This window comes from Staphylococcus sp. HMSC069E10, from assembly GCF_001809205.1.
GTDB lineage: Bacteria > Bacillota > Bacilli > Staphylococcales > Staphylococcaceae > Staphylococcus > Staphylococcus hominis.
In genome coordinates, this window is record NZ_KV796489.1 from 176,254 (window position 1) to 291,596 (window position 115,343).

Consider the following 115,343-nt stretch of genomic DNA (forward strand, 5'->3'; position numbering starts at 1 on the left):
AGAATGGAGAAATTCAAATGACTAAATTAGCAGAAGCAATTGCAAATACTGTAACAGCAGCACAAAATCAAGATTGGACAAAATTAGGTACAAGTATTGTTGACATTGTATCAAGTGGTGCAAGTGTATTAGGTAAAGTATTTGGTTTCTAATACTTAATAGCAAGTATTCAACACTTAAGGATTAATCCTTAAGTGTTTTTATTTTTTGGCATTATTTAATGAATCATGACAAATCTGCTAAAATAATATACATATTATAATTTAGGAGTATAAAAATGAAATACGATACTATTTTACTTGATTTTGATGATACAATTGTGGACTTTTTTGATGCAGAAGATCGAGCATTTCATCAAATGGCACATCATTTCGGTCATTATCCAACTGAAGAAGATTTTCAATATTTTAAGAAAGTAAATCAAAATCATTGGGAAGCATTTCAAAAAAATGAACTATCTAAAGAAGAAGTATTAACACATCGTTTTATTAATTATTTTAAAGAGTATGGCATAGACGTAGATGGTAAAAAAGCCGATGTTTTATTTAGAGACGAACTAGCTAAAGCACCATTAAAATTCTTCAACTCTACTTTAGAAACAATTGATCGATTAAGCCAAGAATGTGAATTGTTTATTGTGACTAATGGTGTTACAGATACTCAAAAACGTCGTATTGCTCAATTAGAGTTTAAAGATATCTTATCTGGAGTATATATATCAGAAGAAACAGGATATCAAAAACCTATGAGTGAATTTTTTGATTATATCTTTGAGAGAATTGGTGAAGAAAAAAGAAAGACTTCAATAATAGTAGGAGATTCTCTTACATCAGATATACTAGGTGGAAAAAATGCTGGTATTACAACATGTTGGTTTAATTATCGTAATAAAGAAAATAACAGTGATATTGTACCGGATTATGAAATACAATCTTTGTATGAATTGGTTAATTTAGTGGAAGAATGATTAATAACAGACCTGAGCTAAATGGCTCAGGCTTATTTATGCAAATAGCGTTTATAGCTTAATGATTTGGAAACCATACTAGTATATTGAACCCTTATGCAAATCTTTATTATTAATTTCTTTTTCTTTAAATTCCTCAAATAATTCAACAGTTTTTTTAATTTATTTAAAGATGTTGAACTTTACTCATGTTTTCATTATCATTTAAATTCTTTATATATATTGTATCGTCATTAATATACGATTTTCATTTAATAACATATTAATTACTTATAATCTGATAAAATGGATTTGAATTTCAATATTTAAGCCGTAAAATTGTCATCTAAGGATATAATCTTTATACTGAATAAGTAATGTTATATTGAAGGAGTAAGGGAATGAACTGTAAAGTAACTAATTTTCAAGAAAAAGATTCATTTATTACTAAGTTAGAAAACAGTGATGAAACATTATTGAAATTTTATCAATATAATCCAGTCAAACCATCTAGTTTTAATCAAAGAATGAATCGTCCTAATAATGGTAGAGAGCAACAACTTGCTCAAGTGATTAAATCATATATGTCAGATTTGAATATAACAGAAATTCAACAGACTCATCTTACTGCACTCAGTGAAGGAGCTAAAGTGGTAATTGGGGGCCAGCAAGCTGGTCTTTTTGGTGGACCTTTATATACGTTTCATAAAATTCTTTCAATTGTTAATTTAAGTCGTGAGTTAACTGAAACATACCAACAAACAGTTGTACCTGTTTTTTGGATTGCTGGTGAAGATCATGACTTTGAAGAAGTAAATCATACGTATGCTTATAATGCAAAAGACGCTCAATTACATAAAGTAAAATATCATACAATGACACCACCTGAAACAAGCGTCTCTCGCTATATTCCAGAAAAGGAACAGATGATTGAAGCACTTAATCAATTTTTTAAAGAATTAAAAGAAACCAAACATACTAACGCACTTTATCAAGTATGTTTAGAGATTATAGAAAAGTACAATAATTGGACTGATATTTTTAAAGGGTTACTTCAAGAAGTATTTAAAGATTACGGTGTACTATTTATTGATGCTCAATATGAAAAAATTCGTGAATTGGAGAAGCCATTATTAAAAAATATTATTCAAAAACATAATGAAATTAACCAGGCGTTTAGAAAAACACAAAAATTAACTACGCAATCAGGTTTAAACAAAATGATTGAAACAGATACCAATGTCCATTTGTTCCTTCATGAAGATAGTATGCGTCAACTAATTATTAAAAAAGATGATGTATTCAAATTGAGTAAATCAGATATTACATATAATAAAGATGAATTGTTAAAATTAGTTGAAAAAGAACCAACTCGTTTTTCTAATAATGTTGTAACTAGACCAGTAATGGAAGAATGGCTATTTAATACGGTAGCTTTTATTGGAGGACCAAGTGAAATTAAATACTGGGCTGAATTGAATGAAGTATTTAAAATTTTAGATGTTGAAATGCCTATTGTTTTACCAAGAATGAAAATCACTTATTTACCAATTAGAATAGAAAAGCTAATTAATCAGTATAAGTTAAATGCTGAAAATGTTATTATGAACGGTATAGAAACGGATAGAGAAAACTTCGTTCGTAGCAAAGCCTCAGATACATTTATTAAAAAAGTAGAGTCTTTAAAAGAGAATCATGCCAAAATATACGAATTACTTCTTAAAGAAGTGAATGATAATCATGACAATATCAATTTAGTAAAGAAAAATTATGACATTCATAATAAACAATTTGAATATTTATTAAACCGATATTTACTTAACATTGAAAGAGATAACGATATAAGTATGAAACATTTTAGAGAGATTGAACATGTATTGCATCCAATGGGTGGTCTACAAGAAAGAATTTGGAATCCACTTCAAATGATGAATGAATTTGGGATAGATGCGTTCAGTCCTTCCACTTATCCTCCACTTAAATATACATTTAACCAAATAGTTATAAAACCTTAATTTGTAAGGGAGAGACCCATATTATTTAAATAGATAATATGGGTCTTTTTATGTCAAATTAAAGAATTTTAAGATATTTTACATAATTAGTGGAGGATAGTGGTGAGATGTGGTAAATTATTAATAAGGTGAGGTGGTAATAATGTTCATGGGAGAATACGAGCATCAATTAGATGCTAAAGGACGTATGATAATTCCATCTAAGTTTAGATATGACTTAAATGAACGTTTTATTATCACACGAGGCCTTGATAAATGTTTGTTTGGCTACACGCTTGAAGAATGGCAACAGATTGAAGAGAAAATGAAAACCTTACCTATGACAAAAAAAGACGCACGTAAGTTTATGCGTATGTTCTTCTCTGGAGCTATCGAAGTAGAGCTAGATAAGCAAGGGCGTATTAACATTCCTCAAAATTTGAGGAAATACGCAAATTTAACAAAAGAATGTACGGTAATAGGTGTCTCAAATCGTATAGAGATTTGGGATAGAGGAACTTGGAATGAATTTTATGAAGAATCAGAAGAAAGTTTTGAAGATATTGCCGAAGATTTGATAGATTTTGATTTTTAATGGAGGAATTTATAGTGTTTCATCATGTAAGCGTTATGCTAAAAGAAACAATAGATGAATTAGACATCAAAGAGGATGGCATATATGTAGATTGTACGCTTGGTGGAGCCGGTCATGCACTCTATTTATTAAATCAATTAAACGATGACGGTAGGTTGATTGCAATCGATCAAGATACTACTGCCTTAGAAAATGCTAAAGAAGTACTAAAAGATCACTTACACAAGGTCACGTTTGTACATAATAACTTTAGAGAATTAACTGATATTTTGAAAAATTTAGGAATTGAAAAAGTAGATGGTATTTACTATGACTTAGGTGTTTCAAGTCCACAACTTGATATACCTGAAAGAGGATTTAGTTATCATCATGATGCAAAGTTAGATATGCGTATGGATCAAACGCAAGAATTAACTGCATATGATGTTGTTAATGATTGGTCTTATGAAGCATTGGTTAAAATCTTTTATCGTTATGGAGAAGAAAAGTTTTCTAAACAAATAGCGAGAAGAATAGAAGCACACCGTGAACAACAACCTATTGAAACAACATTAGAGCTTGTAGATATTATTAAAGAAGGTATTCCAGCTAAAGCTCGAAGAAAAGGTGGTCATCCTGCTAAACGCATTTTTCAAGCGATAAGAATAGCAGTGAACGATGAACTATCTGCGTTCGAAGATTCAATTGAACAAGCCATTGAGCATGTTAAAGTAAAAGGTAGGATTTCAGTCATTACTTTCCATTCTCTGGAAGATAGACTATGCAAGCAAATTTTCCAAGAATACGAAAAAGGACCTGACGTGCCTAGAGGGTTACCAATTATTCCTGAAGCTTATACACCTAAGTTAAAACGAGTAAATCGTAAACCAATTACTGCTACAGATGAGGATTTAGACGAAAATAATAGAGCACGTAGTGCAAAATTACGTGTTGCTGAAATATTAAAATAAGGAGTAATTGAGGATGGCTGTAGAAAAAATTTACGAACCATATGAACACATTCAGCACACTAGCATACCGAAAGAACAACCAAAAACACAATCTGAGACGAAAACAGTAACTAAAAAGGTTGTTGTTCAACTTACGCGATTTGAGAAATTTTTATACATAACGCTTGTCACAGCAATTGCTGTTCTAGCAATCTATATGCTATCTTTAAAAATGGATGCATACGATACAAATGATAAAATTGCCGAGTTAGATCAAAAGATTGAACAACAATCTAATGAAAACAATGCAATTCAATCTGAAATTAAGAAAAATTCTTCTTATGAGCGCATTTACGATCAGGCTAAAAAACAAGGTATGAGCCTAAAGAACGATAATGTAAAGGTAGTGCGTACTAATGGCGAAGCGAAAAATTAAAATTAGAAAAAATAAATTAGGAGCAGTCCTCCTTGTTGGATTATTCGGACTGCTCTTTTTTGTATTGGTTTTAAGATATTCATATATCATGATAACTGGACATTCAGATGGACAAAATTTAGTGATGCGCGCTAATGAAAAATATCTCGTAAAAACGCAAGAACAGCCTGAAAGAGGGAAAATTTACGATAGAAACGGTAAAATTTTAGCCGAAGATGTTCAACGATATAAATTAGTAGCTATTATTGATAAAAATGCTGGAGAAGTTGGTGATACACCAAGGTATGTTAAAGATAAAAAGAAAACAGCAAAACAATTATCAAAAATTATTGATATGAAACCTGATGAAATTGAAAAACGTCTTAATCAAAAGAAAGCCTTTCAAGTTGAATTTGGACAGAAAGGGACAAATTTAACATATCAAGATAAAGTTAAACTCGATAAAATGGACTTACCAGGCATCACCTTATATCCAGAAACTGAACGATTCTATCCTAACGGTAATTTTGCTTCTCATTTAATTGGTATGGCTCAAAAAAATCCTGATACCGGGGAATTAAATGGTGCATTAGGTGTAGAAAAGATTTTTAATAGTTATCTAAATGGACAGAAAGGTTCGCTATCTTATATACATGACATTTGGGGTTATATTGCACCAAACAGTAAAAATGAAAAAGCGCCAAAACGTGGTGATGACGTTCATTTAACCATTGATTCAAATATACAAGTATTTGTCGAAGAGGCCCTTGATGATATGGTGAAACGATATGAACCAAAAGATTTATTTGCAGTGGTTATGGATGCGAAAACAGGAGAAATTCTTGCATATAGTCAACGTCCAACGTTCAACCCCGAAACGGGTAAAGACTTTGGAAAAAAATGGGCGAATGATTTATATCAAAATGCCTATGAGCCTGGGTCAACATTTAAATCATATGGATTAGCAGCTGCCATTCAAGAAGGTAAATTTAATCCTAAAGAAAAATATGAATCTGGTCATCGTGATATTATGGGTTCAAGAATTTCTGACTGGAATAAAACCGGTTGGGGAGAAATTCCAATGTCATTAGGTTTCACTTACTCATCTAATACATTGATGATGCATCTTCAAGATTTAGTTGGTGCTGACAAAATGAAATCTTGGTACGAGCGCTTTGGTTTTGGTAAATCAACAAATGGCATGTTTGACGGAGAATTAAAAGGAAATATTGCTTGGTCAAATGAATTACAACAAAAAACATCAGCATTCGGTCAATCGACTACAGTGACACCTGTACAAATGATACAAGCACAATCAGCTTTCTTTAATAAAGGAAATATGTTAAAACCTTGGTTTGTTCAAAGTATAGACAATCCAATTTCAAAGAAAACATTCTATAAAGGTGAAAAGAAAATAGCTGGAAAACCTATTACTTCAGAAACTGCGGATAAAGTTGAAACAGAATTAGATAAAGTAGTAAATAGTGATAAAAGTCATGCTTCCAATTATCGTATTGATGGTTATGATATTGAAGGGAAAACAGGTACTGCTCAGGTCGTTAATGAAAATGGTAGTGGATACGTTAAAGGAGCAAATCCCTACTTTGTAAGCTTTATGGGAGATGCGCCAAAAAAACATCCAAGAGTTATTGTTTATGCCGGTATGAGTCTTGCTCAGAAAAATGACCAAGAAGCATATGAATTAGGGGTAAGTAAAGCTTTTAAACCTATCATGGAAAATACACTTAAGTATTTAAATGTAGGCTCTAAAAAAGATGAGACTCAATCAGCACAGTATAGTAAAGTGCCAAATGTTGTAGGGCAACCAAGTCAAAAGGCACAAGATAGTCTTAAAGGAAAAGATTTACAACCTGTCATTATTGGTAATGGTAATACAATAAAAGCTCAATCTACTAGAGCTAATACAAAATTATTACCGAATAGTAAAGTGTTAGCAGTGACAGACGGCGATATTACTATGCCCAATATGAAAGGTTGGACAACAGACGATGTCCTAGCCTTCCAAGAATTAACTGGAATCAATGTTACGACTAAAGGCAGTGGATACGTAACAAAACAATCTGTAGCGAGTGGGTCAACACTCAAAAGTAATAATAAAATTGAAATAGAATTATCTACTGATGATCCTAATGATAGTACATCCTTAACTGATTCGAGTGGCTCTGATTCAAATAACACTTCAGATAATTCAACTGATACAACGTCTAATGATAAAAACGATTCATAAGAACAAATGACGTCGTTTTAAATGATAATAAATAAGGTGTCATATATTATGTATACCTTATTTATAATCTCATTTTCTTACATAATATATATAAAATTAGTTTGAAAATTGATAAGATTATAAAGGAAATAAAGTGAAAAACGAATAAATTTAAAATACATAAAGGAGATTACCATGCTTTTTATATTTGCGATTATCGCATTACTTATCACATTTATTTTAGTTCCTGTACTTATACCGACACTTAAAAGAATGAAATTTGGGCAAAGTATCCGCGAAGAAGGACCTCAAAGTCATATGAAAAAAACGGGTACACCAACCATGGGTGGTTTAACATTTTTAATTAGTATTATTATTACATCTATTATTGCTATATTTTTCACAGATCATTCCAATCCCATTATTCTATTACTCTTTGTCACAATAGGATTTGGACTCATTGGCTTTATTGATGATTACATTATTGTAGTTAAAAAAAATAACCAAGGACTTACAAGTAAGCAGAAATTTTTAGCTCAAATTGCAATAGCAATTATATTTTTCATTCTAAGCGATGTTTTTCATTTAATAGAATTTTCAACAAGTATAAATATTCCATTTACTAATTTTGGAATTCCATTGTCGTTTGCGTACGTTATTTTTATTGTTTTTTGGCAAGTTGGGTTTTCAAACGCAGTTAATTTAACTGATGGATTGGATGGATTAGCAACTGGCTTATCAATTATTGGATTCACTATGTATGCAATTATGAGTTTCATGTTAAATGCCCCTGCAATTGGTACTTTTTGTATTATTATGATTTTTGCATTACTCGGTTTCTTACCGTATAACTTAAATCCAGCCAAAGTATTTATGGGAGATACAGGAAGCTTAGCATTAGGAGGTATTTTTGCTACAATTTCAATCATGTTAAACCAAGAATTTTCATTACTTTTTGTAGGTTTAGTATTTGTTATCGAAACATTATCAGTAATGTTGCAAGTATCATCTTATAAATTAACTAAAAAAAGAATCTTTAAAATGACACCAATTCATCATCATTTTGAACTTAGCGGATGGAGTGAATGGAAAGTTGTTTCAGTATTTTGGCTTGTGGGCTTAATTTCAGGATTAATTGGATTATGGATAGGAGTGCATTAGAATGCTAAATTATACAGGATTAGAGAATAAAGATGTTCTTGTAGTTGGATTAGCAAAAAGTGGTTATGAAGCTGCTAAGTTATTAGTTAAATTAGGTGCAAATGTAACTGTAAATGATGGGAAAGATTTATCTAAAGATCCCCATGCAAAAGACTTAGAAACATTAGGTGTGAAAATTGTTGATGGTGGTCATCCATTATCATTACTTGATAGCAACCCGATTATTGTTAAAAACCCAGGTATACCTTATACAGTTTCAATTATTGATGAAGCATATCAACGAGGCCTTAAAATTTTAACTGAAGTAGAATTAAGTTATTTAATTTCTGAAGCTCCAATTATCGCTGTGACTGGTACAAATGGTAAAACAACAACAACTTCTCTCATTGGAGATATGTTTAAAAAAAGTAGATTAACTGGAAGACTTTCAGGAAATATTGGGTATGTTGCTTCTAAAGTAGCTCAAGAAACGTCACCTGATGAATATCTAATCACTGAATTATCTTCATTCCAATTACTTGGCATTGAACATTACAAACCTCACATTGCCATCATTACAAATATCTATTCTGCTCATTTAGATTATCATGAGTCATTAGAAAATTATCAAAATGCGAAGCGACGTATTTACAAAAATCAAACAGAAGATGATTATTTGATTTGTAATTATCATCAACGTCATTTAATTGAAACTGAAAATTTAAAAGCTAAAACATTATATTTTTCTACTCAACAAGAAGTAGATGGCATCTATATTAAAGATAATTATATCGTTTATAATGATGTTAACCTTATTAATATTGATGATTTAGTTTTACCAGGAGAACATAACTTAGAAAATATTTTAGCTGCTGTTTTAGCTGCGATACTTGCAGGCGTACCAATTAAGGCTATCGTAGATAGTTTAACAACATTCTCAGGTATTGAACATCGATTACAATATATTGGAACGAATCGAACAAATAAATACTATAATGACTCTAAAGCAACCAATACATTAGCAACACAGTTTGCTTTAAATTCATTTAAACAACCTATTATCTGGTTATGTGGTGGTTTAGATCGAGGTAATGGATTTGATGAATTAATTCCTTACATGAAACATGTTAGAGTAATGGTAGTTTTCGGTGAAACTCAAGATAAATTCGCTAAATTAGGTAATAGTCAAGGTAAAGAAGTAATCAAGGCAGTTGATATAGAAGATGCAGTAAAAAAAGTTCAAGATGTCATTGAACCTAATGATGTTGTTTTACTTTCACCAGCATGTGCAAGTTGGGATCAATATAAAACATTTGAAGAACGCGGCGAAAGATTTATTGAAAGTTTCCGTGCATACCTACCATCTTAATTAAAGGATGTGAAGTAATTGGATGATACAAGGGGCAATAGAAATAAAAAGATTCGTTCTATCAAGCGTTCATTTGATAAAGACAAAACTGAATTAGAAAATGATAAAAATAAAAAAATTAAAGATGATGTTAAATCAAAAGATAGACTCCAAAAAGAAAAGAATCTTTCAAATGATAGAAGGTCAAATAAATCTTTAAATTCTTCGAAAAATAAAGGTGAAAATTTAAAGAAAGAAGTAAAAACAAGGTTAAGAGAAAAGCGCAATAAATTTCAAAATGATAAATATAGTCACTTAACGGTAGCTGAAAAACGAGAACAACAAAAGATAGATAAAAGAAAGCGACAAAAACGTATCCAATATATTATTGTTACTACTTTAATACTTTTAATTATATTATTTCTACTATATATGTTTACACCATTAAGTAGAATTTCTCATGTTAATATTAGTGGTAATCATAATGTAAGTGATAGCCAAGTTGAAAAAGAATTAAATATCAAAAAAGGATCACGCATTTATACTTTTAGTAAAAGCAAAGCTATCAATAATTTAAAGAAAAATTCATTAATCAAAGATGTTCAGATTAATAAACAGTTGCCTAATACTTTAAATGTTAAAATTATTGAAAATAATTTAGTAGGTATTGTAAAAGATAAAAATAAATATGTGCCAATAATTGAAGGAAATAAAAAATTAGACAATTATAATGGTGATATTGCGAATAGTGCACCTGTATTAGAAGATTTTAAAGGTGACAATTTAAATCGTATCACGAAAGCATTATCTAAAATGTCTAATGAAACGAGAGATATGATTTCAGAAATAAAATATGCACCTTTGCAGAATCAACAAAATCGAGTCCTTTTATATATGAAAGATGGCATGCAAGTAGTAGGAGACATCAATACTCTAGCTAACAAAATCGAGTATTATCCTCAAATGTCTCAATCTCTTGCAAAAGATAGTTCAGGTCAATTAAAAACACAAGGATATATTGATTTATCTGTAGGAGCATCATTTATTCCATATAATGAAAATAGCAGTATTAATTCTAAGTCCGATCAAAATGTTCGTCAAAAAACACAGCAAGAAACAGAAGCAAAAAATGAATTACAAAGTGCATTAAATAAAATAAGCGAACAATCGGATACAAATAATTAAAAAATTTCGATAATAATATGTGTTTATAGTTCACAAGCTAAACGACGTATTGTAAACTAAATATAGTGTATTTTAATAGTATTTTGTCAGGAGGTGCCTATCTATGGAGGAACATTACTATGTAAGCATAGATATTGGTTCATCAAGTGTTAAAACAATAGTAGGCGAAAAATTTCACAATGGTATTAATGTGATAGGTACAGGGCAAACCTACACTAGCGGTATTAAGAATGGATTGATTGATGATTTTGATATTGCGAAACAAGCAATTAAAGATACAATTAAAAAAGCTTCTATCGCATCAGGTGTGGATATAAAAGAAGTTTTCTTAAAATTACCTATCATTGGTACTGAAGTGTACGATGAAGAAAACGAAATTGATTTTTACGAAGATACAGAAATTAGTGGATCACATATTGAAACAGTATTGGAAGGTATACGTCAAAAAAATGATGTACCTGATACAGAAGTTATTGATGTGTTTCCGATTAGATTCATTGTAGATGGAGATAACGAGGTTTCGGATCCTAAAGAACTCATTGCAAGACACTCGTTAAAAGTAGAAGCAGGTGTTATTGCAATTCACAAGTCAATTCTAATTAATATGATTAAATGTGTAGAATCTTGTGGAGTAGATGTATTGGACGTCTATTCAGATGCTTATAACTATGGCTCTATTTTATCTGCAACTGAAAAAGAATTAGGTGCATGTGTAATTGATATTGGTGAAGATCTCACTCAAATCGCCTTTTATGAACGCGGTGAACTTGTAGATGCCGATTCAATTGAATTAGCTGGACGTGATATTACAGATGATATCGCAGAAGAATTAAACACTACATATGAAACAGCTGAAAAAATTAAACATCAATATGGACATGCTTATACACAATCAGCGTCTGATCAAGACGTTTTCAGTGTTGATCAGGTAGATAGTGACGAATTAGTAGAGTATACTCAAAAAGATTTAAGTGCAGTTATTGAAAGAACAGTGCAAGATATCTTTGATGAAGTATTTGATGTGTTGGTAGATTTAGGATTAACTAAAGTAAATGGTGGATTCATTGTTACAGGTGGTTCTTCAAACTTATTGGGCATTAAAGAATTACTAAGTACAATGGTTAATGAAAAAATAAGAATCCATACACCTTCTCAAATGGGAATTAGAAAACCTGAATTTACTTCAGCGATTTCTACAATATCTAGTAGTATCACATTTGATGAATTATTAGATTATGTTACAATAAATTATCAAGATAATGATGAATTTGAAGAAGAAGTCATTGAAAATGACGAACACAATCATACTTCAAAATCAGGTGGCTTTGACTGGTTTAAACGTAAATCTAATAAAAACGAAGACACTGACGAAAATCATCAGCCGGAAGTACGTGAAAAAGCGGAGAAACATGATGATTATGAAACGTATGATGAAAACAACCATCAAGATGGAACACATCATTATGATGATGAACATGAAAAATCTGATAAAGAAGAAAGCAAATTTAAAAAGCTTATGAAATCTCTATTTGAATAATTGGCCATTAAGACTAGGAGGAAAAATAAATGTTAGAATTTGAACAAGGATTTAATCATTTGGCGACATTAAAAGTCATCGGTGTAGGTGGCGGCGGTAACAACGCTGTTAACCGCATGATTGATCATGGAATGAACAATGTTGAATTTATTGCAATTAACACTGATGGGCAAGCTTTAAACTTATCTAAAGCAGAATCTAAGATACAAATCGGTGAAAAATTAACACGTGGTTTAGGTGCAGGTGCAAATCCAGAAATTGGAAAAAAAGCTGCTGAAGAATCACGCGAACAAATTGAAGATGCTATTCAAGGCGCTGATATGGTATTTGTTACTGCTGGTATGGGTGGCGGTACTGGTACAGGTGCTGCACCAGTAGTTGCTAAAATTGCTAAAGAAATGGGAGCATTAACAGTAGGTGTTGTAACTCGTCCATTTGGCTTCGAAGGACGTAAACGTTCTACACAAGCAGCAGCAGGTGTTGAAGCAATGAAAGCGGCAGTTGATACATTAATTGTTATTCCTAACGATCGTTTATTAGATATTGTTGATAAATCAACTCCTATGATGGAAGCATTTAAAGAAGCAGATAATGTTTTACGTCAAGGTGTTCAAGGTATCTCTGATTTAATCGCTGTATCAGGTGAAGTGAACTTAGACTTTGCTGACGTTAAGACAATTATGTCTAACCAAGGTTCTGCATTAATGGGTATTGGTGTATCTTCAGGCGAAAATAGAGCAGTGGAAGCTGCTAAAAAAGCTATTTCATCTCCATTACTTGAAACATCAATTGTTGGTGCTCAAGGTGTGTTAATGAACATTACAGGTGGAGAATCTTTATCTTTATTCGAAGCCCAAGAAGCAGCTGATATTGTACAAGATGCAGCAGATGAAGATGTAAATATGATTTTTGGTACTGTAATTAATCCAGAATTGCAAGATGAAATTGTTGTAACAGTAATCGCAACTGGATTTGAAGATAAACCAACATCTCAAGGACGTAAAGCGTCAAGTACTGGTTTTGGTTCAAGTGCAACTTCTAGTACATCAACTCAAAGTGCACCAAAAGAAGACTCATTCACACATAGTACATCTAATTCACGTCCTTCTGATGGTCTAAGCGAAAGAAGTCATACTACTAAAGATGATGATATTCCTAGCTTTATTCGTAATAGAGAAGAAAGACGTTCTAGAAGAACTAGACGCTAATATTAAAGTATAAATATAAAGAAAGGAGCAGTGATTTCTGAGGAGAATGCTGCTCTTTTTGTTTTGTTTAATTTAAAAAGAAATATGTTATATAATACATTTATCTACATCTTTTAATCGAAATGCTGATAAAATATAAAACAATAGTCTAGGTATGACTATTCTTAAAAGTGAAGGTGGTTTTCACAACGTGGAAAAATTTATAAAACAGCCACATTATTTGAGTTATACATCACAATATGATCAGTTAACACTTGGTTTTACTACACGCGAAGATGGAAAGAGTCCATATCCAAGAGATGCATTTAATATGGCACGTTATATTGATGATGAACCTAGTTATGTGACGCATCATCAAGAGATATTAGCTAATGCTATCAACTTTCCTACACAACAATGGGTTTTTCCTATTCAAACACACGAAAATAATATCGCTCACATTACTAAAGCACATTGTGGCGCTAATATTAAGACATTAGGTAATGAATTATATGGAATTGATGGTATGTATACTTATGATTCAGATATATTATTAACGATGTGTTATGCTGATTGTGTACCTGTATATTTTTATAGTGAAAAACATCATTTTATCGCTCTAGCTCATGCGGGGTGGAGAGGAACATATGGTCAAATAGTAGTAGAAATGCTTAAATATGTAGAATTTGACTATCAAGATTTAAATGTAGTCATAGGTCCAGCGACTTCTTCAACCTATGAAATAAATGATGATATTAAAAAGAAATTTGAAACATTGCCTATTAATTCTGACAAATATATTGAAACACGAGATACTGATCGACATGGTATTGATTTAAAATTAGCCAACGCTTTATTATTAATAAATAGTGGCGTACCAGCTGAAAATATTAACATTACAAAATATACTACGTCAGAAGACTTATCGCTTTTTTTCTCTTATCGTGTTGAAAAAGGTAAAACTGGCAGGATGCTAGCATTTATAGGTCAAAAAGGAGAAGTGTAGTGTAATGCAGTTATATCACTATAATCCTTTATGTCATTACAAAGTTAAGAGGTTGATATATAATGAAAGTGACAGAAAATTTAGAAAAAATACAAACGGAAATTAATCATCATCTTGAAAAAAGTGTGATTAAGACCGCTCCAAACGTGATTGCAGTAACAAAATATGTTACAATAGACCGAGCAAAAGAAGCGTATGATGCTGGTTTAAGACACTTTGGAGAAAATAGAGTAGAAGGTTTTCTAGAAAAAAAACAAGCCTTACCTAAAGATGTTACAATGCATTTTATCGGTTCACTACAGTCTAGAAAAGTAAAAGATGTGATTAATGACATCGATTATTTACATGCACTAGATCGTTTGAATTTAGCAAAAGAAATTAATAAAAGAGCAACTCACACTATTTCATGCTTTATCCAAGTGAATGTTTCTGGTGAAGAAACTAAACATGGTATTGCGCTTAGTGAAGTTAATGATTTTATTGAACAAATTAAAGCATTCGACAATATTAAAATTGTTGGATTAATGACAATGGCGCCTTATACCGATGATAAGGACTACATACATCAGTTATTTAAACAATTGAGATTAAAACGAGATGAAATTAAAAACCTTAAATTAAATTATGCACCATGTGAATATTTATCTATGGGAATGAGTAATGATTATACTATTGCTGTAGAAGAAGGTGCTACATTTATAAGAATAGGGACTAAACTTGTTGGAGAAGAGGAGTGAGCCCCGTGGCTATCAAGGATTTATTTAATAATTTTTTCCTAATGGAAGATGAAGAAGAAGTCGAAAGCCCTGCTGAAAGACAACAGCGTGTAACACAAAATGAAGAAAATCAAAATCGTAATATGCAACAGCAACCTATTGAAAGAACACAGAATAATCAAAATCACTTAAAAACTGTACCTCAAAAGAAAGTATCAAAAAATTACAATACTGAAGAAAGGAATTATCGTATGGGAAATACATCAAATAAGTCTAATTCAAAAAATGTTGTTACTATGAATCAATCAGCTGGTACAGGTTATAGTAATTACGAAAATTCAAAAATGTGCTTATTTGAACCTCGTGTATTTTCAGATACTCAAGACATTGCAGATGAACTTAAAAATCGTCGTGCGACATTAGTTAACTTACAACGTATTGATAAAGTATCAGCGAAACGTATTATTGACTTCTTAAGTGGAACAGTTTATGCCATTGGCGGAGATATACAACGTGTAGGTGCTGATATCTTCCTTTGTACACCTGATAATGTTGAGGTGGCAGGTAGTATTACCGATCACCTTGAACAGATGAATACACAACAACATTACGAATAATTTAAGGAGTAGAATATAATATATGGATGTTGGTATATTAGCTAGTATATTTAACTTTATATTATTACTAGTTCAAATTTATTATTGGGGAATGATTATTTATTTCTTTACTTCATGGGTTCCAACAATTAGAGAATCTAAATTTGGATCATTTTTAAGTAAGATATATGAACCTTTCTTAGAGCCATTTAGAAAGATTATTCCACCCATTGGTATGATTGATATTTCATCAATTGTAGCATTATTTGTACTTGTATTATTTCAATATGGATTGAAAAGTATTTTTGATATGATATTAAATTATTTAATACTAAAATAATTTTATAATAAGTTAGTAGAGCCTGTGATATGCATAATGTCTCAGGCTCTTTAACACTTAAAAGAGGAGGCGTTAATCATCGATATTTATCAGCACTTTAGAAATGAAGAACAACCACTTATTGATCAATTATTAGATAAATGTGAACAAGTTAATCAACAATATGCACCTGTATTGACTTCATTTTTAGATCCTAGAGGACAATATATATTAGAAGTCATCGTCGGTAGTTTTGAAGATATGAAAGTGAGCTATTTCGGTGGTCAATCGGCAGAAAGAAAGAGAGCAATTATTGCGCCTAGTTATTTTGAACCTACTGAAGGTGATTTTGAAGAAGTATTAATCCAAATTAATTATCCTGAGAAATTTGTGTCTATTCAACATCAACATGTACTTGGAACTTTAATGTCTTTAGGTATAGAAAGAGAACAAGTAGGAGATATACTTGTTGGTGATACGATTCAGTTTGTTTTGACAAAGCAATTGGAATCATATATTATGATGGAATTAACAAAGATTAAAGGTGCTACAGTCAAACTTGATTCTATTCCATTTAAAGATATGATACAATCAAAAGAGAATTGGAATATTCATCATAGTACAGTCAGTGCTTTAAGATTAGATGTCGTTTTAAAAGAAATGATTCGAAAATCTAGATCAATTGCTAAACAATTAATTGAAAAAAAACGGGTAAAAGTGAATCATACTTTAATCGATTCTCCCGATTTTCAACTTCAAAACAATGATTTGCTCTCTATTCAAGGATTTGGACGTGCTCGAATTATTGATATAGGTGGCAAAACTAAAAAAGAAAAAGTTCATATAACGTATCAAACACTATTTAAGTAAATGATATTGATTGATAAATAATAAAAACACCTTTATGATGGTTTGTTTTAAGGAGGATAACAGATGGCTTTTACACCTAATGAAATAAGAAATAAGGAATTTACAAGAGTGAAAAATGGTTTGGAGCCTGCTGAAGTTAGCGACTTTTTAACTCAATTAAGTAATGAGATTGAAAGACTTAAAGAAGAAAAAAAACAACTTGAAAAAGTGCTTGAAGAGAGAGATACTAATATTAAATCTTATCAAGATGTTCATCAATCAGTAAGTGATGCGCTTATTCAAGCTCAACAAGCTGGAGAACAAACAAAAATTGCTGCCACAAAAGAATCAGAAGCAATTATCTCTAAAGCAAAAGCGCAAGCTGATGTGATTGTAAATGATGCTATTGAAAAAGCACGTCATTTATCTTTCCAAACTGAAGATATGAAACGTCAATCTAAAATATTTAGATCAAGATTTCGTATGCTTGTAGAAGCACAGCTGGATTTATTGAAAAATGATGATTGGGATTACTTATTAAATTATGATTTTGATGCAGAACAAGTGACACAAGAAAACATACAGCATTTAAATCCACAAGATGTAAATCCAAATGCGAATAGTGAAACTCCAACGAGTGAAACAACTGAGACATTATCAAATGAGGAAAATCAGTCAATCAATTCTAATGAAACAACTAATACAAATAAGTCTACTTCTGAAAATAAGGATGTTTCAAGTAGCGAATCATCATCAAATAAATAGTTAATAAAATGTCAGACACGTAAAAAATAATAAACTTTTCACAGCGAGTTAGGACACGGTGGAAGCCTAATATAAGTCTATTTTTTATATCACTGGCAAATTAAAATTTTATAATATTAAGAAGAGAACTCTAAGTTGAGTTAAGAAGGGTGGTACCGCGGATTTCCCGTCCCTATTAATTGAACTTAGAGTTCTTTTTATATTTAAGGAGTGGAAAATATGAATTACAAAGAAACTTTATTAATGCCAAAAACTGACTTTCCAATGCGAGGAGGTTTACCTAATAAAGAGCCAAAAATTCAAGAGCAATGGGAAGCAAATAATCATTATCAAAAAGCTTTAGAGAAAAATGAAGGAAATCAATCATTTATTTTGCATGATGGCCCACCTTATGCAAATGGTAATCTTCACATGGGACATGCATTAAATAAAATTATTAAAGATATTATTGTACGTTATAAAACGATGCAAGGATTTTACTCACCTTACGTTCCAGGATGGGACACACATGGTTTACCAATTGAACAAGCATTGACTAAAAAAGGCGTTGATCGCAAAAAAATGTCAATTGCTGAGTTTAGAGAAAAATGTAAAGAATTTGCTTTAGAACAAGTTGAACTTCAAAAACAAGATTTTAAACGTTTAGGTGTACGTGGGGACTTTAATAATCCATATATTACTCTTAAACCTGAATATGAAGCAGCTCAAATTCGTTTGTTTGGCGAAATGGCTGATAAAGGTTTAATTTATAAAGGTAAAAAACCAGTATATTGGTCACCATCAAGTGAATCTTCACTTGCTGAAGCTGAAATTGAATATCATGATAAACGTTCAGCATCTATTTATGTAGCCTTTGATGTTAAAGATTCAAAAGGTACTATCGATGAGGATGCTCAATTTATTATCTGGACAACTACACCTTGGACATTACCTTCTAACGTAGCAATTACAGTTCATCCAGACTTGAAATATGGTCAATATAATGTAAATGGTAAGAAATACGTGATTGCTGAAGCTTTAGCTGAAAGTGTTTCTGAAGCATTAGGTTGGGATAAAGATACTATTCAATTGGAAAAAGAATTTACAGGGAAAGAGTTAGAGTATGTTGAAACACAACATCCTTTCATAGATCGAGTGTCATTAGTCATTAATGGTGGTCATGTAACAACTGATGCTGGTACTGGTTGTGTACATACTGCCCCTGGACACGGGGAAGATGACTATGTTGTAGGTCAAAAATACGATTTACCTGTCATTAGTCCTTTGGATGATAAAGGTGTCTTCACAGAAGAAGGCGGACAATTTGAAGGTATGTTCTATGATAAAGCAAATAAAGCTGTAACAGACCTTTTAACTGATAAAGGTGCCTTATTAAAATTAGACTTTATTACGCATAGTTATCCGCATGATTGGCGTACTAAAAAACCAGTTATTTTCCGTGCAACACCTCAATGGTTTGCTTCAATTAATAAAGTGAGACAAGATATCTTAGATGCGATTGAAGAGACTGATTTTAAAGTAGATTGGGGTAAAACACGTATTTATAATATGATTCGTGACCGTGGTGAATGGGTGATTTCTCGTCAACGTGTATGGGGTGTACCATTGCCTGTATTTTACGCTGAAAATGGCGATATTATTATGACAAAAGAAACAGTCAATCATGTAGCTGATTTATTTGAAGAATATGGCTCAAATGTTTGGTTTGAAAGAGAAGCTAAAGATTTATTACCTGAAGGATTCACACATCCTGGAAGTCCTAATGGAGAATTTACTAAAGAAACAGATATTATGGATGTTTGGTTTGACTCTGGTTCATCTCATAGAGGCGTGTTAGAAACTCGTCCAGAATTGCATTTCCCAGCCGATTTATATTTTGAAGGTAGTGACCAATATCGTGGTTGGTTTAACTCTTCAATTACTACAGCAGTTGCGACTAGAGGACAAGCGCCTTATAAATTCTTATTGTCACATGGTTTCGTAATGGATGGCGAAGGTAAAAAAATGAGTAAATCTTTAGGTAACGTTATCGTGCCTAATCAAGTAGTAAAACAAAAAGGTGCAGATATTGCACGATTATGGGTAAGTAGTACAGACTATTTAGCAGATGTACGTATTTCAGATGAAATTTTAAAACAAACGTCTGATGTTTATAGAAAAATCAGAAATACTTTAAGATTTATGTTAGGTAATATTAACGACTTTAATCCTGAAACAGACAGTGTACCTGAACATGAATTATTAGAAGTAGATCGCTACTTATTGAATCGCTTACGTGAATTCACTGCTAGTACTATTAATCACTATGATAACTTTGATTACTTAAATATTTATCAAGAAGTTCAAAACTTTATCAATGTTGAATTAAGTAACTTCTATTTAGATTATGGTAAAGATATTCTGTATATTGAACAAAAAGACGCACATAAACGTCGTAGCATGCAAACAGTGTTGTATCAAATTTTAGTAGATATGACTAAATTACTTGCTCCTATTTTAGTACACACTGCCGAAGAAGTATGGTCTCATACACCACATGTTAAAGAAGAAAGTGTTCACTTAGCAGATATGCCAAAAGTTGTGGACGTTGATCAAGAGTTATTAGATAAATGGAATCAATTTATGTCATTACGTGATGATGTAAACCGTGCATTAGAAGCAGCACGTAATGAAAAAGTTATCGGTAAATCTCTTGAAGCTAAAGTAGTGATTGGAAACAATGATCACTTTAAAGCTGCAGAATTTTTACAACAATTTAATGACTTACAACAATTATTTATCGTCTCTCAAGTTGAAGTGACTGAAAAAGTAGACAATGGAAATGAATACCAACATGGTGACATTCGTATTGACCATGCTTCAGGTGAAAAATGTGAAAGATGTTGGAATTATAGTGAAACATTAGGATCTGTTGGTGAACTTGATCATTTATGTCCACGTTGTCAAGAAGTCGTAAAAACTTTAGTTTAATTCAATAGAGATAGAACGCTTGTAACCTAATTAAGGGTTACGAGCGTTTTTTTATAAAGTATATAAATATTAAATAATAATAATTTGAAAATATATCTGAATAGAGTTTCAAGTTTAGATAAAAACGGATGAGGTTATATCAAATAATAAGTGATAGAATGTTTCTCGTAAGTAATATAGGAAGAGAGATAAAATGATGGGTAAAATTTTACTAACAGAGGCTTCTGGATATATTGGTAGTCACTTAAAAGATAAATTAAAAGTTAATCATGAGATTATCGCAATATCAAGAAATGCTCAAAATAAAAAAAATGAAAAAAATGTAACTTGGAAATCAGCAGATTTATTTGATTTAGATGCTATAACTGAAGTAATGAAAGGTATAGATACTGCGATTTATCTTGGTCATTCAATGAAGACAAGTGCTAAACTTACACAGGCTAATTTTGAAGATATGGATGCACTACTAGCTGATAATGTTGGGCGCGTAGCGAAAAAACATGGGGTCAAACACATTATATTTATGAGTGGTATTATCACGAATGATAGTCATTTGTCACTTCACTTAAAAAGTCGGTTAGAATGTGAAAAAATATTAAGATATTATGGTGTCCCTGTAAGCACATTACGTGCTGGGTTAATTATAGATTCAAACGGTAGTTCATATCCTATTTTTAAAAGAATGATAGAGCGTTTGTCAGCAATGATTCTACCGAACTGGGCTTACAATATGATTGCGCCAGTATCTATGGATGATGTTATTGATAAATTAGCTATGTTAGTCGAACGTTCTCCTAAAGAAAATGAAGTATTTAATATTACAAGGCCTAAGGTAATGAATTATCAAGAATTATTTGAACGTATAGCGACTATTCTTGATAAACATTTGTTTATATTGCACTTACCAACCATCCTTATTCGGTTAAGTCGATATTGGATTAAAGAGAAAATGAATGGTAAAGAAAATGTGAAAAAAGCACTTAAAGAAAAACAAGATGAACAACAAATAATAACTACAAAACAATCTAAATCAAATCAAAATAAGAGAGATGAAGTTAAAGATGTTAGAGCAATGACGCGTTTTAGAATTCCGGAAAGTTATTCGATACAGGATGTAACAAGAGAATATGCAGAATTTATTAATAATATCACGCTCCATTTAGTAAATGGTACCATTAATGAGCATGAATTTAATATTCAATTACCATTAATAAGGAAATGTATTTTAAAAATGAAAAGAGATAATCATGATTCTATTAATGAAATGATTGTGTATAAAATTGTTGGTGGAGATTTAGCTATGGTTAAAGACAGTAGTAATGCACGATTTGAATTTAGACGTATATTAGATACCAACGAAGGTATTGCAGCGTTGCAAGGATATGAACCAACATTACCATGGGGAGTTTATAAGTTTACTCAAGCCATTGCACATAAGTTTGTGATGGGTGTATTCAAACAGTATATGAATCATTTAGCTAGTTATGAAAAAGATAAACAAGATTTCGTTAATAAAATTTTTACTAATCTTGCTATGACTACTGGTGTAATGTTTGGTGCATGTGTTGGTACAAGAATCTACAATAAAGTTTTAGCTAAAAAATAATGTACTTTATATATATTTAAAAGTTTTCGATGGAAACGCAATGAAGTTCTCTCTATCGAAAGCTTTTTTAGTCTAAATAGTTGAATATTACGCATTAAGACTGATAAAATTTTAAATATTTTATTATAGAATAATCATTAATCATAGCTTTTTTAAATTGAAAGAGAGATTTTAAAATTTAGGAGGTGTCCTATGTTTCATGATAATGATGCACATTTTATTAATGGTATCACTTTAAATGTAAGAGATTTACGTACTTTACAACCGTTCTATGAAGAATTATTAGGGTTTAAAAAAGTGGAAGAGACATTAACCGCTGTCAAATATCAAGTTGGAGACAGTCACCATTATATTACTTTAAGAGAGATAAAGTCTGGACGAAATCCTTTATCTCAAGAAGCTGGTTTATTTTATATAGGAATTCAATTATCCAATAAACAACATCTGGCAGATCTAATTGAAAAGTTAAATGATTATGAGTTACCAATTAATGGTGGAGAACAAAATGTATGTACATTTATTTTTGTCGAAGATCCAGAAGGTCATATGTTTAAATTTTATGTTGATAAAGCGATTTCTGATTGGAAACAAGAAAGTGAATGGATTAGACTCAATATTAAGCCGCTCGATGTTTCTTCATTATTACCATATGCATCCACCATCGGATGGCAAGGTTTACCTAATGATAGTAAAATTGGGAATATTAGTTTAAAAACCATTCGATTAAATGAAGTAAGAGAGTATTATTTAAACCATTTTGGACTAGTACCTTCTGCATATTTAGATGATGAATCGTTTTATTTAGCTTCTGAACAATATTATTGTCATCTTTCAATGAATCAATGGAATTCAAAAATAAAGCGAATAGATAATGAACATACTTATGGTTTATCTATCGTTGACTTTCATTATCCAGAAACACATCATATCAATATAAAAGGTCTAGATGGTATCCAGTTTAGATTTAATTTTATAGAGGTAGAGTGATGAAATGAAAAAATGGATTTTTTTAATGGTGTTTGTGTGCATGATATTTACGGCCGGTGCAGTTTTTGATGGTCTAGACAATCAAGATATGACTGAACCTACAATTCATTTTTGGGAAAAAAATCCTATGAAATATAACACATACGCTAAAGGTCAATGTACTTACTATGTATTTGATCGAGTAAAAGAAGACCATCATTTAATAAGTAACCAATGGGGTGACGCTAAACATTGGGCAAATAAGGCTAAGAAACAAGGGTATACAGTCAATGAAAATCCAACTAAGGGTTCTATTTTACATTATCCAAAAGGAAAACATGGACATGTTGCTTATGTAGAACAAGTCAATAATGATGGCTCTTTAATAGTCTCTGATATGAATTTCAGAAAACCTTACGAAATTACAACACGTTTTGTAGATGTTGATCAAGTCGATCAATTTAATTATATTCATCCTAAAAGTAACACAAATATGACATAGAAGATTGTAGCTTTTTTTATACTAAGTAGTAGGCTATAATGTAGAGTGTTGTCAAAGAGTTGAGGGCTGAATGGAGGCACATGAATGAAAAAGAAATATTATATTGGTTTATCTTTAATAGTAGCCATCGTGATTTTAATTATAGACCAATTAACTAAAAAAATAATTACAGCAATCATGAACATTGGTGATTCTTATGAAGTGATTCCTCATTTTTTAAATATTACATCACATAGAAATAATGGTGCAGCATGGGGGATTTTAAGTGGTAAAATGGGATTTTTCTATATTATTACTCTTATTATTTTAGCTGTACTTATTATATTTTATATTAAAGAAACTAAATATAATGCGTTTATGCAAGTTGCAATTAGCTTATTATTTGCTGGTGCATTAGGTAACTTTATCGATCGTTTATTCAATGGTGAAGTTGTTGATTTCATTGATACAAATATTTTTGGATATGATTTTCCAATTTTTAATATCGCAGATTCAAGCTTAACAATTGGTGTTATTTTTGTCATTATTGCATTGGTTAAGGATGCAACTAAAAAAGAATAGGAGGGCACGTAGTGGAAACGTATGAATATAAAATAGAAGATGAAGCACTCGTAGGTCAGCGTATTGATAAATTATTATCTGATTTCAATAGTGAGTGGTCTAGAAGTCAACTTCAAGATTGGATTAAAAATGATTTAGTCACTGTTAATGGTAAAATAATCAAATCAAATTATAAAGTTAAATTAAATGATGAGATTCAAGTGACTGAAAAAGAAGTGGTTGAAGCCGATATTTTACCGGAGAACCTCAATTTAGATATTTATTATGAAGATGAAGATGTAGCCATTGTTTATAAACCTAAAGGCATGGTTGTACACCCTTCACCAGGTCATTATACAGGTACATTAGTTAATGGGTTAATGTATCAAATTAAAGATTTATCAGGTATCAATGGAGAGATACGTCCTGGTATTGTTCATCGTATTGATAAAGATACGTCTGGTTTACTTATGGTAGCTAAAAATGATATAGCACATCGTGGTCTAGTAGAACAACTTATGGATAAAACAGTAAAGCGTAAGTATACAGCTTTAGTACATGGTAATATCCCTCATGATTATGGAACAATTGATGCTCCAATAGGCAGAAACAAAAAAGACCGTCAATCTATGGATGTTGTTGATGATGGAAAAGAAGCAGTGACTCATTTTAATGTAATAGAACATTTCAATGACTATACATTAATTGAATGTCAATTAGAAACAGGTCGTACTCATCAAATTCGTGTTCATATGAAATATATTGGGTTCCCACTTGTTGGAGATCCTAAATATGGTCCTAGAAAAACATTAGATATTGGTGGACAAGCTTTACATGCTGGAGTTATTGGTTTTGAACATCCTGTCACTCATGAATATATTGAACGTCATGCTGAGTTACCTCAAGAGTTTCAATCGCTATTAGAAGATATTCGATTAAGAGAATCATAAAATTAGAGAACAAAGTCGTAAATTAAAAGAAAGCATATTGACTTATGAACTAAAAAGATTTAAGCTAATAACAGTTAAAATTAAACAAAACAGTGTCTTTTAAAAAGAGTCCAGAGAGGCTCAAAAGACAGGGTGACTAATGATATAAATATGATTAACTTTAATTGTTCGATTGTTATCAGACGAATCATATAAAATATTTTTATATACATTAAACCTCATGTCTTTGTAAAAGGCATGAGGTTTTTTCTTTTAAGAGGTGTAATCATGTCAGAACGTATTATTATGGACGAAGCAGCTATACAACGTACTGTTACACGTATAGCACATGAAATTCTAGAATATAATAAAGGAACTGAACAACTTGTTCTTTTAGGTATTAAAACAAGAGGCGAATTTTTAGCACGTCGTATTCAAGAAAAAATTAAACAAATTGAACATCATGTAGTTCCAACAGGTACGATTGACATTACTCATTTTAGAGATGATATTGAAAACTCGAAAAAGCCTATCACTAAAGATGCCATTGAAATTGATCAAGATGTTACAGATAAGATAGTGATCATTATTGATGATGTACTTTATACTGGACGAACAGTTAGAGCATCTTTAGATGCAATTTTATTACATTCTCGACCTATAAAAATTGGCCTCGCTGCCCTTGTGGATCGTGGCCATCGTGAACTGCCAATTAGAGCAGACTTTGTTGGAAAGAATATACCTACTGCAAAAGATGAAGCAGTATCTGTTTATCTTGAAGAAATAGATGATAGAAATGCAGTAGTAATTGAATAACTAACCTTTTAAACCAGTACGAGAGACTGAAAAAGGTAAAGTATTTAATGGTGAGCGTGTAATGTATTTATTAATTGGATAGATGATATGTCTCACTTAAATTAAATACTTTTCCTATGTCATGTTATAAAAAACTTAAAGAAGCTTTTTATAATATTTCATTAATTTATTTTAGTCTCTTTACCATAGTGTAAAGAGACTTTTTTAGAAAGGAAGAACATTTCATGGAAAATGAGCAAATGTTTAAACGTACTGTCAAACCAGTACTAGATGTAAAAGATAAACCAAAACCAGCACAATGGGCGTTTTTAAGCTTACAACATCTATTTGCAATGTTTGGTTCAACTGTCCTTGTTCCATTTTTAACAGGGTTACCTATTTCTGCAGCATTATTAGCATCTGGGATAGGAACATTACTATATATATTAATTACTAAAGCAAAGATACCTGCCTATTTAGGTTCAAGCTTTGCATTTATTACTCCAATTATTACGGGGTTAAGTACACACAGTTTAGGAGATATGCTTGTCGCATTATTCGCTAGTGGCGTAATGTATATCGTTATTGGTATCTTCATAAAATTAAGTGGTACCGGTTGGTTGATGCATCTTTTACCACCAGTTGTTGTTGGTCCAGTTATTATGGTCATTGGTTTAAGTCTCGCACCAACAGCAGTAAACATGGCAATGTATGAGAATTCAGGAGATATGAAGGGTTACAATTTAAGCTATTTATTAGTAGCATTAGTAACTTTACTAGTAACTATTATTGTTCAAGGATTCTTTAAAGGCTTCCTTTCTCTTATTCCTGTGTTAATAGGAATTATTGTAGGTTATATTGTGTCAATTTTTGTAGGCATTGTTAATTTCAAACCAATTGCTAAAGCCAGTTGGCTAGATTTTCCAGATATATATTTACCATTTAAAGATTATGTTCCATCGATACATATCGGACTTATTTTAGTCATGTTGCCTATAGTATTTGTAACAGTCAGTGAACATATTGGCCATCAAATGGTAATTAATAAAATTGTAGGACGTAATTTCTTTGAAAATCCAGGTTTACATCGTTCAATTATAGGTGATGGTGTTTCAACAATGTTCGCTAGTATTATTGGAGGACCGCCTAGTACAACTTATGGCGAAAATATTGGTGTACTCGCAATTACAAAAATATATAGTATCTATGTCATTGGTGGCGCAGCAGTGATTGCAATTATCTTATCATTTATAGGTAAGTTCTCAGCATTAATTTCATCAATTCCTACACCAGTTATGGGTGGTGTATCTATCTTATTATTCGGTATTATTGCAGCAAGTGGACTTAGAATGTTGGTAGAAAGTCGTGTTGATTTTGCTAGTAATCGTAATTTAGTTATTGCATCAGTAGTATTAGTAGTTGGTATTGGAAATTTACTTATCAATTTAAAAAGTCTTGGTGTGAACCTACAAATTGAAGGCATGGCTTTAGCAGCATTATCAGGAATCATATTAAATCTTATTTTGCCAAAAGAAAAAGAAGAATCAGACATTAAATAAAAGAGGATCTTTTAGGAGGCAGGTCATGAAAAATTTATTTTCAATGGAATATTTAACAAACGACGATATTTTTAATCTTATTCAAACAGCGAGTCGTTTTAAATCAGGAAAAGAAATTGTCCCTCAGTATGAAGGAAAATATGTATCTAACTTATTCTTTGAAAATTCAACACGTACAAAATGCAGTTTTGAAGTAGCTGAACTTAATCTTGGATTGAAACAAGTTAACTTTGAAACAAGCACTTCTTCAGTACAAAAAGGAGAATCACTTTATGACACTTGTAAAACGTTAGAGAGTATTGGCGTCAATTTATTAGTCATTAGACATCCTCAAAATGCATATTACGAAGAACTAGAAAATTTAAATATTCCGATTGCAAATGCTGGAGATGGTAGTGGTCAGCATCCTACTCAAAGCTTATTGGATATAATGACGATTTATGAAGAATACGAAACGTTTGAAGGATTAAATATTTTAATATGTGGAGATATTAAAAATTCTCGTGTAGCAAGAAGTAATTATACAAGTTTAACCTCACTTGGCGCTAAAGTAATGTTCTCAAGTCCTAATGAATGGGTAGATGAAACATTAGATGCTCCCTATGTAAATATTGATGATGTGATTGATAAAGTTGATATCATTATGCTTTTAAGAGTTCAACATGAAAGACATGGTATTACTGATGAAGCAAACTTTAAAGCTGATCATTATCATGAACAATATGGGTTAACTAAAGAAAGGTATCGTCGTTTAAAAGATGATGCGATAGTGATGCATCCTGCTCCAGTAAATCGTGGCGTAGAAATCGATAGTGAACTAGTTGAAGCACCTAAGTCAAGAATCTTTAAACAAATGGAAAATGGAATGTATTTAAGAATGGCTGTAATAGATAAACTTTTATCAAGAAAAGGAGAATAATTATGAAACTTATAAAAAATGCTAAAATTTTAGACAATGGTGAACTTAAATCAACGTCAATTTTAATTGATGGACAATATATCAAGGAAATGAATGAAAATATTAATATTGATGAAGGTACTGAAGTCATTGATGCAAATGGTCAGTTTGTAGCACCAGGACTAGTAGATGTGCATGTACATTTAAGAGAACCAGGTGGAGAACATAAAGAAACAATTGAAACTGGAACAAAAGCAGCTGCACGTGGCGGGTTTACAACAGTATGTCCTATGCCTAATACACGTCCTGTACCTGATACAGTAGAACACATGGATCAGTTGCAATCATTAATTAAAGAAAATGCACAAGTCCGTGTCTTGCCTTATGCATCAATTACAATTCGTCAAGCTGGTAAAGAGCATGTTGATTTTGAAGCACTTTCAAAAGAGGGTGCATTTGCATTTACAGATGATGGTGTAGGTGTTCAGGAGTCAGCAATGATGTATGAAGCGATGCAACAAGCTGCAAAATTAAATAAAGCAGTTGTTGCTCATTGTGAAGATAATAGCTTAATTTATGGTGGTGCAATGCATCAAGGTAAACGTAGTGAAGAATTAGGTATTCCTGGCATTCCAAACATTTGTGAATCTGTACAAATTGCACGAGACGTTTTATTAGCAGAAGCAGCAAATTGTCACTATCATGTGTGCCACGTTTCAACAAAAGAAAGTGTAAGAGCAATTCGTGATGCTAAAGCAGCAGGCATTCATGTTACTGCTGAAGTGACACCACATCATCTGTTATTAACTGAAGATGATGTTCCAGGTGATAATGCCATTTTTAAAATGAATCCACCATTAAGAAGTAAAGAAGATAGAGATGCATTATTAGAAGGATTACTAGATGGTACCATTGATTGTATTGCTACAGATCACGCGCCTCATGCCAAAGAAGAAAAAGCTCAGCCAATGACAAAAGCACCATTTGGTATTGTAGGAAGTGAAACAGCCTTCCCATTATTATATACTCATTTTGTTAAAAATGGAGACTGGTCATTACAACAACTTGTTGATTACTTAACAATTAAACCAGCACAAATATTTGATTTACCTTATGGAAAATTAGAAGAAGGCAGCTATGCAGACTTAACAATCATCAATTTAGATGAAGAAAGAGAAATTCGTGGTGAAGACTTCTTATCTAAAGCAGATAATACACCATTTATAGGATATAAAGTATATGGTAACCCTGTTTTAACAATGGTTGAGGGTGAAGTTAAATTTAAGGAGGACAAGTAAAATGTTTGAACGTAGATATCTCGTATTTGAAGATGGTTCATATTATGAAGGATATAAATTAGGGTCAGATCAATTATCAATCGGTGAAATTGTATTTAATACAGCGATGACTGGATATCAAGAAACGATTTCTGATCCATCATATACTGGTCAAATTGTTACATTTACTTATCCTTTAATTGGAAATTATGGTATTAATAGAGACGATTTTGAATCACTTACACCTACATTAAATGGGGTAGTGGTTAAGGAAGCAAGTACGCATCCAAGTAATTTTAGAAAACAAAAAACATTACATGAAGTGCTTGTTCAATATCAAATTCCTGGTATTTCAGGGGTAGATACACGCAGTATTACTAGAAAAATTAGAAAATATGGTGTATTAAAAGCAGGATTTACTGACAATAAAGAGGAAATTGAATCACTTGCAGCTAACTTAAAAACTGCAGAATTACCTCGTGATGAGGTAACTACTGTGTCAACAAAAACACCGTATGTATCAACAGGCTCAGATTTAAGCGTCGTGTTATTAGACTTTGGTAAAAAGCAAAATATTGTTAGAGAGCTTAATTCAAGAGGATGTAATGTTACTGTAGTACCTTATGATACTTCAGCAGAGGAAATATTAGCAATGTCACCAGATGGTGTCATGCTTTCAAATGGACCTGGAGATCCAGAAGAAGTTAATGTTGCCTTAGATATGATTAAAGGTGTTTTAGGAAATATACCATTCTTTGGCATTTGTCTTGGTCATCAGTTATTTGCATTATCTCAAGGTGCCAAAGCATTTAAGATGAAGTTCGGACATCGTGGTGCGAATCATCCTGTAAAAGATTTACGCACAGGTAAAGTCGATATCACAAGTCAAAATCACGGTTATGCTATTGATAAAGACTCATTAGAAAATACAGATTTAGAAGTGACACATATTGCTTTAAATGATGGTACGGTTGAAGGATTAAGACATAAAACATTACCAGCCTTTTCAGTGCAATATCATCCAGAGGCAAGACCAGGCCCAAGTGACTCAAATTACTTATTTGATGAGTTCTTAGACATGATGAGAGATTTTAAAGATAATAAAAAGGAGAGTAAAACGAATGCCTAAACGTGACGATATTAAAACGATTTTAGTAATTGGTTCAGGTCCTATTATTATTGGACAAGCTGCAGAATTTGACTATGCTGGAACACAAGCGTGTCTTGCTTTAAAAGAAGAAGGATACCGTGTTATTTTAGTAAACTCAAATCCTGCAACTATTATGACTGATAAAGAAATTGCAGATAAAGTATATATTGAACCTTTAACTCATGACTTTATTGCACGTATCATTCGTAAAGAACAACCTGATGCATTATTACCTACATTAGGTGGACAAACAGGTTTAAATATGGCAATACAATTACATGATAGCGGTGTATTAAAAGCAAATAATGTAGAGTTATTAGGTACAAAATTAGAATCTATACAACAAGCAGAAGATAGAGAATTATTCCGATCATTGATGAATGAATTAGATGTTCCGGTACCTGAAAGTGATATAGTAAATACTGTAGAACAAGCATTTGCATTCAAAGAACAAGTAGGATATCCATTAATTGTACGTCCTGCCTTTACAATGGGGGGTACTGGTGGTGGTATCTGTCATAATGATGAAGAATTAAAAGAAGTTGTAAGTAATGGATTACATTATAGTCCAGCGACTCAATGTTTAATTGAAAAATCAATAGCAGGATATAAAGAAATTGAATATGAAGTGATGCGTGATAAAAATGACAATGCCATTGTAGTATGTAATATGGAAAATATTGACCCAGTAGGTATCCATACTGGAGATTCAGTTGTTGTAGCTCCTAGTCAGACACTATCAGATGTTGAATACCAAATGTTACGTGATGTATCGCTTAAAGTGATTCGTGCTTTAGGTATTGAAGGTGGTTGTAATGTACAGCTGGCTTTAGATCCATATTCATTAAATTATTACATTATTGAAGTTAATCCACGTGTGTCTCGTTCATCTGCACTAGCATCAAAAGCAACAGGCTATCCAATTGCTAAATTAGCGGCTAAAATTGCGGTTGGTTTAACATTAGATGAGATGCTAAATCCTATAACTGGAACATCTTATGCTGCGTTTGAACCAACACTTGATTATGTCATTTCAAAAATTCCACGTTTCCCATTTGATAAATTCGAAAAAGGTGAACGTGAATTAGGAACACAAATGAAGGCTACTGGTGAAGTGATGGCTATTGGTCGTACATATGAAGAATCATTATTAAAAGCGATTCGTTCATTAGAATATGGTGTCCATCATCTTGGTTTACCAAACGGTGAAAGTTATGACTTAGACTACATTAAAGAACGTATTAGTCATCAAGATGATGAGCGTTTATTCTTTATTGGTGAAGCGATTCGACGTGGCACATCATTACAAGAAATTCATGAAATGACTAAAATTGATTATTTCTTCTTAAATAAATTCCTTAATATTATTCATATTGAACATGAACTTAAAGCGCATCCAGGAGACTTAGAATATCTTAAATATGCAAAAGATTATGGTTTCAGTGATAAAGTGATTGCTCATCGCTTTGATATGACTGAAGAAGAAGTATATCAATTACGTCAAGATAATGATATTAAACCTGTGTATAAAATGGTAGACACGTGTGCAGCAGAATTTGAATCATCTACACCATACTATTACGGAACATATGAAACAGAAAATGAATCTATAGTTACAGATAAAGAGAAAATTTTAGTATTAGGTTCTGGACCAATACGTATCGGACAAGGTGTAGAGTTTGATTATGCGACAGTGCATGCAGTTTGGGCAATTCAAAATGCCGGATATGAAGCAATCATTGTTAATAATAATCCAGAGACAGTATCAACAGACTTTTCAATTTCAGATAAATTATATTTTGAACCGCTAACTGAAGAAGATGTAATGAATATCATTAATTTAGAGCAACCTAAAGGTGTAGTAGTTCAATTTGGTGGTCAAACAGCAATCAATTTAGCTGATAAATTAGCTAAACATGGTGTGAAAATCTTAGGAACATCATTAGAAGATTTAAATCGTGCAGAAGATAGAAAAGAATTTGAAGCACTTTTAAGAAAAATTGATGTGCCACAACCTAAAGGTAAAACAGCCACTTCTCCTAAAGAAGCATTAGAAAATGCACGCGAAATTGGTTATCCAGTAGTTGTACGACCTTCTTATGTATTAGGTGGTCGTGCCATGGAGATTGTAAATAGTGATGCAGAATTAGAAGACTATATGGAACAAGCTGTTAAAGCAAGTCCAGAACATCCAGTATTAGTGGATAGATATTTAACAGGTAAAGAAATAGAAGTCGATGCAATTTCTGATGGTGAAACAGTTATTATTCCTGGTATTATGGAGCACATTGAACGTGCAGGTGTTCATAGCGGTGATTCAATTGCAGTGTATCCACCACAAACATTGAGCGATAAAGAAATAAAAACTCTCGAAGATTATACAATTAAATTAGCTAAAGGATTAAACATTGTGGGTCTCATCAATATTCAATTCGTTATTGCACATGATGGTGTGTATGTATTAGAAGTTAATCCACGTGCAAGTCGTACAGTGCCTTTCTTAAGTAAAATTACTGATATTCAAATGGCACAACTTGCCATGCAAGCAATAATGGGTACAAAGCTTAAAGATTTAGGCTATCAACAAGGTATTCAACCATATTCAGAGGGTGTGTTTGTTAAAGCACCGGTATTTAGTTTTAATAAATTAAAAAATGTTGACGTGACACTTGGACCTGAAATGAAATCTACCGGTGAAGTGATGGGTAAAGATTTAACACTTGAAAAAGCTTTATATAAAGGTTTAACAGGTAGTGGTGTAGAAGTAAAAGATCATGGTACCGTATTAATGACAGTAAGTGATAAAGATAAAGAAGAAATCGTTGATATTGCGCACCGTTTAAATGAAGTAGGTTATAAAATCTTAGCTACACAAGGTACTGCACAAAAATTAGAAGCGCACAATATCCCTGTTGAAGTTGTTGGTAAAATCGGTGGAGAAGATGATTTATTAACACGTATTCAAAATGGGGATGTACAAATTGTTATTAACACAATGACAAAAGGTAAAGAAGTTGAAAGAGATGGCTTCCAAATTCGACGTACTACTGTAGAAAACGGAGTGCCATGTTTAACTTCATTAGATACTGCAAGTGCATTAACAAATGTCATTGAAAGTATGACATTTTCAATGAGAAATATGTAATGCCGTAATTATAAGCGACTTATGTGTTAACTTGCTTTATGTTTAAGCACAAGTCGCTTCTTTTTAAAATAAAAGTGAGTTATTTAAAGGAGTTTAATGAATGAGAGATTTACCAATTATAGCTTTAGATTTTGATTCTGAGGATCATGTTCTTGATTTTTTAGATCAATTTGATGAACCACTTTTTGTAAAAGTAGGAATGGAATTATATTATCAAACTGGACCAGCTTTAATTAAGAAAATAAAAGAACGTGGACATGATATATTTTTAGACCTTAAGTTACACGATATTCCTAATACAGTTCAAAAAGCTATGGAGGGTTTAGGTAAGTTAAATGTTGATTTAGTTAACGTGCATGCTGCTGGTGGAACTGAAATGATGAAACATGCTGTAAAAGGGTTACGTAAATATAATGAAACTACTAAAATAATAGCAGTGACTCAATTAACATCAACGACTGAAGAAATGCTTCATCAAGAACAAAATATCCAAACGTCTATTGAAGAAGCAGTGTTGAATTATGCAAAATTAGCGCAGGAGTCAGGATTAGATGGCGTAGTATGTTCACCATTAGAAGCTAAATTACTGACAAAGTCTCTAGGTTCTGACTTTTTAAAGGTGACGCCTGGTATCAGACCTAAAGGTGCAGCGGTGAATGATCAAAAACGTATTACAACTCCAGAAGACGCGAAACAATTAGGTTCAACTCACATTGTAGTGGGTCGTCCAATAACTCAAAGTGAGCATCCACAAGAGAGTTATACAAAAATAAAGGAAAGTTGGTTAAGTTAATATGTCAAAACACATAGCAAAATCATTATTAGATATTGAAGCAGTAAGTTTATCACCCAATGACTTATTCACATGGAGTTCAGGCATAAAATCACCTATTTATTGTGATAATCGTATTACATTAGGTTACCCTAAAGTACGTCAAGACATTCGTGATGGATTAAGTGAACTTATTACAGAACATTTTGATAATGTAGAGGTTATTTCAGGAACAGCAACTGCTGGTATTCCACATGCTGCTTATATTTCTGAAAAACTAAACTTACCAATGAACTATGTACGATCTAAAAGTAAAAGTCATGGTAAACAAAATCAAATTGAAGGCGCACAAAGTAAAAATAAAAAAGTCGTTGTCGTGGAAGATTTAATTTCAACAGGGGGATCGTCAATTACTGCAGTGGAAGCTTTAAGAGAAGCAGGGGCTGAAGTCGTAGGTGTAGTTGCAATCTTTACTTATGGTCTAGCTAAAGCAGACGACATGTTCAAACAAGCGAATCTACCATTCTATACGCTAAGTAATTATAATGAACTTATTGAAGTAGCTAAAGAAGAAGGCAAAATTTCAGAAAATGATATTCAAACATTAGTGGATTGGCGCGATAATCTCTAAGTTTCGCTTAAAGGGTGATAAAGTTGTCTAAAGACAAAGATAATAATGCATTTTATAATCAGTTAAAACATGTGAATCAATTTTTATACAGTGAAAAAGAATTTAAACAAACAGCACATGTGTTAACTATTAAAGAAAGTATTAAACATATGCATCACGCACAAATGGAATCTTTTGAGCATACAAGTGACTTCTTTAAAAAAGCCAAAGCACGTTTACGTCAAAAAGATAAAATCTAAATATAGAAAGAAAGATACATATAAATATGAATCAACATATTTATATGTATCTTTTTATATCAATCTATAATTAACTTAACGTATAAAGATTTTAATTAACACCCATCCGATTAATAAAACGATGACCATTGCTAATAGTGGTAGAATATAATGCATCATATTAAATGCCTCCTATTATACTTTTATTTAATTTTAACTGTTTATGGAAAGTTTTCAAAATTAAAGCTACTTTTAATTCAAAGTTCTTAATAGCTAACTTTTTATTATTTTTAAAAATAGTTTAAAATAGACATTAATTATAAATTATAGGAGGATTACAATGGAAATACCTAAAGTAACACCATTTTTAATGTTTAATAATCAAGCTGAAGAAGCAGTCAATTTATATACAAGCTTATTTAAAAACAGTGAGATTTTAACAATGGTAAAATACGGAGAAGATGGTCCTGGAGAACCTGGGACAGTTCAACATTCTATTTTCACATTAAATGGTCAAGTATTCATGGCGATAGATGCCGATAATGGTGAAGAATTACCAATGAATCCTTCCATCTCTTTATATATCACTGTTGAAGATGCTATGGAAATGGAACGTTTATTTAATGGTCTAAAAAAAGAAGGTGCTATACTGATGCCTAAAACTTCTATGCCACCATTTCGTGAGTTTGCATGGGTGCAAGATAAATTTGGAGTAAGTTTCCAACTTGCATTACCAGAAAAATAGACACTATGATATATAAAATCCGTAGATGACTTAAAAAAAGCATCTACGGATTTTTATTTTTTTAATTTTTATCCTGCTTCATACGCTGGATTTGGTCATAATCAGGTGTTGCATATAACGTTTTTTGATTATCATATGTGACAAATCCTGGTTTAGCGCCAGAAGGTTTATGGACATTTTTGATTTCTGTATAGTCTACCGGTATCTGACCAGAATTTCCAGCTTTAGAGAAATATCCCGCAAGCATTGCTGCCTCTTTTATCGTAGTCTCACTCGGTGCATCATTTAAAATGACAACATGCGAACCTGGAATATCTTTAGTATGGAACCATATATGTGATTTTTGAGCTTTACGATTTGTTAAATAATCATTTTGCTTGTTATTTTTACCTACTAAAATCGTGTCTCCATCTGAAGAGATATATGTTTGTAAATGGATTTTATCTTGTTTTTTCTTTTTAGTATTTTTACGTTGTTTCATAAATCCTTGTTCTGCCAATTCATCACGAATGTCATCAATTTCATCAACTGTAATATGTTCTAATTGCTGTTCAATATTGGCAAAATAGTCAATATTTTCACGTGTAAGAGCAATTTGAAGATCGAGTTCTTTTTCTCGTGTCTTCATTCGATTATATTGCTTATAGTAGTATTGAGCATTCACAGATGGTGATTTAGTAGGGTCTAATGGAATCGTTACTTCTTCATTAGTATAATAATTTAGAACGTTTATAGACGCGTCACCTTGTTGAATACGATAAATATTAGCAGTAATGAGTTCACCGTATAATTGTTGTGTGTCTTTATCTTTAGCACTTTCGTATTCGTCTATAAGTTTACTTAACTTGTGTTGATATTTTTGTAATTGTTGTTGTACGAAGCGTACTAGATCATTCGCACGTTGTTTTACACGTTCTCGCTCACCTCTAGCATCATAATAACGATCTAACAAATCATGTAATGAATCATAGATAACAATATCATCCGAGAATTGTTTTAATTTCATAAAATAGAAATCTTCTTTACCTGTTTCATGATTTTTATGAAATACTGGTACGGGTACTTTTAATGTTTGGTCAATCACTTCTTCAAAAGCTTGAGGTAGAGTATCTTGATTCATAAATTGGTAACGATTTGTAATTTCATTTGTAATTAGAGGACTAAAGCCTTCAAACGCATTGAGTAATTGTTTAGCAATTTTTCCGGCATTAAAGTCAACGAATTTGAGCACTTCATCACTTGAAATATCATATGGATTTCGTTTGTTTTGAGTAGGAGGAGCTTCATATTTGAAACCAGGCATCACTGTACGATACTGATTTGTATTTGGCGTCAAGTGTTTAAAGCCTTCTATAATTTTATATTGATCATCTACTAGTATTAAATTACTATGTTTACCCATGATTTCCAATATCACTGTTCGATATATCGTATCGCCAATTTCATCTTTACTTTCAATGTCAATTTCTACTCTACGATCATTACCGATTTGTCGTATTGATTTAACAATACCTCCCTCTAAATGCTTACGAAAGACACGTGCAAACATTGGTGGGTCAAAGGGATTGTCGTACTTTTTATTGGTGAGATGCATTCTTGAAAAATTGGGATGAATAGATAACAATAGATGATGGTTTTTACGATTTTGACGAATAATCATAATGATTGTGTCATTTTCTGGTTGATTAATTTTGTGAATTCTACCTGTTACTAAAAATTGTAGTGATTCTATTATCTTTTTTGTAAATAAGCCATCATAAGCCATAATTTTTTCCACCTTCAGTTTTGTCATTCATTATATTGTAACATGGTAACAATAGAGCGTCATGAGTTAAGTTTATCCTAGTACACTCTATACAACGTAAACAACAATGTGATATCATATTTAAATAATAGAAGAATAGCTTAGAGAGGTCGTAAGGCATGGATAATGAAAAAGGATTACTAATTGTTCTTTCAGGTCCTTCAGGAGTAGGTAAAGGAACTGTTCGTAAAGAGATATTTGACGATCCAACTACATCATATAAATACTCAATCTCGATGACTACGCGTCAAATGCGAGAAGGAGAAGTTAACGGTGTAGATTACTTTTTTAAAACGAAAGAAGAATTTGAAGCATTAATTCAAGAAGATCAATTTATTGAATATGCCGAATATGTAGGAAATTACTATGGGACACCCGTACAATATGTTAAAGATACAATGGCTGAAGGTCATGATGTGTTTTTAGAAATTGAAGTTGAAGGTGCGAAACAAGTAAGAAAAAAATTTCCTGACGCATTATTTATCTTTCTTGCACCGCCAAGCTTAGATCATTTGAAAGAACGTCTTATTGGTCGCGGTACAGAAACAGATGAAAAGATTCAAAGTAGGGTAAATGAAGCACGTAAAGAAGTAGAAATGATGAATCTTTATGATTATGTCGTTGTTAATGATGAAGTTCATTTGGCTAAAGAAAGAATTCAATCAATTGTAGAAGCCGAGCACTTAAAAAGAGAACGCGTTGAAGCGATATATAGAAAAATGTTATTGGAGGCAAAGAAATAATGTTAAACCCACCGTTAAATCAATTACAATCACAAATTAATTCAAAATATTTAATTGCAACAACAGCTGCTAAACGTGCACGTGAATTAGACGAAAAGCCTGAAACTGCATTACTAAAGGGTTATCATTCAGCAAAACCTGTAGGTGAAGCACTAGAAGAGATCGCAAGCGGAAAAATTTCACCTGTTGTACCTGAAGAGTTTCAAGCATAAATAAAATTATTTTGTTATCAGTTAAGTTGTTGTTCTGAAATATAAGTTACCATGTATTTCAGACTTTTAAACATTTTTGCAATCTCTGATTCAATTGAAAATGTACTTATATAAGCGTTTTTAGAATCAGTTAATCTTGCGGGAGTAGAACAGTGAATTAAAAATCTGTTCTACTCCCGTGTTTTTAGTTTTTCATCTTAGTTGTGTATAATAAATTTAAAAGTGAAGACTATAAATATAACTAAAGGAGTCGAATCATGAAGAACATTCTATTAGCTGTTACAGGAGGCATTGCTGCTTATAAAGCAATTGATTTAACTAGTAAACTTACGCAAGCGAATTATGATGTAAGAGTAATGCTCACTGATCATGCACAAGAATTTGTTACACCTTTAGCCTTTCAAGCCATTAGTAGAAACCCTGTATATACCAATACATTTATTGAAGAAAATCCTGAAGACATTCAACATATAGCATTAGGTGATTGGGCAGACTGTATCGTTGTTGCACCTGCTACCGCTAATACTATTGCCAAATTAAGTGTAGGTATTGCTGATGATATCGTCACATCAACGCTACTTGCTACAGAAACCCCTAAATTTATTGCTCCAGCTATGAATGTTCATATGTATGAAAATAAACGTACGCAACATAATATTTCTGTATTAAAAGACGATGAATATCATTTTATTGAACCTGGAGATGGTTTTTTAGCATGTGGGTACATTGCAAAGGGACGTATGGAGGAACCTCTTCAAATTGTCAAAATCATAAATGATTATTTTAAAGATAAGAATGAACTATCACACATATCTCATACTTCTTTTGAAGGGAAACATGCTTTAGTTACTGCCGGTCCTACAATTGAAGTAATTGATCCAGTAAGGTTTGTATCTAATCGTTCCTCTGGAAAAATGGGATATGCAATTGCAGAAGCTTTAGCTAAAAGAGGTGCAAAGGTGACGCTTGTGGCAGGACCAACGCAACTTGATAATCCAGAGAATGTAGAAGTCATTCATGTAGAAAGTGCAGAAGAAATGTTTAATGCAGTTACAAGTCGATATGAAGAACAAGATATTGTTGTTAAAGCAGCAGCCGTCTCAGATTATACGCCGGCTGATGTATTGAATCATAAAATGAAAAAACAAGATGGCAATCTTTCTGTCACTTTTAAGCGAACAAAGGACATTTTGAAATATTTAGGTGAACATAAAACACATCAATACTTGGTCGGATTTGCAGCTGAAACCCAAAATATTAATGCTTATGCACAAGATAAATTAAAACGTAAAAATGCGGATGTCATTATTTCGAATAATGTAGGAGATCAGACCATTGGATTTCAATCTGATGATAATGAACTCACTATGCATTTTAAAAATGGACAACGTATTAATATAAAAAAAGGAAAGAAAGTGCAACTTGCACAACAAATTTTAGATGAACTGGAAACTAGGTGGCAATAATGATTGCGAAGGTCATTGTAGATATTCCTTCTAAGAGTGTTGATTTTAAATTCGATTATCTCGTACCTGACCATTTAAAAGATTTTATAAAAGTGGGTGTAAGAGTTGTTGTACCGTTTGGTCCACGTACCATTCAAGGATATGTTATGGATATACAACAACAACCAAGTGAAGATGTCAATATAGATAAATTGAAAGCAATTAAAGAAATTAGAGATATTCGACCAGAATTAACACCTGAACTTATCCAATTAAGTGAATGGTTGAGTCATTATCATATTTCAAAACGCATTTCTGTGTTAGAGGCAATGCTTCCAAGCGCGATTAAAGCAAAATACACTAAAGTATTTAAAATAGTCCGTCACAATGATATTGAAGAAGATATATTAAAATATTTTGATAACAACGGATATTATAAGTATAAAGATGCGCAAAAAAATAATCATTTAAATATATTAAATCGTTTACTTGAACAACATTTAATAGAAGAAGAAACCATATTATCTCAACATACAAAAAGAAAAACACAGCGTGCAGTACGAGTTGTTGAAGGATACAATCCAGATGATATATTAGCTTTACTAGAAAAGAAATTAAAACAATATGATGTGTATGCTTATCTTTTAGAAGAACATCATAGAAATGTATTTTTAAAAGAACTTGAAGAAATGGGGTTTTCTAAATCAAGTATAGAGGGTCTCGTCAAAAAAGGTTTCCTTGAAAAATATGATGCTGAAATTGAACGAGATCCTTTTGCAAATCGTATCTTTGAAAAAGAAGAAAAACGAATGTTAACCCCTGATCAAAATAACGCATTTCAACAAATTAAAGAAAAAATAGATCACAACGCACAACGTACATTTTTATTACACGGCGTCACAGGTTCAGGTAAAACTGAAGTCTACTTGCAAGCCATTGAAGAAGTATTAAAAAAAGATGAACAAGCCATGATGCTTGTTCCAGAAATTGCGCTGACACCACAAATGGTTTTACGCTTTAAGCGACGTTTTGGTGATGATGTAGCTGTCTTACATTCAGGTTTGTCAAATGGTGAACGATATGATGAATGGCAAAAAATTAGAGATGGAAGAGCACGTGTAAGCGTAGGTGCGAGATCAAGTATCTTTGCACCATTTAAAAACTTAGGCATTATTATTATTGATGAAGAACATGAATCAACATATAAGCAAGAAGATTATCCACGTTATCATGCTAGAGACATAGCAGAATGGAGAAGTCAATTTCATCAATGTCCATTAGTATTAGGAAGTGCGACACCAAGTCTTGAATCTTATGCACGGGCAGAAAAAAATGTATATCAATTACTTACTTTACCTGAAAGAGTTAATCAACAAGCTTTACCTTCAATAGATATCATTGATATGAGAGCAGAACTAAGTTCAGGTAATCGTTCCATGTTCTCTGAAGAATTAAGACAAGCGATTCATGATAGACTGAATAAAAATGAACAAATCGTTTTATTTTTAAATCGACGGGGTTATGCTTCGTTTATGTTATGTCGAGATTGTGGATATGTTCCACAATGTCCACATTGCGATATTTCGTTAACTTATCATAAGACGACAGACCAACTAAAATGCCACTATTGCGGCTATCAAGACTTGCCTCCTAACCTGTGTCCTAATTGTGAAAGCCCGCATATTAGACAGGTTGGTACAGGTACACAAAGGGTAGAAGAAATTTTACAACAAGAATTTGAAGAGGCACGTATTATTCGTATGGATGTAGATACGACGTCAAGAAAAGGTGCACATGAAAAGCTATTGACTGATTTTGAAAAGGGAAAAGGCGATATTTTATTAGGCACACAAATGATTGCAAAAGGTTTAGATTATCCAAATATAACATTAGTTGGTGTGCTTAATGCCGACACAATGTTAAATTTGCCCGACTTTAGAGCGAGTGAAAGAACGTATCAGTTACTTACACAAGTTTCAGGTCGTGCTGGTCGTCATGAAAAACCCGGTAAAGTGATTATTCAAACATATAATCCAACTCATTATGCAATAGAAGATGTTCAAAAAAATGATTATTTAACGTTTTATCATAAAGAAATGCAATTTAGAAAATTAGGTAAATATCCACCTTATTATTATTTAATTAATTTTACTATTGCGCATAAAAATATGAAAAAAGTAATGGAAGCTGCTAAACATGTACATCAAATTTTACTGCAACATCTTTCAGAAAGAGCACTCGTACTTGGACCTTCTCCAGCGGCAATTGCTAGAATTAATAACGAACATCGTTTTCAAATATTGGTTAAATACAAGAGTGAGCCAGAATTAATTCATGCATTACAGTACTTAGATGATTATTATCATGAAGCATATATTAAAGATAAATTATCGTTAAGGATTGATATCAATCCTCAAATATTAATGTAAAAAAAGAGTTGCACCGTTTGCGTTTAACTGCGTGGTGTAACTCTTTTTGTATTTACATGTTACATTGTTACGTTTCCATTTTCATCTGCTGGTCTTAGTAATGTCAGAATCGCACTGATGATTGCAATAATATGAGGAATTCCTGTCCAACAGAATAATAAATGAAGAAGACCAGACATCATTTTACCAGCATAAAATTTGTGTACGCCAAAGCCACCTAAAAAGACAGCTAGGATAATGTAAATCACTTTATTGACTTCCATTCTTTATACCTCCTTAGTCTATTTAATATATTAATTGTCTTCATAATTATTTTAGATATGAAAAAAATTAAAAGCAATTAAAGTTATCTGAGAAGAGTGAAGATAAGACTAAGGTCGCATTTTAAATTGAATTACGTTATAATAATATGATGAATTTTTTTCGGGAGGCGTTCTAAGTGGCAATAAAGAAATTAGTTCCATCGACTCATCCTGTTTTATCTAAAAAAGCAAAAAAGATAACAACTTTTGATGAAAATTTAAAACGTTTATTATTAGATATTGAAGACACTTTATATTCTGAAGAAGCATCAGCTTTATCAGCGCCACAAATTGGTGTAAGTCAACGTGTTGCTATAATTGACATGGAAGCGGAAGGACTCTTGCAATTAATCAATCCTAAAATCAAAACAGAATCTAATGAAAAAATCATTGATTTAGAAGGTTCGGTTAATCTTCCTAATGTATTTGGGGAGGTAGAACGTAGTAAAATGATAACTGTAGAAGCAAATGATTTAGAAGGTCACGAGATTGAATTAACTGCTTATGATGATGTGGCTAGAATGATACTGCACATCATTGATCAATTAGATGGTATTCCATTTACCGAACGTGCTACAAAAATATTGACTGAAAAAGAAGTGGAGGCATATTTTGACAATGAGTAAGATAATTTTTATGGGAACACCAGATTTTTCAACAAAAGTACTAGAGATGTTAATCGCTGAACATGAAGTCATCGCAGTAGTTACTCAACCAGACAGACCAGTAGGACGTAAGCGTGTATTAACCCCTCCTCCTGTAAAGAAAGTGGCAGAAACATATCACATTCCAGTATATCAACCTGAAAAGTTAAAAGATTCTAATGAGTTAAATGAACTTATGGATTTAAATCCTGATTTAATTGTAACGGCAGCATTTGGACAATTATTACCTGAAAGTCTATTAAATCTTCCTAAGTTAGGTGCTGTAAATGTACATGCCTCATTATTGCCAAAATATCGTGGTGGAGCACCTATTCACCAAGCCATTATAGATGGTGAAGCACAAACGGGTATTACAATCATGTATATGGTGAAAAAGTTAGATGCAGGTAATATTATTTCTCAAAAGGCCATCGACATTGAAGATGATGATAATGTAGGATCAATGCACGATAAATTAAGCTTTTTAGGTGCAGATTTATTAAAAGAAACATTACCTTCTATTATAGATGGTTCAAATGAAAGTATTCCACAAGATGATTCAAAAGCAACGTTTGCGTCTAATATTAGCAGAGAAGATGAACGTATCGATTGGACTAAAAGCGCTAAAGAGATACACAATCATATTCGCGGATTATCACCATGGCCAGTGGCTTATACAACTATGAATGATAAAAATTTAAAACTATATCAAGCTCATATTGAAAAAGGAAAAAACGGAGAACCAGGTGAAATTATAGAAATCACTAAGACTGCAATTATTGTAGGAACTGGCTCTTTGGATGCTATTGCATTAACAGATATTCAATTATCTGGGAAAAAACGAATGCTTGCTGCTCAATATTTAAGTGGTGTACAAGATTCATTAGTGGGGACTAAATTAGTATGACACAATCAGTAAGAGACCTTGCATTTCATACCATTCAAGATATTTTAAACGATAATGCTTATAGCAATTTAAAAATTAACGAAGTCATTAACCAATATAATATTGCAACTGTCGATAAAGCATTGTTTACAGAATTAGTTTATGGAACAATAAAGCGTAAAATGACTTTAGATTTTTATTTAAAACCCTTTGTTAAGACTAGAATTAAAGGTTGGGTACGTCAATTATTATGGATGAGTTTATATCAATATGTCTTCCTAGATAAAATACCTAATCATGCAATTATAAATGAAGCAGTTAATATTGCTAAACGTCGTGGTGGCCAGCACAATGGGAACATCGTTAATGCTATACTTCGTCACATATTTAAAAGTGACTTACCGACATTGGAAACAATTAAGAATGAAAAGCAACGTATGACGATTGAATATAGTATACCAAGATGGATTATTGAGCATTGGATTACACATTACGGAATAGAAACGACACATAAGATTGCAAAATCATTTCTAGTACAATCTGCAAGTACAGTAAGAGTGAATACAAGTCGTACGGATGTTGAAACAATAAGTAAGGAGCTTTTACAAGAAGGCTATCATGTGGATATCGATCAACTCATTCCATATTGTTTACACCTTACAGGTAAACCAGTGATTGAATCTCGAGCTTTTAAAGATGGACTTATTTCCATCCAGGATAAAAGTTCAATGTTAGTAGGATATTTAATGGATGTTCAAAAAGACGATACCATACTAGATGCATGCAGTGCTCCTGGCGGTAAGGCTTGTCATATGGCAGAATTACTAGCATCCACAGGCCATGTAGATGCTACAGATATTCATAAGCATAAAATTGGTTTAATTAAAGAAAATATCAAAAAGTTAAAATTAAAGAATGTGTCCACTTTCGACCATGATGCAACACAACCATATTCAGAACTATATGACAAAATTTTAGTAGATGCACCTTGTAGTGGATTAGGTGTATTAAGACATAAGCCTGAAATTAAATATGTACAATCTAAGGATAGTATTAATGATCTTGTAGAAATTCAATTAAGTATATTAGATAATGTTAAACATAACTTGAAACCAGGCGGTTCACTTATTTATTCAACTTGCACAATTGAACAAATGGAAAATGAAAATGTAATTTATACATTTTTAAAAGAAAATAAAGATTTTGAATTTGAATTGATGACGCATCCTGTTACTGGTGAAAAAGTAAAAACACTACAAATTTTGCCACAAGACTTTAATTCAGATGGCTTTTTCATTACTAAAATAAAAAGAAAGGAAAGTTAAGATGATAACTGCTGAAAAAAAGAAAAAAAATAAATTCTTACCAAATTTTGAAAAACAATCAATATATTCGTTAAGATATGATGAAATGCAAAATTGGTTAATTGAGCACGGACAACAAAAATTTAGAGCTAAACAAATTTTTGAATGGTTATATCAAAAGCGTGTAGACACTATTGATGAGATGACTAATTTATCTAAAGACTTAAGACAATTGTTAAAAGATAACTTTGTTATGACAACGTTAACTACCGTAGTTAAACAAGAAAGTAAAGATGGAACAATTAAGTTTTTATTTGAATTACAAGATGGTTATACCATTGAAACGGTATTAATGAGACACGATTACGGTAATTCTGTATGTGTAACGACTCAAGTAGGCTGTCGAATTGGTTGTACATTTTGTGCTTCAACTTTAGGTGGTTTAAAGCGTAACTTAGAGGCTGGCGAGATTGTATCTCAAGTACTCACAGTTCAAAAAGCACTTGATGCTACTAATGAACGTGTATCACAAATTGTTATTATGGGAATTGGTGAACCCTTCGAAAATTATGATGAAATGATGGACTTTTTAAAAATAGTCAATGATGATAATAGTTTAAACATTGGGGCGCGACATATTACAGTATCAACGTCAGGAATTATCCCACGTATTTATGACTTTGCTGATGAACAAATTCAAATTAATTTTGCAGTAAGTTTACATGCTGCTAAAGATGAAATTCGTTCAAAATTAATGCCAATTAATAGAGCGTATAATGTTGAAAAATTAATGGAAGCAATCAAATATTATCAAGAAAAAACGAATCGTCGAATTACATTTGAATATGGATTATTTGGAGGCGTAAATGATCAACTTGAACATGCAAGAGATTTAGCACATTTAATTAAAGATTTAAACTGTCATGTAAATCTTATACCAGTCAATCATGTTCCTGAACGTAATTATGTTAAAACACCAAAAGATGATATTTTTAAATTTGAAAAAGAATTGAAACGTTTAGGCATCAATGCAACAATTAGAAGAGAACAAGGCTCAGATATAGATGCAGCATGTGGACAATTAAGAGCTAAGGAACGACAAGTAGAAACGAGGTAATCATCATGCTTAACGCACAGTTTTTCACAGATACTGGACAACATCGAGAAAAGAACGAAGACGCGGGAGGTATATTTTATAACCAAACACATCAACAATTGTTAGTGTTGTGTGATGGAATGGGTGGTCATAAAGCAGGTGAAGTTGCAAGTCAATTTGTTACTAATCAATTACGAGACTATTTTGAAACAGAAAACTTTATTGAATTAGACCAAGCTGAATCATGGTTAAGTAAAACATTAAAAGATATTAATCTCGAATTATTTGAATATGCTACAACGAATGAAGAATATCGTGGTATGGGCACAACGTGTGTATGTGCCCTCATATTTGATAATAAAATTGTAGTAGCAAATATTGGTGATTCTAGAGCATACGTGATTAATTCAAGAGAAATTGAACAGATTACATATGATCATTCATTTGTTAATCATTTGCTTATGACCGGACAAATTACTGAAGAAGAAGCGTTTAATCATCCTCAACGTAATATAATCACTAAAGTAATGGGTACTGATCGCCGAGTAAGTCCTGATATTTTTACAAAGCGCATCAGTTACTATAATTATTTATTACTTAATTCTGATGGACTGTCAGATTATGTAAGAAATCATGAAATAGAAACGTTAATGAATCAGTCTACATCATTAAATGAACTTGGAGAAGCACTAATACAAGCTGCCTTAGATCATCAATCTAAAGATAATGTGAGTGTACTATTAGCTGAAATTGAGGGTAATAATGTATGAATGGCAAGCTAATTAATGATCGCTATCAACTCTTAGATAAACTTGGTGGCGGAGGAATGAGTATTGTTTATCTTGCTGAAGACACTATACTTGAACGTAAAGTGGCTATTAAAGCAATTTCTATTTCACAAAACGAAAAAGATGAAACTATGAAACGTTTCTACAGAGAGGTAAATAGTGCTACACAAATTGTTCATGAAAATATTGTGGAAGTATATGATGTTGAAGAAGATGATGATAATTTCTATCTTATTATGGAATATATTGATGGACCGACACTATCTGAGTATATACATAGCCATGGTCCATTGAATATAGAAACAGCTATTGATTTTATTAAGCAAATTTTAAATGGGGTAAAACAAGCACATGAGCAACGTATTATACATAGAGATATTAAACCTCAAAATGTACTAATTAATAAAGATAAAATTTTAAAAATTTTTGATTTCGGCATCGCAAAAGCGTTAAGTGAGACATCAATGACTCAAACAAATCATGTGCTTGGAACGGTTCAATATTTATCTCCTGAACAAGCTAAAGGAGATAAAACGAATGAAACAACCGATATCTATTCAATTGGTATAGTATTGTATGAAATGTTAGTTGGTGAACCTCCTTTTAGGGGAGAGACAGCTGTAAGTATTGCTATTAAACATATTCAAGAAACAGTTCCTAATATTACTGAAAAACATCCAAATATTCCACAATCTTTAAGTAATGTGGTACTTAAGGCGACTGAAAAAAACCCTAAAGATCGTTATCAAACGATAGAAGAAATGTATAATGATTTGAGTAGTGTGCTTGTTACAAGCAGATTAAATGAAGAAAAGCATACGCGTATAAGTGATACCACCCAAACAGTACCCATTGATAAAAAAGAAATAAAAAACAAACTTGATGAAGAAAATCATAAAAAAGATATAGCGCAAACGATGCAAATTCCTATTATCAATCATCATAAATTTCAAGCAAGTGAAAATAATGTGTACACATCTCAACGTAAAAAACGTTCTAAAAAGAAAAAGGTCGCTATTATTTTTATTCTAGCGCTTTTATTATTAAGCTTGATTGGGTTTATCGCTTGGGGCATGCTTGGTGATAAATATGCAGAAATGCCTGATTTAACGGGTAAAACTGAAAAAGAAGCAGAAAAAGTATTAAAAGCTTCGCATTTAGAAATAGGACATATATCTAGAGAATATAATGATGACTATCCCGAAAATAAAATTATTAACTCCAATCCTAAAGCAGGAGAACGTGTTAACCAACAAGAAAAAGTAGATGTTGTATTATCAAAAGGTCCAGAAAAGATAAATATGCCTAATGTGATAGGGATTAAAAAAGAAGATGCTATAAAAAAACTTAAAGATCATAAATTAAATCATGTGACAATTAATCAAGAATATAATAGTCAAATGCCAAAAGGATATATTTTCAAGCAAAATATTAACCCTAATGAATCGGTGAAAATTAACGATCATCATATTGTACTGACTGAATCGTTAGGTGTAAAAAAAGTTTACGTCAAAGACTATGAAAATAAAAACTATCAAAATGCTAAAAAAGAATTAGAGTCGAGGGGTCTAAAAGTACAAGTTAAGACGACTAATAGTGATACTAAAGATAAGGATATCATTATTTCACAATCTCCAAAACAGACTGAAGTAAATGAAGGAAGTACAGTAGAACTTATGGTTTCTAAGGGGAAAGATAAAAAAAAAGATTCAAAAGAGGACTCGGATTCTTCTGATGATAAGAAAGATAATCATACGACAAGCGTAAAAAATTATACGGAAACTTATCATATTCCGTATACTGGAAATGATGGAGAAAGCCAAAAGGTAAAGATTTATATTAGAGATAAAAATAATAGTGGTACACAGGTAAGTCAAACATACAATATTCACAAGGATAAAATCATTACTATTCCATTAAAAATTGAACAAGGTGATTCTGCTGGATATACGATTGAAGTAGATGACAATGTTATTGCAGATAAAGATATTGACTACGAATAAATTTCAAATATCAGAATAAGAGTAAGATAGTAATGATAAGTTATTCATCGTTTACTGTTTATACATTAACGTGTATTTTATCATATAAATGATGTTAATTTTAAAAGACAATTTCTATTGAAATAATATAGAAATTGTCTTTTTAACAACTATAATTTTATTATGTAAAGTTAATTTTTTAAGTGATTTCAATGTCTTTCTATCCTTATCTTTATGATGAGGGTATAGAATATATATATTATTAATTCTATGTTTGCTATAATAACGTAAACATAAATACTTAATTTGAGGTGTTAATTTGGAAACAGGACGTATTGTTAAACTAATTAGTGGAGTATATCAAGTAGATGTAGGTGGAAAAAAATATAATACTAAACCTCGTGGTCTTTTTAGAAAGAAAAAATTTTCTCCTGTAGTAGGAGATATCGTTGACTTTGACATTCAAAATGAAGATGAAGGTTATATTCACCACGTGCATGAACGCCACAATGCATTAAAGCGTCCTCCAGTAAGTAATATTGATGGTCTGATTATTGTAATGAGTGCGGTTGAACCTAATTTTTCAACACAATTGTTAGACAGATTTTTAGTGATTGCACATTCTTACAACTTATCTCCTAGTATATTAGTCACTAAAAAAGATATTGCTAGTGAAACGCAAATCAATCATATCGAAACAATACTAAATACATATAAGGAAATAGGATATTCTGTTCAATTTGTAGGTAAAAAAACTGATAAAGTTGATATTGTGAATACTTGGCCCAATGGTCTAATTGTGCTAAGTGGACAATCTGGTGTTGGAAAATCAACATTTATAAATACGTTTAAACCAGAACTAAATCTTGAAACCAATGATATCTCTAAATCACTTAATCGAGGCAAACATACGACAAGACATGTAGAGCTATTTGAAAGAGAAAATGGTTTTATAGCAGATACACCTGGTTTTAGTGCACTTGATTTTGATCATATTGAAAAAGATGATGTAAAGTATTACTTTAAAGAAATTAATACTTTTGGAAATGATTGTAAATTTAGAAATTGTAATCATATTAAAGAACCTAAATGCAATGTTAAACATCAATTAGAAAACAATAATTTAGCACAATTTCGTTATGAACACTATTTACAATTAGTTAATGAAATTTCGAATAGAAAGGTTAGATATTAATGAGACACATTTTTCCTTCTTTATTATCAGTCGATTTTTTGAATTTAAAACATGAAATACAATTATTAGAAGAAGCGGGCGTTGACGGTCTACATTTTGATGTTATGGATGGTCAATTTGTACCTAATATATCAATTGGATTACCCATATTAGATGCAGTAAGATCAACTACACAATTACCAATTGATGTACACCTCATGATTGAGAATCCTGAAAACTATATTGAGACATTTGCAAAACATGGTGCAGACATGATTTCAGTCCATATTGAATCAACCCCTCATATTCATCGTGCTATTCAACTTATCAAAAGTCTAGATAAAAAAGCAGGTGTAGTAATTAATCCTGGCACCCCTGTAGATAGGGTCGTACCTGTTCTTTCCATGGTGGATTATGTTTTAGTAATGACGGTTAATCCTGGTTTCGGTGGACAAACATTTATCGACATGTGTGCTTCAAAAATTAAGTTATTAAATGATTTGAAGTCATCTTTTAATTTAAATTTTAATATTGAAGTCGATGGCGGTATAAATGATAAAACGATAGATATTTGTGCAAAACATGGGGCTAACCTTTTTGTTACAGGTTCATACTTTTTTAACCATGATGATTATAAAACAGTGACTAAAATATTGAGAGGTTGAGATAATGAAAATTAATTTACTATGTGGAGATCGTCATTTACCACCTCATATTTTTTCAAAATTATCAACTGAACCTTGGGGTGGAATAGATCGTGGGACTTTAATTCTTTCTGAACACAGTATTGTACCTGTTTTTTCAGTGGGCGATTTTGACTCCGTCAATGATGAAGAAAGAGAAATTTTAAAAAAAACATTAAATATTCATCCAGTTAAAGCTGAAAAAGATGACACTGATTTAGCATTAGGCGTAGAACAAGCTATTCAAAAGGGATATACAGAAATAGATATCTACGGAGCAACGGGTGGAAGATTAGATCATTTTATGGGAACATTACAAATTCTTTTCAAGTCAGACTATATAAAAAAAGAAATTATAATTAAAGTAATAGATAAGCAAAATGAAATCATGCTACTTAATACCGGAACACATCAACTTCATAAATCTGATAAATATCAATATGTTTCATTTATTCCAGTAAATGGAGAAGTGATATTATCTTTATCTGGGTTTAAATATAATTTAAATCATCAGCACTTAGAAATAGGCTCTACACTGACAATTTCTAATGAAGTCAATCGATCAATGGCAATTATCGAAGTTGAAAAAGGTCAAGTACTGCAAATGAGAAGTAGAGATTTAGAGTAATAAAAAAATGCCTTCACCACATATGAAGGCATTTTTAGTGCATTATATTTATTAAACTCTAGTAACTTTACCAGATTTTAAAGCACGAGCAGAAACCCAAACTTTTTTAGGTTTACCGTCAACTAAAATTCTAACTTTTTGAAGGTTAGCGTTAAATCTGCGTTTGTTCGCATTTAAAGCGTGTGAACGATTATTACCAGTCGTAGCTTTACGACCTGTTACGTAACATTGTTTACCCATCAAAGTACCTCCTTTAATAAATATAAATACACTTAACTACTTATATACTTAAATAAGATACCATATATCAATATTTAAAGCAATAAAATCATATGTAATTTATGTTAATTGTTTTGAAAATGTAAATCTATGGTATAATTAACTATTGTGGAGTTATTATAATATATTTTTATGTAGATTGGCTTATTTATAAAATAGTTATCTTTATCATATATGTATACATCATTTATTAAATATGATTTTAACCATAATTCAGGAGGATAATGAAGATGACATTAGAAATCTTAAATGACTATGGCAAAATTGATATCTCAAATGAGGTCATTGCTTCTGTTGTAGGAAGTAAAGCTGTAGAAAGTTATGGCATTGTTGGCATGGCATCTAGACAACAAGTAAGAGACGGTATTGCTGAAATATTAGGACATGAGAATTATGCTAAAGGCATTGTTGTTAAAGAAGATAATGGTGTGATTGATATAGATATGTACATCATTGTAAGTTATGGTGTCAAAATTTCTGAAGTAGCTAACAATGTACAATCATCAGTAAAATATACACTCGAAAGTTCACTTAATATTAAAGTGAATTCTATTAATATTTTTGTACAAGGTGTAAGACTTAATAACAAGGGCAAGAAGGTATAGGAGGACAAAGCACGATGATTAGCAAAATTAATGGTAAATTATTTGCCGATATGATTATACAAGGGGCACACAATTTATCTAATAATGCAGATTTAGTTGATTCCCTTAATGTATACCCGGTACCTGATGGTGATACAGGAACAAATATGAATTTAACAATTACCTCAGGTCGCGAAGAAGTTGAAAATAATTTATCTCAAAGTATTGGTGAATTAGGTAAAACTTTTTCTAAAGGACTTTTAATGGGAGCACGTGGTAACTCTGGTGTTATTTTATCTCAATTATTTAGAGGATTTTGCAAAAATATTGAAGATGAAAAGGAGATTAATGCTCAACAATTTGCTAGTAGTTTTCAAGCAGGTGTAGATACAGCTTATAAAGCAGTCATGAAACCAGTTGAGGGAACTATTTTGACTGTTGCCAAAGATGCAGCAAGTGCAGCTATGACTAAAGCAGAAGAAACAGATGACTGCATCGAAGTAATGGAATATACAATCGAAAAAGCTGAGCAATCTTTAAATAATACGCCAAATTTATTAGCAGTTTTAAAAGAAGTAGGCGTAGTGGATAGTGGCGGTAAAGGTTTATTATGTGTCTACGAAGGCTTTTTAAAAGGACTAAAAGGCGAAAAAGTTGAAGCTAACAAACAAAAATTAGACACAGAAGATTTGGTTCATGAAGAACATGATTTTCATGGGGTTATTAATACAGAAGATATTAAGTACGGTTATTGTACTGAAATGATGGTACGCTTTGGAAAAGATAAAAAAGAATTTAATGAACAAACATTCAGAAATGATATGAGCGAATTTGGTGATTCATTATTAGTTATTAATGATGATGAAATAGTTAAAGTCCATGTACATACAGAAACACCAGGTGAAGTGTTCAATTATGGACAACAATATGGTGAACTTATTAAATTAAAAGTAGAAAATATGCGTGAACAACATCGTGAAGTAATTAGAAAAGAACAAAGTCATCAACAAGCAACAGCTTCGCAACAACCTAAAACAGTTGAAACAGCAGTAATTGCCATTTCAATGGGTGAAGGTATCTCTGAGTTGTTCACTTCAATGGGTGCGACACACATTATTAGTGGTGGGCAAACAATGAATCCTTCTACAGAGGATATTGTTAAGGTGATTGAACAGTCTGAATGCCAGCGTGCAATTATCTTACCAAATAACAAAAATATTAGAATGTCTAGTGATCAAGCAGCACAACTTGTTAAAGCTGACACAGTAGTCATTCCAACTACATCTATTCCTCAAGGTATTGCAGCACTTTTCCAATATGATGTTGCATCTACGTTAGAAGAAAATGCGTCTCATATGAATACAGCGTTAGAAACAGTTAAATCTGGATCAATTACATTTGCTGTCAGAGATACTAAGATTGATGGTGTAGATATTAAAAAAGATGAATTTATGGGATTAGCTGAAAGTAAAATTGTGACTAGTAATGCAGATGAATTTAAAACTATTACTGGCTTATTAAGTACATTGTTAAATGAAGAAAGTGAAATATTAACAGTGATAACTGGTGAAGATGCACAATCTGATATGACAACTCAATTAGAAGAATGGATAGAAAATGAATATCCAGATGTTGAAATAGAAATCCATAAAGGTGATCAACCAATTTATCCATATTTATTTGCTGTAGAATAAAGTGAGATTTAATAGTGGGAGTGATAACGATGAAATAATTGTCGTTGTCACTCCCCATTTTATATTTAAGAAAAGTATTGAAAAATATGACAATGGAGAGCTTAATTTAATAGATTTTTCAAGACATAATGACCAATCAATATATAGTAAAATAGAAAGATATGCTATCAGTAATGAACTGTAAAATAGAGGAAGATATAACAATTAAGAAGATATCTAATACTCAAAGAGTGATTAAAAATATCATATAATTCAGCAGTAATAATAACTGGGAATATATGTATAAATCGTTCTTGATTTGGACCTTGATGAAATATAAAATATTTCGTACTTCTAAAATTTAAATAAGATGAAGAGCTAATGCAAAATCAATTAAAATAGATTGAAACATTGTAGGATCTCTTTTTATTGGTTAAGTATGATAATTGATATTAGTGTTAAAAGTGAATGTTGTACGTTTATACGTTTAAATGAAGCGAGTGATATTCATTTGTCGAGTGAGCTATAGTAAGATGGTATCACTAAATATTTATAATAAACGTGATAAAATATAAATAAGATTAAAAATATTAGGTGAGAAATAATGTCGAAAGTTAGTTTAATTGAAAGTCCATATCCGCTTCAATCTATAAAAGGACTTGGACCAAAGAGAATTGCTTTACTACATGAATTAAACATTCACACAATAGAAGATTTAGTGTTATATTTACCAACACGTTATGAAGATAATACTGTCGTAGATTTAAACTTAGCTGAAGATCAATCTACTGTGACAGTAGCAGGAGAAATTTATTCTGTACCCACGGTAGCCTTTTTTGGCCGGAATAAATCAAAATTAACTGTCCATTTAATGATTGATAATATCGCAGTTAAATGTGTATTTTTTAATCAACCGTATTTAAAAAAGAAAATTGAGTTAAATCAAATAGTAACAATAAAAGGTAAATGGAATCGTGCTAAACAAGAAATTAATGGCAATCGTATTTTTTTTAATGACACTCATACCTCTACTGAAGAAGTGAGATTAGAACCGGTATATCGACTTAAAGAAGGTATTAAACAAAAACAGATGCGTGATATGATTCATCAATCTCTTAATGATGTCACTATACATGAATGGATTACAGAGGAATTAAGACAAAAGTACAAATTGGAATTACTAGATTATACTATTAAAACGTTACATCTACCTAAAGATAAACAAGCGCTTATGCGTGCGAGACGTACATATGCTTTTACTGAATTATTTATGTTTGAACTACGTATGCAATGGTTAAATCGCTTAGAAAAAGCTTCAGATGAAGCCATTGAAATTAATTATGATATTAATAAAGTAAAGTCATTTATCCAGTCGTTACCTTTTGAATTAACAGATGCACAGAAATCGAGCGTTAATGAAATATTTAGAGATTTGAAAGCGCCAATACGCATGCATCGTTTATTACAAGGTGATGTTGGGTCAGGGAAAACAGTTGTAGCAGCAATTTGTATGTATGCACTCAAAACTGCTGGTTATCAATCTGCACTGATGGTACCTACAGAAATTTTGGCTGAACAACATGCAAACAGTTTAACAGAACTTTTCGGTGACCATATGAATGTGGCTTTATTAACTGGATCGGTAAAAGGAAAAAAAAGACGTGTATTGCTAGAACAATTAGAGAATGGAACGATCGATTGTTTAATTGGTACACATGCATTGATTCAAGATGATGTACAATTTAAAAATGTAGGGTTAGTGATTACTGATGAACAGCATCGTTTTGGTGTGAATCAACGTCAATTACTAAGAGAAAAAGGTGCTATGACCAACGTATTGTTTATGACTGCGACGCCTATACCGAGAACGTTAGCCATTTCAGTATTTGGAGAAATGGATGTGTCCTCAATTAAACAACTACCTAAAGGTCGAAAGCCAATTATTACACATTGGGCGAAACATGAACAGTATGACCAAGTGTTAGCTCAAATGACAAGCGAACTAAAAAAAGGACGCCAAGCCTATGTGATTTGTCCACTAATTGAAAGTTCTGAACATCTAGAAGATGTACAAAATGTTGTTGAACTTTTTGAGTCACTACAAGAATTTTATGGTAAAACACATGTAGGTTTATTACATGGGAAAATGTCAGCAGACGAAAAAGATGATGTAATGGCACGTTTTAGTCATCATGATATTGATATCTTAGTGTCGACAACCGTAGTTGAAGTAGGCGTTAATGTTCCTAATGCTACATTCATGATGATTTATGATGCTGATCGCTTTGGATTATCTACATTACATCAACTTAGAGGTCGTGTTGGACGTAGTGAACATCAAAGTTATTGTGTATTAATTGCATCACCTAAAACAGAAACTGGCATAGAAAGAATGACCATTATGACACAAACTACAGATGGATTTGAATTAAGTGAACGTGACTTAGAAATGAGAGGCCCTGGTGATTTCTTTGGAGTTAAACAAAGCGGGTTACCAGATTTTATGGTTGCTAATATAGTAGAAGATTATCGTATGCTAGAAGTAGCTCGTGATGAGGCTGCAGAACTCATTCAATCCGGGGAGTTCTTTACTGAGAAATATGAACGTTTAAGAGCATTTATCAACGACCATTTACTTAACATAAGTTTTGATTAACATCAGTAAACTGATATTTAATTCAAATTATTTATTATATGAACATGTAATATTTGTTGAGGATAATAAATAGAAAGTGTTATGATATGTGAGGAATGATTAAGACTTGGTACTAAAATATTTAAAGGGGAGGAAAGTATGAAATTAAAAAAAACAGAACGTCGTCATGAGATTAAGAAGGCGATTAATGAAAACCCCTTTATTACGGATAGTGAATTGTGTGAATTATTCAACGTAAGTATTCAAACTATCCGTCTGGATCGCACACAACTTAATATTCCTGAATTACGTAAACGTATTAAATCTGTAGCTAAACAAAATTATGAATATATCAAAGGATTGGAAGCTAATGAAGTGATTGGGGATCTTATTCAAGTTAAACCTAATTATTCTGCCCAATCTATTATAGAAATTACAGAAGAGTATGTGTTTCAAAAAACACGTATTGCACGGGGGCATATTTTATTTGCTCAAGCTAATTCATTATGTGTAGCCCTAATACATAACTCTACTGTGTTAACTCAAGAAAGTAATTTGAAATTTATTGAAAAAGTAAAGTTGCATGATAATGTTAGAGCAGAAGCAACCGTAATCAATAGAACAAATCGACATTATGATATAAAAGTGGAATCTTTTGTAAAAGATACACGCGTTTTTACAGGCATATTTAAAATGTTTTATATAAGTGAGGATGAAAACCATGGTTAAAATTGCTGTAGATATGATGGGTGGCGACAATGCACCAGGAATCGTATTAGAAGCTGTAGAAAAAGCAATCAATGATTTTAAAGATTTAGAAATTATTTTATTTGGTGATGAAAAACAATATACATTAAATCATGAGCGTATAGAGTTTAGACATTGTTCAGAAAAAATTGAGATGGAAGATGAGCCTGTACGTGCCATTAAAAGAAAAAAAGACAGTTCAATGGTACGCATGGCAGAAGCGGTTAAATCTGGTGAGGCAGATGGCTGTGTATCTGCTGGTAATACAGGTGCTTTAATGTCAGCAGGGCTATTTATCGTCGGACGTATTAAAGGCGTAGCTAGACCAGCACTTGTTGTCACATTACCTACTATCGATGGTAAAGGATTTGTCTTTTTAGATGTTGGAGCCAATGCAGATGCAAAACCTGAACACTTATTGCAATATGCACAGCTAGGTAATATTTATGCTCAAAAAATTAGAGGTATTCAACAACCTAAAATATCATTGTTGAATATCGGAACTGAACCAGCAAAAGGAAATGCTTTGACTAAAAAAACATATCAATTATTAAAAGATGAAGCGACTATTCGATTTAATGGAAATATTGAGGCTAAAACATTGATGGAGGGTGACACAGATGTAGTTGTCACTGATGGTTATACTGGAAATATGGTACTAAAAAACATCGAAGGTACTGCTAAATCAATTGGAAAAATGTTAAAAGGTACACTATTAGCTAATTTAAAAAATAAGCTTGCTGCGGCGATATTGAAAAAAGATATCAGTAAGTTTGCGAAAAAATTAGATTATGCAGAATATGGTGGATCTGTTCTTTTAGGGTTAGATGGTACTGTAGTAAAAGCACATGGCAGTTCAAATGCACGTGCATTCTATTCTGCAATTCGACAAGCTAAAATTGCTGGTGATGAACAAATAGTAAAAATTATGAGAGAAACGGTAGGTAGTGACAATGAGTAAAACTGCAATTGTTTTTCCTGGACAAGGTGCACAAAAAGTCGGAATGGCTAAAGATTTATATCAAGTTAATAAAGATGCGACTTCTATTTTAGAATTAGCGCAAACAACGGTTGACTTTGATTTATTAGAAACGATGTTTACAGATAAAGAGGAAAAATTAGGAGAAACTGAGAATACTCAACCTGCATTGTTAACACATAGTATTGCATTACTAAAAGCACTAAACCATATAGATGCTGACTATACAATGGGGCATAGTCTAGGTGAATATTCAAGTTTAGTGGCTGCTGGTGTACTAAAATTTGAAGATGCAGTGAAAATTGTGCGTAAGCGTGGCGAATTAATGACTCAAGCTTTTCCAAATGGTGTAGGAAGTATGGCTGCTGTTTTAGGGCTAAGTTATGAAGAGGTAAATGAAATTTGTAAAGAAATTTCATTTGGAGATCAATTAATTGAACCTGCCAATATTAATGCACCAGGTCAAATCGTTGTATCTGGGCATAAAGCGCTGATTGATAAATTAACTAAAGAAGGAAAATCTTTAGGTGCGAAGCGTGTGATTCCTTTAGCAGTATCAGGTCCTTTCCACTCTTCAATGATGCAAGTAATTGAAGAGAATTTCGCTTCATTTATTGATCAATTCACTTGGAATGATGCTCAATTTCCTATCGTTCAAAATTACAATGCTCATGGAGAAACAAAAGCAGAAACGATTAAACAAAATATGGTGAAACAACTCTATTCACCAGTACAATTTATTAAATCGACAGAATGGTTAATAGACCAAGGTGTGGATCATTTTATTGAAATTGGACCTGGTAAAGTATTATCTGGTTTAATTAAAAAAATTAATCGAGATGTTAAAATTACATCGATTCAAACATTAGAAGATGTGAAAGGATGGAATGAAAATGACTAAAAGTGCATTAGTAACTGGTGCTTCTAGAGGAATTGGACGTAGTATTGCATTGCAATTAGCAGAAGATGGATTCAATGTAGCAGTTAATTACGCGGGTAATAAAGAAAAAGCAGAAGCAGTGGTTAAAGAAATTAAAGAAAAAGGCGTAGAAAGTTTTGCAATACAAGCAAATGTTGCTGAAGGTGATCAAGTCAAAGTTATGATTAAAGAAGTTGTAAATCAATTTGGCTCTTTAGATGTTCTTGTAAACAACGCTGGTATTACAAAAGACAATTTATTAATGCGAATGAAAGAGCAAGAATGGGATGACGTTATTAATACTAACTTAAAAGGGACATTTAATTGTATTCAAAAAGCTACGCCACAAATGTTACGTCAACGTAGCGGTGCTATTATCAATTTATCTAGTATTGTAGCGGCTATGGGTAATCCTGGACAAGCTAATTATGTTGCGACAAAAGCAGGTATTGAAGGACTGACAAAATCAAGTGCACGTGAACTTGCTTCACGTGGTATTACTGTTAATGCAGTTGCGCCTGGGTTTATCGTCTCAGATATGACAAATGCATTAAATGAAGATCTTAAATCACAAATGTTGGAGCAAATTCCATTATCACGTTTTGGAGAAGATAAAGATATTGCCTATGCAGTGTCATTTTTAGCATCTGATCGTGCAAAATATATTACAGGTCAAACGTTATCAGTTAATGGTGGCATGTATATGTAATATATACGTCATGTATTTAAAAGGATAAATAGTCATTATCCTTTTAATAAATACTTGTGTTTTAGCCCTTAAAATGGGAAAATATAATAGTCTATGGATAGACACTTTTAAAGGAGGTGAATCGACGTGGAAAACTTCGATAAAGTAAAAGATATCATCGTTGACCGTTTAGGTGTAGACGCTGATAAAGTAACAGAAGATGCATCTTTCAAAGATGATTTAGGCGCTGACTCACTTGATATCGCTGAATTAGTGATGGAATTAGAAGACGAATTTGGTACTGAAATTCCTGATGAAGAAGCTGAAAAAATCAACACTGTTGGTGATGCAGTTAAATACATCAATAGTCTTGAAAAATAAAAACTTACATCTGAGTCGTCGTCATGATGGCTCAGATTTTTTTCATAGGACATCAATAACATGAACGGAGGTTTATCAATCATGCACCCGAAACAATCAGAAATGATTAAAGATTTTCAATATCAATTTGATAAAAAAATGAAGATGCTTGGTCTTAGTTATACTCATTTAGATGTGTACCAACAAGCGTTTTCGCACTCTAGCTTTATTAATGATTTTAATATGGATCGATTAGCTCATAACGAGCGTTTAGAATTTTTAGGAGATGCGGTATTAGAATTGACGGTTTCACGTTACCTTTTTGACAAATATCCTAATTTACCAGAAGGAAATTTAACTAAAATGAGAGCGACAATCGTATGTGAACCCTCACTTGTAATATTTGCAAATAAAATTGAATTAAATCAACTCATTTTACTTGGAAAAGGTGAAGAAAAAACAGGTGGTAGATCAAGACCTTCATTAGTATCAGATGCTTTTGAAGCGTTTATTGGGGCTTTATACTTAGACCAAGGCTTAGAAGTAGTCTGGAAGTTTGCTCAAAAAGTCATTTTTCCTTATGTAGAACATAATGAATTAATTGGCGTGGTCGATTTTAAAACACAATTCCAAGAATATATTCATAGTCAAAGTAAAGGGGATGTGACGTATCATTTGATTAAAGAAGAAGGTCCAGCACACCATCGCTTATTTACATCTGAAGTGATTTTAGAAAATAAAGCAATCGCAAAAGGACAAGGCAGAACAAAAAAAGAATCTGAACAAAAAGCAGCTGAAAGTGCTTATCATAAGTTAAGAGATGAGAACAAATAATAATGAACGCATTTCATATATTATCTTCTTTTCAACAAGAATGAGTATGAATGAATTAAGGAGAAGAGTATGGTTTATTTGAAATCTATAGATACCATTGGCTTTAAGTCATTTGCAGATCGTACGAATGTACAGTTCGATAAAGGTGTGACAGCAATTGTTGGTCCAAATGGTAGTGGGAAAAGTAATATTACTGATGCGATTAAATGGGTTTTAGGAGAACAATCTGCTAAGTCGCTTCGTGGCTCTAAAATGGAAGATATTATTTTCTCAGGGGCAGAACATCGTCAAGCACAAAATTATGCAGAAGTACAATTAAAATTAGATAATTCTACAAGAGAATTGCAGATTGAGGCTGATGATGTGATTGTAACACGTCGTCTTTATCGTAGTGGAGAAAGCGAATATTATTTAAATAATGATAGGGCACGTCTACGCGATATTACAGAGTTATTTTTAGATTCTGGTCTAGGAAAAGAAGCGTTTAGTATTATTTCACAAGGTAGAGTAGATGAAATTTTAAATGCTAAACCTGTTGACCGACGTCAAATCATAGAAGAATCAGCGGGTGTTTTAAAGTATAAAAAAAGAAAAACGGAATCTTTACAAAAGCTTGGTCATACAGAAGATAATCTATCTCGAGTAGAGGATATTTTATATGATTTAGAAGGGCGTGTTGAACCTCTAAAAGCAGAAGCATCTATTGCTAAAGAATACTTACAATTATCAAAAGAGATGGAGCATAGTGATGTTGTTGTAACTGTACACGATATTAATCAATATGATGAAGAGAATCGTCAACTCGATGAACGATTGAATCATCTAAAAAGCCAACAAGCTGAAAAAGAAGGTCAACAAGCTCAATTAAATCAATATTTACAAAAACAAAAAACGCAACGTCAAAAACTTGAAAGAGATACCGACCATACTAATATAGATTTAATTACTACAACTGAGGAATATGAAAAATTTATTGGAAAATTAAATGTACTTGAAGAGCGAAAAAGAAATCAATCAGAAACGAATGCACGATTTGAAGAAGAATTAGATAATTTACAGTATGAATTAAAGAATGTTCAAGATGAAAGAGAACTTTCTGTAGAACAAGTATCTAAACTTAAAAAACAGCATCAATTGCTTAATAAAGAGATTAAACAGTTAGAATCAAAACTTAATCTTACAGATGCACAACATGATGAAAAATTAGAAACTATTAAAAATGAATATTATGAATTAATGTCCGAGCAATCTGAAGTGAATAATGATATTCGTTTTTTAGAACGTACTATTCAAGAAAATGAAACCAAAAAAACACGTCTCGATGCAAGATTAATAGAAGTATTTGATCAACTTAAACATATTCAAAATGACATACATCAAACAGAACAAGCGCATACTACTACATCACAAAAAATGAACATAACAGAGAAAGACATGCGTGACGTTGAAGATCGTTTATCTGAAGCAAAACGTATAGAAGCGACATATGAAGATAAGTTATATCAAGCTTATCGATATACTGATAAAATGCGCGTGCGTATGGAAAGTTTAGAAACACAAGCAGAAGACTATTCCTACTTTTTTAATGGAGTAAAACATATATTAAAAGCAAAAGAGAATACTTTAAGTGGTATTCATGGTGCAGTAGCTGAAGTCATCAAGGTACCATCAAAATTGACACAAGCGATTGAAACAGCGTTAGGAGCCTCATTACAACACATTATTGTAAATAATGAAAAAGATGGTCGCCAAGCGATAAAATTTTTAAAACAACGAGGATTAGGAAGAGCAACATTTTTACCACTAAATGTAATTAGAGCAAGAAGTTTATCTCATCATATTCAAAATGTAGCTCGAAATTTTGATGGTTTTATTAATATTGCATCGGAAGCGGTTGAAGTTAATCAAACGTATCAAGCTGTGATAGATAATTTGATGGGTACTACAATTATAGTGGAGAATCTTAAAATTGCGAATGAACTTGCAAGAGCGATTCAATATAAAGCGCGAATCGTTACCTTAGAAGGAGATATCGTTAATCCAGGAGGAGCAATGACAGGTGGCGGAATGCGTCAATCAAAAAGTATTTTAGCTCAAAAAGATGAATTGGCAACAATGAAAACACAATTAAACGACTACGAAGAGAAAACAAAAGAATTCGAACAACAATTGCAAAAGCAAAAAGAGAAAGTTGAGACATTAAGTAATAAGTATGTAGATTTAAGCCAACAATATCATCAATTAAAAGATACCGCTCACGAAGAAACATTGACTTTAGATCGATTGAAAAAACAAGAAACACATATAAAAAGTGAACATGAAGAATTTGAATTTGAGAAAAATGATGGCTATCAAAGTGAAAAAAGTCGTCATACATTAAAGCAACAACAATTGCGTTTATCTGAAATTCAAGAGCAACTAAAACAACTTGAAAATGACATAGAGGTATATTCAAAACTCTCTAAAGAAGGTAAAGAAAATGTATCGCAAGTTGAAAAAGAATTAAATCAAAAACGTTCTGATGTTGCAGTCGTTAAAGAAAAAATAAGTCATCAAACTATGTCATTGGAAAGAATAGATAAGCAACTTGCACAAATTAACCAACAAATCATTGCAACTAAAGAGAAAATAGAATTATTTAATTCTGACGATATGATGGGCGAAAAAGCATTTCAACAACTTCAATCAAGTATCCAAGATAAAGCGTCTCAACGTGATAAATTAAAACAAAAACTTGATACTTTAAAAGAACAGAAAGATTCTATAAATGAAGATATTGAAATTCATGAGTACAAACTCGAACAATGCCATCAAGATTTATTATCTATTGAAAGTTTTTATCAAGATATTAAGGCCCAACAGTCTAAATTAGATGTTCTTATTAATCACGCAATGAATCATTTAAATGAAACGTATCATCTTACACTTGAACGTGCGAGAGAAACTTATCAATCAGATGTTCCAATAGAAACATTAAGAAAAAAAGTAAAATTAACTAAGATGTCAATTGAAGAATTAGGTTCAGTTAATGTTAATGCTATTGAACAATTTGAAGAATTAAATGAACGTTATACATTTTTGAATGAACAGAGAAATGATTTAAGAGAAGCAAAACAGACTTTAGAACAAATCATTGATGAAATGGATCAAGAAGTAAAAGATCGTTTCAAAGCTACATTTTTTGAAGTACAAGATTATTTCACAACTGTCTTTCAATCACTTTTTGGTGGTGGTCATGCCAAGTTAGAGCTTACGGATGATGATTACTTGTCTGCAGGAGTAGATATTATTGTTCAACCACCAGGTAAAAAATTACAAAATCTTTCTTTATTAAGTGGTGGCGAACGCGCATTAAGTGCTATTGCATTACTGTTTGCTATTTTAAAAGTAAGATCAGCACCATTTGTTATACTAGACGAAGTGGAAGCAGCTTTGGATGAAGCTAATGTTATTCGTTACGCACAATTTTTAAATGATTTATCGGAAAAAACACAGTTTATTGTCATTACGCATAGAAAAGGTACCATGGAGTATTCGGATCGTTTATATGGTGTTACAATGCAAGAGTCAGGCGTTTCAAAATTAGTAAGTGTAAATTTAAATACAATAGATGAGGTTATGAAGGAGGAAAATGCATGAGTTTTTTCAAACGACTAAAAGATAAATTTTCTACAAAGTCGACTGAAGATATTGAAAAGGAATTAACGGAAGATGAGGAATTAGATCAACCATCAACAAAAGACAATGAACAAGAAAATGAAGAACCTGCACCAAAAAAGAAAAAACCACGTAAATTAAGCGAAGCTGACTTTGACGAAGATGGGTTAATTTCAATTGAAGATTTTGAAGAAATTGAAGCTCAAAAAATGGGAGCGAAGTTTAAAGCAGGTTTAGAAAAATCAAGAGAAAACTTCCAGGAGCAATTAAATAACTTGATTGCACGTTATAGAACTGTAGATGAAGATTTCTTCGAAGCTTTAGAAGAAATGTTGATTACTGCGGATGTAGGTTTCAATACGGTTATGCAATTAACGGATGAATTACGTACAGAAGCACAACGTCGTAATATCAAAGAAACTGAAGGTTTAAGAGAAGTTATCGTTGAAAAAATTGTAGAAATTTATCACCAAGAAGATGATCATTCAGAAGCAATGAATATCGAAGATGGCCGATTAAATGTCATTTTAATGGTTGGGGTCAATGGTGTAGGTAAAACTACAACGATTGGTAAATTGGCACATCGTTATAAAATGGAAGGTAAAAAAGTTATGTTGGCTGCTGGTGATACTTTCAGAGCAGGTGCAATTGAACAATTACAAGTTTGGGGCGATCGTGTAGGCGTAGAGGTAATCAGACAAAGCGAAGGTTCTGATCCTGCAGCAGTGGTTTATGATGCAATCAATGCGGCTAAGAATAAAGATGTAGATATATTAATTTGTGATACAGCAGGTCGTTTACAAAATAAATCAAACTTAATGCAAGAATTGGACAAAATGAAACGAGTCATTAGTCGTGCTGTTCCAGATGCACCACATGAAGCATTATTATGTTTAGACGCAACCACTGGTCAAAATGCACTATCACAAGCACGTTCATTCAAAGAAGTAACCAACGTTTCAGGGATTGTGCTCACTAAATTAGATGGCACAGCAAAAGGTGGTATTGTACTTGCTATTCGAAACGAATTGCATATTCCAGTAAAATACGTTGGTTTAGGTGAAAAACTAGATGATTTACAACCATTTAATCCTGAAAGTTATGTATATGGATTGTTTGCTGATATGATTGAGCAAAATGATAATATCCCTGATGAAATGCAAAGCTTAACAGATAATAATGAGGAACACCAAAATGGGGAAAAATGATTTAGTTAAAACGTTAAGAATGAATTATCTATTTGATTTTTACCATTCTTTGCTTACTGAAAAACAAAAGAATTATCTTGAGTTATTTTATCTAAATGATTACTCATTAAGTGAAATTGCTGAAACGTTTAAAGTGAGTAGACAAGCGGTTTATGATAATATAAGAAGAACTGGCGATTTAGTAGAAGACTATGAAACTAAATTAAAGTTATATGAGAAATTTGAACAACGTCAAATGATTTATAACGAAATGAAACAATCTATTCATGATACTAAAAAACTGGAACATTTAATCCAAAAATTAGAAGAACTAGAATAATTTATAAGGAGGTTGTTAATATGGCATTTGAAGGATTATCCGATCGTTTACAAGCCACGATGCAAAAAATTCGCGGTAAAGGTAAAGTAACAGAAGCGGATATTAAAACAATGATGCGTGAAGTTAGATTAGCATTGTTAGAAGCCGATGTTAACTTCAAGGTAGTCAAAGACTTCGTTAAAACAGTTTCCGAACGTGCTTTGGGATCAGACGTTATGCAGTCTTTAACACCTGGACAACAAGTTATAAAAATAGTACAAGATGAATTAACACAATTAATGGGTGGAGAAAATACATCTATTAAAATGGCTAATAAGCCACCCACAGTTGTAATGATGGTTGGTTTACAAGGGGCAGGTAAAACAACTACCGCTGGTAAATTGGCATTGTTAATGCGTAAAAAATATAATAAAAAGCCAATGTTAGTAGCAGCCGACATATATCGTCCAGCTGCGATTAATCAATTACAAACAGTAGGTAAACAACTTGATGTACCTGTTTATAGTGAAGGTGATCAAGTTAAACCACAACAAATTGTAGATAACGCATTAAGATATGCTAAAGAAGAACATTTGGACTTTGTAATTATCGATACTGCGGGACGTTTACACATTGATGAAACATTAATGAATGAATTAGCTGATGTTAAAGAAATCTCAAAACCAGATGAAATTATGCTTGTTGTAGATGCAATGACAGGACAAGATGCTGTGAACGTTGCGCAATCATTTGATGAGCAATTGGATGTCACTGGTGTGACTTTAACTAAATTAGACGGAGATACTCGTGGTGGTGCGGCACTTTCTATTCGTGCAGTAACACATAAACCAATTAAATTTGTTGGTATGAGTGAAAAAATGGATGGTTTAGAATTATTCCATCCAGAGCGTATGGCATCTCGTATACTAGGTATGGGTGACGTATTAAGTCTTATTGAAAAAGCGCAACAAGATGTGGACCAAGAAAAAGCTAAAGATTTAGAAAAGAAAATGCGTGAGTCTTCATTTACATTAGATGACTTCTTAGAACAATTGGATCAAGTGAAGAATTTAGGACCACTGGATGATATTATGAAAATGATTCCAGGTATGAATAAAATGAAAGGTTTAGATAAGCTAAATATGAGCGATAAACAAATTGACCATATTAAAGCTATTATTCAATCAATGACACCTAATGAAAGACAAGATCCAGCAATTTTAAATGTTTCAAGAAAGAAACGTATAGCAAAAGGCTCAGGCCGTTCATTGCAGGAAGTGAATCGTTTAATGAAACAATTTAATGATATGAAAAAAATGATGAAACAATTTACGGGTAATGGTCGTAAAGGTAAAAAAGGTAAACGTAACCAAATGGAAAATATGTTAAAAGGCATGAATTTACCATTCTAAAAAGTAATGAAAGCGGAATAACATCCTAAGTGTTATTCCGCTTTTTCATAAATAAGTAAAGGAATGCATGTACATTGGCACATGCATAACCAAAATGAATAAAGGTAAGCTCTAGTTAAAGCTAGTACATAATCAAATCTACAATTTATTTCATAAATCTAGATTTGGTAAAGAAAAAAGTCTTTACAAAGTTGGAGGTTCCTGTTATTATTATTTCTTGTAGAAAATAAAAATTAAAAGATTTAAAGGAGAGTTTTATAAATGGCAGTTAAAATTCGCTTAACTCGTTTAGGTTCAAAAAGAAATCCATTCTATCGTATCGTTGTAGCTGATGCGCGTTCACCACGTGATGGTCGTATCATCGAACAAATCGGTACTTACAATCCAGCAAGTGTAAATGCACCAGAAGTTAAAATCGATGAAGAATTAGCTTTAAAATGGCTAAAAGACGGTGCAAAACCAACTGATACTGTTCACAATATCTTATCAAAACAAGGTATTTTAAAAACATTTGATGAACAAAAACGTTCAAAATAATTGATAATAATATCAATATCATATAATAACAGGTCTGTGGCATAAGGTATGTCACAGGCTTTTATTATATTCTCACTTTATAAGAAACATGTTAATATGTATAAATAAACGACTATGTAAGGAGGATAAGGATGCAAGTAGAAGTAGGACAAATTGTAAATACACATGGGATTAAAGGAGAAGTAAAAGTAAAATCTAATTCTGATTTTACTGATACACGTTTTCAACCTGGAGAAGTCCTTATCGTGAATCACCACCATAATGAAATAGAAATGACTATTACATCATATCGTATACATAAAGGATTTCACATGCTTAAATTTGAAGGTATTAATAATATTAATGACGTCGAACAATATAAAGGCGACTACTTATTCCAAGAACGTGATCATGAGGATATTGAATTGAATGAAAACGAATTTTACTATTCTGATATTATTGGGTGTACGGTTTTTAATAACGATACACCAATTGGAAGAGTCATTAATATTTTTGAAACAGGTGCCAATGATGTATGGGTTGTTAAAGGTGACAAAGAATACCTTATTCCATATATAGCAGATGTCGTTAAAGAAGTAGATGTTGAACATAAAACAATTCGTATTACGCCAATGGAAGGATTATTAGAATAATGAAAATAGATTACCTAACATTATTTCCAGAAATGTTCGACGGCGTTCTAAATCATTCGATTTTGAAGCGTGCGCAAGATAAAAATATTATTGAAGTTAATACTGTAAACTTTAGAGATTACGCTGAAAATAAACATAATCAAGTGGATGATTATCCGTATGGTGGCGGTCAAGGAATGGTTTTAAAACCAGAACCAGTGTTTAATGCAATGAAAGATTTAAAACGTACTGATAAAACGCGTGTCATTCTCATGTGTCCTCAAGGACGACCATTCTCTCAAGCAATTGCTGAAGAATTGAGTGAAGCGGAACATATTGTATTTATTTGTGGACACTACGAAGGATATGACGAAAGAATTAGAGAAAATTTAGTAACCGATGAAATTTCAATGGGGGATTATGTATTGACTGGTGGAGAATTACCAGCTATGACTATGACTGATGCTATCGTTAGATTAATTCCTGGAGTACTTGGTAATGAACAATCCCATCAAGATGATTCTTTCTCCGATGGTTTACTTGAATTCCCGCAATATACACGTCCAAGAGAATATAAAGGTATGACTGTACCTGACGTATTGTTATCTGGAAATCATGCAAATATAGAAAAATGGCGACATGAACAAAAATTAATACGTACTTTGCATAAACGTCCGGACTTACTAGAAAAGTATCAATTAAGTGACAAGGATAAAGAATTTTTAGAAAGCTATAAAAACCAATTGAAAAACAACTAGGAGTATGCTAATATATATCAAGTGTGAAAAGACACTAAAAATCACTATGATCCGCTGCTATATGAATGTCTAGGCAAGAACATAGGTTGAAGGAGAGTATAAAAATGAGTAATCATAAGTTAATCGAAGCAGTTACAAAATCACAATTACGCACAGACTTACCAACTTTCCGTACTGGTGACACTTTACGTGTACACGTACGTATCGTCGAAGGTTCACGTGAACGTATCCAAGTTTTCGAAGGTGTTGTAATTAAACGCCGCGGTGGAGGAATTTCTGAAACTTTCACAGTTCGTAAAATTTCTTCAGGTGTAGGTGTGGAACGTACATTCCCATTACACACTCCAAAAATCGAAAAAATCGAAGTTAAACGTCGCGGTAAAGTACGTCGTGCTAAATTATACTACTTACGTAGTTTACGTGGTAAAGCTGCAAGAATTCAAGAAATTCGCTAATCAGTATATAGAAAACTATACTAAAAAATGGGTAAGTTAATACGCAATTAAAAAAGAGTCTTGGATATAAAGTTCCAAGATAAGTAAAAAAAGACAATTTCTATTGAAATAATATAGAAATTGTCTTTTTTATAATTTTTGTGATTATTTTCTGCTCATTGAGCTGTTACTTTTCTTATATTAAGTGTCATTAGCTCAAATCCTAGTTCTCTTTTGTCTTTATTTATCCCTCGAACGGACATTCGAGTGAAACTCAAAATAGCCTTTATAAATCTAAAAACAGACGCCACATCAATTTTTCTTTGACTATAAATGGTTTTTGTTTTTGAAAGCTTTTTATTAATTTGCGCTTTAAAATATTCCCAATTATAATTCTTCATTACTTTTTTATTTGTTTTTGAATTGAAGTTCATACATGGGTGTTTCAGAGGACATTCTGAATCATCATCACATTCATATAATTTAAAGTCTCGTTTAAAGCTATATTTATCATGGTGATAGGTATATTTTTTAAATCCTAGTCTTTTATTGTTCGTATAAATAAATTCAGTCTTAGTATTTATTTATACAATATCATTTATGGGAGTGAGAACTGAAATTGCCATTGGTAGAGTAAGATGAATCATATTATAATCTTTATACATAAGACATCTCGTTGATTTAGTTTAGTGATGTTTATTAAATTGTACGAATATGCCTTATTTTCTTAAGTATTTCAATGTAAAATTACATATAAATACAAAATATTTTGGCAAGACTCTTGAGAGAATAGGACAAGCTGAAGACTGCAGGCTGAAGCTATTCCCTAAAAAAGCGATCCAACAATACCCAGTATTGTAAATAAAGAAGCCAGTAAATGAATTTATTATAAACTCATTTACTGGCTATTTTGCTAGTAATTATGACCCAGGCTCTTTTTATTTTAATTGATTTTTTCTTTTTAAATATCTGCTAAATATTATACTGCTTATTATTCCGATAACGCTCAAAATTAATAGTATATAAAAATGTGGTGGTGTATAAGATAATTCAATATGAGTATCATTTTTCTTGACTGGAATAGCTGTCATAATACCGTTAGCTTGTTTTACATCTACATCGTGTCCATTAACACGTGCATGCATACCATTAGCATAGGCGATTGGTACCACTAAGTATCCAGAAGTTCCTTTAGGTTTAGTGAATGTATAGCCACTTCTAAATTGTGAAATAGTCACAGGTTTAAGTGATTTAGAAGCTTGTTTCAATGTATGATAATCTTCTCCATAGATACCTTTAATAGATAATCGATAATGTCCTTTAGTAAGACGAATCTTTAATTGATCCGAAGCTTTTACTCTCATTGTTACAGGCGTTACAAAACGTCGATATTTATAACTTAGCATATTACGATTTTGAGCATATTCATTTACTCCTATAGAATGCTCAATATCGGGAGCTAACAATTCTACATCCATTTTGACATACATATCTTTATATTGATTTGCTAAAGTTTTAGGTAATGTTAATGTGATACCACCATTATTTTTTTTTACGTTTAAATGAGTTTTATCTTTCCAAGTAGCATTATTTGTAGATTGATATGCTTTACTTAATAGGTTTTTATTTTGAGTGAAAGAAGTATTCGCTTTTATTGAATCATCATCTAATACTACACCTTGTAGCATCGCTTGCTCACGATCTAATGGCGATTTGAGATCATGTTTATTAAAAATCTTATTAGTAATATGCGTGGCTGGATAATTAATAGTATTTTCTGAATGAATTAATTTATCTGAACCATTATTGATAGTATCTACCTTTTTAAAACCATAAGGCATATTCAGATCATTAGGATGTCGGAATCGATCTTGAACATCCCACATGGCTTCTAAATTTGCTCGGTTCCCTAAGTATCGATATGTACTATTCTTATCAACAGGCATATTAATTTGCATTTCTTTATCATAGTATTTTAATATGTCACCATCAAAAATACTTGAGTAAAGTGAAATGCCATTATAATGGTAAATAAATGGTGAATTGAGTGCATAGGCTGACATATAATCGATACGATGGAAAGGATTTTTATTATCTTTTTGTTTCTTAATATTATTAATTTTTTTAGCAAGTTTATGATTATAATAACTTGAATCTGTTAATGTTTTCGTAGTCGTTGCATATGGATCAATAGTACGGGCTCGTGAATCGTGTGTCATTATAATTTGTTGTACAAAGAATAGTAATACAATAGCTATTAGTATATAAGGTTGATATAACCATTGCTTTTTCCATACTACAAAGGTTAAAACGATGATTAAAAATAATGGTACAATCATCCAATTGACATAAGCACTTGCAAATATATAGTGATATAAACCAAATATAAATACCGGAATTGCTACAAGTAAATATTGTTTTAATGTAAGTTCAGATAAATATTGAATATATAATGCAATTAAGATACTAGTTGAAATAGATAAAAAGTATACCCATCGACGTTGTGGTAATGAAAAGCCATTAAATGCACTATCAAAGTATTGTGATAACGATCCAATAAGTAAAAACCAAGTGATGATAGCAAAAATTTTATAATAGTAGTGACGATATAACTTAAACGTAAATAAAGCCATTAATGCAATAATCGAAACTGTGATATAAAAACCATCAGAAAAAATATGATATTTACTTTGTGTTAAATCTGTAAACAATGTAATATTAAAGTCATCATTTTGGGCTCTATCATTGTTTAGGAATGAAGATACACCTGTATAGAATCCTAAAATACTAGATAAAAGCGCAAGTATTGCACCAATAACGAGTAAATAAAATTTTTCCCATCTTGATACGATATCACAACGATATTTAAAAATGACTCTTAATATGAAATAAATCCCTAATACAATAGCTTGATAGTAACTGAAATAAAAATTAGAAAATAAGGTCAGAGCAACTGAAAAGATAAATAGCCCTATTCTTCTTTTTTGGAAGAAACGTTCCATTCCCCATAAAGATAAAGGTAATAAAATCAATAAGTCTCCATAAAATGACCATGTATAGTTATAGTAAAGCACAAGAGTGGATGCACCATATAAAATAGTAGCGATAAGCAATGGCGCTGTTTTCAACTTTAACCATTTTAAATAGTAAAATACAACAATAATTGTAATAATCGTTCTAGCGTAAGCGATTATTAATTGGTTAGTTGCCCAAAAGGCGATATGACTCGTTTGCCAATGAAATAAAAAATGACTTACCCAGATTATAAAAAAATTAATCCACATTATGGGAGATAAAGAATAATAATAGGCCAACCCCTTAATGTAATCTCCGCCTAATCCAAAAGATTGATCATAGGCTCCTTTGAACTTACTGTAATGTTCATATAAGTACATTTGAAATGGCATCATTTGTCTAAAACCATCTCCAGAACCACTAAATACAAATCCTTCTTTGAAATAATCTCGAATAAATGGATAATAAATTGCTAAAGAAATGATATTAGCAATTATAAATATAGATAAAAAGGTCAATAATCGATTGGACCGAATTTTATTGATCAATGTTTTTCCTCAACTTTCTCTTTTTGGTATTCACAAATCTAACAAATACAACACTTATTACTATACTGATGAGTGAGATTAAAATCATAGTATTCCAATACGGTGGTTGATATTTAATAATTATTTTTTTAGCAGATGAATTAACAGGAACGCCTGTCATCATGTAATTAACTTTCATAGGTTTAATACGGTGTCCATCAACATACGCTTGCATCCCTTCTCTATAAGGAATATTAATTGAAGCAATCCCTTTATCATGTTTAGCTAAGTTGACTTCAACGCCGTTTTTAATATCTTTATATTTGTTATTAAAATCAGCTTTTTTATGCATTTGTTTTAACATTTTATAGTTTTCACCATTTAATTGTTGAAGGTTTAAATAAAATGTTCCTTTAGGAGATAAAGTGATATTAATGTTTCCCTTATTATCAGGTTGTGTTCGATAAAGTTGAGTATCAATACCAGTACGATAAGTAGAATTGTTAAATAATCGGTGATTTGCATAATTATTTACAGAGACTGTGTAATTACTATCAGGATTACCACGCTTTATTTTCATCGTAACGTAAAAATCATCATACTTTTGGCGTAATGATTGAGGTAAGTGTATCGTTAATGTTCCACCTTTATCTCCAATTACTTTATAGACATTACCATTTAAATGTTTTAAATTTTTATAACTCAATGATGATTGATTTAATAAATTAGGAGCTTTAGCTTTATAACTTGTGCCTTCATTGTTTAAAATCACACCTTTTAACATTGCATGTTCTCTATCAATTGCAGTCGTCAATTTTTTACTATTGTATATAGAATCAGTTACTTTAACAGATGGTAAGTTAAGTGTATTTTCATAAATACCATATTGTCCGCTTGATTTTATTTTTTTGAAGTAGGAAGGTAAGTTATTTTGATAATTTTTTAGCATCATATAACGCACTGAAAATAGACTCGCGATATTTTGTCGTCCATTCGTTGATTGATATCTACTCAATGACTCCTCAGCTAAATTAATTTTTAAAGCATCGTAATAATAATCGAGTATATTATGATGAAAAATACTTGAATATAAACTTAACCCTTTAAAATGTTGATACATCGGTGTATTATCTTGCTCGTTGACTCTCCAATCGATACGTTCATCTTCATGCTTATTTTGATTCATTTCTTGAACAAGTGCACGTTGTAAGTCGGAACTATATAAACTGGAATTAATATAAAACGTATTTCCACGATCAGTGTGATCTTTATAGTAAATTTGATTTTTAATAAATACTATAGAGACCAAGATACTTAATAATATAATTGAAACACTATATAAATAACTTAATTTAAAACGATATGTACGATCTTTAATGATAAGAACCATCAATCCAATCAAAGATACAATAGGGACTAATATGAACCATGCTAAAAATTTATGATATATCATAGCACTTATAAATATAACTAATTCTGCAATAATATTACTTATTAGATAAGATTTTGTAGTTAGTGTTTTGAAATATTTTAAAAATAATCCGATTAATAGTGTGGAATTAAAAGCTAAAATAAAATGCCAACGCTTTTGAGGCGCTGAAAAACCATTAAATACTTGGTCGATGAAAGGTATAAAACTAAATATAATAAATACAAAGGTAAGGATAGCAAATAAACGATAATAATAATGTTTATATAATTTAAAACTTAAAAGAGCTTGAATGGTAATAAATAATAATACAATTAAATAATTATCAAAGAAAATATTTGTATTAATATCTAATTTTTCAAATGTATCAACTGCTCCAGAAAAAGGTACACGACGGTTATTTAAAAAGCTTTGAGCACCATGAAAAAAGATAAATAAACTATTACCTAAACCTAACAGGGCACTAATGATTAAAGTTAAAAATGCTTTACTTCTTGAGAGAATATCTTTTGGATGTCTAAATATTATACGAATCAGTATATAACCCGCACCTATTAAACAAAGATAGTATGCAAAATAAAAGTTATTAATTAGTATTAAAGAAACAGTAACAATGAATAGTCCAAACTTCTGTTTTTGTAAGACTCTTTCAATAGAGAGTAATAATAACGGCATCCAAACAAACACATCACTAAAGAAGGGCCAATACACTGTAAAGCGATAATATAAGGGTGACATAACAAATAAAAACGCTACAACTAAGCTTAACCATTTGTTATTTGAAATGTATTTACTATATAAATAAGTGCAATACATGGCAATCATTGCTTTAATCATGGACATAATCAGTGCATTAATCATCCAAAATAATACATTATGCGTATGTAAAGGAATAAAAATTTTAATAAGTGCAATAAATACTACATTTATTATAAATAAAATATTTGTGGAGAAGTAGTAACTAAGATCTGTAAAGAAATCGCCACCTAATCCAAAATCAGTGGAATAAAACAAATTGCCACTACTCCATTTATCAAATAAATACATTTGAATTGGAACCATTTGTTCCATTCCATCATTTGGACCTGTAAATAAAATACCATCGTGAATAAAACGATAAATGACATAACTATGTCCTATGATGGACAGTGCTATAAAAAGTCCTAGATAAGTAAAGAATTTTTTCATATTAAACCTCTATAGTTAGAATGTACTATTCATAATTAAAAAATGACTACATACTAAATTGTAGAGTATTAAACTTCTTAATAAAAGTATTTATATGTTTTATAAAAAATTAGAAATTTGTTTTTAATATTAGCGATTTAATGAATATGAAATAGCATGTTAAAATATAATAGAATTGATAATAGTAGTGAAGATTTTAAATATTGATTATAATCGAACAGTTGAAATAAATTTAATGAAAGTAGGGTGAATGTCATGGTGATTCAATGGTATCCAGGGCATATGGCAAAGGCCAAAAGAGAAGTGACAGAACAACTTAAGAAAGTAGATGTGGTATTTGAACTTGTTGACGCACGTATACCGTATAGTTCAAGAAATCCAATGATTGATGATGTCATTAAACAAAAACCACGCGTAGTTATTTTAAATAAAAAAGATATGTCGAATTTAAATGAAATGCAAAAGTGGGAACATTTCTTTACTGATAAAGGTTTTTATCCTGTAGCAGTTGATGCGAAACACGGCAAAAATTTAAAAGGTGTAGAATATGCTGCAATTGAAGCGACTAAAGAAAAATTTGAGAAAGAAAAAGCGAAAGGACTTAAACCTAGAGCAATACGTGCCATGATTGTTGGTATACCTAATGTGGGGAAATCTACATTAATTAATAAGTTAGCTAAAAAAAATATTGCTCAAACAGGAAATAAGCCGGGAGTAACGAAACAACAACAATGGATTAAAGTAGGTAAAGCATTACAACTACTAGATACGCCAGGTATTTTATGGCCTAAATTTGAAGATGAAACTGTAGGTAAAAAACTAAGCCTTACTGGTGCCATTAAAGATAGTATCGTACACTTAGATGAAGTAGCAATATACGGTTTACACTTCTTAATTAAACATGATATTGAAGGATTGAAGAATCATTACAATATTGATGTAGAAACTGATGCAGAAATTTTAGAATGGTTTGATGCTATTGGACGTCGACGTGGGTTATTACAAAAAGGAAATGAAGTCGATTACGAGGCTGTCATCGAATTGATTATTAATGATGTGCGTAATGCTAAAATTGGAACTTATTGTTTTGATATTTATTCAGAAATGAAAGGGGACTTAGATTATGCCTCAAACAATTAAAGAGATTAAAGCATTATTAGACACAATTGATTCAATTGAAGCACTTGAACAACATGAATTAATGAGTGATACAAGAAAAGGGGTACAGCAAAATATAGTACGACGTCGTAAACAGCTTTTAAAAGATCAAGAAACACGAGAACATTATCAACAAATGAATAAATATGAAAATGAAATATTAAAGGACAATCCTAATGCTTTAATATGTGGGATTGATGAAGTAGGTCGTGGTCCACTTGCTGGGCCTGTTGTAGCTTGTGCAGTCATTTTAAATAAAGAACATCAATATTTAGGATTAGATGACTCGAAGAAAGTTTCAGCAACAAAGCGAAAAATACTTAACGAACAATTAAAAGAAGGCGTTTATGATTATGCTTACGGGATAGCAAGCGCTGAAGAAATTGATGAGTTCAATATTTACAACGCAACCAAATTAGCTATGAAACGTGCTATTAATCAATTAACAGAACAACCTAACTATTTACTTATTGATGCTATGACATTGGATAATGCAATTCCTCAAACTTCTATTATTAAAGGAGATGCTAAAAGTGTTTCTATTGCTGCTGCTAGTATCATGGCAAAAGAATATAGGGATGGTTTAATGGCGGAAGTAGCACTGAAATATCCTGGTTATGATTTTGAAAAAAATGTAGGATATGGCACTAAATCACACCTTCAAGGATTAAAACAATTAGGCATAACGCCATATCATCGTAAAACGTTTGAGCCTGTTAAATCAATGATATAATTAAATAAAAATAAAATTATTTGAATTTAAAAACTATTGCAAAAAGTATAACACTTTCAGTTTACAAAAGCGCTTACATTTTCTATAATTAAAGTGAACTTAACCTAAGAAACAGGAGGATGGAAGATGAATATCCACGAGTATCAAGGTAAAGAAATATTTCGTGCTATGGGTGTAGCCGTTCCAGAAGGACGTGTAGCATTTACTGCTGAAGAAGCGGTGGAAAAGGCAAAAGAATTAAATTCAGATGTTTATGTAGTGAAAGCACAAATTCACGCTGGGGGTAGAGGTAAAGCAGGTGGAGTTAAAATTGCTAAATCACTGTCTGAAGTTGAAACTTATGCTAATGAATTATTAGGCAAGCAATTAGTAACGCATCAAACTGGGCCTGAAGGTAAAGAAGTTAAACGCTTATATATCGAAGAAGGTTGTGATATTCAAAAAGAATATTATGTAGGCTTTGTCATTGATCGTGCTACTGATCGTATTACATTGATGGCTTCTGAAGAAGGTGGAACTGAAATTGAAGAAGTTGCAGCTAAAACGCCAGAAAAGATCTTTAAAGAAACAATCGATCCAGTGATAGGGTTATCACCATTCCAAGCACGTCGTATTGCATTCAATATCAATATTCCAAAAGAATCTGTAAATAAAGCAGCAAAATTCTTACTTTCTTTATATAATGTTTTTGTTGAAAAAGATTGTTCTATTGTTGAAATTAATCCACTTGTAACAACGGGTGATGGTGATGTTTTGGCTTTAGATGCGAAATTAAATTTTGATGATAATGCATTATTTAGACATAAAGATATTTTAGAATTACGTGATTTAGAAGAAGAAGATCCAAAAGAAATTCAAGCATCTAAATATGATTTATCATATATTGCTTTAGATGGTGCCATTGGTTGTATGGTTAATGGTGCCGGATTAGCCATGGCTACAATGGATACAATTAATCATTTCGGTGGTACTCCAGCTAACTTCCTAGACGTTGGTGGCGGTGCTACAAAAGAAAAAGTAACTGAAGCATTCAAAATCATCTTGGGGGATGATAATGTTAAAGGTATTTTTGTAAATATCTTCGGTGGAATTATGAAATGTGATGTGATTGCAGAAGGTATTGTAGCAGCAGTTAAAGAAGTCGAATTAACTTTACCTTTAGTTGTTCGTTTAGAAGGCACAAACGTTAAACGTGGTAAAGAGATTTTAAATGAATCTGGTCTAGCAATTGAACCAGCAGCAACAATGGCTGAAGGTGCACAACAAATTGTTAAACTTGTTAAAGAAGCGTAAGGAAAGGATGGGAACACTAAAATGGGTGTATTTATAGATAAGAATACTAAGGTAATGGTGCAAGGTATTACAGGGTCTACTGCCCTTTTCCATACAAAACAAATGCTTGATTATGGCACACAAATTGTCGCAGGGGTAACACCAGGTAAAGGTGGACAAGTTGTTGAAGGCGTGCCAGTGTATAATACAGTAGCTGAAGCTAAAAAAGAAACAGGTGCTAACGTATCAGTAGTTTACGTACCAGCACCATTTGCTGCAGATTCAATTTTAGAAGCAGCTGATGCAGAATTAGATATGGTGATCTGTATTACTGAACATATTCCAGTTGTTGATATGATTAAAGTGAAACGTTATTTAGAGGGTAGAAAAACACGTTTAGTTGGACCGAACTGTCCTGGTGTAATTACGGCAGATGAATGTAAAATTGGTATCATGCCAGGTTATATTCATAAAAAAGGGCATGTAGGTGTTGTTTCTCGTTCAGGTACTTTAACATATGAAGCAGTACATCAATTAACTGAAGAAGGTATTGGTCAAACCACAGCAGTAGGTATCGGTGGGGACCCAGTTAACGGTACAAACTTTATCGATGTACTTAAAGCATTTAATGAAGATGAAGAAACAAAAGCTGTTGTTATGATTGGCGAAATCGGTGGTACTGCTGAAGAAGAAGCAGCTGAATGGGTCAAAGCAAACATGACTAAACCAGTGGTTGGTTTTGTTGGTGGACAAACAGCACCTCCAGGAAAACGTATGGGCCATGCAGGTGCAATCATCTCAGGTGGTAAAGGAACTGCTGCAGAAAAAATTAAAACGCTTAATGAATGTGGTGTTAAAACAGCAGATACACCATCAGAAATTGGTACAACACTAATTGAAGCGGCAAAAGAAGCAGGCATTTATGAAGAACTATTAACAGTGAAGTAGCAATTATGTAATTAATAATTGAATTCAAACTGTCAACAATTACTGAAATTTGTTGGCAGTTTTTCTTATATATATCGTAGACTATAATATATTATAAATGACTGAACGCTCTATTTTTTCACATGTTATAAAATCAAAAAGTATACATAATCTTTTAATATTATTACTCCTTACATTTATATATCAAATTTGTCTTATAAATGAAATTTTACTGTTAATGATTCACGGTATAATAAATTAAAAGGAGACATTTACTTCATGAATGATTTTATTTTATTAAAAATGAGGTGGATAGGGTATACGACCCAACATATTCATCATTTACTCAATGTATTTCCAAAATTTTTCAATGTTAATGAACATGATCAATTTGAAATAATCAATGAATGGGAATCTCTATATTTAAAAAAGAAGCGTTTTACTCAATTAAAAGAGATTTCTTACGATTATATTCAAACCCAACTTTCTAGATATCAAGTTAACTATGTTAGTTCATTTTCTTCTCAATATCCTTCATTGCTTAAAACTATTTACGACTATCCTTTTATATTATTTTATCGTGGAAATATACATTTATTATCATCTACGTATACTTTAGGTGTTGTAGGTTCACGTGAGGCCACAAATTATTCTAAGTGTGCACTAGATTATCTGTTTCCTCACTTTATAAATATTCCACTAACGATTGTATCCGGTTTAGCGAAAGGTGCTGATAGCATAGCTCATCAATTCGCATTAAAACATCATCTTCCAACTATTGCAGTTCTAGGTTTTGGCCATTTAAATCATTATCCAAAGGAAACACGAAAGTTACGCAATATAATTGAAGAAACTGGTTTAGTCATAAGTGAATATCCTCCTTTAACAAAAATAAACAAATATCAATTTCCTGAAAGAAATCGTCTGATAAGCGGGTTGTCTCGTGGTGTATTAATTACTGAAGCTAAAATTAAAAGTGGTAGTCAAATTACAATAGATTGTGCTTTAGATCAAAATAGAAATGTTTATGTACTGCCTGGATCGATGTTTAATCCTTTGACAAAAGGAAATTTATTACGTGCTCAAGAAGGTGCAATGATTGTTTCAGAAGCAGAAGATATATTATATGATTATCGCTTTTTAAACGATTAAATATATAAATAATTAATTGTGAAAATTCAAAGGATATTTCACAAAAAAATATCTATATTGGATTAAAATATTGACAAAAACAAAATTAACCGTTTATCATTTATCTTTAGTAATTGAAAAAGCAAGGGGGAATTCACTTTGGCAGATAATTTAGTCATCGTTGAGTCGCCTGCAAAAGCGAAAACCATTGAAAAATATTTAGGTAAACGATATAAAGTTATTGCTTCTATGGGACACGTACGAGATTTACCAAGAAGTCAAATGGGTGTAGACGTAGAAGATAACTATGAACCAAAATATATAACTATTCGAGGTAAAGGTCCTGTTGTTAAAGATTTAAAAAAATATGCGAAAAAAGCTAAAAAAGTTTTCTTAGCTAGTGACCCTGACCGCGAAGGTGAAGCGATTGCTTGGCATTTATCAAAAATTTTAGAACTTGAAGAATCAAAAGAAAACAGAGTTGTATTTAATGAAATCACTAAGGATGCAGTAAAAGAAAGTTTTAAACATCCTCGTGGTATTGAAATGAATTTAGTTGATGCACAACAAGCGCGTCGTATTTTAGATAGACTTGTAGGTTATAATATTTCTCCAGTACTATGGAAGAAAGTAAAAAAAGGATTGTCAGCTGGTCGAGTACAATCAGTTGCTTTAAGATTAGTCATTGATCGTGAAAATGAAATCCGTAATTTTAAACCAGAAGAATATTGGTCAATTGAAGGTGAATTTAGATATAAAAAATCAAAGTTCACTGCTAAATTCTTACATTATAAAAATAAACCGTACAAATTAAAAACAAAAAAAGATGTTGAAAAAATTACATCCGAATTAAATGGTGATGAATTTGAAATCACTAATGTAAATAAAAAAGAAAAAACGAGATACCCTGCAAATCCATTTACAACGTCTACGTTACAACAAGAAGCAGCACGTAAACTTAATTTTAAAGCACGTAAGACTATGATGTTAGCACAGCAATTATATGAAGGTATCGATTTGAAACGACAAGGTACAGTTGGATTAATCACATATATGAGAACAGATTCAACACGAATCTCACAAACTGCTAAAGATGAAGCAAAATCATATATTGAAGAGAAATATGGTACTGAGTATACTTCAAACCGTAAAACAAAAGGCAAACAAGGGGATCAAGATGCCCATGAAGCTATTCGTCCAACAAGTACATTACGTACACCAGATGAAATGAAAGCATATTTAACACGTGATCAACATCGCTTGTATAAATTAATTTGGGAACGTTTTGTAGCAAGTCAAATGGCTCCTGCAGTTTTAGATACTGTGGCTTTAGATGTAACACAAAATGACATTAAATTTAGAGCAAATGGACAAACAATCAAATTTAAAGGCTTTATGACATTATATGTTGAAGCAAAAGATGACAAAGATAATGATAAAGAAAATAAATTACCAAAATTAAATCAAGGTGACAAAGTAACTGCAACACAAATTGAACCGGCACAACATTTCACTCAACCACCTCCACGATACACAGAGGCACGATTAGTTAAAACATTAGAAGAATTAAAAATTGGTAGACCTTCAACATATGCTCCAACGATTGACACAATTCAAAAACGTAATTATGTTAAACTTGAAAGTAAACGTTTTGTACCAACTGAACTAGGAGAAATCGTGTATGAGCAAGTGAAGGATTACTTCCCAGAAATTATTGATGTTGAATTTACAGTTAATATGGAAACCTTGCTCGATAAAATTGCTGAAGGTGATATCGGTTGGAGAAAAGTTATCGATAATTTCTATGGTAGTTTTAAATTAGATGTTGCACGTGCAGAGGAAGAAATGGAAAAAGTTGAAATTAAAGATGAACCAGCCGGCGAAGATTGTGAAGTATGTGGAGCTCCTATGGTAATAAAAATGGGACGTTATGGTAAATTTATGGCGTGCTCGAATTTCCCAGATTGTCGAAATACAAAAGCTATTGTTAAAACTATTGGTGTCACTTGTCCAAAATGCAAAGATGGCGATGTAGTTGAGAGAAAATCTAAGAAAAATAGATTATTTTATGGTTGTTCGAATTATCCAGAGTGTGATTTTATTTCTTGGGATAAACCAATAGGAAGAGATTGTCCAAAATGTAATCATTACTTGATGCAACATAAAAAAGGACGTAGTTCTCAAGTGATTTGTTCTAATTGTGACTATAAAGAAGAAGTACAAAAATAGAGTTTTATTAAAGGAGAATGTATATGAGTCAAACTGTTAATGTTATAGGCGCAGGATTAGCTGGTTCAGAAGCAGCTTATCAATTAGCAGAACGTGGTATTAAAGTGAATTTAATCGAAATGCGTCCTGTTAAACAAACGCCTGCCCATCATACAGATAAATTTGCTGAGTTAGTATGTTCTAATTCACTACGTGGTAATGCATTAACAAATGGTGTAGGTGTGCTTAAAGAAGAAATGCGACGTTTAGATTCATTAATCATCGCAGCAGCTGATAAAGCTAGAGTTCCAGCTGGTGGTGCATTAGCAGTAGATAGACATGACTTTGCTGGTTATATTACAGATACATTGAAAAATCATCCTAATGTAACTGTTTTGAATAAAGAAATTCACAGTATTCCAGAAGGACATACAATCATTGCAACAGGCCCGTTAACAACTGAACATTTAGCTAAAGAAATTGTAGAAATTACAGGTAAAGATCAACTATATTTCTACGATGCAGCAGCTCCAATCATTGAAAAAGATTCAATTGATATGGATAAAGTCTATTTGAAATCACGCTATGATAAAGGTGAAGCAGCATATTTAAACTGCCCTATGACTGAAGAAGAATTCAATCGTTTTTATGATGCGGTATTAGAAGCTGAAGTTGCACCTGTAAATGAATTTGAAAAAGAAAAATATTTTGAAGGATGTATGCCATTTGAAGTGATGGCTGGTAGAGGTCGTAAAACATTACTATTTGGTCCAATGAAACCAGTAGGATTAGAAGACCCTAAAACTGGTAAACGTCCATATGCAGTAGTGCAATTACGTCAAGATGACGCGGCTGGTACGCTTTATAATATTGTCGGCTTCCAAACACATTTAAAATGGGGCGCTCAAAAAGAAGTCATTCAATTAATTCCAGGTTTAGAAAATGTTGATATTGTTAGATATGGTGTGATGCATAGAAATACCTTCATTAATTCACCTGATGTTTTAAATGAAAAATATGAATTAATTAATAATGATAGAATTCAATTTGCAGGACAAATGACAGGTGTGGAAGGATATGTTGAAAGTGCAGCAAGTGGACTTGTAGCAGGTATCAATTTAGCGCATAAGTTACTTGGAAAAGGAGAAGTGATTTTTCCAAGAGAAACAATGATAGGCAGTATGGCTTATTATATTTCTCATGCTAAAAATGAAAAAAACTTCCAACCAATGAATGCTAACTTTGGTTTATTGCCGTCACTTGATCGCCGCATTAAAGATAAAAAAGAACGTTATGAAGCACAAGCATATCGTGCACTAGACTATTTAGAAAATTTCAAAAAAACGTTATAGATTTAAATTATAATAAAATATTTTGAAGGAATTTTTAAATTATTCACAAATTCTCAAAAGATTTTGAATTCTATAGCTAATTATTTTAGTCCCCCTCAGTTTATATGCTACAATGCATATGATGGAGGGGATTTTTAGTGGAAGAAATCCAAAAGAAATTTTTGAATATGCTTAAAGTTGAAAGAAATTTCTCCGACCATACATTAAAAGCGTATCATGACGATTTAGCTCAATTTAATCAGTTTTTAGAACAAGAACTGTTAAATTTAAGAACGTTTGAATATAAAGATGCAAGAAATTATCTAAGTTATTTATATTCCAATAATTTGAAACGTACTACTGTATCAAGAAAAATATCAACATTAAGAACATTTTATGAGTTCTGGATGACTCAAGATACATCTGTAAATAATCCTTTTATACAACTTGTACATCCTAAGAAAGAGCAATATCTTCCTCAATTTTTTTATGAAGAAGAAATGGAAGCATTATTTAATACTGTTTCAAACGATGCAAAAAAAGGATTAAGAGATAGAGTAGTAATTGAATTATTATATGCAACAGGCATTCGTGTTTCAGAACTTGTGAATATAAAGGTTATGGATTTAGATATGAATCTTCCAGGGGTAAAGGTATTGGGTAAGGGAAATAAAGAACGATTTGTGCCTTTTGGAGAGTTTTGTAGACAAAGTATTGAACAATATTTAGAAAAATTCAAACCACTTAAAGGTAAAAGTCATCCTTATTTAATTGTTAATATGAAAGGTGATCCTATTACTGAGAGAGGTATTAGATATCTTCTCAATGATGTAGTTAAACGTACAGCGGGGGTAACTGAAATCCACCCTCATAAATTAAGACATACATTTGCTACACATTTATTGAATCAAGGTGCAGACCTAAGAACAGTTCAATCTTTATTAGGACACGTTAACCTTTCTACAACTGGTAAGTATACACATGTATCTAATCAACAATTGCGCAAAGTGTATTTAAATGCACATCCTCGAGCAAAAAAGGAGAGTAAATAAATGAGTAAGACATCATTACATGCTACAACGATATATGCTGTAAGACACAATGGAGAAGCGGCAATGGCTGGAGACGGTCAAGTTACACTTGGTGAACAAGTAATTATGAAGCAAACAGCTAGAAAAGTAAGACGCTTATACGAAGGTAAAGTGTTAGCAGGATTTGCAGGAAGCGTAGCCGATGCATTTACATTATTTGAAAAATTTGAAACTAAATTACAACAATTTAGCGGTAATTTAGAACGCGCTGCTGTAGAACTTGCTCAAGAATGGCGTGGAGATAAGCAATTACGTCAACTGGAAGCCATGCTTATCGTAATGGATAAAGATGGTATTTTAGTGGTAAGTGGTACAGGTGAAGTCATTGCGCCTGACGATGATTTAATCGCTATTGGTTCAGGAGGAAACTATGCATTAAGTGCAGGAAGAGCACTTAAACGTCATGCTTCACATATGACTGCTAAAGAAATGGCATATGAAAGCTTAAAAGTGGCTTCAGATATTTGTGTATTTACAAATGATAATATTATTGTTGAGACTTTATAAATAACATATATAAACAAAACGGAAATGAATTGATATGGACATACATTAAGGTGGAGGTAATAGTAAATGGATGCAAACGGTATAAAATTAACACCTAAAGATATCGTATCTAAATTGGACGAATATATTGTAGGTCAAGAAGATGCAAAACGTAAAGTAGCAATCGCGTTAAGAAATAGATACAGAAGAAGTCTTCTTGATGAAGAAACTAAGCAAGAAATTGCACCCAAAAATATTTTAATGATTGGCCCAACTGGTGTAGGTAAAACAGAAATTGCACGCCGTATGGCAAAAGTCGTAGGTGCACCATTCATTAAAGTAGAAGCTACAAAATTCACTGAAGTTGGATATGTTGGACGTGATGTAGAAAGTATGGTTAGAGACTTGGTGGACGTGTCTGTAAGACTCGTAAAAGAGCAAAAGAAATCATTAGTTGAAGATGAAGCAACACAAAAAGCTAATGAAAAATTAGTAAAATTACTTGTTCCTAGTATGAAGAAAAAAGCAGCTCAAAATAATAATCCACTTGAATCTCTTTTAGGTGGTGCTATTCCTAATTTTAATCAGAATGACGAGGAAGAAGAAGCCCCTACAGAAGAAATCAAAACAAAACGGTCAGAAATAAGACAACAACTTTTAGCAGGTAAGCTAGAAGAAGAAAAAGTTAGAATCAAAGTTGAACAAGACCCTGGCGCATTAGGAATGTTAGGCACGAGTCAAAATCAACAAATGCAAGATATGATGAATCAATTGATGCCTAAACGAAAAGTAGAAAGAGAAGTACCAGTAAAAACAGCACGTAAAATTCTTACTGATGATTTTGCAGATGAATTAATTGATCAAGAAACTGCTAATCAAGAAGCTTTAGAATTAGCAGAACAAATGGGAATTATCTTTATCGATGAGATTGATAAAGTCGCTACAAACAATTCCAATAGTGGTCAAGATGTATCAAGACAAGGTGTTCAAAGAGATATATTACCAATCCTTGAAGGTAGCATGATTCAAACTAAGTATGGTACTGTAAATACTGAGCACATGCTATTTATTGGTGCTGGCGCTTTCCATGTTTCTAAACCAAGTGACTTGATTCCTGAGTTACAAGGGCGTTTTCCAATTCGAGTTGAACTTGAAAGCTTAACAGTCAATGATTTCTATAGAATATTGACTGAACCTAAGTTATCTCTTATAAAGCAGTATGAAGCACTGTTAAAAACTGAAGAAGTTACGGTCAACTTCTCTGATGAAGCGATAACACGATTAGCTGAAATGGCATATCAAGTGAATCAAGATACAGACAATATTGGTGCACGTCGATTACACACTATTTTAGAAAAAATGTTAGAAGATTTATCTTTTGAAGCACCAAATATGCCAAATGCAGTAGTAGATATAACACCACAGTATGTTGATGATAAGTTGAAATCTATTTCAACAAACAAAGATTTAAGTGCATTTATTTTATAATATAAATAAAGGAGAAATTTTATGAGCTTATTATCTAAAACTAGAGAATTAAATACATTATTACAAAAACATAAAGGCATTGCGGTAGACTTTAAAGATGTTGCTCAGACTATTAGTAATGTAACTGTTACAAATGTCTTCATCGTTTCTCGTAGAGGTAAAATTTTAGGTTCAAGTTTAAATGAACTTTTAAAGAGTGAACGAATTAGTAATATGTTGACTGAAAGTAAACATATTCCAAGTGAATACACTGAACTACTTATGCAAGTTCAACAAACTGAAGCGAATATTGATATTGATTCAGACTTGACAGTATTCCCTCCAGAACACAGAGATGTATTTATTAATAGTAGAACAACCATCTTCCCGATTTTAGGGGGAGGCGAACGCTTAGGTACACTGATTCTAGGAAGAGTTAAAGATGACTTTAATGAAAATGATTTAGTGCTTGGCGAATACGCTGCAACTGTTATTGGTATGGAAATTTTACGTGAGAAACATAATGAAGTTGAGAAAGAAGCACGTGATAAAGCTGCTATTACAATGGCAATCAATTCATTATCTTATTCTGAAAAAGAAGCGATTGAACATATTTTTGAGGAACTTGGTGGTAATGAAGGTCTATTAATTGCATCTAAAGTAGCAGATAGAGTAGGTATTACACGTTCTGTAATTGTAAATGCGTTACGTAAATTAGAAAGTGCTGGTGTAATAGAATCACGATCGCTTGGCATGAAAGGTACATTTATTAAAGTTAAAAAAGAAAAATTCTTAGATGAACTTAATCGAAGTGAATAAATATTTTTTAAAACTACTATCTATCTATTAAAATTAAGATAGTAGTTTTTTATTTTATGCAGTTAAAAAATGTTGCGTAATGATTCTAGATATGATATTATTATTGACGGCTATAAAGCCAATACACACGTAGTGAATGTAAATATAAAGGGTGCAGTCTTAAGTATTGTCTTTATATTAGTTTACTATGGAGGTAATTAACCAATAGGAGGAATTTAACATGGCAGTAATTTCAATGAAACAATTACTAGAAGCCGGTGTTCACTTCGGTCACCAAACACGCCGTTGGAACCCAAAAATGAAAAAATATATCTTTACTGAAAGAAATGGTATTTATATCATTGACTTACAAAAAACAGTAAAAAAAGTTGAAGAAGCTTATAACTTCTTAAAACAAGTATCTGAAGATGGCGGTAAAGTCTTATTCGTAGGTACTAAAAAACAAGCACAAGAATCAGTTAAAGCTGAAGCAGAACGTGCTGGTCAATTCTACGTTAACCAAAGATGGTTAGGTGGAATCTTAACTAATTATAAAACAATCTCAAAACGTATTAAACGTATTTCTGAAATTGAAAAAATGGAAGAAGACGGTTTATTTGACGTTTTACCTAAAAAAGAAGTTGTTGAACTTAAAAAAGAATATGACCGTTTAATCAAATTCTTAGGCGGTATTCGTGATATGAAATCTATGCCTCAAGCATTATTCGTAGTTGACCCTCGTAAAGAGCGCAATGCGATTGCTGAAGCACGTAAATTAAATATCCCTATCGTTGGTATCGTTGACACTAACTGTGATCCTGATGAAATCGACTATGTTATCCCAGCGAATGATGATGCTATTCGTGCCGTTAAATTATTAACTGGTAAAATGGCTGACGCTGTCTTAGAAGGTCAACAAGGTATTTCAAACGATGAAGTAGCTGCAGAACAAAACATCGATTTAGATGAAAGTGAAGAAACTCAAAAAGCAGAATCAACTGAAGAAAATACTACTGTTGAATCAAACTAAGATATAGTTTAAATGGGTGATAAGATGTAATGCTTATCGCCCTTTTTTTAAAATATTTATTTAAAATGGATAGTAAATTGGGTATAAATATAAAAGATAAATATTCAATTATACTTTTAAATCAGATTTTATTTTTAAAATAACCTTAATTTAAAAAATTATTAATAAATCGTAATAGAGTATTGGAAATAATAGTACCTTTAATGGTAATATTTAAATATCATCTATTATTACAATTAGACATATTGGAGGAATAATTAATGGCAATTTCAGCAAAACTTGTTAAAGAATTACGTGAAAGAACTGGCGCAGGTATGATGGATTGTAAAAAAGCGCTAACTGAAACTGATGGAGATATCGATAAAGCAATCGACTACTTACGTGAAAAAGGTATTGCTAAAGCAGCTAAAAAAGCTGATCGAATCGCTGCTGAAGGTTTAGTACATGTAGAAGTAAAAGGTAATGAAGCAGCAATCGTTGAAATTAACTCTGAAACTGATTTCGTTGCTCGAAACGAAGGATTCCAAGAATTAGTTAAAGAAATTGCTAATCAAATCCTTGAAAGTAAAGCTGAAACAGTAGAAGCTTTATTAGAAACTAAATTAGCAAGTGGTCAAACAGTTGATGAAAGAATGAAAGAGGCTATCTCAACAATCGGTGAAAAATTAAGCATCCGTCGTTTTGCTATTAGAACTAAATCTGATAACGATGCTTTTGGTGCATACTTACACATGGGTGGACGTATCGGTGTATTGACTGTTGTTGAAGGTTCTACTGATGAAGAAGCAGCTAAAGATGTAGCAATGCACATCGCTGCAATTAATCCTAAATATGTTTCTTCAGACCAAGTAAGTGACGAAGAAATTAATCACGAAAGAGAAGTATTAAAACAACAAGCATTAAATGAAGGTAAACCTGAAAATATCGTTGAAAAAATGGTTGAAGGTCGTTTACGTAAATATCTTCAAGAAATTTGTGCTGTTGACCAAAACTTCGTTAAAGACCCAGATCAAACAGTTGAAGCTTTCTTAAAATCTAAAGGCGGTAAATTAGCTGACTTCGTACGTTATGAAGTAGGCGAAGGTATGGAAAAACGCGAAGAAAACTTTGCTGATGAAGTTAAAGGTCAAATGAAATAATTTGTTCACATTATTCTAACAAGAAAGAAGACACCTTTAAGGAATTCTATATAATAAAATTCTTTTATTATAGAAGACCATTAGTGTCTTCTTTACTTGTATATATTACATATCATTAATCATAGAGAGGAAAAAATAATGGCGCAGACTTCTAAATATAAACGTGTAGTACTGAAACTTAGTGGTGAAGCACTTGCAGGTGAAAAAGGTTTTGGTATCAATCCTATCATCATTAAAAGTGTAGCAAAACAAGTCGCTGAAGTAGCTAAAATGGATTGTGAAATAGCTGTTATCGTTGGTGGCGGTAATATTTGGAGAGGTAAAACAGGTAGCGATTTAGGCATGGACCGTGGTACAGCTGATTATATGGGCATGCTTGCTACTGTAATGAATGCATTGGCATTACAAGATAGTTTAGAGCAATTAGATTGTGATACACGAGTATTAACTTCAATTGAAATGAAACAGGTTGCTGAGCCTTATATTCGTCGTCGCGCAATTAGACATTTAGAGAAAAAACGCGTAGTTATTTTTGCAGCTGGTATTGGTAATCCATACTTCTCTACTGACACAACTGCAGCACTACGTGCAGCTGAAGTAGAGGCCGATGTCATTTTAATGGGTAAAAATAATGTTGATGGTGTGTATTCTGCCGATCCAAAAATTGATAAAAATGCTGTAAAATATGATCATCTAACACATATTCAAATGTTACAAGAAGGCCTACAAGTTATGGATTCAACTGCTTCTTCATTCTGTATGGATAATAACATTCCATTAAATGTATTCTCTATTATGGAAGAAGGCAATATTAAACGTGCCGTTATGGGCGAAAAAATTGGTACATTAATTACTAAATAATTAGAGGTGTAAATGTATGAGTGAGATAATTCAAGATACAAAATCTAGAATGAAAAAATCAATTGAAAATTTATCACGTGAATTAGCTAATATTAGTGCAGGTAGAGCGAATTCTAATTTATTAAATGGAGTAAATGTTGATTATTATGGTGCGCCAACACCAGTTCAACAGTTAGCGAGTATAAACGTGCCTGAAGCACGCTTACTTGTCATTTCTCCATATGATAAATCATCTGTAGCTGATATTGAAAAAGCGATTATTGCTGCTAACCTAGGTGTGAACCCTACTAGTGACGGTGAAGTTATTCGTATCACTGTTCCTGCTTTAACTGAAGAACGCCGTAAAGAATTAGTTAAAAATGTTAAAAAAATCGGTGAAGATTCAAAAGTTTCAATCCGTAATATTCGTCGTGATATCAATGATCAATTGAAAAAAGACGAAAAAAATGGAGACATTACTGAAGATGATTTAAGAAGCCAAACAGAAGATGTTCAAAAAGTAACAGACAATTCAATTAAAGAAATTGATAATTTAGTTGATGAAAAAGAAAAAGATATTATGTCTGTTTAATATTTCATCATACTCTTCTATGACAAGATTATAAATTGTTTTAGTCTAAACTGTGCCAAGTCAGACTTTGGTACAGTTTTTTAATTTGCTTATTCAATGCCATTATTTAGTATGATAAAATGATAGATGATTTCTTAAATAACCTATATAATATAACAGAAATGATCAGGCTCGGAGGAAAGACCATGTTTAGAAAGCTAATAAAAAGAAATAAGACTAAAATCAATCAAAATGATGATTTAGATATACATAATTTACCTGAACATATAGCAATTATCATGGACGGAAATGGTCGTTGGGCAAAAAAGCGTAAAATGCCTAGAATTAAAGGTCACTATGAAGGTATGCAAACCATAAAAAAAGTGACACGTGAAGCAAGTCATTTAGGTATTAAATATTTAACTTTATACGCTTTTTCAACGGAAAATTGGTCAAGACCTGAAAGTGAAGTTAATTATATCATGAATTTACCTGTGAATTTTTTAAAAACATTTCTACCAGAACTTATAGAGAAAAATGTTAAGATAGAAACTATTGGTTTTTTAGATGCAGTACCCCAATCAACAATTGAGGCGATTAATTATGCTAAAGAAAAAACCAAAAATAATACAGGCTTGAAATTAGTATTTGCCATTAATTATGGTGGACGAGCTGAACTTGTTCAAAGTATGAAATCAATTTATGATGAACTTCAACGTAATGGTCAAAACAGTGATGATATTGATGAATTGATGATTTCCAAACATTTAATGACCCATCCAGATCCAGATCCAGATTTATTAATACGTACATCTGGAGAACAACGCCTTAGTAACTTCTTAATTTGGCAGGCTTCGTATAGTGAATTTATTTTTAATGAGAAGTTATGGCCAGACTTTGATGGTGAAGAATTAAAACAATGTATAAAAATATATCAATCTCGCCAAAGACGTTTTGGAGGATTAAGTGAGGAGTAAATTATGAAAGTAAGAACATTGACCGCGATTATAGCATTGCTTATTTTTCTACCTATATTATTAAAAGGTGGAACTATTTTAATGCTTTTTGCTTATTTGCTGGCGCTCATTGCTTTAAAAGAATTGTTAAATATGAATATGATTAAATTTTTATCAATTCCAGGTATTTTCAGTGCTATAGCGCTTATTATTATTATGCTTCCTCAGTCTGCCGGAGATTGGGTGAGTGATGTTCAATTAAAAAGTTTAATTGCAATGAGCTTCATACTATTAAGTTATACTGTACTTTCGAAAAACAGATTTAGCTTTATGGACGCTGCATTTTGTTTAATGTCTGTAGCATACGTTGGAATAGGATTTATGTATTTTTATGCTACACGTTCTTATGGTTTACATTATATACTTTTTGCATTTTTAATCGTATGGTTAACAGATACTGGCGCATATATATTTGGACGATTAATGGGGAAACACAAACTATGGCCAGTTATTAGTCCAAACAAAACGATTGAAGGTTTTATTGGAGGACTCATTTGTAGTTTAATTGTTCCACTTGTAATGATGTTTTTTGTAGATTTTCATCTAAATATTTGGCTGTTATTATTAATTACAATTATTTTAAGTGTATTTGGTCAATTAGGTGACTTAGTAGAATCTGGTTTTAAACGTCATTTTGGTGTTAAAGATTCAGGCAGAATCTTGCCAGGACATGGCGGTATTTTAGATAGATTTGATAGCTTTATGTTTGTTTTACCACTGTTAAACATTCTATTACTACAAATGTAATAAAAAATTAACGTTTTTTTTATTTATGAAAAGCATATAATGATATAATTGAGGAGTTATTGAGTTCACATTTGATTAATATTATATAATCGTGTACTTTATAGCTCTTTTTTTAAAACTGTTTTTTTATACTAGAAATTATTATAAAATTTAAAATCTAAAATCTTATATTCTAGATAATTTAAATATTAAAATTAATTGAGGTGTTGTAAGTGAGTTATTTAATCACAATCGTCTCATTTATTATCGTATTTGGTGTACTCGTTACAGTACATGAATATGGACATATGTTTTTTGCAAAACGTGCAGGTATTATGTGTCCAGAATTTGCGATTGGAATGGGACCCAAAATTTTCAGTTTCCGTAAAGATGAAACGTTATATACAATACGTTTACTTCCAGTTGGTGGGTATGTAAGAATGGCAGGAGATGGATTAGAAGAACCACCCGTTCAGCCAGGAATGAATGTTAAAATAAAACTAAATGAACAAGATGAAATTACACATATTATTTTAGATGATCAACATAAATTCCAAAAAATTGAAGCGATTGAAGTTAAACGATGTGATTTTAAAGATGATTTATATATTGAAGGTATTACAGCATATGATAATGAAAGACATCATTTTAATATTGCTAAAAAAGCTTACTTTGTTGAAAATGGTAGTTTAATTCAAATTGCACCAAGGCATCGTCAATTTACACATAAAAAACCATTACCTAAGTTTTTAACTTTATTTGCGGGCCCATTATTTAACTTTATTTTAGCTCTCGTACTATTTATTGGCTTAGCTTATTATCAAGGTACGCCTACCCCTACAGTAAAACAATTAGCAGACAATTATCCAGCACAAGAAGCTGGATTAAAAGCTGGAGATAAAATTGTTCAAGTTGGACACTATAAAATTAACGATTTTAGCGATATTCAAAGTGCACTTAATAAAACGAAAGACCATCAAACAACAATTAAAATTGTACGAGATGGTCACACCAAATCACTAGATGTTACACCTAAAAAACAAGTGATTAAACAGACAAAATTAAATTCTAAAACTTCTTATGTATTAGGTTTTCAACCTGCGAATGAACATTCACTATTTAAGCCATTAGCATTAGGCGTACAACAATTTTTAGATGCAAGTGTACTTATTTTTAAAGCAGTTGGAACAATGATTGGAAGTATTTTCACAGGTGGCTTTACTTTTGATATGTTAAATGGTCCAGTGGGTATTTATCACAATGTAGATTCTGTAGTAAAACAAGGTATTATTGCATTAACATACTATACGGCATTGCTGAGTGTTAACTTAGGGATTATGAACTTATTACCTATTCCAGCTTTAGATGGTGGTAGAATTTTATTTGTTATTTATGAAGCGATATTTAGAAGACCAGTAAACAAAAAAGCTGAAACTGCAATTATTGCTGTTGGAGCTATATTTGTAGTGATTATTATGGTCTTAGTCACTTGGAATGATATACAACGTTATTTCTTATAATTTAGGAGGATAAAAAATGAAACAATCGAAAGTCTTTATACCAACAATGAGAGAAGTCCCTTCTGAAGCTGAGGCTTTAAGTCATCAGTTGTTATTAAAAGCAGGTTTAATTAAACAAAGCACAAGTGGTATTTATAGTTATTTACCCTTAGCAACACGTGTACTAAATCATATTTCTAAAATCATTCGTGAAGAAATGGAAAATATTGATGCAGTTGAGATTTTAATGCCAGCATTGCAGCAAGCAGAACTTTGGGAAGAGTCGGGACGTTGGGGCGCTTATGGTCCTGAATTAATGCGATTAAAAGACCGTAATGGAAGAGAATTTGCTTTAGGACCTACTCACGAAGAAGTAGTGACTTCTATCGTTAGAGACGAATTAAAGTCTTATAAACAATTACCATTAACATTATTCCAAATTCAATCTAAGTTCCGTGATGAAAAACGTCCACGTTTTGGTTTATTACGTGGAAGAGAGTTCATCATGAAAGATGCTTATTCTTTCCATGCTGATGAAGCATCATTAGATCAAACATATCAAGAGATGTACAATGCTTATAGTCGTATTTTTAAACGTGTTGGAATTAATGCGCGTCCAGTAGTAGCTGATTCAGGTGCTATTGGCGGTAATCATACACATGAATTTATGGCTTTAAGTGAAATTGGTGAAGATACGATTGTGTATAGTGAAAATAGTGATTATGCAGCAAATATTGAAAAAGCTGAAGTTAAGTATTATCCAAATGAGAAACATACAGACATTAAATCACTAGAAAAAATAGAAACGCCAAATATTAAAACAGCTCAAGAATTGGCTGACTTTTTAAATCGTCCAATTGATGAAATTGTAAAAACAATGATTTTCAAAGTGGATGGAGAATTCATGATGTTTTTAGTAAGAGGCCATCACGAGCTCAATGATGTGAAGGTGAAAGCATACTTTGAAACTGATAATGTGGAAATGGCGACTCAAGATGAAATTGTAAATTTACTTGGAGCAAATCCTGGTTCATTAGGACCTATTCATAATAAAGACATTAAAATTATTGCTGATAATTTTGTTAAAGATTTAAATAACATAGTGGTAGGTGCTAATGAAGATGGCTATCACTATATTAATGCAAATGTTGAGCGTGATTTTAATATCGATGAATACGGAGACTTTAGATTTATTTTAGAAGGTGAACCGTTAAGTGATGGTTCTGGAAATGCAAAATTTGCAGAAGGTATTGAAGTTGGACAAGTATTTAAACTGGGAACGAAATATTCTGAAGCAATGAATGCTAAATTTTTAGATAATCAAGGTAAAGCGCAACCTTTAATTATGGGTTGCTATGGTATCGGAGTGTCTAGAACATTAAGTGCGATTGTTGAGCAAAATAATGATGAAAATGGTATTATTTGGCCAAAGTCAGTCACTCCATTTGATTTACATTTAATTACAATCAATCCTAAAAAAGAAGAACAACTTGAATTAGGAGATAAATTATACTCAGAATTACAATCTAAATATGATGTACTTTATGATGATCGTAAAGAGCGTGCAGGCGTTAAATTTAATGACGCTGATTTAATTGGTTTACCGATAAGAATTGTTGTAGGTAAAAATGCAAGTGAAGGTATTGTTGAAGTTAAAGTGCGTCAAACGGGTGAAAGTGAAGAAGTTCATGTTAATGAATTAGACAATCACATTGCTTCACTCTATGAAAAACTATAGGTGCACATGAATAAAAATGGTTGGAACATTTTGTTGTTTCCAACCTCTTTTATTGTTTTTATTAGTTAAACTGTAATCATGAAAAATAAATGTGAAAGTAGTATAATATAAATCAAGTTTTTTAAAGTAAATGATAAGTTCGAAATAAGGTGGTTATTCTTTGTGGCAATGACAAGTCAGGAAAAATTTAGAGTACTTGCCGATCAAATTAAGATTTCAAATCAATTGGATAAAGAAATACTTGAAAAAGGTGAACTCACACGAATAGATGTATCAAATAAAAATAGAAGTTGGGAATTTCAGATTACGTTACCTTATTTTCTTTCAAATGAAGATTATTTAATCTTTACTCATGCAATTAAAGAAGAGTTTAAAGATATTGCACATGTGGACTGGCATTTTACAATTCAAAATACATCGAATCAAGATGAACATGTGATTAAATATTTTGGACATTGTATTGAACACACAGCTTTATCACCAAAAGTGAAGGGTCAACTTAAACAAAAACGTTTAATTATGTCAGGTAATGTTTTAAAAGTAATGACTTCAAATGATATTGAAAGAAATCATTTTGATAAAGTATGTAATGGTAGTTTAGTAAAAGCATTTCAAAAATGTGGCTTTGATATAGATAAAGTAATATTTGAAACTGATGATTCGAATAGAGATGAAGATCTTGCTTCATTAGAGGCACATATTCAAGAAGAAGATCAACAAAGTGCTAAAGAAGCTACAGAAAAAATTGAAAAAATAAAAGCTGAAAAAGCAAAACAACAAGATAATAACGGCAGTAGTGTTGAAAAATGTCAAATAGGAAAGCCAATTCACGTTGAAAATATTAAACCTATTGAAACAATTATTGAAGAAGAATTTAAAGTAGCCATTGAAGGGGTTATCTTTGATATTAACATTAAAGAACTAAAAAGTGGACGTCACATTGTTGAACTTAAAGTGACAGACTATACAGATTCTTTAGTATTAAAAATGTTTACTAGAAAAAATAAGGATGATTTAAATCACTTTAAAGCCTTAAGTGTAGGTAAATGGGTACGTGCACAAGGTCGTATAGAAGAAGATACGTTTGTACGTGATTTAGTCATGATGATGTCAGATATTGAAGAAATCAAAAAGACACCTAAACAAGATAAAGCAGAAGAGAAACGTGTCGAATTTCATTTACATTCATCAATGAGTCAAATGGATGGTATTCCAAACATCAGTGCGTACGTTAATCAGGCTGCAGCATGGGGACATAAAGCAATAGCTGTTACTGATCATAATGTGGTTCAAGCTTTTCCTGATGCTCATAGTGCAGCGGAAAAAAATGGAATTAAAATGATTTACGGGATGGAAGGCATGTTAGTCGATGATGGTGTGCCTATTGCCTATAAACCTACTGATAGAGATTTAAAAGAAGCTACATATGTAGTGTTTGACGTCGAAACAACAGGTTTATCTAATCAATATGATCAAATTATCGAACTTGCTGCTGTCAAAGTTAAAGACGGCGAAATTATAGATAAATTTGAAAGATTTAGTAATCCACATGAAAAATTATCAGAAACAATAATTAATCTGACACACATTACAGATGACATGCTAGTGGATGCACCAGAAATTGAAGAAGTACTAACAGAATTTAAGGAATGGGTAGGAGATGCCATTTTTGTAGCGCATAATGCTTCATTCGATATGGGCTTTATTGATACAGGGTACGAACGATTAGGTTTCGGTCCATCAACTAATGGAGTGATTGATACTCTTGAATTATCACGTACCATTAACACTGAATATGGTAAACATGGATTAAATTTCTTAGCTAAAAAATATGGCGTTGAACTTACTCAACACCATAGAGCGATTTATGATACTGAAGCAACGGCTTATATTTTCATTAAAATGGTTCAACAGATGAAAGAACTAGGTGTGACTAATCATAAAGATATTAATAAAAAGTTATCAAATGAAGATGCCTATAAACGTGCACGACCAACCCATGTCACACTCATAGTTCAAAATCAAGATGGACTCAAGAATTTATTTAAAATCGTAAGTGCTTCTTTAGTAAAATATTATTATAGAACACCTAGAATTCCACGATCATTATTAAATGAATATCGAGAAGGCATTCTAGTAGGTACAGCTTGTGATGAAGGGGAATTATTTACAGCTGTGATGCAACGTGATCAATCTGAAGTTGAAAAAATAGCAAAGTATTATGATTTTATAGAAGTACAACCACCTAAGCTTTATCAAGATTTAATCGATCGTGAATTAATCCGTGATACTGAAACATTGTATGAAATATATGATCGTATTTTAAAAGCGGGAGAAAGTACAGGAATACCTGTGATAGCTACTGGTAATGCTCATTACTTATTTGAGCATGATGCTATTGCTCGTAAAATTTTAATTGCATCACAACCAGGTAATCCATTAAATCGTTCCACACTTCCAGAAGCACATTTTAGAACAACAGATGAAATGTTAGATGAATTTCATTTTTTAGGAGAAGATAAAGCCTATGATATTGTTGTTAAAAATACGAATGAATTAGCAGACCGAATTGAGAAAGTAATTCCAATTAAAGATCAATTATTTACGCCACGTATGGAGGGCGCTAACGAAGAAATACGTGAATTAAGCTATACAAATGCGAAAAAATTGTATGGTGATGACTTACCGCAAATTGTCATTGATCGTCTCGAAAAAGAATTAGATAGTATTATTGGTAATGGCTTTTCAGTTATCTATCTCATATCACAACGGTTAGTTAAAAAGTCATTAGATGATGGATATTTGGTAGGGTCACGTGGTTCTGTAGGTTCGAGCTTTGTTGCAACGATGACAGAGATAACAGAAGTGAATCCGCTCCCTCCACACTATATATGTCCACATTGTAAGACGAGTGAATTTTTTGATGATGGGTCGGTAGGTTCAGGATTCGACTTACCTGATAAAACATGTGAAACATGTGGTGGCGAATTAATTAAAGAAGGTCAAGATATTCCATTTGAGACTTTCTTAGGATTTAAAGGAGATAAAGTACCAGATATTGACTTGAACTTTAGTGGTGAATATCAACCGCATGCCCATAACTATACGAAAGTACTTTTTGGAGAAGATAAAGTATTCCGAGCAGGTACAATTGGTACAGTGGCTGAAAAAACGGCATTTGGCTTCGTTAAAGGATATCTAAATGATCAAGGTATTCATAAACGTGGTGCGGAAATCGATAGACTTGTCAAAGGATGTACAGGTGTTAAACGTACAACTGGACAGCATCCAGGAGGAATTATTGTAGTTCCTGATTATATGGATATTTACGATTTTACACCGATACAATATCCAGCAGATGATCAAAGTGCATCTTGGATGACCACACACTTTGATTTCCACTCGATTCATGATAATGTGTTAAAACTCGATATACTTGGACACGATGATCCTACAATGATACGGATGTTACAGGATTTATCAGGTATCGATCCTAAAACGATTCCTGTTGATGATAAGGAGACAATGCAAATATTTAGTAGTCCGGCTTCTTTAGGTGTAACAGAAGAGGATATTTTATGTAAGACAGGCACATTTGGTGTACCTGAATTTGGTACAGGTTTCGTTCGTCAAATGTTAGAAGACACTAAGCCAACAACATTTTCTGAACTTGTACAAATTTCAGGTTTATCACATGGTACCGATGTGTGGCTTGGTAATGCACAAGAGTTAATTCGCTCAGGCATCTGCGATTTATCCAGTGTAATTGGTTGTCGTGACGATATTATGGTATATCTTATGTATGCTGGGCTTGAACCATCAATGGCCTTCAAAACAATGGAGTCTGTGCGTAAAGGTAAAGGACTTACGGATGAAATGATAGATGCGATGAAAGCGAATGATGTACCTGATTGGTATTTAGATTCATGCTTAAAAATTAAATACATGTTCCCTAAAGCTCACGCAGCTGCTTACGTACTTATGGCTGTACGTATTGCATACTTTAAAGTGCATCATCCGTTATACTATTATGCAGCATATTTTACAATTCGTGCATCAGACTTTGATTTAATTACAATGATTAAAGATAAAGAAAGTATTAAGAACACAGTTAAAGATATGTATTCTCGTTATATGGATTTAGGAAAAAAAGAAAAAGATGTATTAACAGTATTAGAAATAATGAATGAAATGGCACATCGTGGATTTAAAATGCAGCCGATTAGCTTAGAAAAAAGTCAAGCTTTTGATTTCATTATTGAAGATGATACATTGATCCCACCATTTATTGCTGTGCCAGGATTAGGTGAAAACGTAGCTAAACGTATTGTTGAGGCACGTGAAGACGGTCCATTTTTATCCAAAGAAGACCTTAATAAAAAAGCAGGTTTATCTCAAAAAATTATTGAATACCTTGATGATTTGGGTTCATTACCAGATTTACCAGATAAAGCACAATTGTCCATTTTTGATATGTAAATGGACAACTTAGAAGTATTAATAGTAGCTTCATTTGTTTAAGCATATAAAGTATGTTATAATTAGTTTGTGTAAAAATTTAGACTCAGGCAGAAAGAGTGGGCATATACCCGCTCTTTTCTATTTGCCAAAAAAGGAGGCCTGTATGAGTAAAATTACTGAAGAAGTAGAAACTATCATTACTCCCATTTTAGATGATTTAAACTTTGAATTAGTTGATGTTGAATATGCAAAAGAAGGCAAAGATCGTTTTTTGAGAATCTCTATTGATAAAGAAGGTGGCGTGGATTTAAATGATTGTACGCTTGCTTCTGAAAAAATAAGTGAAGCAATGGATCAAAATGATCCTATTCCTGAAATGTATTATCTTGATGTAGCTTCACCTGGAGCTGAACGTCCACTAAAAAAAGAAAAAGATTATCAAAATGCGATAGAGCAACCTATATTTATATCTCTTTATGCGCCAATTGAAGGTGATAAAGAATGGTTAGGCATTCTGAAGTCTGTCGATGATGACACAATAACTATGGAAGTTAAAGAAAAAGCAAAGAAAAAAACAATTGAGATACCAAGAAATAAAATTGCAAAAGCACGTCACGCTGTAATGATTTAACGTGATGAGGAGGAATAATTGTGGCAAGTAATGAATTATTATTAGCAACTGAATACTTAGAAAAGGAAAAGAAAATTCCAAGAGAAGTTTTGATTGATGCAATTGAAGCAGCTTTAATTACTGCATATAAGAAAAATTATGATAGTGCTAGAAACGTCCGTGTAGAATTAAATATGGATGAAGGCACATTTAAAGTCATCGCACGTAAAGAAGTTGTAGAAGAAGTATTTGATGATCGTGAAGAAGTTGATTTAAGCACAGCTTTAGTTAAAAATCCTGCTTATGAAATAGGTGATATTTACGAAGAAGATGTCACACCTAAAGACTTTGGTCGTGTGGGCGCACAGGCTGCTAAACAAGCAGTAATGCAACGTCTAAGAGATGCTGAAAGAGAAATTTTATACTCTGAGTTTATTGATAAAGAAGAAGATATTTTAACAGGTGTGATTGATCGTGTTGATCATCGATATGTGTATGTTAATTTAGGTAGAATCGAAGCGGTTTTATCTGAAGCTGAAAGAAGTCCTAATGAGACATACATTCCAAATGAAAGAATTAAAGTCTATGTTAATAAAGTAGAGCAAACAACAAAAGGTCCACAAATTTATGTGTCAAGAAGTCATCCGGGTTTATTAAAACGTTTATTTGAACAAGAAGTTCCAGAAATTTATGATGGAACTGTTATTGTGAAATCAGTTGCACGTGAAGCAGGAGATCGTTCTAAAATTAGTGTATACTCTGAAAATCCAGATATAGATGCAGTGGGAGCTTGTGTAGGTGCAAAAGGTTCACGTGTTGAAGCGGTTGTTGAAGAATTAGGTGGAGAAAAAATCGATATTGTTCAATGGGATGAAGATCCAAACGTTTTTGTACGTAATGCTTTAAGCCCATCACAAGTTTTAGAAGTTATTGTTGATGAAGATAACCAATCTACTGTAGTGGTAGTACCTGATTATCAATTATCATTAGCTATTGGTAAACGTGGACAAAATGCGCGCTTAGCTGCCAAACTTACAGGATGGAAAATTGATATTAAATCTGAAACAGATGCTCGCGAAGCAGGGATTTATCCTGTAATTGAATCTGAAGAAAAAGCTGATGAAATAGTATTTTCTGAAGATAAAGATATTGAAATTGATGACATAAATTTAGAAGAAACAAACTTAACAACAGCTGAATTATCAGCGGAAGTTGATGAAACTTCAAATGAAGCACAAGACGCTTCAGATAATAAAGAAGAACATTAATACGTTTAAGCATATGGGGTGAGTAGTAAATGAAGAAGAAGAAAATTCCAATGCGCAAATGCATCATCACGAATGAAATGCGTCCTAAAAAAGACATGATTCGAGTAGTAATTAATAAAGAAGGCGAAATTTTCGCTGATGGTACTGGAAAACAACAAGGTAGAGGTGCATATGTTTCAAAAGATGTTAAAAGCGTAGAAGATGCTCAAAAAAATGGTGTACTCGAGAAGTACTTTAATGAAAGTCCTGAAAAATTAGATCCTGTATATAAAGAAGTAATTCGATTAATTTATAGAGAAGAGATTCCTAAATGATAAAAGAACAGATATTTAATTTTTTAGGCTTAGCGATGAGAGCTAGAAAAGTTAAAGTTGGAGAATCAGTACTCATATCTGAGATAAAAAAACGTAATATTAAACTTGTGATTTTATCTACTGATGCTTCAGATAACGCTAAAAAGAATATAAAGAATAAATGTGACACATATCATGTTCCGTTTAGAGTTTTCGGTACGAGAGTAGAATTAGGACAATCATTGGGCAAAGAAGAACGTGTAAATGTTGGCGTGACAGATTCAGGTTTTGCTAAAAAACTTATGTCGATGATTGATGAATATTGTAAGGAGTGATTATATGAGTAAAAAGAGAATTTACGAATATGCGAAAGAATTAAATGTTAAAAGTAAAGAGATTATAGATGAGTTAAAGAAAATGGACGTTGAAGTATCCAATCACATGCAAGCATTAGAAGATGGCCAAATTAAGATGCTTGATAAAAAGTTCAAATCATCACAAAATGAAGAAAATAAAAAACAAAACACTCAAAATAATCACCAAAAACAACAAAGTAAAAAAGATAATAATCAAAACAAATCTAATTCAAAGAAAAAAAACAATAAAAATAGCAAAAACAATAAAAACAACAAAAATAATAATAAAGGTAAGAATAACAAATCTGCTGCTGAACCTAAAGAAATGCCTTCAAAAATCACGTATGAGGAAGGTATTACAGTAGGAGAACTTGCTGATAAATTAAATATCGAATCATCTGGCATTATTAAAAAATTATTCTTGTTAGGTATTGTTGCTAATATTAACCAATCATTAGATGAAGAAACATTAGAACTTATCGCAGATGATTATGGTGTTGAAATTGAAAAAGAAGTTGTTGTTAATGAAGAAGACCTAACAACTTATTTTGATGATGAAGAAGACGATCCAGATGCAATTGAACGACCAGCAGTTGTAACAATTATGGGACACGTTGACCATGGTAAAACAACATTACTAGACTCAATTAGAAATACTAAAGTCACAGCAGGAGAAGCAGGCGGTATCACACAACACATTGGTGCATATCAAATTGAAAATAATGGTAAAAAAATTACTTTCTTAGATACACCTGGACATGCAGCTTTCACAACAATGCGTGCACGTGGTGCTCAAGTAACAGATATCACTATTTTAGTAGTAGCAGCAGATGATGGCGTTATGCCTCAAACAATTGAAGCAATTAACCATGCTAAAGAAGCGGATGTACCAACAATTGTTGCGGTCAACAAAGTTGATAAACCAACTGCAAATCCAGACCGAGTGATGCAAGAGTTAACTGAATATGGTTTAATTCCAGAAGATTGGGGTGGCGACACAATCTTTGTACCACTTTCAGCATTAAATGGTGATGGTATTGATGACTTATTAGAAATGATTGGTTTAGTTGCCGAAGTACAAGAATTAAAAGCTAATCCTGATAAGCAAGCAGTAGGTACTGTTATTGAAGCAGAATTAGATAAATCACGTGGACCAGCTGCGTCATTATTAGTTCAAAATGGTACGTTGCATGTAGGTGATTCAATTGTAGTTGGTAATACGTATGGTCGCGTAAGAGCTATGGTAAATGATTTGGGTCAAAGAATTAAAACAGCTGGGCCTTCTACACCGGTTGAAATTACTGGTATTAACGATGTACCTCAAGCAGGTGATCGCTTCGTTATTTTCAAAGATGAAAAACAAGCGCGTCGTATTGGTGAAGCTCGTCATGAAGCAAGTGTGATTCAACAACGTCAAGAAAGCAAAAATGTTTCATTAGACAATTTATTCGAACAAATGAAACAAGGAGAAATGAAAGATTTTAATGTCATTATTAAAGGTGATGTACAAGGTTCTGTAGAAGCTTTAGCTGCATCTCTTATGAAAATTGATGTTGAAGGCGTAAATGTTCGTATTATTCATACAGCTGTAGGAGCAATCAATGAATCAGATGTTACATTAGCTAATGCTTCAAATGGTATTATTGTTGGATTTAACGTACGTCCTGATGCAGGTGCGAAACGTGCAGCAGAAGCTGAAAATGTTGATATGCGTCTTCATAGAGTCATCTATAATGTTATAGAAGAAATTGAATCAGCGATGAAAGGTTTATTAGATCCTGAATTTGAAGAACAAGTTATCGGACAAGCTGAAGTACGTCAAACATTCAAAGTTTCAAAAGTTGGAACCATTGCTGGTAGTTACGTGACTGAAGGTAAAATCACTCGTAACGCAGGCGTACGTGTCATTCGTGATGGTATTGTTCAATTCGAAGGTGAACTTGATACGTTAAAACGATTTAAAGATGACGCTAAAGAAGTATCACAAGGTTACGAATGTGGTATTACAATTGCAAACTTTAATGACATTAAAGAAGGCGACATTATTGAAGCATTCGAAATGGTAGAAATTGAAAGATAACTAATTTGTAAGAGGCTAAAGTGTATATGATATAGGTAGGCACTTTAGCATTCTCTTCTAATCATATGTTAAATAATAAAGAGGTGACATATCCATGAGTAATATGAGAGCTGAACGTGTTGGCGAACAAATGAAAAAAGAAGTTATGGATATCATTAATAATAAAGTAAAAGATCCAAGAGTAGGATTTATTACTATTACTGACGTTGAATTAACAAATGATTTATTACAAGCCAAAGTTTTCTTAACAGTGCTTGGCAATAAGAAGGAAGTTAATGATACGTTTAAAGCTTTAGATAAAGCAAAAGGATTCATTAAATCTGAGCTAGGTTCAAGAATGAGATTACGTATAGTACCAGAGTTATTCTTTGAATATGATGAATCAATTGAATACGGTAATAAAATTGAAAAAATGATTCAAGATTTACACAAACAAGATAAATAATACTTTATCATTGTTATTAATCAGTGACATTCAATCAAATAACTTCAGAAAAAGAAGTTTAGATGCAACATATAATGGGGGTAGGACGATAACATTTACATGAATTCAGTCCTACTCCTTTTTATATGATTAATACTGATAAAATATGGATAAGACATTAAATGATTTAATAATACATAGTGAGACATAATAAACTAAAGGGTGTGAAAAAATGTACAACGGTATATTACCAGTGTATAAAGAACGTGGTTTGACCAGTCATGATGTTGTATTTAAACTTAGAAAAATCTTAAAAACTAAAAAGATAGGTCATACTGGAACATTAGATCCTGAAGTTTCAGGTGTACTACCTATCTGTATAGGGACAGCAACTAAGGTGAGCGACTATGTCATGGATATGGGAAAATCTTATCAAGCAACCATTACATTAGGTGAAAGTACGACAACTGAAGATCAAACTGGAGAAGTAATAGAAAAAGTAAATATATCATCGAATACGATTACTTCTATAGAAGTTGATCGTGTTTTAGAAGAATTTAAAGGAGTAATAGAGCAGATTCCTCCAATGTATTCCTCTGTAAAAGTAAATGGAAAAAAATTATATGAATATGCTAGAAAAGGAGAAACTATTGAACGGCCAAAACGACAAGTTAAAATTGATGAAATTGAACGAATATCTGATTTAACATTTATAGAACAAACATGTCATTTTGATATAAAAGTAACGTGTGGAAAAGGTACCTATATCAGAACGTTAGCAACAGATATTGGCAAAGCTTTAGGCTATCCTGCTCATATGTCGTTGTTAACTCGTATAAATTCGGGTGGATTTAATATAAATGAAAGTTTATCACTTGAAAAAATTTCTGAATTACATGAGCATGAAACATTACAACATTATCTATTTCCTATAGAATATGGTTTGAAAAGTTTACAATATGTAGTCATTGATGATGACACTTTAAAGTATAGAATCTTAAATGGTCAAAAACTCCTAAAAAAAGATTTTACTCTATCATTAGAAAAGCAATTTGTGTTTATTGATAAGATAAGTGAAAAAGCATTAGCCATTTATGAACATCATCCTGACAAAATTAACGAAATAAAACCTAAAAAAGTATTTAATTAAAGGAGCCTTTGATTGATATGAAAGTGATAGAAATAACACATCCAATACAAAATGAACAACTCATAAAAGAAGATGTTGCAATGGCATTTGGTTTTTTTGATGGTATGCATCGTGGTCACAGTAAAGTATTTGAATCATTAGATATACGTGCAAAAGAAAAAAATTTAAAAAAGGCAGTAACAACATTTGATCCGCATCCATCAGTAGTATTAAATCCTGAACGTAAACGTACAGATTACTTAACGCCACTATCTGATAAATTAGAAATGATAGAACAGCATGATATTGATTATTGTATTGTTATCAATTTCTCATCACGTTTCGCTAACGTCACAGCTGAAGAGTTTATCAAAGACTATATTATTAATAATCATGTTAAAGAAGTTGTTGCAGGATTTGATTTTACATTTGGTAAATTTGGTAAAGGAAATATGGCCGTGTTAAATGAAATAGATGAATTTAATACTACAATAGTCGGTAAATTAGATTTAGATTCTGAAAAAATTTCAACAACATCAATTAGACAAGCGTTACATGAAGGCAATCTACAAAAAGCTAATGATGAATTAGGGTATTTATATCGAATTAAAGGCACAGTTGTTCAAGGAGAAAAAAGAGGTCGAACAATCGGTTTTCCAACAGCTAATGTCCAACCTAGCGATGATTATGTCCTTCCTAAAAAAGGGGTATATGCGGTAAGTATTGAAATAGGTGCCGAACACAAAATATATCGTGGGGTAGCTAACGTAGGTGTTAAGCCGACATTTCACGATCCATCTAAAGCAGAAGTGGTGATAGAAGTAAATATTTTTGATTTTGAAGAAAATATTTATGGAGAACGTGTAATCGTATATTGGCACCATTATTTAAGACCAGAGGTAAAATTTGATGGTATAGATGCTTTAGTAAGTCAAATGAATGACGATAAAGAACGTGCAAAATATCTTTTAGCAGTTGATTTTGGTGATGATGTATCGTATAATATCTAAAGTTGAGTTTTCGAAAAACTTATTACTATTGAATCCTTTATCTTGGCAGGTTGAAACTCCGACGCCTTGCTCAGATTAAGGTGTAAACAAAAATTAGGAGGAATTTAATTATGGCTATTACTCAAGAACGTAAAAATGAAATTATTAAAGAATATCGTGTACACGAAACAGATACTGGTTCACCAGAAGTACAAATCGCTGTTTTAACTGCAGAAATCTCTGCATTAAACGAACACTTACGTGAACACAAAAAAGATCACCATTCACGTCGTGGATTATTAAAAATGGTTGGTCGTCGTAGACACTTATTAAACTACTTACGTAGTAAAGATATTCAACGTTACCGTGAATTAATTAAATCATTAGGTATTCGTCGTTAATTTTAAATATATTGAAGGGAAAGCACCATTTAGATTGGTACTTTCCTTTTTTTGTATTTTTATCATAAACACTAATATAAAAATATATAAATAAATGATATGATGTAAGTATTAGATTTCAGAGAGGAGATTCATAATGTCTCAAGAAAAGAAAGTGTTCAAAACTGAATGGGCTGGAAGATCGTTAACGATTGAGACAGGTCAATTAGCGAAACAAGCTAATGGTGCAGTTTTAGTACGTTATGGTGATACTGTTGTATTATCTACAGCAGTTGCTTCTAAAGAGCCACGTGATGGTGATTTTTTCCCCTTAACAGTTAACTATGAAGAAAAAATGTATGCGGCTGGTAAAATTCCAGGTGGATTTAAAAAACGCGAAGGTCGTCCTGGAGATGAAGCGACACTTACTGCACGTTTAATTGATAGACCAATTAGACCATTATTCCCTAAAGGTTATCGACATGACGTTCAAATTATGAATACTGTATTAAGTGCGGATCCAGACTGCTCCCCAGAAATGGCAGCAATGATTGGATCGTCAATGGCATTGAGCGTGTCTGATATTCCATTCCAAGGACCAATTGCCGGTGTAAATGTAGGATATATTGATGGAAAATACGTGATTAATCCAACACTTGAACAAAAAGAAGTATCTCGTTTAGATTTAGAAGTTGCTGGTCATAAAGATGCTGTAAATATGGTTGAAGCAGGTGCGAGTGAAATTACAGAACAAGAAATGCTTGAAGCGATTTTCTTTGGTCATGAAGAGATAAAACGCTTAGTTGCTTTCCAAGAAGAAGTTGTTGAGCATATTCAACCTGTAAAAAAAGAATTTATTCCTGTTGAACGTGATGAAGAATTAGTACAACGAGTAAAATCTTTAACGGAAGAAAAAGGATTAAAAGAAACTGTATTAACATTTGACAAACAACAACGTGATGAAAATTTAGATGCACTTAAAGCAGAAATCGCTACTGAATTTGTAGACGAAGCGGATCCAGAAAATGAGTTGCTTATCGATGAAGTATATGCGATTTTAAATGATTTAGTAAAAGAAGAAGTTCGTCGATTAATTGCAGATGAAAAAATTAGACCTGATGGACGTAAACCAGATGAAATTCGTCCGCTTGAATCAGAAGTTGGTTTATTACCACGTGCACATGGTTCTGGATTGTTTACCCGTGGACAAACTCAAGCATTATCTGTACTTACTTTAGGAGCATTAGGAGACTATCAACTTATTGATGGATTAGGACCTGAAATTGAAAAACGTTTTATGCACCACTATAATTTCCCTAATTTCTCAGTAGGTGAAACGGGTCCAGTGAGAGCGCCAGGTCGTCGTGAAATTGGTCATGGTGCACTAGGTGAAAGAGCGCTTAGATATATCATTCCTGACACTACAGAGTTCCCTTACACAATTCGTATTGTGAGTGAAGTATTAGAGTCAAATGGCTCATCTTCACAAGCTTCAATTTGTGGATCAACATTAGCGTTAATGGATGCTGGTGTGCCTATTAAAGCTCCAGTAGCTGGTATTGCTATGGGTCTTGTCACTCGTGAAGATAGTTATACAATTTTAACTGATATTCAAGGTATGGAAGATGCTTTAGGTGATATGGACTTCAAAGTTGCTGGAACTAAAGAGGGAATTACTGCGATTCAAATGGATATCAAAATTGATGGTTTAACACGTGAAGTGATTGAAGAAGCTCTTGAACAAGCTCGTCAAGGTCGTTTAGCAATTATGGATCATATGTTACAAACAATCGATCAACCACGTAGTGAATTAAGTGCATATGCACCTAAGGTAGAAATTATGCATATCAAACCTGAAAAAATTCGTGATGTCATTGGTCCAGGTGGTAAAAAAATTAATGAAATTATTGACGAAACTGGCGTTAAGTTAGATATTGAACAAGATGGCACTATCTTTATTGGCGCTGTTGATCAAGAAATGATAAATAGAGCTCGAGAAATTATTAATGAAATTACCCGCGAAGCTGAAGTTGGCCAGGTATACCATGCAAAAGTTAAGCGTATTGAAAAATATGGTGCTTTTGTAGAATTATTCCCAGGTAAAGATGCTTTATTACACATTTCTCAAATTTCTAAAGATAGAATAAATAAAGTTGAAGACGTTTTAAAAATCGGTGATACGATTGAAGTTAAAATTACAGAAATTGATAAACAAGGCCGTGTAAATGCGTCTCATAAAGTTTTAGATGAATAAATGAATGAAGTTAAGGTTAGGACAAAATGAAGTCCTAACCTTCTTTATATATATAAAGAATGATTTTATGAAAGTATATATTTTTTTATTAAAGGTCTTTTACTCCTTAGTTACAACACACTTTAATAGTGTACATCCTTCGTAAATTAAATTATAATAAATTATGAGTTTATATGGACGGGAATTAATTATAGGAGGTAACATTTTGAGTTTAGTAAAGAAAAAGAATGACGATATTCGCATTATTCCACTTGGGGGCGTAGGCGAAATCGCTAAAAATATGTATATCGTCGAAGTAGACGATGAGATGTTTATGTTAGATGCAGGATTAATGTTTCCTGAAGATGAAATGTTAGGAGTAGATATTGTTATTCCTGACATCCAATATGTAGTAGAAAACAAAGATAAATTAAAAGGGATATTTTTAAGTCATGGTCATGAACATGCAATTGGTGCAGTGAGTTATATTTTAGAGCAAGTTGATGCACCAATTTATGGATCAAAACTTACTTTAGCTTTAGTTAAAGAAAGTATCAAAGAAAGAAATATAAAGAAAAAAGTACGATATTATACTGTAAATCATGATTCAGTGATGAGATTTAAAAACGTCAATATTACTTTCTTTAATACATCACATAGTATTCCAGATAGTTTAGGTATCTGTATTCATACTTCACACGGTTCAATTGTATATACAGGTGAATTTAAATTTGACCAAAGTTTACAAGGGCATTATGCTCCTGATATGAAACGCATGGCTGAAATTGGAGAAGAAGGTGTTTTTGCTTTGATTAGTGATTCAACTGAAGCAGAAAAACCTGGTTATAATACTCCAGAAAATGTCATAGAATCGCATATTTATGATGCATTTGCTAAAGTAAAAGGACGCTTAATTGTTTCATGCTATGCATCGAATTTTATTAGAATTCAACAAGTATTGAATGTTGCTAGTAAATTAAATCGTAAAGTATCTTTCTTAGGAAAATCTCTTGAAAGTTCATTTAATACTGCACGCAAAATGGGATATTTTGATATTCCTAAAGATTTATTGCTTCCAATCAATGAAGTTGAAAACTATCCTAAAAATGAAGTCGTTATTATAGCAACAGGTATGGAAGGCGAACCTATTGAAGCGTTGAGTCAAATGGCCCAACATAAACATAAGATTTTAAATATTGAAGAGGGCGATTCAGTTTACTTAGCCATCACTGCTTCAGCAAATATGGAAGTTATTATAGCCAATACGTTAAATGAACTTGTTCGAGCAGGTGCACATATTATTCCAAATAATAAAAAAATTCATGCCTCTAGTCATGGTTGTATGGAAGAATTAAAAATGATGATTAATATTATGAAACCTGAATACTTTATTCCTGTTCAAGGTGAATTTAAAATGCAAATTGCTCATGCAAAATTAGCAAATGAAGCAGGTGTTGCACCTGAAAAGATTTTCCTTGTCGAAAAAGGTGATGTGATTCATTTTGATGGCTCACACATGGTATTAAATGAAAAAGTAAATTCAGGTAATATTCTTATCGATGGTATAGGTGTAGGAGACGTTGGAAATATTGTGTTAAGAGATCGTCATCTTCTTGCAGAGGATGGTATCTTTATTGCAGTAGTAACATTAGACCCTAAAAATAGACGTATAGCTGCTGGACCTGAAATTCAATCACGCGGATTCGTTTACGTACGTGAAAGTGAAGAATTAATGCAAGAAGCGGAAGATAAAGTTCGAGAAATTGTGGAAGCTGGACTACAAGAAAAACGCATTGAGTGGTCTGAAATTAAACAAAATATGCGCGACCAAATTAGCAAGCTTTTATTCGAAAGTACAAAACGTCGCCCAATGATTATTCCAGTTATTTCTGAAATTTAAAAGATATACATTTAATAAAGAGGTCGGGACAATATCACTTTTATAAAATAATTAAAAATATAAACGTTTATCATTCTTATTTATAGATTCATTGATGTATTAAATTGAAAGTATATAAAAGATAAGACATTTACCCTAACTTTTATAGTGAACTCTATAATTTTAAAAGATGATTTGACTCATTTATTTTTAATTATTTAAAAATGGGCTTAAGAGTCTATGTGATACATATTGTCTCAACCTCTTTCATACTTTTAACTCTAAAACATAACTTACATTTTTTTATATTTTTGAAAATGTCATTATTATAATTAAAAATAAAAGAAGGTGTAACATTTGCCACGAACTAAGAAAAAAACAACGACTAGAAAAACCAATTCAAAGACGAAAACGAAAGCACGCCAAACTAAAAAGAAAAAGCAACAAAAAACAGATAGTTCTATAAGGTATATTATTGCTATTGTAATTGTGATTATATCTATTTTAGGAATATTTCAATTAGGGCTTGTTGGTAGAATGATTGATAGCTTTTTCAATTATTTATTTGGCGCAAGTCGTTACCTTACATATATTTTAGTAAGTTTAATTACGATTTATATTGCAATGCAAAGACATTTTCCAAAAACACGTCGTACATTCGGTCTCATTTTATTACAATTTGTATTACTGATTGTTTCTCAACTCATTTATTATTTTTCTAAAGGAGAAGT

Annotated in this window: 100 protein-coding genes and 2 pseudogenes (1 of these 102 running past the window's edge); 96 read left to right on the forward strand and 6 right to left on the reverse strand. The window is 31.9% G+C overall.

From position 1 onward, the window contains the following. Nucleotides 1–17: 17 nt before the first annotated feature. The 34 genes from HMPREF2561_RS07920 (at nucleotide 18) to HMPREF2561_RS08085 (ending at nucleotide 36,457) form a co-directional block, all read left to right on the forward strand. Nucleotides 18–152, forward strand: coding sequence for a beta-class phenol-soluble modulin (locus HMPREF2561_RS07920; RefSeq protein ID WP_002488710.1), 135 nt, complete (start codon nucleotides 18–20; stop codon nucleotides 150–152). A gap of 125 nt (nucleotides 153–277) precedes the next feature. After that, on the forward strand, nucleotides 278–967 hold the full coding sequence (locus HMPREF2561_RS07925) for a YjjG family noncanonical pyrimidine nucleotidase (protein WP_002448764.1): 690 nt from the start codon (nucleotides 278–280) through the stop codon (nucleotides 965–967). 380 nt (nucleotides 968–1,347) lie between these two features. Continuing rightward, nucleotides 1,348–2,961 carry a bacillithiol biosynthesis cysteine-adding enzyme BshC gene (gene bshC, locus HMPREF2561_RS07930; RefSeq protein WP_049382512.1) on the forward strand — a complete coding sequence of 538 codons (1,614 nt, stop codon included), beginning with the start codon at nucleotides 1,348–1,350 and terminating at the stop codon, nucleotides 2,959–2,961. Nucleotides 2,962–3,103: 142 nt separating this feature from the next. Then, complete coding sequence (gene mraZ, locus HMPREF2561_RS07935; protein ID WP_017174536.1) at nucleotides 3,104–3,535, forward strand: division/cell wall cluster transcriptional repressor MraZ; 432 nt, start codon at nucleotides 3,104–3,106, stop codon at nucleotides 3,533–3,535. A 14-nt stretch (nucleotides 3,536–3,549) separates the two neighbouring features. After that, nucleotides 3,550–4,485, forward strand: coding sequence for a 16S rRNA (cytosine(1402)-N(4))-methyltransferase RsmH (rsmH, locus tag HMPREF2561_RS07940; protein WP_017174537.1), 936 nt, complete (start codon nucleotides 3,550–3,552; stop codon nucleotides 4,483–4,485). A 13-nt stretch (nucleotides 4,486–4,498) separates the two neighbouring features. Then, the gene (gene ftsL / locus HMPREF2561_RS07945; protein WP_017174538.1) at nucleotides 4,499–4,900 is read left to right on the forward strand and encodes a cell division protein FtsL; all 402 of its coding nucleotides are present in this window, start codon (nucleotides 4,499–4,501) and stop codon (nucleotides 4,898–4,900) included. Next, nucleotides 4,881–7,127 (forward strand): penicillin-binding protein, encoded by a 2,247-nt coding sequence (locus HMPREF2561_RS07950; protein WP_048762358.1) that lies wholly within the window; start codon nucleotides 4,881–4,883, stop codon nucleotides 7,125–7,127. Before ftsL ends, HMPREF2561_RS07950 begins: the two co-directional genes overlap by 20 nt. Before the next feature lie 174 nt (nucleotides 7,128–7,301). Continuing rightward, on the forward strand, nucleotides 7,302–8,267 hold the full coding sequence (gene mraY / locus HMPREF2561_RS07955) for a phospho-N-acetylmuramoyl-pentapeptide-transferase (RefSeq protein WP_017174540.1): 966 nt from the start codon (nucleotides 7,302–7,304) through the stop codon (nucleotides 8,265–8,267). Between the two features lies 1 nt (nucleotide 8,268). Continuing rightward, nucleotides 8,269–9,615 carry a UDP-N-acetylmuramoyl-L-alanine--D-glutamate ligase gene (gene murD / locus HMPREF2561_RS07960; RefSeq protein WP_017174541.1) on the forward strand — a complete coding sequence of 449 codons (1,347 nt, stop codon included), beginning with the start codon at nucleotides 8,269–8,271 and terminating at the stop codon, nucleotides 9,613–9,615. An 18-nt stretch (nucleotides 9,616–9,633) separates the two neighbouring features. Then, nucleotides 9,634–10,779, forward strand: a complete 1,146-nt coding sequence (locus HMPREF2561_RS07965) for a cell division protein FtsQ/DivIB (protein ID WP_019835559.1) — start codon at nucleotides 9,634–9,636, stop codon at nucleotides 10,777–10,779. 103 nt (nucleotides 10,780–10,882) lie between these two features. Continuing rightward, nucleotides 10,883–12,316, forward strand: a complete 1,434-nt coding sequence (ftsA, locus tag HMPREF2561_RS07970) for a cell division protein FtsA (protein WP_019835560.1) — start codon at nucleotides 10,883–10,885, stop codon at nucleotides 12,314–12,316. 29 nt (nucleotides 12,317–12,345) lie between these two features. Beyond that, complete coding sequence (gene ftsZ, locus HMPREF2561_RS07975; RefSeq protein ID WP_017174544.1) at nucleotides 12,346–13,524, forward strand: cell division protein FtsZ; 1,179 nt, start codon at nucleotides 12,346–12,348, stop codon at nucleotides 13,522–13,524. 154 nt (nucleotides 13,525–13,678) lie between these two features. Then, a complete protein-coding gene (pgeF, locus tag HMPREF2561_RS07980) occupies nucleotides 13,679–14,509 on the forward strand; it encodes a peptidoglycan editing factor PgeF (RefSeq protein ID WP_048685142.1) in 831 nt (276 codons plus the stop codon). 62 nt (nucleotides 14,510–14,571) lie between these two features. After that, on the forward strand, nucleotides 14,572–15,246 hold the full coding sequence (locus tag HMPREF2561_RS07985) for a YggS family pyridoxal phosphate-dependent enzyme (protein ID WP_017174546.1): 675 nt from the start codon (nucleotides 14,572–14,574) through the stop codon (nucleotides 15,244–15,246). A gap of 5 nt (nucleotides 15,247–15,251) precedes the next feature. Then, nucleotides 15,252–15,842 carry a cell division protein SepF gene (gene sepF / locus HMPREF2561_RS07990; protein WP_002455458.1) on the forward strand — a complete coding sequence of 197 codons (591 nt, stop codon included), beginning with the start codon at nucleotides 15,252–15,254 and terminating at the stop codon, nucleotides 15,840–15,842. Nucleotides 15,843–15,864: 22 nt separating this feature from the next. Further along, nucleotides 15,865–16,161, forward strand: coding sequence for a YggT family protein (locus HMPREF2561_RS07995; RefSeq protein WP_002455457.1), 297 nt, complete (start codon nucleotides 15,865–15,867; stop codon nucleotides 16,159–16,161). A gap of 75 nt (nucleotides 16,162–16,236) precedes the next feature. Beyond that, nucleotides 16,237–17,010 (forward strand): YlmH family RNA-binding protein, encoded by a 774-nt coding sequence (locus tag HMPREF2561_RS08000; RefSeq protein WP_029376746.1) that lies wholly within the window; start codon nucleotides 16,237–16,239, stop codon nucleotides 17,008–17,010. 63 nt (nucleotides 17,011–17,073) lie between these two features. Next, complete coding sequence (locus HMPREF2561_RS08005; protein WP_037540982.1) at nucleotides 17,074–17,754, forward strand: DivIVA domain-containing protein; 681 nt, start codon at nucleotides 17,074–17,076, stop codon at nucleotides 17,752–17,754. A gap of 219 nt (nucleotides 17,755–17,973) precedes the next feature. After that, entirely contained in the window at nucleotides 17,974–20,724 is a 2,751-nt protein-coding gene (ileS, locus tag HMPREF2561_RS08010; RefSeq protein ID WP_048762364.1) for an isoleucine--tRNA ligase, read from the forward strand. A gap of 196 nt (nucleotides 20,725–20,920) precedes the next feature. Next, a complete protein-coding gene (locus tag HMPREF2561_RS08015) occupies nucleotides 20,921–22,330 on the forward strand; it encodes an NAD(P)H-binding protein (RefSeq protein WP_048762472.1) in 1,410 nt (469 codons plus the stop codon). Between the two features lie 192 nt (nucleotides 22,331–22,522). Further along, nucleotides 22,523–23,317, forward strand: coding sequence for a VOC family protein (locus tag HMPREF2561_RS08020; protein ID WP_070468658.1), 795 nt, complete (start codon nucleotides 22,523–22,525; stop codon nucleotides 23,315–23,317). A 4-nt stretch (nucleotides 23,318–23,321) separates the two neighbouring features. Continuing rightward, a complete protein-coding gene (locus tag HMPREF2561_RS08025) occupies nucleotides 23,322–23,798 on the forward strand; it encodes a CHAP domain-containing protein (RefSeq protein WP_025987213.1) in 477 nt (158 codons plus the stop codon). A gap of 84 nt (nucleotides 23,799–23,882) precedes the next feature. Next, nucleotides 23,883–24,359 carry a signal peptidase II gene (gene lspA / locus HMPREF2561_RS08030; RefSeq protein ID WP_048762366.1) on the forward strand — a complete coding sequence of 159 codons (477 nt, stop codon included), beginning with the start codon at nucleotides 23,883–23,885 and terminating at the stop codon, nucleotides 24,357–24,359. Nucleotides 24,360–24,370: 11 nt separating this feature from the next. Beyond that, nucleotides 24,371–25,288, forward strand: coding sequence for an RluA family pseudouridine synthase (locus tag HMPREF2561_RS08035; protein ID WP_017174554.1), 918 nt, complete (start codon nucleotides 24,371–24,373; stop codon nucleotides 25,286–25,288). Nucleotides 25,289–25,555: 267 nt separating this feature from the next. Then, the gene (gene pyrR / locus HMPREF2561_RS08040; RefSeq protein ID WP_017174555.1) at nucleotides 25,556–26,083 is read left to right on the forward strand and encodes a bifunctional pyr operon transcriptional regulator/uracil phosphoribosyltransferase PyrR; all 528 of its coding nucleotides are present in this window, start codon (nucleotides 25,556–25,558) and stop codon (nucleotides 26,081–26,083) included. Nucleotides 26,084–26,307: 224 nt separating this feature from the next. Continuing rightward, nucleotides 26,308–27,621, forward strand: coding sequence for a uracil-xanthine permease family protein (locus HMPREF2561_RS08045; RefSeq protein WP_048680024.1), 1,314 nt, complete (start codon nucleotides 26,308–26,310; stop codon nucleotides 27,619–27,621). A gap of 25 nt (nucleotides 27,622–27,646) precedes the next feature. Further along, nucleotides 27,647–28,540: an aspartate carbamoyltransferase catalytic subunit gene (locus tag HMPREF2561_RS08050; RefSeq protein ID WP_017174557.1), complete on the forward strand. Its 894-nt coding sequence runs from the start codon at nucleotides 27,647–27,649 to the stop codon at nucleotides 28,538–28,540. Nucleotides 28,541–28,542: 2 nt separating this feature from the next. Then, nucleotides 28,543–29,817 (forward strand): dihydroorotase, encoded by a 1,275-nt coding sequence (locus HMPREF2561_RS08055; protein WP_017174558.1) that lies wholly within the window; start codon nucleotides 28,543–28,545, stop codon nucleotides 29,815–29,817. Nucleotide 29,818: 1 nt separating this feature from the next. After that, nucleotides 29,819–30,925: a carbamoyl phosphate synthase small subunit gene (locus tag HMPREF2561_RS08060; protein ID WP_017174559.1), complete on the forward strand. Its 1,107-nt coding sequence runs from the start codon at nucleotides 29,819–29,821 to the stop codon at nucleotides 30,923–30,925. Further along, complete coding sequence (gene carB, locus HMPREF2561_RS08065) at nucleotides 30,918–34,091, forward strand: carbamoyl-phosphate synthase large subunit (protein ID WP_048762369.1); 3,174 nt, start codon at nucleotides 30,918–30,920, stop codon at nucleotides 34,089–34,091. Before HMPREF2561_RS08060 ends, carB begins: the two co-directional genes overlap by 8 nt. 100 nt (nucleotides 34,092–34,191) lie before the next feature. After that, on the forward strand, nucleotides 34,192–34,884 hold the full coding sequence (pyrF, locus tag HMPREF2561_RS08070; RefSeq protein ID WP_017174561.1) for an orotidine-5'-phosphate decarboxylase: 693 nt from the start codon (nucleotides 34,192–34,194) through the stop codon (nucleotides 34,882–34,884). Between the two features lies 1 nt (nucleotide 34,885). Then, nucleotides 34,886–35,494 carry an orotate phosphoribosyltransferase gene (pyrE, locus tag HMPREF2561_RS08075; protein ID WP_017174562.1) on the forward strand — a complete coding sequence of 203 codons (609 nt, stop codon included), beginning with the start codon at nucleotides 34,886–34,888 and terminating at the stop codon, nucleotides 35,492–35,494. Between the two features lie 14 nt (nucleotides 35,495–35,508). Then, nucleotides 35,509–35,733, forward strand: a complete 225-nt coding sequence (locus HMPREF2561_RS08080) for a hypothetical protein (RefSeq protein ID WP_231103763.1) — start codon at nucleotides 35,509–35,511, stop codon at nucleotides 35,731–35,733. Between the two features lie 319 nt (nucleotides 35,734–36,052). After that, nucleotides 36,053–36,457, forward strand: a complete 405-nt coding sequence (locus HMPREF2561_RS08085) for a VOC family protein (RefSeq protein WP_017174564.1) — start codon at nucleotides 36,053–36,055, stop codon at nucleotides 36,455–36,457. A 61-nt stretch (nucleotides 36,458–36,518) separates the two neighbouring features. Here the strand turns inward: HMPREF2561_RS08085 and HMPREF2561_RS08090 are convergent, their stop codons facing one another. After that, a complete protein-coding gene (locus HMPREF2561_RS08090) occupies nucleotides 36,519–38,222 on the reverse strand; it encodes an Rqc2 family fibronectin-binding protein (RefSeq protein ID WP_019835569.1) in 1,704 nt (567 codons plus the stop codon). 158 nt (nucleotides 38,223–38,380) lie between these two features. On the opposite strand from HMPREF2561_RS08090, the gene gmk reads away from it, so the two are divergent. The 4 genes from gmk (at nucleotide 38,381) to priA (ending at nucleotide 43,090) form a co-directional block, all read left to right on the forward strand. After that, entirely contained in the window at nucleotides 38,381–39,004 is a 624-nt protein-coding gene (gene gmk, locus HMPREF2561_RS08095; RefSeq protein ID WP_002448723.1) for a guanylate kinase, read from the forward strand. Then, complete coding sequence (rpoZ, locus tag HMPREF2561_RS08100) at nucleotides 39,004–39,216, forward strand: DNA-directed RNA polymerase subunit omega (protein WP_049379526.1); 213 nt, start codon at nucleotides 39,004–39,006, stop codon at nucleotides 39,214–39,216. Before gmk ends, rpoZ begins: the two co-directional genes overlap by 1 nt. 257 nt (nucleotides 39,217–39,473) lie before the next feature. Beyond that, nucleotides 39,474–40,682, forward strand: coding sequence for a bifunctional phosphopantothenoylcysteine decarboxylase/phosphopantothenate--cysteine ligase CoaBC (gene coaBC / locus HMPREF2561_RS08105; protein ID WP_019835570.1), 1,209 nt, complete (start codon nucleotides 39,474–39,476; stop codon nucleotides 40,680–40,682). Further along, complete coding sequence (gene priA, locus HMPREF2561_RS08110; protein ID WP_049415291.1) at nucleotides 40,682–43,090, forward strand: primosomal protein N'; 2,409 nt, start codon at nucleotides 40,682–40,684, stop codon at nucleotides 43,088–43,090. The genes coaBC and priA overlap by 1 nt, the downstream gene beginning before the upstream one ends. A 59-nt stretch (nucleotides 43,091–43,149) precedes the next feature. On the opposite strand, the gene HMPREF2561_RS08115 is transcribed toward priA, so the two are convergent. Next, nucleotides 43,150–43,353 (reverse strand): TM2 domain-containing protein, encoded by a 204-nt coding sequence (locus HMPREF2561_RS08115; protein WP_002448731.1) that lies wholly within the window; start codon nucleotides 43,351–43,353, stop codon nucleotides 43,150–43,152. A gap of 176 nt (nucleotides 43,354–43,529) precedes the next feature. Here HMPREF2561_RS08115 and HMPREF2561_RS08120 point away from each other — a divergent pair, with 176 nt between their 5' ends. From HMPREF2561_RS08120 to HMPREF2561_RS08160, 9 genes are all read left to right on the forward strand, one after another. Then, complete coding sequence (locus HMPREF2561_RS08120) at nucleotides 43,530–44,018, forward strand: peptide deformylase (RefSeq protein ID WP_017174568.1); 489 nt, start codon at nucleotides 43,530–43,532, stop codon at nucleotides 44,016–44,018. Next, the gene (gene fmt / locus HMPREF2561_RS08125) at nucleotides 44,011–44,943 is read left to right on the forward strand and encodes a methionyl-tRNA formyltransferase (RefSeq protein ID WP_029376748.1); all 933 of its coding nucleotides are present in this window, start codon (nucleotides 44,011–44,013) and stop codon (nucleotides 44,941–44,943) included. The genes HMPREF2561_RS08120 and fmt overlap by 8 nt, the downstream gene beginning before the upstream one ends. After that, nucleotides 44,940–46,247 carry a 16S rRNA (cytosine(967)-C(5))-methyltransferase RsmB gene (gene rsmB, locus HMPREF2561_RS08130; protein ID WP_049379523.1) on the forward strand — a complete coding sequence of 436 codons (1,308 nt, stop codon included), beginning with the start codon at nucleotides 44,940–44,942 and terminating at the stop codon, nucleotides 46,245–46,247. The genes fmt and rsmB overlap by 4 nt, the downstream gene beginning before the upstream one ends. A 1-nt stretch (nucleotide 46,248) precedes the next feature. Further along, nucleotides 46,249–47,343 (forward strand): dual-specificity RNA methyltransferase RlmN, encoded by a 1,095-nt coding sequence (gene rlmN / locus HMPREF2561_RS08135; RefSeq protein ID WP_017174571.1) that lies wholly within the window; start codon nucleotides 46,249–46,251, stop codon nucleotides 47,341–47,343. A gap of 5 nt (nucleotides 47,344–47,348) precedes the next feature. Further along, nucleotides 47,349–48,092, forward strand: a complete 744-nt coding sequence (locus HMPREF2561_RS08140) for a Stp1/IreP family PP2C-type Ser/Thr phosphatase (RefSeq protein ID WP_017174572.1) — start codon at nucleotides 47,349–47,351, stop codon at nucleotides 48,090–48,092. Next, nucleotides 48,089–50,113: a Stk1 family PASTA domain-containing Ser/Thr kinase gene (gene pknB, locus HMPREF2561_RS08145; protein ID WP_049379520.1), complete on the forward strand. Its 2,025-nt coding sequence runs from the start codon at nucleotides 48,089–48,091 to the stop codon at nucleotides 50,111–50,113. Before HMPREF2561_RS08140 ends, pknB begins: the two co-directional genes overlap by 4 nt. A gap of 298 nt (nucleotides 50,114–50,411) precedes the next feature. Next, nucleotides 50,412–51,287 (forward strand): ribosome small subunit-dependent GTPase A, encoded by an 876-nt coding sequence (gene rsgA / locus HMPREF2561_RS08150; protein WP_070468660.1) that lies wholly within the window; start codon nucleotides 50,412–50,414, stop codon nucleotides 51,285–51,287. Continuing rightward, entirely contained in the window at nucleotides 51,287–51,931 is a 645-nt protein-coding gene (gene rpe, locus HMPREF2561_RS08155; RefSeq protein WP_017174575.1) for a ribulose-phosphate 3-epimerase, read from the forward strand. The genes rsgA and rpe overlap by 1 nt, the downstream gene beginning before the upstream one ends. 4 nt (nucleotides 51,932–51,935) lie before the next feature. Next, nucleotides 51,936–52,577, forward strand: a complete 642-nt coding sequence (locus tag HMPREF2561_RS08160; protein WP_017174576.1) for a thiamine diphosphokinase — start codon at nucleotides 51,936–51,938, stop codon at nucleotides 52,575–52,577. Between the two features lie 51 nt (nucleotides 52,578–52,628). Here HMPREF2561_RS08160 and rpmB read toward each other — a convergent pair whose 3' ends face one another. Continuing rightward, nucleotides 52,629–52,817 (reverse strand): 50S ribosomal protein L28, encoded by a 189-nt coding sequence (gene rpmB, locus HMPREF2561_RS08165; RefSeq protein WP_002448748.1) that lies wholly within the window; start codon nucleotides 52,815–52,817, stop codon nucleotides 52,629–52,631. A 269-nt stretch (nucleotides 52,818–53,086) separates the two neighbouring features. Here rpmB and HMPREF2561_RS08170 point away from each other — a divergent pair, with 269 nt between their 5' ends. From HMPREF2561_RS08170 to rplS, 17 genes are all read left to right on the forward strand, one after another. Next, nucleotides 53,087–53,461: an Asp23/Gls24 family envelope stress response protein gene (locus HMPREF2561_RS08170; protein ID WP_002448841.1), complete on the forward strand. Its 375-nt coding sequence runs from the start codon at nucleotides 53,087–53,089 to the stop codon at nucleotides 53,459–53,461. Nucleotides 53,462–53,475: 14 nt separating this feature from the next. Next, nucleotides 53,476–55,134, forward strand: coding sequence for a fatty acid kinase catalytic subunit FakA (fakA, locus tag HMPREF2561_RS08175; RefSeq protein WP_017174577.1), 1,659 nt, complete (start codon nucleotides 53,476–53,478; stop codon nucleotides 55,132–55,134). 583 nt (nucleotides 55,135–55,717) lie between these two features. Then, nucleotides 55,718–57,769, forward strand: coding sequence for an ATP-dependent DNA helicase RecG (recG, locus tag HMPREF2561_RS08180; RefSeq protein WP_019835645.1), 2,052 nt, complete (start codon nucleotides 55,718–55,720; stop codon nucleotides 57,767–57,769). 138 nt (nucleotides 57,770–57,907) lie between these two features. Continuing rightward, the gene (gene fapR / locus HMPREF2561_RS08185) at nucleotides 57,908–58,477 is read left to right on the forward strand and encodes a transcription factor FapR (RefSeq protein WP_017174579.1); all 570 of its coding nucleotides are present in this window, start codon (nucleotides 57,908–57,910) and stop codon (nucleotides 58,475–58,477) included. Further along, nucleotides 58,470–59,456, forward strand: coding sequence for a phosphate acyltransferase PlsX (gene plsX, locus HMPREF2561_RS08190; protein ID WP_017174580.1), 987 nt, complete (start codon nucleotides 58,470–58,472; stop codon nucleotides 59,454–59,456). Before fapR ends, plsX begins: the two co-directional genes overlap by 8 nt. Next, nucleotides 59,449–60,375, forward strand: coding sequence for an ACP S-malonyltransferase (gene fabD / locus HMPREF2561_RS08195; protein ID WP_017174581.1), 927 nt, complete (start codon nucleotides 59,449–59,451; stop codon nucleotides 60,373–60,375). The genes plsX and fabD overlap by 8 nt, the downstream gene beginning before the upstream one ends. Then, complete coding sequence (gene fabG, locus HMPREF2561_RS08200; RefSeq protein WP_017174582.1) at nucleotides 60,368–61,102, forward strand: 3-oxoacyl-[acyl-carrier-protein] reductase; 735 nt, start codon at nucleotides 60,368–60,370, stop codon at nucleotides 61,100–61,102. The genes fabD and fabG overlap by 8 nt, the downstream gene beginning before the upstream one ends. Before the next feature lie 126 nt (nucleotides 61,103–61,228). Then, nucleotides 61,229–61,462, forward strand: coding sequence for an acyl carrier protein (locus HMPREF2561_RS08205; RefSeq protein WP_001830184.1), 234 nt, complete (start codon nucleotides 61,229–61,231; stop codon nucleotides 61,460–61,462). 81 nt (nucleotides 61,463–61,543) lie between these two features. Next, complete coding sequence (rnc, locus tag HMPREF2561_RS08210; RefSeq protein WP_080983423.1) at nucleotides 61,544–62,275, forward strand: ribonuclease III; 732 nt, start codon at nucleotides 61,544–61,546, stop codon at nucleotides 62,273–62,275. Between the two features lie 69 nt (nucleotides 62,276–62,344). Next, nucleotides 62,345–65,914 carry a chromosome segregation protein SMC gene (gene smc, locus HMPREF2561_RS08215; protein ID WP_070468662.1) on the forward strand — a complete coding sequence of 1,190 codons (3,570 nt, stop codon included), beginning with the start codon at nucleotides 62,345–62,347 and terminating at the stop codon, nucleotides 65,912–65,914. Further along, nucleotides 65,911–67,140, forward strand: coding sequence for a signal recognition particle-docking protein FtsY (gene ftsY / locus HMPREF2561_RS08220; RefSeq protein ID WP_017174584.1), 1,230 nt, complete (start codon nucleotides 65,911–65,913; stop codon nucleotides 67,138–67,140). Before smc ends, ftsY begins: the two co-directional genes overlap by 4 nt. Continuing rightward, nucleotides 67,127–67,459 carry a putative DNA-binding protein gene (locus HMPREF2561_RS08225; protein WP_017174585.1) on the forward strand — a complete coding sequence of 111 codons (333 nt, stop codon included), beginning with the start codon at nucleotides 67,127–67,129 and terminating at the stop codon, nucleotides 67,457–67,459. The genes ftsY and HMPREF2561_RS08225 overlap by 14 nt, the downstream gene beginning before the upstream one ends. A 20-nt stretch (nucleotides 67,460–67,479) precedes the next feature. Then, a complete protein-coding gene (gene ffh / locus HMPREF2561_RS08230; RefSeq protein ID WP_049382499.1) occupies nucleotides 67,480–68,850 on the forward strand; it encodes a signal recognition particle protein in 1,371 nt (456 codons plus the stop codon). A gap of 261 nt (nucleotides 68,851–69,111) precedes the next feature. Continuing rightward, nucleotides 69,112–69,387 (forward strand): 30S ribosomal protein S16, encoded by a 276-nt coding sequence (rpsP, locus tag HMPREF2561_RS08235; RefSeq protein WP_002448807.1) that lies wholly within the window; start codon nucleotides 69,112–69,114, stop codon nucleotides 69,385–69,387. 131 nt (nucleotides 69,388–69,518) lie between these two features. Next, on the forward strand, nucleotides 69,519–70,019 hold the full coding sequence (gene rimM / locus HMPREF2561_RS08240) for a ribosome maturation factor RimM (RefSeq protein ID WP_017174586.1): 501 nt from the start codon (nucleotides 69,519–69,521) through the stop codon (nucleotides 70,017–70,019). After that, on the forward strand, nucleotides 70,019–70,756 hold the full coding sequence (trmD, locus tag HMPREF2561_RS08245; RefSeq protein WP_017174587.1) for a tRNA (guanosine(37)-N1)-methyltransferase TrmD: 738 nt from the start codon (nucleotides 70,019–70,021) through the stop codon (nucleotides 70,754–70,756). Before rimM ends, trmD begins: the two co-directional genes overlap by 1 nt. 104 nt (nucleotides 70,757–70,860) lie before the next feature. Further along, nucleotides 70,861–71,211, forward strand: a complete 351-nt coding sequence (rplS, locus tag HMPREF2561_RS08250; RefSeq protein WP_002448843.1) for a 50S ribosomal protein L19 — start codon at nucleotides 70,861–70,863, stop codon at nucleotides 71,209–71,211. 47 nt (nucleotides 71,212–71,258) lie between these two features. Here rplS and HMPREF2561_RS10625 read toward each other — a convergent pair. From HMPREF2561_RS10625 to HMPREF2561_RS08265, 3 genes and pseudogenes are all read right to left on the reverse strand, one after another. Beyond that, nucleotides 71,259–71,759 (reverse strand): annotated as a pseudogene (locus tag HMPREF2561_RS10625) (transposase); the annotation flags it as partial. Nucleotides 71,760–72,128: 369 nt separating this feature from the next. Continuing rightward, nucleotides 72,129–74,753, reverse strand: coding sequence for a YfhO family protein (locus HMPREF2561_RS08260; protein ID WP_049382498.1), 2,625 nt, complete (start codon nucleotides 74,751–74,753; stop codon nucleotides 72,129–72,131). Beyond that, on the reverse strand, nucleotides 74,743–77,349 hold the full coding sequence (locus HMPREF2561_RS08265) for a YfhO family protein (protein WP_048682491.1): 2,607 nt from the start codon (nucleotides 77,347–77,349) through the stop codon (nucleotides 74,743–74,745). The genes HMPREF2561_RS08260 and HMPREF2561_RS08265 overlap by 11 nt, the downstream gene beginning before the upstream one ends. 255 nt (nucleotides 77,350–77,604) lie before the next feature. On the opposite strand from HMPREF2561_RS08265, the gene ylqF reads away from it, so the two are divergent. The 32 genes and pseudogenes from ylqF to HMPREF2561_RS11050 form a co-directional block, all read left to right on the forward strand. Then, on the forward strand, nucleotides 77,605–78,489 hold the full coding sequence (gene ylqF, locus HMPREF2561_RS08270; RefSeq protein ID WP_017174591.1) for a ribosome biogenesis GTPase YlqF: 885 nt from the start codon (nucleotides 77,605–77,607) through the stop codon (nucleotides 78,487–78,489). Then, nucleotides 78,473–79,240, forward strand: a complete 768-nt coding sequence (locus HMPREF2561_RS08275) for a ribonuclease HII (protein WP_049420063.1) — start codon at nucleotides 78,473–78,475, stop codon at nucleotides 79,238–79,240. The genes ylqF and HMPREF2561_RS08275 overlap by 17 nt, the downstream gene beginning before the upstream one ends. Before the next feature lie 126 nt (nucleotides 79,241–79,366). Continuing rightward, the gene (sucC, locus tag HMPREF2561_RS08280) at nucleotides 79,367–80,533 is read left to right on the forward strand and encodes an ADP-forming succinate--CoA ligase subunit beta (RefSeq protein WP_049420064.1); all 1,167 of its coding nucleotides are present in this window, start codon (nucleotides 79,367–79,369) and stop codon (nucleotides 80,531–80,533) included. 21 nt (nucleotides 80,534–80,554) lie between these two features. Continuing rightward, nucleotides 80,555–81,460, forward strand: coding sequence for a succinate--CoA ligase subunit alpha (sucD, locus tag HMPREF2561_RS08285; protein ID WP_037540990.1), 906 nt, complete (start codon nucleotides 80,555–80,557; stop codon nucleotides 81,458–81,460). 258 nt (nucleotides 81,461–81,718) lie between these two features. Continuing rightward, nucleotides 81,719–82,591 (forward strand): DNA-processing protein DprA, encoded by an 873-nt coding sequence (gene dprA / locus HMPREF2561_RS08290; protein ID WP_049420065.1) that lies wholly within the window; start codon nucleotides 81,719–81,721, stop codon nucleotides 82,589–82,591. Between the two features lie 138 nt (nucleotides 82,592–82,729). Beyond that, on the forward strand, nucleotides 82,730–84,799 hold the full coding sequence (gene topA, locus HMPREF2561_RS08295; protein ID WP_017174596.1) for a type I DNA topoisomerase: 2,070 nt from the start codon (nucleotides 82,730–82,732) through the stop codon (nucleotides 84,797–84,799). Between the two features lie 23 nt (nucleotides 84,800–84,822). After that, complete coding sequence (trmFO, locus tag HMPREF2561_RS08300; protein WP_002455420.1) at nucleotides 84,823–86,130, forward strand: FADH(2)-oxidizing methylenetetrahydrofolate--tRNA-(uracil(54)-C(5))-methyltransferase TrmFO; 1,308 nt, start codon at nucleotides 84,823–84,825, stop codon at nucleotides 86,128–86,130. Between the two features lie 137 nt (nucleotides 86,131–86,267). Further along, nucleotides 86,268–87,161 (forward strand): tyrosine recombinase XerC, encoded by an 894-nt coding sequence (gene xerC, locus HMPREF2561_RS08305; protein ID WP_017174598.1) that lies wholly within the window; start codon nucleotides 86,268–86,270, stop codon nucleotides 87,159–87,161. Further along, nucleotides 87,162–87,707, forward strand: coding sequence for an ATP-dependent protease subunit HslV (gene hslV, locus HMPREF2561_RS08310; protein WP_002448739.1), 546 nt, complete (start codon nucleotides 87,162–87,164; stop codon nucleotides 87,705–87,707). A 66-nt stretch (nucleotides 87,708–87,773) separates the two neighbouring features. Then, a complete protein-coding gene (gene hslU, locus HMPREF2561_RS08315; RefSeq protein WP_017174599.1) occupies nucleotides 87,774–89,174 on the forward strand; it encodes an ATP-dependent protease ATPase subunit HslU in 1,401 nt (466 codons plus the stop codon). 21 nt (nucleotides 89,175–89,195) lie between these two features. After that, a complete protein-coding gene (gene codY / locus HMPREF2561_RS08320) occupies nucleotides 89,196–89,972 on the forward strand; it encodes a GTP-sensing pleiotropic transcriptional regulator CodY (protein WP_017174600.1) in 777 nt (258 codons plus the stop codon). 220 nt (nucleotides 89,973–90,192) lie between these two features. Further along, complete coding sequence (rpsB, locus tag HMPREF2561_RS08325; protein ID WP_002448842.1) at nucleotides 90,193–90,981, forward strand: 30S ribosomal protein S2; 789 nt, start codon at nucleotides 90,193–90,195, stop codon at nucleotides 90,979–90,981. 260 nt (nucleotides 90,982–91,241) lie between these two features. Next, on the forward strand, nucleotides 91,242–92,120 hold the full coding sequence (gene tsf, locus HMPREF2561_RS08330) for a translation elongation factor Ts (protein WP_017174601.1): 879 nt from the start codon (nucleotides 91,242–91,244) through the stop codon (nucleotides 92,118–92,120). Nucleotides 92,121–92,258: 138 nt separating this feature from the next. Further along, nucleotides 92,259–92,981 (forward strand): UMP kinase, encoded by a 723-nt coding sequence (gene pyrH, locus HMPREF2561_RS08335; RefSeq protein ID WP_017174602.1) that lies wholly within the window; start codon nucleotides 92,259–92,261, stop codon nucleotides 92,979–92,981. A 16-nt stretch (nucleotides 92,982–92,997) separates the two neighbouring features. Further along, nucleotides 92,998–93,552, forward strand: a complete 555-nt coding sequence (gene frr / locus HMPREF2561_RS08340; RefSeq protein ID WP_017174603.1) for a ribosome recycling factor — start codon at nucleotides 92,998–93,000, stop codon at nucleotides 93,550–93,552. A 185-nt stretch (nucleotides 93,553–93,737) separates the two neighbouring features. After that, nucleotides 93,738–94,508, forward strand: a complete 771-nt coding sequence (locus tag HMPREF2561_RS08345; RefSeq protein ID WP_017174604.1) for an isoprenyl transferase — start codon at nucleotides 93,738–93,740, stop codon at nucleotides 94,506–94,508. Between the two features lie 3 nt (nucleotides 94,509–94,511). Then, entirely contained in the window at nucleotides 94,512–95,294 is a 783-nt protein-coding gene (locus HMPREF2561_RS08350; RefSeq protein ID WP_017174605.1) for a phosphatidate cytidylyltransferase, read from the forward strand. 212 nt (nucleotides 95,295–95,506) lie between these two features. Then, nucleotides 95,507–96,793, forward strand: coding sequence for an RIP metalloprotease RseP (gene rseP / locus HMPREF2561_RS08355; protein ID WP_017174606.1), 1,287 nt, complete (start codon nucleotides 95,507–95,509; stop codon nucleotides 96,791–96,793). Nucleotides 96,794–96,809: 16 nt separating this feature from the next. Next, the gene (locus HMPREF2561_RS08360; RefSeq protein WP_017174607.1) at nucleotides 96,810–98,510 is read left to right on the forward strand and encodes a proline--tRNA ligase; all 1,701 of its coding nucleotides are present in this window, start codon (nucleotides 96,810–96,812) and stop codon (nucleotides 98,508–98,510) included. Nucleotides 98,511–98,678: 168 nt separating this feature from the next. Next, nucleotides 98,679–102,989 carry a PolC-type DNA polymerase III gene (locus HMPREF2561_RS08365; RefSeq protein WP_093514707.1) on the forward strand — a complete coding sequence of 1,437 codons (4,311 nt, stop codon included), beginning with the start codon at nucleotides 98,679–98,681 and terminating at the stop codon, nucleotides 102,987–102,989. 145 nt (nucleotides 102,990–103,134) lie between these two features. Further along, nucleotides 103,135–103,602 carry a ribosome maturation factor RimP gene (rimP, locus tag HMPREF2561_RS08370; protein WP_070468667.1) on the forward strand — a complete coding sequence of 156 codons (468 nt, stop codon included), beginning with the start codon at nucleotides 103,135–103,137 and terminating at the stop codon, nucleotides 103,600–103,602. A 20-nt stretch (nucleotides 103,603–103,622) separates the two neighbouring features. After that, entirely contained in the window at nucleotides 103,623–104,849 is a 1,227-nt protein-coding gene (gene nusA, locus HMPREF2561_RS08375; RefSeq protein WP_019835114.1) for a transcription termination factor NusA, read from the forward strand. A 29-nt stretch (nucleotides 104,850–104,878) separates the two neighbouring features. Continuing rightward, entirely contained in the window at nucleotides 104,879–105,163 is a 285-nt protein-coding gene (gene rnpM, locus HMPREF2561_RS08380) for an RNase P modulator RnpM (protein WP_002448835.1), read from the forward strand. Continuing rightward, a complete protein-coding gene (locus HMPREF2561_RS08385) occupies nucleotides 105,160–105,477 on the forward strand; it encodes a YlxQ family RNA-binding protein (protein ID WP_017174611.1) in 318 nt (105 codons plus the stop codon). Before rnpM ends, HMPREF2561_RS08385 begins: the two co-directional genes overlap by 4 nt. A 4-nt stretch (nucleotides 105,478–105,481) precedes the next feature. After that, the gene (gene infB / locus HMPREF2561_RS08390; RefSeq protein WP_070468669.1) at nucleotides 105,482–107,578 is read left to right on the forward strand and encodes a translation initiation factor IF-2; all 2,097 of its coding nucleotides are present in this window, start codon (nucleotides 105,482–105,484) and stop codon (nucleotides 107,576–107,578) included. 94 nt (nucleotides 107,579–107,672) lie between these two features. Then, the gene (gene rbfA / locus HMPREF2561_RS08395; RefSeq protein ID WP_019835112.1) at nucleotides 107,673–108,023 is read left to right on the forward strand and encodes a 30S ribosome-binding factor RbfA; all 351 of its coding nucleotides are present in this window, start codon (nucleotides 107,673–107,675) and stop codon (nucleotides 108,021–108,023) included. Nucleotides 108,024–108,234: 211 nt separating this feature from the next. Then, nucleotides 108,235–109,152 (forward strand): tRNA pseudouridine(55) synthase TruB, encoded by a 918-nt coding sequence (gene truB, locus HMPREF2561_RS08400; RefSeq protein WP_048762395.1) that lies wholly within the window; start codon nucleotides 108,235–108,237, stop codon nucleotides 109,150–109,152. 17 nt (nucleotides 109,153–109,169) lie between these two features. Further along, on the forward strand, nucleotides 109,170–110,141 hold the full coding sequence (gene ribF / locus HMPREF2561_RS08405) for a riboflavin biosynthesis protein RibF (RefSeq protein WP_070468672.1): 972 nt from the start codon (nucleotides 109,170–109,172) through the stop codon (nucleotides 110,139–110,141). 110 nt (nucleotides 110,142–110,251) lie between these two features. Continuing rightward, nucleotides 110,252–110,521: a 30S ribosomal protein S15 gene (rpsO, locus tag HMPREF2561_RS08410; protein ID WP_017174614.1), complete on the forward strand. Its 270-nt coding sequence runs from the start codon at nucleotides 110,252–110,254 to the stop codon at nucleotides 110,519–110,521. 136 nt (nucleotides 110,522–110,657) lie between these two features. Beyond that, the gene (pnp, locus tag HMPREF2561_RS08415; protein WP_019835109.1) at nucleotides 110,658–112,754 is read left to right on the forward strand and encodes a polyribonucleotide nucleotidyltransferase; all 2,097 of its coding nucleotides are present in this window, start codon (nucleotides 110,658–110,660) and stop codon (nucleotides 112,752–112,754) included. A 205-nt stretch (nucleotides 112,755–112,959) separates the two neighbouring features. Next, nucleotides 112,960–114,633, forward strand: a complete 1,674-nt coding sequence (rnjB, locus tag HMPREF2561_RS08420; RefSeq protein WP_017174616.1) for a ribonuclease J2 — start codon at nucleotides 112,960–112,962, stop codon at nucleotides 114,631–114,633. Nucleotides 114,634–114,969: 336 nt separating this feature from the next. Then, nucleotides 114,970–115,343: pseudogene (locus HMPREF2561_RS11050) on the forward strand (cell division protein FtsK) (its annotated part continues 299 nt past the right edge of the window); the annotation flags it as partial.

Coding starts and splice junctions, on each gene's coding strand:
- HMPREF2561_RS07920 (WP_002488710.1), top strand. CDS start 18: ATGACTAAATTAGCAGAAGCAATTGCAAATACTGTAACAGCAGCACAA.
- HMPREF2561_RS07925 (WP_002448764.1), top strand. CDS start 278: ATGAAATACGATACTATTTTACTTGATTTTGATGATACAATTGTGGAC.
- bshC (WP_049382512.1), top strand. CDS start 1,348: ATGAACTGTAAAGTAACTAATTTTCAAGAAAAAGATTCATTTATTACT.
- mraZ (WP_017174536.1), top strand. CDS start 3,104: ATGTTCATGGGAGAATACGAGCATCAATTAGATGCTAAAGGACGTATG.
- ftsL (WP_017174538.1), top strand. CDS start 4,499: ATGGCTGTAGAAAAAATTTACGAACCATATGAACACATTCAGCACACT.
- HMPREF2561_RS07950 (WP_048762358.1), top strand. CDS start 4,881: ATGGCGAAGCGAAAAATTAAAATTAGAAAAAATAAATTAGGAGCAGTC.
- mraY (WP_017174540.1), top strand. CDS start 7,302: ATGCTTTTTATATTTGCGATTATCGCATTACTTATCACATTTATTTTA.
- murD (WP_017174541.1), top strand. CDS start 8,269: ATGCTAAATTATACAGGATTAGAGAATAAAGATGTTCTTGTAGTTGGA.
- ftsA (WP_019835560.1), top strand. CDS start 10,883: ATGGAGGAACATTACTATGTAAGCATAGATATTGGTTCATCAAGTGTT.
- ftsZ (WP_017174544.1), top strand. CDS start 12,346: ATGTTAGAATTTGAACAAGGATTTAATCATTTGGCGACATTAAAAGTC.
- pgeF (WP_048685142.1), top strand. CDS start 13,679: ATGACTATTCTTAAAAGTGAAGGTGGTTTTCACAACGTGGAAAAATTT.
- HMPREF2561_RS07985 (WP_017174546.1), top strand. CDS start 14,572: ATGAAAGTGACAGAAAATTTAGAAAAAATACAAACGGAAATTAATCAT.
- HMPREF2561_RS07995 (WP_002455457.1), top strand. CDS start 15,865: ATGGATGTTGGTATATTAGCTAGTATATTTAACTTTATATTATTACTA.
- HMPREF2561_RS08005 (WP_037540982.1), top strand. CDS start 17,074: ATGGCTTTTACACCTAATGAAATAAGAAATAAGGAATTTACAAGAGTG.
- ileS (WP_048762364.1), top strand. CDS start 17,974: ATGAATTACAAAGAAACTTTATTAATGCCAAAAACTGACTTTCCAATG.
- HMPREF2561_RS08015 (WP_048762472.1), top strand. CDS start 20,921: ATGGGTAAAATTTTACTAACAGAGGCTTCTGGATATATTGGTAGTCAC.
- HMPREF2561_RS08020 (WP_070468658.1), top strand. CDS start 22,523: ATGTTTCATGATAATGATGCACATTTTATTAATGGTATCACTTTAAAT.
- HMPREF2561_RS08025 (WP_025987213.1), top strand. CDS start 23,322: ATGAAAAAATGGATTTTTTTAATGGTGTTTGTGTGCATGATATTTACG.
- lspA (WP_048762366.1), top strand. CDS start 23,883: ATGAAAAAGAAATATTATATTGGTTTATCTTTAATAGTAGCCATCGTG.
- pyrR (WP_017174555.1), top strand. CDS start 25,556: ATGTCAGAACGTATTATTATGGACGAAGCAGCTATACAACGTACTGTT.
- HMPREF2561_RS08045 (WP_048680024.1), top strand. CDS start 26,308: ATGGAAAATGAGCAAATGTTTAAACGTACTGTCAAACCAGTACTAGAT.
- HMPREF2561_RS08050 (WP_017174557.1), top strand. CDS start 27,647: ATGAAAAATTTATTTTCAATGGAATATTTAACAAACGACGATATTTTT.
- HMPREF2561_RS08055 (WP_017174558.1), top strand. CDS start 28,543: ATGAAACTTATAAAAAATGCTAAAATTTTAGACAATGGTGAACTTAAA.
- HMPREF2561_RS08060 (WP_017174559.1), top strand. CDS start 29,819: ATGTTTGAACGTAGATATCTCGTATTTGAAGATGGTTCATATTATGAA.
- carB (WP_048762369.1), top strand. CDS start 30,918: ATGCCTAAACGTGACGATATTAAAACGATTTTAGTAATTGGTTCAGGT.
- pyrF (WP_017174561.1), top strand. CDS start 34,192: ATGAGAGATTTACCAATTATAGCTTTAGATTTTGATTCTGAGGATCAT.
- pyrE (WP_017174562.1), top strand. CDS start 34,886: ATGTCAAAACACATAGCAAAATCATTATTAGATATTGAAGCAGTAAGT.
- HMPREF2561_RS08085 (WP_017174564.1), top strand. CDS start 36,053: ATGGAAATACCTAAAGTAACACCATTTTTAATGTTTAATAATCAAGCT.
- HMPREF2561_RS08090 (WP_019835569.1), bottom strand. CDS start 38,222: ATGGCTTATGATGGCTTATTTACAAAAAAGATAATAGAATCACTACAA.
- gmk (WP_002448723.1), top strand. CDS start 38,381: ATGGATAATGAAAAAGGATTACTAATTGTTCTTTCAGGTCCTTCAGGA.
- rpoZ (WP_049379526.1), top strand. CDS start 39,004: ATGTTAAACCCACCGTTAAATCAATTACAATCACAAATTAATTCAAAA.
- coaBC (WP_019835570.1), top strand. CDS start 39,474: ATGAAGAACATTCTATTAGCTGTTACAGGAGGCATTGCTGCTTATAAA.
- priA (WP_049415291.1), top strand. CDS start 40,682: ATGATTGCGAAGGTCATTGTAGATATTCCTTCTAAGAGTGTTGATTTT.
- HMPREF2561_RS08115 (WP_002448731.1), bottom strand. CDS start 43,353: ATGGAAGTCAATAAAGTGATTTACATTATCCTAGCTGTCTTTTTAGGT.
- fmt (WP_029376748.1), top strand. CDS start 44,011: ATGAGTAAGATAATTTTTATGGGAACACCAGATTTTTCAACAAAAGTA.
- rsmB (WP_049379523.1), top strand. CDS start 44,940: ATGACACAATCAGTAAGAGACCTTGCATTTCATACCATTCAAGATATT.
- rlmN (WP_017174571.1), top strand. CDS start 46,249: ATGATAACTGCTGAAAAAAAGAAAAAAAATAAATTCTTACCAAATTTT.
- HMPREF2561_RS08140 (WP_017174572.1), top strand. CDS start 47,349: ATGCTTAACGCACAGTTTTTCACAGATACTGGACAACATCGAGAAAAG.
- pknB (WP_049379520.1), top strand. CDS start 48,089: ATGAATGGCAAGCTAATTAATGATCGCTATCAACTCTTAGATAAACTT.
- rpe (WP_017174575.1), top strand. CDS start 51,287: ATGAGACACATTTTTCCTTCTTTATTATCAGTCGATTTTTTGAATTTA.
- HMPREF2561_RS08160 (WP_017174576.1), top strand. CDS start 51,936: ATGAAAATTAATTTACTATGTGGAGATCGTCATTTACCACCTCATATT.
- rpmB (WP_002448748.1), bottom strand. CDS start 52,817: ATGGGTAAACAATGTTACGTAACAGGTCGTAAAGCTACGACTGGTAAT.
- HMPREF2561_RS08170 (WP_002448841.1), top strand. CDS start 53,087: ATGACATTAGAAATCTTAAATGACTATGGCAAAATTGATATCTCAAAT.
- fakA (WP_017174577.1), top strand. CDS start 53,476: ATGATTAGCAAAATTAATGGTAAATTATTTGCCGATATGATTATACAA.
- recG (WP_019835645.1), top strand. CDS start 55,718: ATGTCGAAAGTTAGTTTAATTGAAAGTCCATATCCGCTTCAATCTATA.
- fapR (WP_017174579.1), top strand. CDS start 57,908: ATGAAATTAAAAAAAACAGAACGTCGTCATGAGATTAAGAAGGCGATT.
- plsX (WP_017174580.1), top strand. CDS start 58,470: ATGGTTAAAATTGCTGTAGATATGATGGGTGGCGACAATGCACCAGGA.
- fabD (WP_017174581.1), top strand. CDS start 59,449: ATGAGTAAAACTGCAATTGTTTTTCCTGGACAAGGTGCACAAAAAGTC.
- fabG (WP_017174582.1), top strand. CDS start 60,368: ATGACTAAAAGTGCATTAGTAACTGGTGCTTCTAGAGGAATTGGACGT.
- rnc (WP_080983423.1), top strand. CDS start 61,544: ATGCACCCGAAACAATCAGAAATGATTAAAGATTTTCAATATCAATTT.
- smc (WP_070468662.1), top strand. CDS start 62,345: ATGGTTTATTTGAAATCTATAGATACCATTGGCTTTAAGTCATTTGCA.
- ftsY (WP_017174584.1), top strand. CDS start 65,911: ATGAGTTTTTTCAAACGACTAAAAGATAAATTTTCTACAAAGTCGACT.
- HMPREF2561_RS08225 (WP_017174585.1), top strand. CDS start 67,127: ATGGGGAAAAATGATTTAGTTAAAACGTTAAGAATGAATTATCTATTT.
- ffh (WP_049382499.1), top strand. CDS start 67,480: ATGGCATTTGAAGGATTATCCGATCGTTTACAAGCCACGATGCAAAAA.
- rpsP (WP_002448807.1), top strand. CDS start 69,112: ATGGCAGTTAAAATTCGCTTAACTCGTTTAGGTTCAAAAAGAAATCCA.
- rimM (WP_017174586.1), top strand. CDS start 69,519: ATGCAAGTAGAAGTAGGACAAATTGTAAATACACATGGGATTAAAGGA.
- trmD (WP_017174587.1), top strand. CDS start 70,019: ATGAAAATAGATTACCTAACATTATTTCCAGAAATGTTCGACGGCGTT.
- rplS (WP_002448843.1), top strand. CDS start 70,861: ATGAGTAATCATAAGTTAATCGAAGCAGTTACAAAATCACAATTACGC.
- HMPREF2561_RS08265 (WP_048682491.1), bottom strand. CDS start 77,349: ATGAAAAAATTCTTTACTTATCTAGGACTTTTTATAGCACTGTCCATC.
- ylqF (WP_017174591.1), top strand. CDS start 77,605: ATGGTGATTCAATGGTATCCAGGGCATATGGCAAAGGCCAAAAGAGAA.
- HMPREF2561_RS08275 (WP_049420063.1), top strand. CDS start 78,473: ATGCCTCAAACAATTAAAGAGATTAAAGCATTATTAGACACAATTGAT.
- sucC (WP_049420064.1), top strand. CDS start 79,367: ATGAATATCCACGAGTATCAAGGTAAAGAAATATTTCGTGCTATGGGT.
- sucD (WP_037540990.1), top strand. CDS start 80,555: ATGGGTGTATTTATAGATAAGAATACTAAGGTAATGGTGCAAGGTATT.
- dprA (WP_049420065.1), top strand. CDS start 81,719: ATGAATGATTTTATTTTATTAAAAATGAGGTGGATAGGGTATACGACC.
- trmFO (WP_002455420.1), top strand. CDS start 84,823: ATGAGTCAAACTGTTAATGTTATAGGCGCAGGATTAGCTGGTTCAGAA.
- hslV (WP_002448739.1), top strand. CDS start 87,162: ATGAGTAAGACATCATTACATGCTACAACGATATATGCTGTAAGACAC.
- hslU (WP_017174599.1), top strand. CDS start 87,774: ATGGATGCAAACGGTATAAAATTAACACCTAAAGATATCGTATCTAAA.
- codY (WP_017174600.1), top strand. CDS start 89,196: ATGAGCTTATTATCTAAAACTAGAGAATTAAATACATTATTACAAAAA.
- rpsB (WP_002448842.1), top strand. CDS start 90,193: ATGGCAGTAATTTCAATGAAACAATTACTAGAAGCCGGTGTTCACTTC.
- tsf (WP_017174601.1), top strand. CDS start 91,242: ATGGCAATTTCAGCAAAACTTGTTAAAGAATTACGTGAAAGAACTGGC.
- pyrH (WP_017174602.1), top strand. CDS start 92,259: ATGGCGCAGACTTCTAAATATAAACGTGTAGTACTGAAACTTAGTGGT.
- frr (WP_017174603.1), top strand. CDS start 92,998: ATGAGTGAGATAATTCAAGATACAAAATCTAGAATGAAAAAATCAATT.
- HMPREF2561_RS08345 (WP_017174604.1), top strand. CDS start 93,738: ATGTTTAGAAAGCTAATAAAAAGAAATAAGACTAAAATCAATCAAAAT.
- HMPREF2561_RS08350 (WP_017174605.1), top strand. CDS start 94,512: ATGAAAGTAAGAACATTGACCGCGATTATAGCATTGCTTATTTTTCTA.
- HMPREF2561_RS08360 (WP_017174607.1), top strand. CDS start 96,810: ATGAAACAATCGAAAGTCTTTATACCAACAATGAGAGAAGTCCCTTCT.
- HMPREF2561_RS08365 (WP_093514707.1), top strand. CDS start 98,679: ATGACAAGTCAGGAAAAATTTAGAGTACTTGCCGATCAAATTAAGATT.
- rimP (WP_070468667.1), top strand. CDS start 103,135: ATGAGTAAAATTACTGAAGAAGTAGAAACTATCATTACTCCCATTTTA.
- rnpM (WP_002448835.1), top strand. CDS start 104,879: ATGAAGAAGAAGAAAATTCCAATGCGCAAATGCATCATCACGAATGAA.
- HMPREF2561_RS08385 (WP_017174611.1), top strand. CDS start 105,160: ATGATAAAAGAACAGATATTTAATTTTTTAGGCTTAGCGATGAGAGCT.
- infB (WP_070468669.1), top strand. CDS start 105,482: ATGAGTAAAAAGAGAATTTACGAATATGCGAAAGAATTAAATGTTAAA.
- rbfA (WP_019835112.1), top strand. CDS start 107,673: ATGAGTAATATGAGAGCTGAACGTGTTGGCGAACAAATGAAAAAAGAA.
- truB (WP_048762395.1), top strand. CDS start 108,235: ATGTACAACGGTATATTACCAGTGTATAAAGAACGTGGTTTGACCAGT.
- ribF (WP_070468672.1), top strand. CDS start 109,170: ATGAAAGTGATAGAAATAACACATCCAATACAAAATGAACAACTCATA.
- rpsO (WP_017174614.1), top strand. CDS start 110,252: ATGGCTATTACTCAAGAACGTAAAAATGAAATTATTAAAGAATATCGT.
- pnp (WP_019835109.1), top strand. CDS start 110,658: ATGTCTCAAGAAAAGAAAGTGTTCAAAACTGAATGGGCTGGAAGATCG.